This is a genomic window from Coralloluteibacterium thermophilum, assembly GCF_042654365.1.
Lineage (GTDB): Bacteria > Pseudomonadota > Gammaproteobacteria > Xanthomonadales > Xanthomonadaceae > Coralloluteibacterium > Coralloluteibacterium thermophilum.
Genome location: NZ_JBHSGG010000002.1, coordinates 54,982 through 163,267, shown reverse-complemented (window position 1 = coordinate 163,267; position 108,286 = coordinate 54,982). Strand labels below are relative to the sequence as shown.

Sequence of the window (108,286 nt, the reverse complement as noted above, 5' to 3'; positions counted from 1 at the left end):
CCAAGGGCGTCGTCGACACGCTCGTCGATGCCGGGCTGGCGCAGCGGGACGGCGGTTCGCCGGGCCACGCGGTGCTGACCGCCAAGGGGCGTGCCCGTCTCGACCGACTGCGGGCGGACGACTGATGGGCCGCCTCGTCGACGGGGTCTGGACGACCCAGGGCTACGACACCAGCGCCACCGGCGGTGCCTTCAAGCGCGAGGAGAGCCGCTTCCGCAACTGGATCACGCCCGACGGGGCGCCCGGGCCGGACGGCGAGGGCGGCTTCGCCGCCGAACCGGGCCGCTACCACCTCTACGTCTCGCTCGCCTGCCCCTGGGCGCACCGCACGCTGATCTTCCGCCGGCTCAAGGGCCTGGACGGGATGATCGGCCTGTCGGTCGTGCACTGGTTCATGGGCGACGAGGGCTGGACCTTCGCCGAGGCGCCCGGGACCATCCCGGACTCCGTCAACGGCGTGCGCTGCCTGCACGAGCTCTACACCCTGGCGGAGCCGGGCGCCACGACCCGGGTGACCGTGCCGGTCCTGTGGGACACGCAGCGGCGCACCCTCGTCAGCAACGAGTCCGCCGACATCATCCGCATGCTCAACAGCGCCTTCGACGGCGTCGGCGCCCGCGAGGGCGACTACTACCCCGAGGCCCTGCGCGAGGAGATCGACGGCTACAACGCGCGCATCTACGACACCCTCAACAACGGGGTGTACAAGGCCGGCTTCGCCACCGCCCAGGACAAGTACGACGCGGCCGTGGCGGGCGTGTTCGAGACCCTCGACTGGCTGGAGAGCCACCTGGCCGCGCGCCGCTACCTGTGCGGCGACCGGCTCACCGAGGCGGACTGGCGGCTGTTCACGACCCTGCTGCGCTTCGACGCGGTCTACCACGGGCACTTCAAGTGCAACCTGCGCCGCATCGCGGACTACCCGAACCTGTCGGGCTACCTGCGCGACCTCTACCAGCACCCCGGCGTGCGCGAGACCTGCGACTTCGAGCACATCAAGAACCACTACTACCGCAGCCACGACTGGATCAATCCCAGCCGCGTGGTGCCGGCGGGGCCGGTGCAGGACCTGGACGCGCCGCACGGCCGGGCGCGGCTCGGCGCGCCGGGGTAGCGCCGCCGGCCGGCGCAGGGCGTACCATCGCCGCCTTTCGACGGCGGGCATGCGCGTGGACATAGAACTGGTCGGCTTCGACGGCGACGACACCCTCTGGCGCAGCCAGGACTTCTACGACGCTGCGCAGGCGGAGTTCGAGCGCATCCTCGCGCGCTACGTGGACATCGGCGACGCCGCGCTCCGCGCGCGCCTGTACGACGTCGAGCGGCAGAACATCGGCATCTTCGGCTACGGCGCGAAGGGCATGATGCTGTCGATGATCGAAGCCGCCATCGGCGTCACCGCCGGGCGCATCGACGCGGCCGACATCCACCGCATCGTCGTGCTCGGCAAGGACGTGCTCGCGCATCCGGTCGAGCTGCTGCCCGGCATCCGGGAGGCCGTCGCCGCCGTGGCCGAGCACCACCGCGTGGTGCTGATCACCAAGGGCGACCTGTTCCACCAGGAGGCCAAGGTGGCGGCCTCGGGGCTGGGGGACCTCTTCCACCGCATCGAGATCGTGTCCGAGAAGGACGTGCGCAGCTACCGGCGGCTGCTCGACGAGTTCGGCATCGAGGCCGCGCGGTTCGCGATGGTCGGCAACTCGCTGCGCTCGGACATCGCGCCGGTGATCGCGCTCGGCGGCTGGGGGGTCTACATGCCCTACCACTCGACCTGGGCCCACGAGCTGGAGGCCGACGTCGCGGCGGACGCGCCGCAGGTGGAGCAGGCGGCGACCCCGGCCGACATTCCGGCGGCGCTGGCGCGGCTGCGCGCGCGCGCCTGAGCCGGCGTTCACGCCGTCGGACGGTGCGCCCGGGTAGCGTCCGGCATCGGGCCATCCGGATCGACGACCCCATGCCGCTGCGTACCGCCTCGCTCGCCATCGTCCTCACGCTTCTCGTCGCGGCCTGCGCACGCCACGACGGCAGCCTCTACAGGCAGGTGGACGGCGGCGGCCCCGCCATCCCGCCCACCACGCCGGGCGCGGACATCATCGAAGGCGGCATTCCCGACCCGGAGCAGACCGGGGCACCGCGCGAGGTGCGCGATGCCCAACAGGCCGAGGGCGAGGACGGCGGGCTCGGGCGCCGGCTCGACCAGGCCGACGACGACTTCTGAGCGCAGGCGCGCGTCCCGCGGCAGGCATTGTCCACGCGCGGGATGCGCCGGCGCAGCCCTGTGCGGGCGCGGTCCGTCCCGATGACGCCGCCGGCGCGCGACGGCCCGCTTCAGCGCCTGCGGCGCAGATGCGCGCGTGCCTGCCGGGCATGCCTACGCCGCGGACGAGCGCCCGGTCAGGGTGCCCATCGGGGCGCGGTGCTGCCGCGTCGCATGGCCGCGCGTGCGCCTGCCGCTGGCGAGGAACGCGCGCTGAACGGCGCCCTCGCGAAGGCAGCGGCGGCGGGCGTCGGTGCGGGTGCTGCGGGTAGAGTTCCGCCGTCCCGCCACCGAGAGATCGCACCATGCGCATGCCGACCCTGGTCCTCCTCGCCGCCGCGCTGTTCGCCGCCAGCGCCTCCGCCCGCGCGAACGAGGTGAAGTGCCGGATGACGTTCTCCCTCAGCGGCTGGTCCGCCTTCTACAAGACTGCCTCGGGCAACGGCACCATCCGCTGCGACAACGGCCAGAGCATGGCGGTGCGCATCAGCGCGAAGGGCGGGGGCCTGACCTTCGGCCGTTCGAGCATCGACAACGGCGTCGGCGAGTTCAGCGGCGTGGTCGACATCGGCCAGACCCTGGGCAACTACGCCAGCGCGGAGGCCCACGCGGGCGCAGTGCGTTCCTCCAAGGCCATGGTGGTCACCAAGGGCGAGGTCTCGCTCGCCCTGTCCGGCGTCGGGCGGGGCTGGGACCTCGGCGTCGGCTTCGGCCGGTTCACCATCGAGCGGGCCCGTTGAGCGGCCGCCGGCTGAACGGCCGGCGCAGGGGGCGGCGGGGTTAAAGACCGGTTCACCGCCGCGACGCGAGGCTCCTTCCAATCACACGGGAGTCACGCCATGCGCAAGCTCGCTTCCCTCGCCCTCGCGGCCGTGTTCGCGGCCGGATCCGCCTTCGTCCCGGCACCCGCGGAAGCGCGCGACAGGGTGCGCATCTACGTCGACCTGGGCGACGTGCTGTTCAGCGCCGGGCGTCCCTACTACCGCCACACGCGCGCGCCGCTCTACGTCGCGCACGGGCCCTACGGTCCCCGCTACTACCACTACGCGCCGCCGCCTCCGCCCGTCGTCGTCTACCGCGCGCCGCCGCCGCGCTACTACGCCCCGCCGCCGCCCCGCTACTGGCACGGCGACTACAGGCGCTCCCACGCGAAGCACCACCATCACCATCACCGCAACGACCACCGCGGTCGCGGCCATGGCCACGGACGCGGGCACGACCGCCGCGGGTGGCGTTGATGGCTGGGCGGGGCGCAGGGCATAGGGTTTGGGGCGTAGGGCACAGGGCTGATGTGGCGTAGCGCGCTCGCCGCGACGCTCATTTCCGCTTCCCGCTTCCCGCTTCCCGCTTCCCGCGCCCCGCGCCCCGCGCCCCAAGCCCCAAGCCCCAAGCCCCAAGCCCCAAGCCCCAAGCCCTGAGCCCTGAGCCCTGAGCCCTGAGCCCCAATCCCTCACTCCACCCCCAGCCGCGCCGGCAGTTCGGCGAGGCTGGCGATGCCGTCGGGGGTGACGCCGACGCCGTGGCGCACCAGGTGCAGGGCGCGCATGCCGGCCGCGCGTGGGCCGTGCCAGTCGGCGGCCAGGGTGTCGCCGACCATCAGCACGTCCTCCGGTGGGACCGCCAGCGCGCGGCAGGCGGCGTCGAAGATCGCCGGCTCCGGCTTCAGCGCGCCGACCTCGAAGCTCCACAGGCTGGCGTCGACTGCGACCGGCAGCAGCCGCTGCACGGGAGCGGCATAGGGCAGGGAGAGGTTGGAGCAGAGGCCGATGCGCAGGCCCGCGGCGCGCAGGCGGTGCAGCGTCGGCGCGGCGTCCGGGAACAGCCGGATGGATGCCAGCTCCCCGTCGAGCTCCGCCTGCAGGCGGGCCAGCTCCGTGTCGGGACAGCCGCCGCCGAGCGCCTCCGCTGCCTGGGCAAGGTCGAGCGGGCGGCTCATGAGCAGGCGCCGGTCCTCCCGCTGCGGCGCACGCCCGGTGCGCGCGAGCGCGCGCAGCAGGCCCCGGTAGGGATGCCGCGGCGCACCGATGCGGGCCAGGGTGCCGAAGACGTCGAAGAGAACCGCCCGGGGCGGGCGCGGGTGTGCGGTCATGCGCGGGACTGTACCCGGCTGAACGCGATCGCCCGCCTCCGATGCACGCATCCGCGGCCGCCCGGATAATGCGCCCGATGGACATGCCTTCCGCCCCTTCCGCTCCCGCGCAGCCCGGTCGCGCCGCGTCCCACGACCCGCGTGGCTGGCGGCTGTGCGTGGCGCCGATGATCGACGTGACCGATCGCCACTGCCGCCGCTTCCATCGCCTGCTCGCGCCGTCGGCGCGGCTCTACACGGAGATGCTGCATGCGCATGCGGTGCTGCACGGCGACCGCGCGCGGCTCCTCGGTCACGACCCGGCCGAGCATCCCGTGGCGCTGCAACTGGGCGGAAGCGAGCCTGCCGCCCTCGCCGCCGCCGCGCGCGTGGGCGAGGAGTGGGGCTACGACGAGATCAACCTCAACGTGGGCTGCCCATCCGACCGCGTGCAGGCCGGACGCTTCGGCGCCTGCCTGATGAAGGAGCCCGCGCTCGTGGCCGACTGCGTGGCCGCGATGCGTGCCGCGACGAGCGTGCCGGTCACGGTGAAGTGCCGGCTGGGTGTGGACGACCAGGACGACTACGCGCTGTTCCGCGGCTTCGTCGAAACCGTGGCCGACGCCGGCTGCGGCGTGTTCGTGGTGCACGCCCGCAACGCATGGCTCAAGGGCCTGAGTCCGAAGGAGAACCGCGAGATCCCGCCGCTGCGCTACGACTGGGCGCGTCGGCTGAAGCGCGAGCGCCCGGACCTGGTGGTGGTGCTCAACGGCGGCCTCGCCGACGTGGAGGCGGTCCGTGCGGAGCTCGCCCATGTAGATGGCGTCATGCTCGGCCGCGCGGCCTGGCACGACCCCTACGTCCTGCACCGCATCGAGCACGCGCTCGACGGCGTGCCGCTGCGGCCGCGCGAGGCGCTGCTGGACGACCTGCAGTCCTATTTCGCGGGACGCCGCGCCGCCGGTGATCCGGTCGCCGCGCTGGTGAAGCCGCTGCTCGGCCTGTTCCACGGCCAGCCCGGCGGACGCGCCTACCGGCGCGTGCTGAGCGAGCGCGCGCATCGGGAGACGGATGCCTGGGCGCTGCTGCAGGACGCCCTCGCCGCGACCCGGGGCCCGGCGCGAGACGCCGCCTGAGTCGCCGCCCGCACGGCGGCTGAAGTGCTTGAACCGCCGCGGGATTCTTTAAGTGCGGATTCACCGCGCGGCACCCAGACTCGGTGCGGTGAAGGCTGCCTTCACGATTCCTCCCAAGCCCGCTACCATCCGTCGCCATGCCGAGCGTTTCGCGTCATCGCCTGTTCGCCGCCCTGGCCCTGTGCGCCAGCCCGCTGGCGTTCGCCCAGCAGGGCCCCGAGCCGCGTCGCGACGGGCCGTCGCTGCGGGAGTCGATCCAGCGCGTCGAGCGCGAGACCGGCGGCGAGGTGCTGCGGGCCGACACCCGCCCCTTCAACGGGCGCGAGGTGAACCGGGTCAAGGTGCTGATGCCCGAGGGCCGCGTGCGCGTGGTGACCGACGATCCGCGGCGCCGCAACGATCGCGAGCGGCGGCCCGATTCACGTTCCCGCGACGAGTAACGCTGAACCCTGAACACCTGGTCGGCCCTTGCGGGCCGTCGTTCTGTTGGGAGGACACTGATGCGCATCATGCTCGTCGAGGACGAGGCTCCACTCCGCGAGACGCTGGCTGCCCGGCTCAAGCGCGAAGGCTATGCCGTGGACGCGGCGAGCGACGGCGAGGAAGGTCTCTACCTCGGTCGCGAAGTCCCGTTCGACGTCGCCATCATCGACCTCGGCCTGCCGAAGATGTCCGGCATGGACCTCGTGCGCGCGCTCCGCGGCGAGGGCATGAAGTTCCCCATCCTGATCCTCACCGCCCGTTCGAGCTGGCAGGACAAGGTCGAGGGCCTGAAGCACGGCGCCGACGACTACCTGGTGAAGCCCTTCCACGTCGAGGAGCTGCTCGCACGCATCAATGCGCTCATGCGCCGCGCCGCGGGCTGGAGCAAGCCGTCGCTGGAGTGCGGGCCGATCAAGCTCGACCTCGCCGCGCAGACGGTGTCCGTGGACGGCAACAACGTCGACCTCACCAGCTACGAGTACAAGGTGCTCGAGTACCTGATGCTGCACGCGGGCGAACTGGTCTCCAAGGCCGACCTCACCGAGCACATCTACCAGCAGGACTTCGACCGCGACTCCAACGTGCTGGAGGTGTTCATCGGTCGCCTGCGCAAGAAGCTCGACCCCGAGGGCGAGCTCAAGCCGATCGAGACCGTGCGCGGCCGCGGCTACCGTTTCGCGATCCCGCGCAACGAGTGATGCCATGCGGGCCGGGGCCGTCCGGTGCCCCGGTCCCGCACGCCCGGGGCCATCTGGCGGATAATCGCGCCCCGTGACCTTCTTCCGCACGCTCTCGCTCCAGGCGCGCCAGCTGCTGGCCGCCAGCCTCGGCTTCGTCGCCTTCCTGGGCCTCACCGGGTACGCGCTCGACCGCGCGTTCGTGGAGACCGCGCAGGCGACCATGCGCGAGCGCCTGAAGAGCTACGCCTACGCCTATCTGGGCAGCATCGACTTCTACCGGCGCAGCAACGAGCTGGTGGCGCCGGAGTATCCGCCGGACCCGCGATTCGACACCCCGCGCAGCGGCCTCTACGCCGTGGTGGTCGGCGGCGCGCAGTGGCGTTCGCCCTCGGCCGCCACCGCGGGCCGCGAGCTGCCGGACGTGATCGTGCTGCCGATCAACGTCGAGGTCTTCGAAGGGCCGATCCGCTCGCCCGTCGCCGAGGCCGGCGACAGCCCGGCCGAGTTCTACATCTATTCGCGCGGCGTCGGCTACGAGGACGACGAGCGCCACATCGACTACACGCTGGCGATCATCGAGGACGCCGCGGCGCTCGACCGCCAGATCAACGTGTTCCGTCGCGCGCTGTGGGGCTATCTCGGCGGCGCGGGCCTGGTCCTTCTGCTGCTGCAGACCGGCGTGCTGCGCTGGAGCCTGCGCCCGCTGCGGCGGGTGGTCGCGGAGCTGGCGCGCGTGCAGCGCGGCGGCGCCCAGCGGCTGGCGGAGGCCCGCCCGCGCGAGCTGGAGCCGCTGGCCGAGAGCATCAACGCCTTCATCGTGAGCGAGCGCGAGCATCTCGACCGCTACCGCAACACGCTCTCCGACCTGGCGCACAGCCTGAAGACGCCGCTGGCGGTGATCCGCTCGCGCCTGGAGTCGGAGACCGACGACGCGGCGTTCCGCGCCGAGGTCGCCACCCAGATCCAGCGCATGAGCGACCTGGTGAGCTACCAGCTCTCGCGCGCCGCCACCACCGGCCACCAGCTGTTCGCCGCGCCGCTGGAGATCGAGCCGGCGGCCGAGGACATCGTCCGCAGCCTGGAGAAGGTCTACGCCGAGAAGGGCGTGCTGTGCGAGTTCGAGTTCGACGAGACCGCGCGCTTCTACGGCGAGCCGGGCGACCTGCAGGAGCTGCTCGGCAACCTGCTCGAGAACGCCTTCAAGTGGGCGAACAAGCGCGTGCTGCTGGTGGTGGCGACCGTGCAGGGCGGCGAGAAGCGCAACGGCGTGCAGTTCTCCATCGAGGACGACGGCCCCGGCATCGCGCCTGCGGACGTGGAGCGCCTGCTGCAGCGCGGGGTGCGGGGCGACGAGCGGGTGCAGGGGCACGGCATCGGCCTGGCCATCGTGCAGGACATCGTGCGCGCCTATCGCGGCACCATCCGGGTGGAGGAATCCACCGAGCTCGGCGGCGCCCGCTTCCTGGTGACCTTCCCGCCGGGGCTCTGACCGGTCCCGCTCAGGCGGGGCGCGCGGCCATCGGCGAGTCGCCGTAGAAGCGGCGCAGGTGCGCGGCCACGGCGGGCATCTCCGCCGCGAGCAGGTCGGGCGCGGAGAAGTGGTACTCGCTGGCGACCGCGAAGAACTCCTCGGGCGCTTCCGCGGCGTAGGGGTCGAGCGGCGTCTCCTCGCCGGCGTCCACGCGCGCTGCGAAGGCGTCGAAGGCGGCCTGGAAGTCGCGCGCCCACGCGCGCTGCCAGTCGCGCGGCAGCAGCGGCGTGCCGTCGAGCACGCCGTCGCGGAGGTCGAGCTTGTGGGCGATCTCGTGCACCGCCACGCAGAAGCCGCCGCCCGGGTCGGCAAGGTCGCCCTCGATGTCGGCCCAGGACAGGATCAGCGGCCCGTCGCTCCAGGCCTCGCCGGCGAGTTCGTCCTCCCACTCGGTGAGGACGCCGGTCGCGTCGTCGTGCTGCTGCCGGTTGACCCGGAACGCTGCGGGGTAGACCACCACCTGCGACCAGCCGGCCAGCTGCGGATAGCCGCATTCCAGCACCGGCAGGCAGCAGAGGCTCGCCAGGGTCAGGCGCTGCAGCGGGTCCAGCGCGAAGCCGTCCACCGGCGTGATCGCCTTGTCGGCCAGGAAACGTGCCGCGAGCTCGCGCAGCCGGGCCTGCCGTCCGGCATCCAGGGCAGCGACGAAGGGGTTGGTCCGGAGGAGGGCGTCCCAGTCGGTGTCGGCGACGGGAGCGGGCGGGCGGCCGGAGGCGAGGCGGGCACCCAGGCGGCGCAGGAAGGACAGCGGCATGCGTGCGGACGGCGCGGCACGCGGCCGCGCGGGTGGAATCAGCGGATCATGCCCGGCAGGAAGCTGTGCCAGCGCGGCTGGCTGGAACGCGGCAGGCCGGTCTCGGCGCCACCGCCGTCCGCGCGGGCGGGCGTGCCGGAGCTGGACGGCGCGCGGCTGGCGGCGCCCTCGTCGGAGCCGTCCGGCGCCTGCCGGCTCTCGCTGCTGGTGTGCGGCGGGCAGGGCTCCCCGGTCGTGGCCGGTGCGTCCAGCGCCAGCGCCGCGGTGGGCGCGGAGAGGAACAACGCAGATGTCAGGATGAACCTGTTCACACCGGACTTCCCCCATGGATGCGGACCGGCCGGCGTATGCCGGAACCGCCCGAGTGTAACGGGGTTTGGGGCCGCGTGCAGCGTGCCCCGGATGAACGGATTCCGGCAGACTGGCGGCTTTGGCCTTTCCGCCATGTCCGAGCCCTTCCTTCCCGACCCTTCCGATGCGGGCGAACGCGCCCTGCTGGCCCGGCTGCTGGCCGGGCCGGTCTCGGGCGGCGCGCTGGCGGCCGAGCTGGGCGTGACCCGCGCGGCGGTGTGGAAGCGGGTCGAGGCCCTGCGCGCCGGCGGCGTCGAGATCGACGCCCGCCCCGGCGTGGGCTATGCCGCCCCCTCCGCGCTGGCCGCACTGGGCCTGCTCGATGCCGAGACGATCGCCGGCGCGCTGCCGCCGGCGGTACGGCGCAGCCTGGCGCGGCTGGAGGTCGCCTGGAGCGTCGATTCCACCAACAGCGTGCTGCTGCGTCGCCCGGCGCCGGCCGCCACCGAGGTCCTGTTCGCCGAGCGCCAGACGGCGGGCCGCGGCCGCCGCGGTCGCGCCTGGGCCTCGCCCCTCGGCGCATCGCTCTACCTGTCCCTGCAGCGCCGCTTCGAGGCGCCGCTCGTGCGCCTCGGCGGGCTCAGCCTGGCGGTCGGCGTCGCCGTGGCGCAGGCCCTGCACGCTCTCGGCCTCGCCCAGGTCGGCCTGAAGTGGCCGAACGACCTGGTCGTCGAGCGCGAGGGCGTGCTGCACAAGCTCGGCGGCATCCTCATCGAGTTCGGCGGCGAGGCGGGTGGGCCCGTGCGCGCGGTCGTCGGCATCGGCATCAACATGCGCCTGCCGGCGGTGGTGGCGGCCGCCATCGACCAGCCCTGGTGCGACGTGGCCGGGCTCGCGGGGCAGGACCTGCCCGCCCGCAACACGGTCGCCGCGGCCCTGGTCGCGCGGCTCGTGCCGATGCTGGAGGCCTTCGACGCCGAGGGGCTGGCGCCGCTGCAGGACGCCTTCGCCGCGCTCGACGTGCTGCGCGGCCGCACGGTCAGGATCGTCGCCGGCAGTCAGGTCCACGAGGGTCAGGCGCTGGGCATCGCCCCCGATGGCGGGCTGCGCGTGCGCCATGCCGACCGCGAGCGCGTCTGGCACGCGGGCGAGGTCAGCCTGCGCCTGTGAGCGTGAGGGGGCGGAATGCGTCCGGCTGCAGCGGCGTCCGCGCAGCCCGCCTCCGCGCCGACGTCCGTCCCGCCGCCCTGCTGCAGGCCGGCCGACGGCCGCGGCAGCCCCTTTCAACGCGCGCGGCAGGCTCTATGCTGGCGCGCCCTCCGCAACCCGCTCCGCATGACCTGGCTCGTCGACCTCGGAAACACCCGGCTCAAGTGGGCCGTGCTCGGGCCGGACGGCCTCGTGCAGCGCGGTGCGGTCCCGCACGTGGACGCGGACTTCGAAGGCGCCTTCGATGCGGCGCTCGCCGGCCTGCCGCGCGCCGACGTGGCCCTGCTGGCCTCGGTGGCGCATCCGGACCTCACCGCGCGCGTGGCCGCGCTGATCGCCCGCCACGGCGTCCCCACCGAACGCGCGATCACGCGGGCGGCGCTCGGCGGCGTCCGCGTGGCCTATCCCGAGCCGGCGCGGCTGGGCGTCGATCGCTTCCTCGGCCTGCTCGGCGCGCATGCGCGCGGCGGCGGGCCCTGGCTGGTGGCGAGCGTGGGCACCGCGCTCACCATCGACGCCCTCGACCGCGACGGCCGCCACCACGGCGGCTTGATCGCGCCGTCGCCGGCGCTGATGCACGCCGCCCTGGGCGAACGCGCAGCGCAGCTCCACGTCGCACCGGGGCGCTGGGTGGACTTCGCCGACGACACCGTGGACGCCCTGACCAGCGGCTGCCTCGGCGCCGCCGCGGCCCTGGTCGAGCGCAGCCATGCGCGCGCCTGCGCCCTGTTCGGGCGCGCCCCGACCCTGCTGCTGGTCGGCGGCGGCGCGCAGGCGCTGGCGCCGGGCCTGGGCGTGCCGCACCAGGCCGCGCCGGACCTCGTGCTGGAAGGGCTCGCGGTCTACGCCGCGGCACGCGGCTGACGGGCCGTACAATCCACGGATGCTCGTCCGTTCGCTGGTCGTCCTGCTGGTGGTCATGAACCTGGGTGCCGCCGCCTGGTGGGCGCTGCATCGCGCCGACGCCGCCGCGCCCCTGCCGCCCGAGCGTGCGGCGCCGCGCCTGGTGCTGCTCAGCGAGGCCGAGCGCAGCCGCCATCTTCCCGAGGCGGAGGCCAGCGCGGCGCCCGAACCGATCGAGGCCAGCCCCGTGTGCCTGAGCCTCGGTCCGCTGCAGACCCCGGCCGACATGCGCCGGGTGATGGACACGCTCTCGCCCGGGGTCGGCCGCATCCAGTACCGCGAGACGCGCGGCAACGCCGTGCGCGGCTATCGCGTGTACCTTCCGGCCTCGCCCAGCCGCGAGGCCGCCCTCGACAGCGCGCGCCGGCTCGCCGCGCAGGGCGTGCGCGACTACTACGTCGTGACCGCCGGCGCCCAGGAGAACACGGTCTCGCTCGGTCTCTTCCGCGACCTGCGCAACGCCGAGTCGCGGCGCGACGAGATCCGCAACCTCGGCTACGAGGCCGCGCTCGAACCGCGCACCGAGGAGGTGCCGCAGTGGTGGGTCGACATCGCCACCACCGAGGACTTCGACTGGCGCGCCGCCCTCGGCGGCTACGCCGGCATCGAGGCGCGCCCGATCGACTGCTTCTGACTCGCGGCCCCGGCACCGCCGCTTCGCGTAGAATCCCGGGCCCGGCCGGCATAGCTCAGTTGGTAGAGCAACCGCCTTGTAAGCGGTAGGTCCTCAGTTCGAGTCTGAGTGCCGGCACCAGTCGTCCTCCCGCAGCGTCCGCCCGCGCGGCCGCTCATCCCGCGACCTTGCGCTCCGCGCTGTCGAGTTCGGTGGTGGAGCCGAACAGCACCACGATGTCCCCGGGCAGCAGCCGGAAGTCGGTGGGGGGCGAGACGGTGCGTTCGCCGGCGCGGACCACGGCGCTGACGTCGCCGGCGAGCAGGCCGAGCTCCTCCAGCGTATGTCCGGCGCCGGGCGCCCCGGCGAACACGGTGATCGGGCGCAGGCGCGCCTCCTCGCCCAGGCCGCCGTCCTCCGGCACCGCGTCGCCGCGGAAGTAGCCGCGCAGCAGGCGGTACTTCTCCGCACGCTGCGCCTGCATGGTGCGGAACACGCGGGCCAGCGGCACGTCGAGCATGAGCAGGGCGTGCGAGGCGATCATCAGCCCGGCCTCCAGCGTCTCCGGCACGACTTCGGTCGCCCCGGCCTCGCGCAGCGCGTCCACGTGGGTCTCGTCGCGGGTGCGCACCATGATCGGCAGGTCGGGGCGCAGCGCGCGGACCTGCTGGATGGTCTTGAGCGCGCCGCCGATGTCGTCGTTGCTGATGACCATGAGGCGCGCGCGCAGCAGGCCCACCGCCTCCAGCACCGCGGCCTCGGTGGCGTCGCCGTAGTACACCTGTTCGCCCGCGCGGTGCGCCTCGCGCACGCGGTGCGCGTCCAGGTCCAGCGCGACGAAGGGGATGCCCTCGCCTTCCAGGAAGTGCGCCACGCTCTGGCCGACGCGCCCGTAGCCGGAGATCAGCACGTGGTCGGCGAAGGTGCCCGCCATGTCCGGCCCCGGACGCGCCACGTCCGCGTGGTCGGGGGGCGGCGCGCGCAGGGCGAGGCGGCGGGCGATGGCCTCGCTGTGGCGGATGAGGAAGGGGGCGATCACCATCGAGAACAGCACCGAGGTCAGCACGACCTGCCCGGTGCGTTCGTCGAGGGCGCCGTTGCCCAGCGCGATGGCGAGCAGGGCGAAGCCGAACTCGCCGCCGACCGCCAGCACCAGGCCGGTGCGCCACGCGGTCACCGCGTCGATGCCCGCCGCGCGCACGATCGCCGCCACGATCAGCAGCTTGCTCGCGAGCAGGGCCAGCGTGCCCAGCAGCGCCCACAGCCAGACGTCGGGGAGGATGGCTGGGTCGAACAGCATGCCGATGCCCACGAAGAACAGGCCCAGCAGCACGTCGCGGAACGGGCGGATGGCGCTCTCGACCTGGTGCCGGAACTCGGTCTCGCCCAGCACCATGCCCGCCAGGAAGGCGCCGAAGGCCATCGACAGGCCGAGGCTGTTGGTGACCCAGCCGGCCGCCAGCGACACCAGCAGCACGGTGAGGGTGAAGACCTCGGCGGAGCGGCCGCGGGTGACGACATGGAACAGCGGGCTCAGCAGGCGGCGCCCCGCGAAGAACACCAGCAGCAGGGCCAGCAGCGCCTTGAGCAGGGCGAGGCCGAGCGTGCCGCCCAGCTCCAGCGCGGAGGCGGCGGTGCCCAGCACGGGGATCACGACCACGAAGGGCACCGCGGTCACGTCCTGGAACACCGACATCGCCGTGCCCAGGCGGCCGTGCCGCGAGTCCTCCTCGCCCTGCTCGGCGAGCTGCTTGCTGATGATGGTCGTCGAGGACTGCGCGAACACCGCGCCCACCACGAAGGCCGCGGCCAATGGCAGGCCGAGCGCGCCCCAGGCCAGCAGCATGACCGCGCCGGTGCACAGCGCCACCTGCGCCGTGCCGAGCCCGAGCACCTGGTGGCGCAGGGCCAGCAGCCGCGGCAGCGAGAAGTTGAGGCCGATGGTGAACAGCAGGAAGACGATGCCGAACTCGGCCAGCACGCGCAGCGGCTCGCCGTCGACCACCGGGCCGAAGGTGAAGGGCCCGAGCAGCAGGCCGACCATCAGATAGGCGAGGCTGGTGGGGATCTGCAGCCGCTGGAACAGCACGACCGACGCCACGCCCACGCCGAGAAGCAGAAGCACCTGCAGCAGGCCGTGTTCCATCCGGTCGCATCTCCCTCGTATCGCGCGCGAACGCTACATCTACCACGGCCATGGTGTGCGCGGTCTGACAGGCGCGCGTGTGCGTTCGCACATGATCCGTCATGCGCAGTCACTACACTCGGGAGATCGCGCCGCCATCCTCCGGAGCGCCGTCATGCGCACGATCCCGAGCCTGATCCTCGCCCTGTCCACCTGCCTCGCCCTCCCGGGCGCGCACGCCGGCGACGCGCTGCCGCCGCATGCGCTGGCCGCCGAGATCGAACGGCCGACGCCGCCGCTGGTGGTGGACGTGCGCTCGGAGGAGGAATACGCGGCCGGCCACGTGCCGGGCGCGGTCTCGCTGCCGCACGACCGGGTCGGCGAGCTCGCCGACCGACTCGAGGCGGGGCGCGAACTGGTGCTGTACTGCCGCAGCGGGCGGCGCTCGCGCATCGCCGGGCCCGAGCTGGAGGCGCGGGGCTTCCGCGTGCGCTACCTCGAGGGCGACTACCCGGCCTGGGAGGCCGCGGGACTTTCGGTGGCGCGGCCCGACCCACGACCACAAGGAGACGCCACCGAATGACCCGTCCCACCGCTCCCCTCGCCGTCATCGGCGTGCCGACCGACGTCGGCGCCGGCCACCGCGGCGCCTCCATGGGCCCGGAGGCGCTGCGCGTCGCGGGGCTGATCGAGGCGCTGCGCGCGCTCGACCTCACCGTGCACGACCGCGGCAACCTCGGGGGCCCGCACAATCCCTGGCAGCCGCCGGTCGCCGGCTACCGCCATCTCGACGAGGTGGTGGAGTGGAACCAGGCGGTCTTCCGCGCGGTGCTCGCCGAGCTGGAGCAGGGCCATTTCCCGGTCATGCTCGGCGGCGACCACTGCCTTGCGATGGGCTCGGTCGGCGCCGTCGCCGCGCACTGCCGGCGCAACGGGCGGCCGCTGCGGGTGCTGTGGCTGGATGCGCACTCGGACTTCAACACCAGCGAGATCACGCCGACCGGCAACGTCCACGGCATGCCGCTGGCCTGCCTGTGCGGCATCGGCCCGGAGCCGCTGACGCACCTGACCGGCACCTCGCCGGCGATCGACCCGAAGGAGATCAAGCAGGTCGGCATCCGCTCGGTGGACGCCGGCGAGAAGCGCCTGGTCAGGCAGCACGGGCTCGACATCTACGACATGCGCTTCATCGACGAGCACGGCATGCGCAGGGCGATGGAGCAGGCGCTGGCCGACATGACGCCGGACACGCACCTGCACGTGAGCTTCGACATCGACTTCCTCGACCCGACCATCGCGCCCGGCGTCGGCACCACGGTGCCGGGCGGCCCGACCTACCGCGAGGCGCAGCTGGTGATGGAGATGATCGCCGACTGCGGGCGCATGGCCTCGCTCGACATCGTCGAGCTCAACCCGGCCTACGACGAGCACAACCGCAGCGGCCTGCTGGCGGTGGATCTGGTGGAGAGCCTGTTCGGCAAGTCGACGCTGATGCGCGACTGAACGTGCGCGGCCCGGGCCGCGCGCGATTGACGCCTGCTTCACCGCGGCATGAACAGGCTGAAGGCGTGCGACAGGCGGTCGCCTGGCGCGACATCGATACCACCCACCGAGAGGTCCACTCCATGAAGAAGACCGTTCTGATGCTGCTCCTCGCCGGGTTCGCCGCCTCCTTCCTGTCCGCCTGCAACACGGTGGAAGGCGCTGGCCGCGACATCCAGGGTGCGGGCGACCGCCTCGAGGACTCGGCGCAGCGCAACCGCAACTGAGCATCGCAGCGGCAGCCACCGCGCGGCGACCGGTCGTTCCCGGTGCGCGCGAACCTGCCGCGGCAACGCCACGACGGGCCGCCCTGCGGCCCGTCGTCATTTCCGGCGGGGGCCGCCGGGGGCGGGCGGGACGATCGCTTACACTGCCCGGTTCATCCGCTTCGCGTTCTCGATCCATGGGCAGCACCCGCGTCCTGACCGGCATCACCACCACCGGCACTCCCCACCTCGGCAACTACGTCGGCGCGATCCGCCCGGCCATCCGCGCCAGCCGCGCCGAGGGCGTGGACAGCTTCTTCTTCCTCGCCGACTACCATGCGCTGATCAAGTGCGAGGACCCGGCCCGCGTCGCGCGCTCGCGGCTGGAGATCGCCGCGACCTGGCTGGCCTGCGGGCTCGATCCCGAGCGGGTCACCTTCTACCGGCAGTCGGACATCCCGGAGATCCCGGAGCTGACCTGGTACCTCACCTGCGTCGCGGCCAAGGGCCTGCTCAACCGCGCCCACGCCTACAAGGCCGCCGTGGACCGCAACGAGGAGGCGGGCGAGGACCCGGACGCCGGCGTCACCGCGGGGCTGTACATGTACCCGGTGCTGATGGCGGCCGACATCCTCGCCTTCAACGCCCACTCGGTGCCGGTGGGCCGCGACCAGATCCAGCACATCGAGATGGCGCGCGACATTGGGCAGCGCTTCAACCACCTCTACGGCGAGGCCTGGCGCCGCGTCGGTCGCGCCGGCGAGCCCTTCGTGCTGCCGGAGGTGGCGATCGAGGAGAACGTGGCGACGCTGCCCGGCCTCGACGGCCGCAAGATGTCCAAGAGCTACGACAACACCATCCCGCTGTTCGCCGAACCGGCGGCCGTGCGCAGGCTCATCGCCGGCATCGTCACCGACTCCAGCGCGGCCGACGCGCCCAAGGACACCGGCTCCAACGTGTTCCAGATCTACCAGGCCTTCGCCGACGCCGAGGAGACCGCGGCCATGCGCCAGGCCTTCGCCGACGGGATCTCCTGGGGCGAGGCCAAGGCGCGGCTGGCCGAGCGGATCGAGCGCGAGGTGGCGCCGATGCGCGAGAAGTACGCGGCGCTGATGGCGCGGCCGGACGATATCGAGGACGTGCTGCGCGCCGGTGCCGCGCGCGCCCGCGCGCTGGCGACGCCGCTGCTGGAGGGCATCCGCCTCGCGGTGGGGCTCGGCCCGCTGTCGGCCGGCGTGGCGGCGGGCGGCGAGGGCGCCCGTGGCGGTGCGCTGCCGAGCGTCAAGCAGTACCGCGAGGACGACGGCTTCCACTTCAAGCTGGTCGACGGCGACGGCCGGGTGCTGCTGACCAGTGTGGCCTTCCCCGCGCCGCGGGACTGCGGCCAGGCGCTGGCGCGGCTGCGCCGCGACGGGCTGGACGCGTTCGACCTCGCCTTGGTCGAGGAGGCGCAGGCGCTCGACCGCGATGCCGTGGCGCAGGCGCTTGCCGCGCTGGCCGCGGCCGATGCCGCCAAGGCAGGAGCCAAGGGGGCGGCATGAACGCGGCGGTCGAGCTCAACCTCGCCTTCATCCTGTTCATCCCCTGGTTCCTGATCCTGGGCGTGCTGTTCTGGTTCTACCCGCGCCCGGCGCGCCGTGGCGCCGCGCGCATCGGCTTCGACGTCGCCGCGCTGCTGCTGGCGGTGGTCGCCAGCATCGCCGCCACCCAGTGGGGCTATGCGCTCGGCGCGGCCGCGCCCGAGGTCGGTGCGATCTGGCGGCAGGTGCTGGCGAGCCTCACCTCCTACGCGGCCTTCCTCGTCGTGCTGCTGGTGGCCTGGCCGCTGCGCGCGAAACTCGTCCGTGGCTGAAGCGGCCTCCTGCGTGTTCTGCGAGATCGTCGCGGGCCGCGCCGAGGCCAGCGTCGTCCACGCCGATGAGCTGTGCACGGCGTTCATGAGCATCGAGCTCATGACCACCGGGCACACGCTCGTGGTGCCCAACGCGCATGTGACCGACCTCGCCGAGCTGCCGCCCGCGACCGCGGGGCACCTGTTCCAGGTCGCGCAGCGCATCGTCGCGGCGCAGCGCGCCAGCGGCCTGCGCTGCGAAGGCGCGACCCTGGTCCTGTGCGACGGCGAGGCGGGCGGCCAGACCGTCTTCCACGTCCACCTGCACGTCAATCCACGGCACGCCGATGACGGCATCGCGATGCCGCGCGCGCCCGGCGTCGCGCCGCGGGCGGCGCTGGACGCCGCGGCCGCGGCCCTGCGCGCGGCGCTCGCCCGCACCTGATCCCGCACCGTCATCCGGAGGCTCCATGCCCAGCCCGCACGGCATCCACGCGATCGACACCCTGTTCCAGAAGCCCGCGTTCTGCACCGCCTACCTGGTGGTCGAGAACGGGCGGGGCGCCTTCGTGGACACCGGCACCCGCCACTCCCTGCCCCAGCACCTCGCGGCGCTGGAGGCGGCGGGCCTGGCGCCGGAGGACGTGGACTGGGTGGTGCTCACCCACGTGCATCTCGACCACGCCGGCGGCGCCGGCGCCCTGATGGCGGTCCTGCCGAACGCGCGCCTGGTGGTGCATCCGCGCGGCGCGCGGCACATGGTCGATCCCTCGCGCCTGGTGGCGGGCGCCACCGCGGTCTACGGCGAAGAGGAGATCGCGCGCAGCTACGGCGAGGTGGTACCGGTGCCGGCGGAGCGCATCGTCGAGGCGCCGGACGGGCACGTGGTCGACCTCGCCGGCCGCGCGCTGCACTGCTTCGACACGCCCGGCCACGCGCGGCACCACCTGAGCGTCTGGGACCCCGCCAGCCGCAGCGTGTTCGCGGGCGACGCCTTCGGCCTGTCCTACCGCGAGTTCGACCGCGCCGACGGCACGCCGTGGATCGTGCCGACCACCTCGCCGGTGCAGTTCGAGCCGGGACCGATGATCGCCTCGATCCGCCGCATCCTCGGGCACCGGCCCGGGGCCATCCACCTCGGCCACTACGGTGCCGTGACCGACGGCGAGCGCCTGGGCGACCTGCTCGTCGTCCAGGTCGAGCGCATGGCGGCGCTGGCGCGCGAGGCCATGCAGCGGCCGGAGGCGGAGCGCGCGGCCTGGCTGCAGGGCGCGCTGGAGGACTTCTACTTCGAGCAGCTGCGCGCCCACGACCCGGCTGCCGACCGTGGGGCCATGCGCGCGCAGCTCGCCGGCGACATCGTCCTCAACGCGCAGGGGCTGCTGATCTGGGCGGCGCGGGCGGCGGAGGAAGGACGTACTTGAGGAGCGAGGCATGAGGAGCGGGAAACGGAGTGCGGGAGCACGTGCGCTTCTCCCTCGTTTCCCGCGTCCGATACGTCGCCTCGCCCACGGCGTGGCGGCGTCCTACTCCCAGCGGTTCAGATGTGGCCCGAACCGCTCGCGCTGCCGGCGCACGACGCAGAAGCGGTGGCCGCTGGGCGCCTCCATCACCCACCAGCGCTTGACGAAGCCGATGCGGCGCGCGCCGAGCGCTTCCAGGCGGTCGGCCTCGGCGTCGATGTCGTCGCTCTCGATGTCCAGGTGCACGCGTGCGGCATGGTCCACCTTCTGCAGCAGGATGATGGGCTCGTCCTCGGCCGTCTCGAGTTCGGCGTAGCGCCCGTCGCCGTCCTGGTCGACGCTGGCGATCTTCTTGCCGAGCGCACGGCTCCAGAACGCGGCGGCCTCGGCGAGATCCTCGACCGGGCAATCCAGGACGAGGCTGCTCAGGCGGCTGTGGTGCGGCATGCGGATGCTCCTCCCCGTTTTCCGCCGGAGTGTAGTGCCGGGCGGGCGCCGCGTATTGACGCGGTGCGGACCGCCGGCCGACGGATGCCGTAGGCTCGGCGGCGGTCCTTCCGCGAGTGCCGTCCATGCGTCCGATCCTTCCGTTCCTCCTGCTCGCCACCGCCACCGCCTCCGCCACCGTCCTCGCCGCTGATCCCGTGCCCGGCGGCGGCATCGACGCGGAGCGGTTCGCGCGCCACATGCGCGCCTTCACCTCGGACGCCTTCGCCGGTCGCGCGCCCGCCACCGAGGGCGAGGAGAGGACGGTCGCCTATCTGGCGGAGGCCTTCCGCGAGGCCGGGCTCGAGCCCGCGGGCGAGGACGGCGGATGGACCCAGCGCGTGCAGCTCGCGCGCAGCGAGATCGACGGGCCGGTCTCGCTGCGGCTGACGGTCGGCGGCGAGACGCACGTGCTGACGCGCGGCGAGGAGATCGCGATCGAGACCCTGCATCCCGCGCCGCGCGTCGAACTGGCCGACGTGCCGCTGGTCTTCGTCGGCTACGGCGTGCACGCGCCCGAGCTGGGCTGGGACGACTACGCCGGCCTGGATCTCGCGGGGAGGATCGCCGTGGTGCTCATCAACGACCCGGACTTCGAGACGCCGGAGCCCGGCCTGTTCGGCGGCAGGGCCATCACCTACTACGGGCGGTGGAGCTACAAGTACGAGGAGGCCGCGCGTCGTGGCGCGACCGGCGTGCTGATCGTCCACGAGACCGCGCCGGCCGCCTACGGCTGGGAAACGGTGCGCAACGGCCGGGCGGGACCGCAGTACGACATCGTGCGGCCCGACGCCGACCGGGCCCACCTGCGCATCCGCGGCTGGATCCAGCGCGACCTCGCGGTGGCGCTGTTCCGCGACGCGGGGCTCGACTTCGAGGCCCTCAAGGCGCGCGCGCAGCGGCAGGGCTTCCGGCCGGTGCCGATCGAGGGGGCGACGCTGTCGGCGGCCTTCGACGTGAAGCACGACCGCATCGTCAGCCGCAACGTGCTGGGCGTGCTGCCGGGCGCATCGCGTCCGCAGGAGACGGTGATCGTTTCCGGGCACTGGGACCACTTCGGCGTCGGCGAGCCCGATGCGGAGGGCAACCGCATCTACCGCGGTGCGGTGGACAACGCTACGGCGCTGGCCTCGATGATCGAGCTGGCGCGCGTGTTCGCCGCCGGGGAGCGGCCGGCGCGCTCCCTGCTGTTCTTCGCCCCGACCGCGGAGGAGAGCGGCCTGCTCGGCGCGCGGCACTACGTCGCGAACCCGCTGCGGCCGCTGGAGACCACTGCCGCCGTCGTCAACATCGAGATGTGGAGCCCGGACGGCCCGACCCGCGACATCTCCACCTGGGGCATCGGCCGCGTCTCGCTGGAACGGGACATCGCCCGCGCCGCCGCGCTCGACGGCCGCGTGTGGTCGCAGGACCCCAATCTCGAAGCCGGGTTCTTCTACCGCGCCGACCACTTCGCCTTCGCCCAGGCGGGCGTGCCCGCCATCACCGTCGGCCCCGGCTCGGACATGCTCGACGGCGGCGTCGAGGCCGGCCGTGCCGCCCGCGCCGACTACTTCGCCAGGCGCTACCACCAGCCCGCCGACGTCTTCGACGACAGCTGGGACCTGCGCGGCCCCGTCGCCGACGTCACCACCGTCTACCGCCTCGTCCGCGACATCGCCGAGTCCGGGCGCTGGCCCGAATGGGACCCCGACGCCGAGTTCCGCGCCGAGCGCGAGAAGAGCGCCGCGGCGCGGCGGTGATCAGTCGAACCGGAACGCCGAGAGCGTCGTCTCCATCACGCGATCGCTGAAGACGCGCCGGCCGGGGCCGCCGGTGCCTGCGGCGACCATCAGCGGAAGCAGGTGCTCCTCGCCGCCGGGCGGGTGGCAGAGGCGGGCCGACGGAGCGTCGGTCCAGGCGGCGAGGCGCGCGGCGCGTTCCGCGGGCGCGGCTTCGACGGTCTCCGCGAGCCAGGCGTCGAAGGCGTCCGAGATCGGGCCGAAGCGCGGGTCGCCGTAGCCGCGCATGTTGTGGAAGCTCATGCCGCTGCCGACGATCAGCACGCCGTCGTCGCGCAGCGGCGCCAGCGCTTCGCCTGCGGCGAGGTGCGCGGCGGGATCGAGGTCGCGGCGCAGGGACAGCGGCGCCACCGGTACGTCGGCGTCCGGCAGCATGACCTTCAGCGGCACGAAGACGCCGTGGTCGAAGCCGCGTGCGGGGTCGGCGGCCGCGGGCAGTCCGGCGCCGGCCAGCAGGGCGTGCGCGCGCTGCGCCAGCGCGGGGGCGCCGGGCGCGTCGTAGCGCAGCGCGTACGTGTGCGGCGGGAAACCGCGATAGTCGTAGATGAGGGCCGGCGCGGCGCCGCTGCCGACGGTGAAGGCCGGTGCCTGCCAGTGCGCGGACACCAGCAGCACCGCCCGAGGCCGGGTCGGCAGGGTCGCTGCGATCCCGCGCAGGAAGGCGGCGGTGCGCGTCCATGCGTCGGGCGGGTTCCAGTCCATGAAGAAGCAGGGCCCCGCGCCGTGCGGCACGAAGAAGGCGGGCAGGCGGTGCGGCTGCATCGGGAGGCTCCGGCGGCGGTCGTTGCGGTCCACATGCGCTCGCCGCGCCGCCGGCGCAAGCGCGGTGCCGATGGGACGCTGCTTCCCGTCGGGCTCAGTCCTCCGCCGGCGGGCGGGTCAGGTGCTCGAGGCCGTACTGCTGGACCTCGTAGACGATCTGGCGGGCGCGTTCGAAGCCGACCTCGGCGACGTCGGCCTCGGTCTCGCCATGCACGTCGTGCAGGCGGTTGGAGGGGGCGCAGCGGACGCCCTCGGGGTTGAGCACGTCCACGCGCAGCTCCCAGCCGTCGGCATCGGCGTCGCGGCGGGCGCGGATGGCGATGGCGTAGCCCTCGTAGGTCTCGTGGCGGGTGAAGCTGTCGGCCATCGGGCCTCCTTCCGGCGTGCATCGGGCGGGGCGGCGCAGTGTGCCGGGAGGCACCGCATCGTGCACGCGAAGAACGTCCTGGCATGACCCGCGACCGATGCCGGGGCGTCGCCGCCTCTGGTCTAATCGTCGCTCGGCGCGCCCTTCGCGCCTCGGGAGTCGCATGAGCAATTCGCAGTGGGCCTCGCGGCTCGGTTTCATCCTCGCGTCCGCGGGCTCGGCCGTCGGCCTCGGCGCCATCTGGAAGTTCCCCTATGTGGCGGGCCAGAACGGCGGCGGCGCCTTCCTGCTGCTGACCATCGCGCTGATCTTCACCCTCGGCCTGTGCCTGCTGCTGGTGGAGATGGCGATCGGCCGCGCCTCGCAGCACGGCGGCCTGCGCGCCTACGCGGTACTGGGGCGGCCGGCCTGGTCGGCCCTCGGCTGGTGGGGCGTGGTGGGCGGCTTCGTGCTGTTCTCGTTCTACAGCGTGGTCGGCGGCTGGACGCTCGGCTACCTGGCGCAGGCGCTGGACGGGAGCATCGTCACCGCGGACCGCGAGCGTCTGGGCGCGGCCTTCGGCGCCTTCTCGGCCGATCCCCGGTGGAGCGTGGGCTGGCTCGCGGCCTTCATCGGGCTGACCACGCTGGTGGTGCTGGGCGGCGTGCAGAAGGGCATCGAGGCGGTCAGCAAGCTGCTCATGCCCCTGCTGTTCCTGCTGATGCTGGTGCTCATCGTCCGCGGGCTCACCCTGCCGGGTGCGTCCGCGGGACTGCGCGTGTTCCTCGTGCCGGACTTCGGGGCGCTCACGCCGGCCGTGGTGGTCGAGGCCATCGGCCTGGCGCTGTTCTCGCTGTCCACCGGCATCGGCACCATGCTGCTGTACGGCTCCTACGTCGGGCCCGGGGTGCAGCTGCCGCGTGCCGCGGCGTGGGTGGTGGCGCTGGCGACGCTGGCGTCCATCCTCGGCGGCCTGATGGTGCTGCCCCCCGTCTTCGCCCTCGGCATGAGCCCGGCCGAGGGGCCGGGCCTGTCCTTCATCGTGATGCCCGCGGTGTTCGCCTACCTGCCGGCCGGGCAGGTCTTCGCGGTGCTGTTCTTCCTGCTGCTGAGCGTCGCGGCGCTGACCTCGGCCATCTCCATGCTGGAGCTGGTGGCCGCCTCCCTCGGCGACCGCTTCGGCTGGCGGCGCCGGCCGGTCAGCGCGCTCACCGCCCTGCTGGTGTTCGCCGCGGGCGTGCCGGCCGCGCTGTCGTTCGGACCCTGGTCCGGCGCGACGCTGGGCGGCCGCACCGTGTTCGAGGTGATGGACTACTTCGTGTCCAACATCGCCCTGCCGCTGGGCGCGGCCGGCATCGCCGTGTTCGCCTGCTGGCTCGCCTGGCCGCGCGTGCGCCTCCAGCTGGGCGCCGCGGAAGGCCAGCCCGACCCGCTCCACGTCCGCGCCGTGCGCGTCGTGGCGGGCGTGGTCGCGCCGGCGGTGATACTGGGGTTGTGGGGGGTGAAGCTTTTTGGGTGAAGCGGGAATGGGGAATCGGGAATGGGGACCTGGCGGGTTCGGGTCCTTGAGACGCTGACGCTTCGACTGGTGCGCTTCAGGGCGAGTCGAGCGGGTCCGGCGCACTCATGACCATCAGGTCCCGATTCCCACTTCCCGCTTCCCGCTCCATCGACCCTCAGCTCCCCCGCCTCAGATCATCCAGCAGCGCCTTCAGGAAGCGGGCGGCTTCGCCGCCGGTGGCGGCGCGGTGATCGAAGGTCAGGGAGATCGGCATGATGCGGTGCGTCTCCAGGCCGCCCATCACCGGCACCACCTCGTGGAACAGGCGGCCGGCGCCGACGATGGCCACGCACGGCGGCACCACGACGGGGGTGGCGTACTTGCCGGCGAACACGCCGAAGTTGGACAGCATGATGGTGTAGTCGCGCATCTCCTCCGGCGGGATGCTCCGCGCCTTGGCCATGTCGCGGATGCGGCTGATGCCGGCGCGGACCTGCTTGGGTTCGAGCCGCTCGCAGTTGCGCAGCGCGGCCACCAGCAGGCCGTCGGGGGTGTCCACGGCGATGCCGACGTCGACGCGCGAGTGCCGGCGGATCGTGCCCTCCTTCGCGTTGAGCCAGGAGTTGAGCGCCGGCACCGCGTCCGAGGCGACCACGATGGCGCGGATCAGGCGCGCGGTGATGTCCTCGCCCGGCGCCCAGGCGTGGATGTCGGCGTCGTCCATGAGCGTGGTCGGCACCACCTCGGCGTGGGCCTGGCTCATGGTGCGGACCATGTTGCGGCGCACGCCCCGGATCGGCGCGTCCACGTCCTTCTGCTCCGCGTCGCCGCGTGCGGCAGGCGCAGCCGCCGGCGCGGGGGCTGGCGTCGGGGCCGGTGCCGGTGCCGAAGGCGCCCGTCCGTCCGCCTCGGCGCGCGGCGTGGGGCGCGGCGTCGCGCCGAGCGGCGCGCTGCCCTCGGCGGCGGCCTTCTTGACGTCGGCCATCGTCACCACGCCGTCGGCGCCGGTCGGAGCGACGCGCGCGAGGTCCACCTTCAGCTTGCGCGCGAGCGCGCGCACCGCCGGCATGGCCTTGACGCCGCCCGCGCTGCTGGCGCGCTCGGTGTGCACGCGGTCGGAGGATTCCATCGCGCCCACCACGGTACCGGCGTCGTCGCGCGTCTCGCCCGACTCGGCGATCTCGCCGCCCTCGTCGGACGCGACCACGCTCGCGTCGCCGGCATCGGCGTCGGGCGCCCGGGCCGCGGCCGGGGCGCCGGCGCCCTTGGGCGGGGCGTGGCCATGCCCGTGGCCGGTGTCCTGGGCGTCGGCGCGCTGCGGCGCGCTGGCGTCGATCTCGAACTCCGCGAGCACGGCGCCGGTGGCGATCACGTCGCCGGGGCCGCCCGCCAGGGAGACCACGGTGCCGGAGAACGGCGAGGGCACGTCGACCACCGCCTTGGCGGTCTCCATCGAGACCAGCGGCTCGTCCAGGCGGACGGTGTCGCCGACCTTGACGTGCCACTCGACGATCTCGGCGTCCGGCAGGCCCTCGCCGAGGTCGGGCAGGTGGAAGGCGCGGGTGTTGCTCATGGTGTGTCCTCGTACTGCGGCGCGCGGGCGCGGCCGTGGTTGTCGGTCAGCTGGCGGCGAGCGTGCGCTTCGCGGCGGCGACGATGCGGTCGACGCTCGGCAGGTACTTCATCTCGAGCCGGAACAGCGGGATCGGCACGTCGTAGCCGGTCACGCGCTCGACCGGCGCGACCAGGTCGTACATCGAGTGCTCGGCGAGGCGCGCGGCGATCTCCGCGCCGAAGCCGCCGGTGCGCGCGGCCTCGTGCACGATGACGCAGCGGCCGGTGCGCGAGACGGACTCGGCGATGGTGTCGAAGTCCAGCGGCTTGAGCGTGGCCACGTCGATGACCTCGGCGCTGATGCCCTCGGCCTCGAGCGCGTCGGCGGCCTCCAGGCACTCCTTCACCTGCGCGCCCCAGGTCACCAGGGTCACGTCGGCGCCATCGCGCAGCACGAAGCACACGTCCAGCGGCAGTGCCTCGCCGTCGTCGGGCACCTCCTCCTTGTACTGGCGGTAGATGCGCTTGGGCTCCATGTAGATGACCGGGTCCGGGTCGCGGATCGCGGCCAGCAGCAGGCCGTAGGCGCGCTGCGGCGACGAGGGCAGCACCACGCGCAGGCCCGGCACGTTGGTGAACATCGCCTCGTTGGCCTCCGAGTGATGCTCGGGGGCACGGATGCCGCCGCCCCACGGCACGCGCAGCACCATCGGGCAGGTGAGCCGCCCGCGCGTGCGGTTACGGAAGCGCGCGGCGTGGCAGACGATGTGGTCCAGCATGGGATAGACGAAGCCGTCGAACTGCACCTCGGCCACCGGCTTCATGCCCTGGCTGGCGAGGCCGACGGTGAGGCCGGCGATGGTCGTCTCGTCCAGCGGGGTGTCGAGCACGCGGCCTTCGCCGAACTGCTTCTGCAGGCCCGCGGTGGCGCGGAACACGCCGCCGTTGACGCCCACGTCCTCGCCCAGCACCAGCACCGAGTCGTCGGTGCGCATCTCGTAGGCGAGCGCTTGGGTGATGGCCTCGATCAGGGTGATGGCGCTCATCGGCCGGCCTCCCAGTCGAGCGCGGCCTGGCGCTGGCGGGCGAGATCCTCGGGCATGTCTGCGTAGAGATGGTCGAACATGGATTCCAGCGGCTGGGCGCGCGTCGCGAGGTAGGCATCGACCTCGGCGTCGATCTCGGCGGCGCAGGCCGCCTTCCATTCGGTCTCCTGCGCGTCGCTCCATGCGCCCGCGCCGACCAGGTAGGCGCGCAGGCGCTTCATCGGCTCGCGCTCCCAGGCCGCCTTGACCTCGGCGTCGTCGCGGTAGCGGCGCGCATCGTCGGCGGTGGTGTGGTCGGAGAGGCGGTAGGTGACGAACTCGATGACGCTGCCGCCCTGGCCGCTGCGCGCGCGCGCCAGCGCCGCGTCCATGGCGACGCGCACGGCGATGATGTCGTTGCCGTCGACCTGGATCGCTTCCAGGCCGCCGGCCAGACCCTTCTGCGCCAGCGTGGGCGCGCCGGTCTGCGCCCTGCGCGGCACCGAGATCGCCCACTGGTTGTTGATGATGCACTGCACGAACGGCAGCCCGTAGGCGCCGGCGGAGTTGATCGCGGCGTAGGTGTCGGTCTTGGAGCTGCCGCCGTCGCCGACGCAGGCGACCGCCACGCGCGCCTCGCCGCGCAGCTTGAAGGCGAGCGCCGCGCCCGCGGCGTGCAGGCACTGGGTCCCGATCGGCACGCACCACGGATAGTCGTGCGCGGGGCCGGAGAAGTCGTTGCCGCGCTCGTCGCCGCCCCAGTACATCAGCACCTCGCGCGGCTTGACCCCGCGCATGAACTGCGCGCCGTACTCGCGGTAGCTCGGCGCGAGCACGTCGTCGTACTGCATGGCCGAGCCGATGCCGACGTGGGTGGCCTCGTGGCCGAGGCAGGAGGCGTAGGTGCCCAGCTTGCCGGTGCGCTGGAGCGCGACGGCCTTGGTGTCGAAGCTGCGCACGCGCAGCATCTGTCTGTAGAGCTCCACCAGCGCCGCGGTGTCGCGGGCGAACTCCGGAAGATCGTCGCGGACCAGGCGTCCGTCCGCGTCCATGTACTGCAGGTGTTCGATCTCGAACGTGGCGACGGTCGTCACTCGGGCCCTCCTCGAAGGCGGCAAAACCCGGCAATGGTAGGAGCGGAGCCGGGGCGATCGCGAGCTGCAATGCAGCGTGCGATGGGATCGCGCACTGTGCTTGCGCCGGCCTGCGCACGGCGTGAACCGGGTCGCCGCGCGCCGGAAACGAAGACGCCCGGCGGGTGCCGGGCGTCCTCGCGGTGCGATGTCGCGATGCTACGGGTTGAAGCTGCCGCGCAGGGTCACGCGGTTGAAGCTGGTCTCGCCGTGCACCAGCACGTACCAGGTGCCCGGCTGCGGCCGCGGCACCACCACCGTCTCGTTGTTGCCGGGGCGGGTCGAGGCGTGGTCGTGGCGGGCCGGCGTGGGAATCGCCTCGTGCGCGACGTAGAGCGACACGTTGCCCGTGCCCGCGGCGCTGAGGAAGCGCAGGTTCTTCGCCGTGGCGGGCACCTCGATGCGGTACAGCAGGCCGTCGCCGGCGGCGCCGGCGAGGTTGGTCACCAGCACGCCGTCGCGCAGGGCCGGGATCTCCGGCACCGGGACCGCCACCACGGCCACCGAGGCGGTGTCGGCGTCGTTGGCCGGGTTGCCGTCGATGGCGGAGGTGCTGACACCCGCCTGCAGCGAGACCGCGCGGCCCGCGTCCGCCTCGACCGTCGCGACCAGGACCAGCAGGGCCTGTTCGCTGCCCGCGGCCAGGGCGTCCGCTTCGCAGGCGACGCGGCTGCCGCTGCCCTCGGCGACCGGCGCCGCGCAGCTCCAGCCCGCCGGCGCGTCCACCGTGAGTGCGGCGGGGGCGGCGCCGACCTGCAGCGTCACCGCGGCGTCCGCCGCGTCGGGGCCGGCGTTGCCGACGGTCACGGTGAAGCCCGCCAGTTCGCCCGCGACGACCTCCGCGGCATCCGCCGCCACGGCGATGCCGAGGTCGGCCTCCGGCGCGGGCGCGGCGCCCGGCGCGAAGTGCGCGACGATCGGGTCGTGGTCGGACAGGCGCAGGACGTTGGGCTCGTTGCCGCGCGCCACCGCGAAGTCGGCGTTGAAGCGTCCGTGCGACAGGAAGGTCTCCGGGAAGTCGTCGAGGATCGCCTGGTTGGCGACGATGTGGTCGAGGTTCTGCGCGTTGCCGTCGTAGGTGTAGCTGTAGCGCTCCCCCGCCGGCGCGGTGCCCACGAGGTTGGTCAGCGGCACGCTCACCGGGCTGTCCTCGAAGTACCAGACCTCGTCGTTGGCGGCCTCGCGGCCCGTGATGATGCCGAGGGTGTCGACCAGGCCGTCGTTGAACTCGAAGGCGTTGAGGTCGCCCAGCACCACGATGCGCTCGCCGGGGTCGGCGTTCTGGCGGTCCTCGATCAGCTGCGCGAGGTAGCTGGCCTGGGCGGCCCGCTTGGCGCGCACGCGGTCGCCCTCGGCGCCCGGGGTGTTGGCGTTGATGAGCGAGCGCAGGTGGTTGGCGATGACCGTGACCGGTTCGCTGCGGCCGTCGGCGAAGTGCACCGTGGCCTCCAGCAGCAGCGGCGGGCGGTCGTTGAGCACGCCGCCGCCCGGCAGCTGGTCGGCGGCGCCGTACTGGGTCACGCCCTGCACGCTGACCCGGCGCACGCCGGGTGCGACCGGCGTGGTCTTGACCAGGAAGCCGACGTGGATGCTCGCCGACGGTCCCGGGATCAGGTACGCCTCGTACTGCGCGCCCGCCTCGACGCAGGCGGTCACCGCGCCGCCGCCGATGCGTGCGGCCAGGCCCTGCAGCGCGGCGAGGCTGTTCGCCTCGGACACGCCGATGATGTCGGGTGCATGCAGGCCGTCGCAGATCTGCTCGGCGAAGCGGTCGTAGCGCGCGTCGTTCGCCGCCAGCCCCTGCAGGTTGTAGCTGGCGATGGTGAAGGCCTCCGGGGCCGGCTCCGCCGAGAAGCGGGGACCGACGGCGCTGTCGTCGACGACGACCGGCGCGCCCGGGTCGGGCAGCAGGCTGTAGGTCTCGAAGCCGTAGTCGAGCACGCCGACCAGGCCCTCGACCCGCGCCCCGGCGTCCACCACCAGCAGCGGCGCGTCGACCTGCCCGCGGCTGGCGACGCGGATGCGCTCCGGGTTGGTGTCGAACACGGGCGGGTTCAGGTGCTCGGGGTAGAAGTTCTCGAGCTCGAGCTGGGTGACCGGCACGCCGGGCTCGCGGAAGGGCCGGGCCTGGCCGGGCAGCACGCCGAAGAACACGCCGCTGCCGTTGGAGGGCGAGACGACCTCGATGGCCGGCGCGGCCACGCGCATGCCCAGGTAGCGGCCGGCGGCGTCGATCGCGGCCGAGGCCGAGAACTCGGCGCCCAGCACGACCGGCGCCGGCAGCGGGTTGCCGCCGGAGACCACGCTCACCTGCGGGTCGACGAGCTGGGTCAGCGGCAACTGCCAGGGCGCGGCCGACGGCACGTACTCGGAGACGGTGCCGGTCACGCGGACGCGGTTGCCCACCGCGGCGGTCGCCGGCGGAGCGCTGCTGGTGAAGACGAACAGGCCTTCCGAGGTCTGCGGGTCGCCGTCGTCCTCGCCGTCGGCGGTCTGCACGAAGAAGCCGTTGTTGAAGCGGCGCGCCGTGACGATGCCTTCCACCGTCACATGCTGGCCGAGCCGCGGCGAGCTGCGCGTGCCCGGCGGCGGGTTGATCTCGCCGATCGGGGTCAGCACCACGGTGTCGTTGACGATGCTGCCGGTCGCGACCGCGTTGCCGGGCAGGGCGCCCTCGACGTTGTCGAGGCTGACGGTGAAGGTTCTGGTGGTGCCGTCCTCGTCGTTGCCCAGCACCTGCACGTCGAAGCTGTAGCTGAGCGCGCCGGGCGCGATGGTGGCGCCGGTCACGCTGGCGGCGACGTAGTGCACGCCGGCGATGGCGCTGCCGTCGAGGGTCTGGATGTCGAAGGTGACCGGCACCTCGGCCGCCTGCGACAGGGTCACGTCGAACTGCAGCAGGTCGCCCTGGCCGGCGACGATGCTGGCATCGGCGATCGACAGCACAGGCTGGCCCGGGCCGCCGCAGGGGCTGGCGGAGGTGGCGCTGTTGCGCGGCGCGGGCGCGCCGGTCGCGAAGTCCGCGGCGTTGTCGCCGGTGTCGGTGCAGCCGCCGCCGGCGCGGAAGCCCGCGGTGGTGTTGCTGAGCGCCGGCGCCGGGCCGCTGCCCGCGTAGAAGTTGGCGTTGCCGAAGCCGACGAGATCGTCGATCAGGGCGAGCTGCGCCGGCGTGCACGGGGCGCTGCCGCCGTTGCAGGCCAGGCCCTCCGCGCTGTCCACCAGGGCGACCTTGCCCGCGGTGGCGCTCATGTTGATGCCGCCGGTGGCGTCGGGCGCCGGCAGGGCCGCGCCGTTCGCGCCGCTCGCCAGCGCGAGCAGGAAGTACTGCCCCGGCTGGAGCGTGGTCGCCGGCAGCGCCACGGCGTTGTTGCCGAAGGCGCCGGTGCCGGTGGCGCTGGCGTACTGGACGGACTTGCCGCCGAGCGACACCGGGACGGCGCCCGCGTTGAACAGCTCGACGTAGTCGCGGTTGTACGGGGCGCCGCTGTTGCCGCCGCCGCCGTAGACCTGGCTGATGACCACCTCGGCCGCGGCCGGCGTCGCGGCCAAGGCCGCCGCCAGGCCGGCGAGCACCGGCAGTCGCGCAAGAAGTCGCATGGATTCCCACTCCCTGAGGAGGACCGGGGCGGGCCCTTCCGTGGGCGTCCGGTCCTGACGAAGCGCGCACTCTGGCGCGGCGGTGGCCGGAGTCTAGCGGCGCGCCCATTGCCGGAATGTTGCCGACGTCGAGTGCCGATCGACGCAGATCGGCGCAGTTCTTGTCATTGCGTGCCATGGGGCGCGCCGCGGCTCGCCCTCGGCACGCAATGACAAGCTGGCGTGCCGATCCGCCGGGAAATCCGGCCGCGGAGGCGAGGGGTTGTCATTCCGTGCCAATGGCCGGCCCTGGCACGGAATGACATGCCGTTCGTCCGCCGGGCGCGGCGCGGGACGATCCGGTCTACCCTTGCGTTCCCGCCGGCGGGGTGTTCGCCGCGCGGCCGCACGGGATTTCCATGAGCGACGACCGCACCCAGCGCCCCCTCGAGGCGGGCATCACCACCGACCTGCACGACCGCCTGAGCTACGGCGGCTACCTGCGCATCGACACCCTGCTGTCGGCCCAGCAGCCGCTGTCGGACCCGCCGCATCACGACGAGATGCTGTTCATCGTCCAGCACCAGGTGGCCGAGCTGTGGCTCAAGCTGGTCATCCACGAGCTGCAGGCCGCGATGGCCCACCTGGCCCGGGACGAGACCGGCCCGTGCCAGAAGATCTTCGCCCGCATCAAGCAGGTGCAGCGCCAGTTGATCGAGCAGTGGTCGGTGCTGGAGACCCTCACGCCCTCGGACTATCTGCAGTTCCGCGACGTGCTCGGACCGGCCTCCGGCTTCCAGTCGCTGCAGTACCGCCAGATCGAGTTCCTGCTCGGCAACAAGAACGCGCGGATGCTGGAGGTGTTCGAGCACGACCCGCCGGCGCATGCGCGGCTGCGCGCGGCCCTCGAGGCGCCCAGCCTCTACGACCTCTTCCTGCAGCACCTCGCGCGGCAGGGCCACGCGGTTCCCGCCGCGTGCATCGCCCGCGACTTCAGCCAGCCGCATCCGCACACGCCGGCCCTGGTCGAGGTGTTCCGGCGCATCTACGAGGACACCGCCACCTGGTGGTCGGCCTACGACCTGTGCGAGCAGCTGGTCGACCTGGAGGTCAATTTCCAGCACTGGCGCTTCCGGCACCTGAAGACGGTCGAGCGCATCATCGGCTTCCGCCGCGGCACCGGCGGCTCCTCGGGGGTGGGGTTCCTGCGCAGGGCGCTGGACCTGAGCTTCTTCCCCGAGCTGTTCGAGGTGCGGACGGTGCTGGGGGCGCCGCCGCGCTGACGGGCACGGGGCGGCGTGGCTGCTAGGATGCGGCGCTGGCCCCGGCGGGGCCGCATCCGATCGACGAACCTGGGGGAGCCCGCATGACGGAGCCGACGACCGCAGCCGCGGCGCAGAAGAACTGGATGACGCGTTCGCTCGACGTCATCGAACGCGTGGGCAACCGGCTGCCGGACCCGGCCGTGCTGTTCCTGCTGCTGATGGTCGTGGTCTGGGTGGTCTCGGCGCTGCTGTCGAACGTGCAGTTCGACGAGATCAACCCGCGCACGGGCGCGCCGATCGAGGTGGTGAACCTGCTGCACGGCGTCAGCCTGACGGCCTTCCTGGCCACCATGGTCTCGACCTTCGTCAACTTCGCGCCGCTGGGCGTGGTCCTGGTGGCGATGCTCGGCCTCGGCGTCGCCGAGCACACCGGCTTCATCAACGCCGCGCTGCGCGCGGTGCTCGCGGTGACCCCGCGCATGCTGCTGACGCCGGTGCTGATCGCGGTCGGCGTGTTCAGCCACGTCGCGGTGGACGCCGGCTACGTGCTGGTGATCCCGCTGGGCGCGGTGATCTTCTACGCGGCGGGACGGCATCCGCTGGCCGGCGTGGCGGCGGCCTTCGCCGGCGTCTCCGGCGGGTTCTCGGCGACCTTCATCCCGTCCAGCCTGGACCCGCTGCTCGCGGGCCTCACCCAGGAAGCGGCACGGCTGATCGATCCCGACATCGTGATCAGCCCGCTGAACAACTACTACTTCACCACCGCGTCGACGGTGCTGATCGTCCTGCTCGGCTGGTTCCTCACCGACCGCATCATCGAGCCGCGCCTGCGCGGCACCCCGGTGGACGGCGACATGAGCGAGATGCCGGCGATGAACGCCCTGGCGCCGCGCGAGCGGCGCGGCCTCCTGGTGGCGGTGGCCTCGATGGTGCTGCTGGTGGGCGCCCTGGTGCTGACCAGCCTGCCGGAAGGCTCGCCGTGGCGCGCGCCGCCGGATGCCGCCGACGCCGGCGAGCTGCTGGTGGCGAGCGCGCCGCTGATGCAGTCGATCGTGCCGCTGATCTTCATCTTCTTCGTGATCCCCGGCGTGCTCTACGGCTACGTCGCCGGCACCGTGAAGAGCCACCGCGACGTGGTGCAGGGCATGGCCAAGGCCATGAGCGGCATGGGCTACTACATCGTGATGGCCTTCTTCGCCGCGCAGTTCATCTACGCCTTCGGCCAGTCCAACCTCGGTGCGCTGCTGGCGATCAAGGGTGCCAACGGGCTGGAGGCCATGGGCATGCCCATGGCGGTGACCCTGGTCGGCATCGTGCTGCTGTCGGGCTTCGTGAACCTGGTGGTGGGCTCCGCCTCGGCGAAGTGGGCGCTGATCGGCGCGGTCATGGTGCCGATGCTGATGCAGCTCGGCGTCTCGCCCGACCTCACCCAGGCGGCCTACCGCGTGGGCGACTCCAGCACCAACATCGTCACCCCGCTGCTGCCGTACTTCCCGCTGATCGTGGTGTTCTGCCAGCGCTACGTGAAGTCGAGCGGCATCGGCACCCTGATCGCGCTCATGCTGCCGTACTCCATCGCCCTGCTGCTGGTGTGGACCACCTTCCTGCTCGGCTGGTGGGCGCTGGGCCTGCCGCTCGGCGTCGGCGCGAGCCTGGGCTATCCCGTGGGGACATGACCCGGAGGGAGCGGCGGCTTCACAAGCCGTTCTCTTTCCTTAATGCCCCCCCAGCGGCTAAGTTAGCCCGTTAGCGCGCCGCCCGTCGGCGGGCGCCTACCGTTCAGGAGTCGATCGAGTGTCCAGCAACCCGTACGCCGCCGAGGAGCAGAAGACCATCCTCGGGCATCCGCGCGGCCTGTTCGTGCTGTTCTTCGCCGAGATGTGGGAGCGCTTCTCCTACTACGGCATGCGCGCGCTGCTGATCTTCTACCTCGTCCAGCACTGGATGTTCTCGGACTCCGAGGCCTCGGTGATCTACGGCGCCTACACCGCGCTGGTCTACATCGCGCCGGTGGTCGGCGGCTATCTGGCCGACCGCTACCTCGGGCAACGCAAGGCGGTGCTGTTCGGTGCCGTGCTGCTGACCTTCGGTCACTTCCTGATGGCCTTCGAAGGCGACGGCGGGCAGGGCGCTGTCGAACTCAATGTCTTCTGGCTGGCGCTGGCCTTCATCATCGTCGGCTCGGGCTTCCTGAAGGCCAACATCTCGGTGATGGTCGGCCAGCTCTACCCGCGTACCGACATCCGGCGCGACCCGGCGTACACGATCTTCTACATGGGCATCAACCTGGGTGCCGCACTGGGTTCGCTGATCGCCGGCTACCTGGGCCAGACCTACGGCTGGGCCTGGGGCTTCGGCGCGGCGGGCGTCGGCATGCTGCTGGGCCTGGTGGTGTTCGTGCTGGGCAAACCGCTGCTGATGGGGCGGGGTGAGTCGCGCGATCCGGTACGGCTGGCGCAGCCGGTCATGGGCGTGCGCTTCGAGTGGCTGCTGTACGCACTGAGCCTGCTGGCCGTCGGCGTGGTCTGGCTGCTGATCCAGTACCAGCAGCTCGTCGGCTACCTGCTGGGCACCGCGGGCGCGATCCTGGTCGCCTACGTGCTGTATACCTCGGTGTTCAAGCTGCCGCGCGAGGACCGCGACCGCATCATCGCGGCGCTGATCCTGATCATCGGTTCGATCCTGTTCTGGGCGCTGTTCGAGCAGGCGGGCGCCTCCCTGAACCTGTTCACCGACCGCTCGGTCGACCGCCACATCTTCGGCTGGGAGGTCCCGGCCTCGATGTTCCAGTCGCTCAACGCGATCTACATCATCGCGCTCGCTCCGGTGTTCGCGATGCTGTGGCTGTGGCTGGGCAAGCGGGGCTGGGAGCCCTCGACGCCGGTCAAGTTCGCCCTGGCGGTGATCCAGGTCGGCCTCGGCTTCCTGGTGCTCGTCGCCGGTACCGCCAGCGTGGGCAGCGGCAACCTGACGCCGGTGCTGTTCATCTTCCTGATCTACCTGCTGCACACGACGGGCGAGCTGTGCCTGTCGCCGGTCGGCCTGTCGGCCATGAACCGCCTCGCGCCGTCGCACATGGCCAGCCTGATCATGGGCACCTGGTTCTTCGCCTCCGCCACCGGCAACTTCGCGGCGGGCCTGATCTCGGCCGCCACCGGAAGCGAGGGCGGCGGCGTCGAGCGGGTCATGGAGGTGTATTCCAACGTCGGCTGGCTGGCCGTCGGGGTCGGTGTGTTCATGATCCTGGTGGCGCCGCTGATCCGCCGCCTGATGCACCTGGACACGCTGAAGGACGAGGAGCCCTCGCTCGCCGGCCAGAACGAGATCGGCGAGCCGCTCGCCGCGGGCGTCGACATCAAGTCCGAGCGCAAGCCCTGACCGATGCCGGACGGCCCGGGCCCGCATCCGCGGGTCCGGGCCGTTCTCGTTTGCGGATGGCGTGCCGGGAGCGGCCTGCGCTCAGGCCGCGCCGGCCGTCGTCGCCTCCGTCCCGGCCTGCGCGCAGGCGGCGGCGAGCTCGGCATCCATGTCCAGCCCGTCGAGGCGGTCGAACATCTGCAGCAGGAGCGCGCGCTCCCCGGCGCCCATGCCGGCCAGCAGGCGGCGTTCGAAGGCCAGCGCCAGCGGCGCCACCTCGCGATGGATGCGCAGCCCCTCGGCGGACAGCCGCAGCACCGAACGGCGGCGGTCGCCGTCGGCGGTCTCGCGCTCGATCCGCCCCGCCTCCAGCAGCCGCGCCACCGCGCGGCTCACCGCCACCTTGTCCATGGCCGTGCGCCGCGCCACGTCGTTGGCCGAGAGGTCGGGGAAGCGGGCCAGCACCGCCACGACCCGCCATTCGGTGACGGTCAGGCCGTAGCGCTCGGAATAGAGCTGGGCGATGGCCGAGCTGATCCGGTTGGACAGCACGCTGAGCCGGTAGGGCAGGAAGGACTCGAGCTTCAGGGTGGAGGGAGCGTCGGCCACGTTGCGCTGCGCCTTGCAATTGGTTACCTCTGAAACTATAACGACCCTCTCCCCGGCGCAAGCCGTCCCCCGCACGCGAGGAACCGCCATGAGCGCACAGCCGCAGACGACCGCCCCCAACCTGGGCATGCAGCCGACCACCTTCGACAACCCGATGGGCATCAACGGCTTCGAGTTCGTCGAGTTCGCCGCGCCGGAGGGGCAGGGGCCGCGCATGCGCAGCTACCTGGAGAACCTCGGCTTCACCGCCGTCGCGAAGCACCGCGCGCGCGCGATCACCCTGTTCCGCCAGGGCACGATCAACTTCCTGCTCAACGAGGAGCCGGATTCGTTCGCCGCGGACTTCGCCGCCAAGCATGGGCCTTCGGCCTGCGGCTTCGCGATCCGCTTCCGGAAGAGCCCGGCCGAGGTGCTCGAGCACGTGCTCGCCAACGGCGGCGAGAAGGCCGACCACAAGGCCGAGACCGGCGCGGTGGGCTTCCCCGCGATCAAGGGCATCGGCGACTGCATGCTGTACCTGATCGACGACGGCAGCGCCGACGTCTACGCCGACTACGAGCCGCTGCCGGGCGTCGAGCAGCACCCGCGCGGCTTCGGACTGACCTTCATCGACCACCTCACCCACAACCTGTTCCTCGGGAACATGCAGAAGTGGTCGGACTACTACGAGAAGCTGTTCAACTTCCGCGAGATCCGCTACTTCGACATCAAGGGCGCCAAGACCGGCCTGCTGTCGAAGGCCATGACCGCGCCGGACGGCGTGGTGCGCATCCCGCTCAACGAGTCCTCGGACGAGAAGAGCCAGATCAACGAGTACCTGCGCGACTACAAGGGTGAGGGCATCCAGCACATCGCGCTGTTCACCGACGACATCTACGAGTCCGTGGAGAAGATGCGGGCGGCCGGCATCGCGTTCCTCGACACGCCGGACACCTACTTCGAGGTTATCGACCAGCGCATCCCCGACCACGGCGAGGACGTGCCGCGCCTGGCGAAGAACAGGATCCTGATCGACGCCGACCCGGAGACGAAGCAGCGCAAGCTGCTGCAGATCTTCACCCAGAACGCGTTCGGGCCGATCTTCTTCGAGATCATCCAGCGCAAGGGCAACGAGGGCTTCGGCGAGGGCAACTTCCAGGCGCTGTTCGAGTCGATCGAGCGCGACCAGATGAAGCGCGGCGTGCTCTGACCCCCCTGCCGACGGAGACGGCATGGCGCCGTCTCCGTCCTCGGTTCACGTCGTCAACGCACCTGGCCGAACATCGCCAGCATCGCCGCGCCGAAGACGAAGACGTACAGCACGATCAGGGCGAGGCCGACGAGGAACAGCACGCCCTGGATGACGAAGTAGGTCCTCAGCTTGGACAGGGCCGTCCGCAGCGCCGCGGCGTCGTCGTTCCGCACGGCCTCCTCGATGGCGTTCGCGCTCTGCATCACCAGCACGCCGATCCAGATCGGCAGCCAGGCGATGAGGATGCCGACGATGGAGAGGGCCGTCAGCGCGCCCTGCACGATGAACATGATGCCGACGAACTTGAGCCAGCCCTTGCCGGCGGCCAGAGGCCGGGCGAGTTCCGCGACGGAGGGCGTGCCGGGACGTGGCGCGACGGCGCTTTCGGATGAGATCACAGTGGTTTCCCCTGATTGGCTGGTGTGCGCGCGGCCTTCGCGCCACGCTCACATAGATTAACAACCGGCGCCACGGCGCCGTGCCTTGCGGAGCATCGGCATGTCGACGTCCTATCTCAGCGGTTTCGGCAATCACTTCGCGACGGAAGCGCTCGAAGGCGCGCTGCCGGTCGGCCGCAACTCCCCGCAGAAGGTGGCCTACGGGCTCTATGCGGAGCAGTTCTCCAGCACCGCCTTCACCGCGCCGCGCGCGGAGAACCGGCGCACCTGGATGTACCGCATCCGCCCGTCGGTGCTGCACCGGCCGTTCGAGGCCATGCCCGCGGGCGCCTTCCACAACCGGTTCGACGAGGTGCCGCCGACGCCCAACCAGCTCCGCTGGAGCCCGCGGCCCCTGCCGCAGGCGCCCACCGACTTCGTCGAGGGCCTGTTCACCGTCGCGGGCAACGGCTCGCCGGCCGCGCACAGCGGGGTGGGCATCCACGTCTACACGGCGAACCGCGACATGGACGGACGCTGGTTCTACGACGCCGACGGCGAGCTGCTGATCGTCCCGCAGCTCGGGCGCCTGCGCATCCGCACCGAGCTGGGCACGCTCGAGGTCGAGCCGCAGCAGATCGCGGTGATCCCGCGCGGGCTGCGCTTCGCGGTGGACCTGCCCGACGGCGAGGCGCGCGGCTACGTGTGCGAGAACTTCGGCATCGCCCTGCGGCTTCCCGACCTCGGGCCGATCGGCGCCAACGGACTGGCCAACCCGCGCGACTTCGAGACGCCGGTGGCCGCGTACGAGGACCGCGAGGGCGACTTCGCCCTCGTCGCCAAGTTCCAGGGTCGCCTGTGGCGCGCGGCCATCGGGCACTCGCCCTGCGACGTGGTGGCCTGGCACGGCAACAGCGCGCCGTACCGCTACGACCTGCGCCGTTTCAACACCATCGGCTCGATCAGCTTCGACCATCCGGACCCGTCGATCTTCACCGTGCTCACCGCGCCCAGCGACACCCACGGCACGGCGAACATGGACTTCGCGATCTTCCCGCCGCGCTGGCTGGTGGCGCAGGACACCTTCCGTCCGCCGTGGTTCCACCGCAACGTCGCCAGCGAGTTCATGGGCCTGGTGCACGGCGCCTACGACGCCAAGGCGGAGGGCTTCGTGCCGGGCGCGGCCTCGCTGCACAACTGCATGAGCGGACACGGCCCGGATGCGGCGACCTTCGAGAAGGCGTCGAATGCCGATCTTTCGAAGCCCGACGTGATCGCCGACACCATGGCCTTCATGTTCGAGACGCGCGGCGTGCTGTGCCCGACGGCGCAGGCCATGGATGCGCCGGAGCGGCAGGCCGACTACTTCGAGTGCTGGCAGGGACTGCGCAGGCACTTCGATCCGGCCGCGCGCTGACGATGGCGACACCGGGGCGCGGTAGGCTGGGCGCCCCGACCGGAGCCTCGCCCATGCCGTCGCCGATCCGCTGTTGTCTGATCCTGGGCCTCGCCGCGGCGCTCACCGCCTGCGGTGCGCCCGCGACCTCCGACGCCGAGCCGCAGTCCACGCCGCTGCCGCCCGGTGCCGATGCCGGACCTGCGCCCGCGCCGTCGGCGTCGGCCACGCCGGTCCCCGGAGCAGGGGCGTCCGGAACGCGCAGCGCCGTCGCGCGCCTGTCCGACGTCGTCGGCTTCGAGGGCTTCGGCCCCGCAGCGTTCGGCGACGACGAGGAGGCCCTGCGCATGGCCTGGGGACGCGAGATGCGCGAGCAGCCGGCCGCCGAGGGCGCGAGCTGCCGTTATCTGTTCCCGTACCCCGCGGGCGACGACGGCTTCCGGCTGGCCTTCATGCTGGAGGACGGGCGGTTCGTGCGCCTGGACGTGGACACGCCCGAGATCGTCGCCCCCGGCGGCGGCACCGTCGGCATGTCGGTCGCGGAGATCGCCGCGCGCTATCCCGACCGCCTCCAGCGGACCCCGCACAAGTACGTCGAGGGCGGCGAGTACCTGGCCGTCCCCGCCGACCAGGGCGATGCGCGCCTGGTGTTCGCCACCGACGCCGACGGCCGCGTGACCGCGTGGCGCCTGGGCATCCCGCCCCAGGTCGACTACGTCGAAGGCTGCAGTTGAGGCGGCCGTGCCGCCCGGAACCGAGGAGTCCCCGATGCCGGAAGCAAGTCCCATCGTCCCGCCCCGCGCCATCCTGCTGGCCACCGACCTCAGCGCCCGCTGCGACCGCGCGCTCGACCGCGCCGTCGCCCTGGCCCGGCAGTGGCAGGCCCGCCTGGTGGTGCTCACCGTGCTCGATCCCTCGGTGCGACTGCTGGCCGAAGCCGCCGCCGGCCACGTGCCGGAGCGCCCGGATCCGCTGGAGGCGGCGCTGCGGCGCCTGCGCGCGGATGCCGATGCCGACGACGTGGACCTGGTCCTGCGGGTCGAGGAGGGCCATCCGGGCGAGGCCCTGCTGGCGACCGCGCTCGAGTTCGACTGCGGGCTGATCGTCACCGGCGTGGCGCGCAACGAGACCCTGGGGCGCCGCCTGCTCGGTACCACCGTCGACTGGCTGGTGCGGCGCGCGACGCTGCCGGTGCTCGTCGTGCAGAACCGGCCGCGCCGGCCCTACGCGACCATGGTGGCGGCCAACGATTTCTCGACGTCCTCGCGGTACGCCCTGCGGGTGGGCGCGGCCTTCTTCCCCGAAGGCAGGCTGACCCTGTTCCATGCGGTGGACGTGCCCCTGCTGGGGCTGCGCGACCGTTCCCGCGAGGAGGCGGTGGCCGAGGCGCGCAGCGCGGCCATGCTGGAGGCGCGCGAGGTGCTCGAGGAGGCGGGGCTGCCCGCGCCGCTGCGGCAGGCGGCGGACATCGTCGTCGAGCACGGCGATCCCGCGCGCCTGCTGCGCGACCACGTGCGCGAGCGGGCCCCCGACCTGCTGCTGCTCGCGACCCACGGCCGCGGCGCGCTGTTCGACATCGTGCTGGGCAGCATGGCGCGACGCATCCTCGAATGCGCCGGCACCGACGTGCTGCTGGTGCGCGACCCCCGGGCGAGCCGCGCCGGGCGTCGCGAGGAGGGCTGAGCGGCGCTCAGCCCTCCGGCGCGGGTGCGCGGCCCTCGCGGATCTTCGGGCGCGCGTCCGGATCGAGCGCCAGCGCCGCGCGCGCCATCAGGTGGGCGCTGACCGGTGCGGTGAGGAACAGGAAGGCGGTCACCAGCAGTTCGCGCAGGTGCAGTCCCTCCCCGAGGAGGGTGTGGCGCACGATGGAGGCGACCAGCAGGGCGCCGATGCCGACGGTGGTGGCCTTGGCGGGCCCGTGCAGGCGCTTGTAGATCTCCGACAGCTTGGCGAGCCCGAGCGAGCCGACCAGCATGAAGCCGGCGCCGACCAGGATCAGCGCGGAGACCAGGAACTCGACGACGACGGACGGGTTCATTCGATGATCCTCCCGCGGATGACGTACTTGCACAGCGCCAGCGTGCCGGCGAAGCCGAGCATCGCGATGATCAGCGCCGCCTCGAAGTACATGGTGGTGTCGAGCTGGATGCCGAGCAGCACCAGCAGCGCGATGGTGTTGATGTAGAGGGTGTCGAGCGCAAGGATGCGGTCCGGCGCCGACGGCCCGCGGATCAGTCGGTAGAGGGTCAGCAGCACGGCGACGGCGACCATCGCGGTGCCGGCGATGAGGGCGATGCCGATCACGGGAAGATCTCCATCAGCGGGGCCTCGTAGCGCGTCTTGATCGTGCGCACGATGGACTGGGCGTCGTCGGTGTGGAAACAGTGCACGAGCAGGTGGCGGCGGTCCTCGCTGAGCTCCGCCGACAGCGTGCCGGGGGTCAGCGTGATGATGCCGGCCAGGGCCGAGATGCCGTGCACGTCGCGGATGTCGAGCGGCACCCAGACGAACTCCGGGCGGATCGCCGACTCGCGGCCGAGGATGCGGCGCGCGACGTCGACGCTGCCGACCAGGATGTCCCAGCCGACCCGCAGCGCCAGCCGCAGCGCGACGCCCGGGCGGCGCATGCGCGGGCGGTCGTCGCGCAGGTCGCGCACCAGCCAGGGCAGGGCGATGCCGAACACGGCGCCGAGCAGCAGCTGTCCCGGTGCGATGGAGTTGGCCAGCAGAAGCCAGGTCAGGAAGACCGCGACGCTGAGCAGGGGCGCGGGAAACAGGCGGCTCATTCGTCTCCTCCTTCGCGCTGCGGCAGGGCGCCGCGGACGCCGTCGAGATAGGGCTGCGGCGCGAGCAGCTGCTCGCCCGCCGCGCGGGTGTAGGTCAGCACCGGCTCGGCCGCGACGGAGAGCGCAAGGTTCATCGCGACCAGCAGGGCCACCGCGGCGACGTGGACGCCGCGCGCGGGCGCGGCGTCGGCCGCGTCCGGGGTCTCCGCGACCTCGACGGCCGCGTCCCGCTTCCAGAACAGCTGGCTGCCGCTGCGCGCCATCGCGACCATGACCGCGAGGCTGGAGATCAGCACGGCGGCGAAGATCCAGCCGGTCGGGCCGCCGGCGCCCGGGGTCGCCGCGAGCAGGGTGAGCTTGCCGACGAAGCCAGGCAGCGGCGGCAGGCCGACCAGCGCGACCGCGATCAGGATGAAGCCGACGCCCAGCAGCATGGGCTGCCGCACCGCCTCGCCGGCGGTCAGTGCATCGCCCAGCCGCGGGCGCTGGCGGAGCACCGCATCGGCGAGCAGGAACAGCGCGCCGCCCGCCAGTGCACTGTGCACCAGGTAGTACAGGCCGGCGGCGATCGACGCCGGCGTGACCAGGGCGAACGCGATGAACAGCGTCGCCGCCGACACCAGCACGAGATGCGCGGCCATGTGGCGCAGGCTGCGCGAGGCCAGGGTGCCGAGCGCGGCCAGGAACAGCAGCGCGATGGCCAGGGGCATCACCCACGGCCAGGCCACGTCGGCGACCGGCTCGGCGCCGAACACCGCCGTGTACACCCGCAGCACGCAGTAGATGCCGAGCTTGGTCATCACCGCGAACAGCGCGGCCGCGGCCGCCGGCGCGCGGGCGTAGGTGTCGGGCAGCCACAGGTAGAGCGGAAGCAGGGCCGCCTTGGCGCAGAACACCACCAGCAGCACGCCCGCGGCGGCGCGGATGGTGCCCAGGTTGCCTTCCGCGGCCACGGCGACGCGCGCGGCCATCTCGGCCATGTTGAGCGTGCCGGTGAGGCCGTAGAGCAGGCCCACGGCGATCAGGAACAGCACCGACACGCCGACGTTGAACGCCACGTACTGCATGCCGGCCGCCATCCGCGTGCCGCGGCCGCCGGAGAGCATGATCCCGTAGGAGGCGATCAGCAGCAGCTCGAAGAACACGAACAGGTTGAACAGGTCCGCGGTCAGGAAGGCGCCGAACAGGCCCGCGAGCTGCAGCTGGAAGAAGGCGTGGAAATAGGGCGCGCGCGCGTCCCAGCCGTCCGCCGCGTAGAGCAGGCAGGGCAGGGCCAGCAGGGCCGTGGTCAGCACCATGAGCGCCGACAGGCGGTCCACCGCCAGGGCGATGCCGAGCCGCGCCGGCCAGTCGCCGAGGAGGTAGACGCTCACGCTGCCGGTCGCGGCTTCCGCGACCAGGGCCGCGGCCACCGCGATCCAGGCCACGCAGCCGGCCAGGCCGAGCCAGCGCCGCACGCGGATGTCGCTGCGTTCGACGAGCAGGAGGACGCCGGCCAGCAGCAGCGGACCGAGGACCGGGAACACCGGCAGGTGTGCCGTCATCGACGCACCTCCGCCTGCACCGGGATGTCGCGCGGATCGGCCGGCTCGCCGGCCACCGCGCCGTCGCGCTCCTGCGCGTCGACGTGGTCGCTGGCGTTGTCGGCGCGGCTGCGCAGGGCGACGACCAGCAGCACGGCCGTCATCGCGAAGGCGATCACGATGGCGGTGAGCACCAGTGCCTGCGGCAGCGGGTCGGCGTGGTTGTCGCGGGTCGCTGCGACGCCTTCGAGCAGGACCGGCGGCGCACCGACGACCAGCCGGCCCATCGAGAACAGCAGCAGGTTGACCCCGTAGGACAGCAGGGTCAGGCCGAGGATGAGCTCGAAGGTGCGCGCGCGCAGCACCAGGTAGATGCCGGCGGCGAACAGCACGCCCACGGCGGAGGCGAACGCCAGTTCCATCAACGGGACTCCTTGGTGGGGGTCGAGGCGGGGCGCCGGATGGCGCCCAGCGAGGACAGGGCCAGCAGGCTGGCGGCGCCGACGACGAGGTACACGCCGAGGTCGAAGCCGAGCACGCTGGCGATCGGCACTTCGCCGATCACCGGCAGGTGCGGATGCCAGTGGTCGCTGGTGAGGAAGGGCAGGCCGAACAGCATCGGCGCGACGCCCGTGGCCACGGCCAGCAGCAGGCCGATGCCGATGATGCGCGGGTAGTTCGGCGCCAGGCGCTCGTGCACGCGTCCCACGCCGCTGACCAGGTACATGAGCAGCATGGGCACCACCAGGACGAGGCCGGCGATGAAGCCGCCGCCCGGCTGGTTGTGGCCGCGCAGGAACAGGTAGGCCGAGACCGCGAGCGCCACCGGCAGCAGGAGCTGCACCACCACCGTCGGGATGGCCATGCGCATCGGTGGCCCGTCCACCCAGCGCTCGGGCAGGATCTCCATGCGCTGCAGCAGGGCGTGGATCAGGAGGCCGGCGATGGCGAAGACCGTGATCTCGCCCAGCGTGTCGAAGCCGCGGAAGTCCACCAGGATGATGTTGACCACGTTGGTGCCGCCGCCGTCGGGCAGGGCGCGCGCGAGCATCTCGCCGGACACGCTGTCGAGGTCGCGCGTCAGGGTGGCGTAGGCCAGCACGGCGACGCCGAGGCCGCCCGCGATGGCGAGCACCGCGTCGCGCACGCGCCGGCCGAGCGGTTCGCGCGGCGTGGTCTGCGGCAGGTAGTTCATCGCCAGCAGCACCAGCGCGATGGTGGCCATCTCGACCAGCAGCTGGGTCAGCGCCAGGTCCGGCGCGGAGAGCATGACGAAGGCCAGGCTCACGCCGAGGCCGACCGCGCCGAGCACGATCACCGCCTTGAGGCGCTGGTGATGCAGCAGCACCGTGCCGATCGCGGTCGCCACGATCAGGCCCCACAGCAGCACGCCGAGCCAGGGCAGCGCCTGCACGCGCGCGATGTCGCCGAGCGTGTAGCCCTGGACGAAGGGCGCCACCGCCATCACGAGGGTGGCCACCGCCAGCAGGCGCATGTAGCGCTGCAGGCTGCCGTTCTCCAGCACGCGGGTCGTGCCGGCCGCCAAGGCGAACACCCCGTCCATGATCCGGTCGTACACGCTGCGCACCAGCGAGGTGCTCTCCGCGGCGTGGACGTCGGTGTGCCGGCGCAGCATGGTGTAGAGCGCGAAGCCGCCGACCAGGCTGACGATGCTCATCACCAGCGGCAGGTTGAAGCCGTGCCAGATCGCCAGGTAGTAGTCCGGCGCCGCCGCGCCGAGCACGCCGGAGACGCCGGCGGCCAGCACCGGCGCGATGGTGTAGGCCGGCAGCACGCCCACCGCCACGCACAGCACCACCAGCACCTCGACCGGCACGCGCATGAAGCGCGGCGGCTCGTGCGCGGTGATCTCGATGTCGCGCGGCGCGGTGCCGAGGAAGGCGTCGTGCAGGAAGCGCAGGCTGTAGGCCACGCTGAACAGGCCGCCGAGCACCGCGATGCCGGACATCACGTTGCGCACCCAGGCCGGGCCCGGCAGGTCGGCGGCCTCGGTGAAGAACATCTCCTTCGACAGGAAGCCGTTGAGCAGGGGCACGCCGGCCATCGCCAGGGTCGCGACGACCGCCAGCGCCGAGGTCCAGGGCATCAGCCTGCGCAGGCCGCCGAGCCGGCGAAGGTCGCGGGTGCCGGTCTCGTGGTCGATGATGCCCGCGGCCATGAACAGCGAGGCCTTGAACGTGGCGTGGTTGAGGATGTGGAACAGGCCCGCGACCACGGCCATGGGCGTGGACAGGCCGAACAGCAGGGTGATGAGGCCCAGGTGCGAGATCGTGGAATAGGCGAGCAGGCCCTTGAGGTCGTGCTGCCAGATCGCGAAGAACGAGCCGACCAGGAAGGTCGCCGCGCCCGCGCAGCACACCAGGATGAAGAACAGCTCGCTGCCGGCCAGGGTCGGGTGCAGGCGTGCGATGAGGAACACGCCGGCCTTCACCATCGCCGCGGAGTGCAGGTAGGCCGAGATCGGGGTCGGGGCCGCCATCGCGTGCGGCAGCCAGAAGTGGAACGGGAACTGCGCCGACTTGGTGAAGGCGCCCAGCAGGATCAGGACCAGCGCCGCCGGGTAGAGCGCGTGGGCACGCACCAGCTCGCCCGAGGCGAGCACGGTGTCGAGGTCGTAGCTGCCGACGATGCGGCCGAGCACGACCACGCCGGCCAGCAGCGCGAGACCGCCGCCGCCGGTGACGGTCAGCGCCATGCGTGCGCCCTGGCGGGCGTCCTGGCGGTGCTGCCAGAAGCCGATCAGCAGGAACGAGCTGATGCTGGTCAGCTCCCAGAACACCACCAGCAGCAGGAGGTTGCCGGAGATCGCCAGGCCCAGCATCGCGCCCATGAACAGCAGCAGCAGGCCGTAGAAGCGCCGGGCGCTGTCGCGCGGGCTCAGGTAGTAGTGCGCGTACAGCACGATGAGCGCGCCGATGGCGAGCACCAGGCCGCCGAACATCCACGCGTAGCCGTCGATGCGCAGGGCGAAGTCCAGCCCGACGCTCGGGATCCAGGCGTGGGTGCTGCGCAGGATCTCGCCGCCGAGCACGCGCGGTGTCAGGCTGGCGAGCAGGGCCAGCCCGCCGAGCGGGGCGACGGCGGCCAGGAGCGCCGTGTTCCGGCGCGACAGGCCGGGGGTGCAGGCGATCAACGCTGCCAGCACGAAGGGCAGCGCAAGCAATGCCTCGAGCATCGCGGTCCTCGATCAGGAAGGTGGGCGGTGCGGAGGACGCCGCGGCCGCGCATGCGGCGCGGGTGCGGCGAAACCGTGGCGGGATTCTAGCGGGTTTCCGTGAAGACGCTGCTTCGGAAGCGGTCTCAAACGTGCGCCGAGCGGCGCGCATATAACCGGTGTCGGTCGCGATCGTCGCGGAGCCGGTAAGCTTGTCGGATGCGCGAGACGACCCCCGGCTGGCTGGTGTTCGGCGCCACCGGTGCGGTCGGTGGCCGCGTCCTCGCGCGCCTGCGCGGACAGGCGGCGCCGGTGCTGGCGGTCAGCCGGCGACCGCAGGGGGGCGATCCGGCGGTGGACTTCCTCCAGGGCGACGTCTTCGCCGACACCGGCGCGCTCGCCGATGCGCTCGCGGCGCGGGGCTGTCCCGGCACCATCGTGAGCGCCGGGCCGCTGGACGGCTTCGTCGCCTGGGCGCTGCGCAGCCCGCTGCCGCCGGGCCTGCGCATGGCCGCGCTGTCCTCGATGAGCGCCGAGACCAAGCGCGAGGCCGAGGATCCCGCCGAGCGCGCGCTCGCGGCGCGCCTGCAGGCTGCGGAGCGCGCCCTGCTCGACGCGGCGCCCGCGCGCGGCTGGCAGGTGACCCTGCTGCGGCCGACCCTGATCTGGGGCGCCGGCCTCGACCGCAGCCTGTCGCCGCTGGTGCGGCTGGGCGCGCGCACCCGCCTCCTTCCGGTGCCGCGGGGGAGCGGCGGGTTGCGCCAGCCGGTGCACGTGGACGATCTCGCCCAGGCTCTCCTGCGCGCAGTCGAGCTGCCGGAACTGGCCGGCGAGGTCCTCCGGCTGCCCGGCGGGGAGACCCTCGGCCTCGACGAAATGCTGCGACGCAGCTTGGCGGCGGCTGCGCCGCAGGCGCGCATCCTGCGCGTCCCCGACCTCCTGTCCCGGCCGGTCGAGCGGCTCCTCGCCCTCGGTCCGCCGCGCGCGCGCGCCGCGGCGAACGCGCTCCGACGCAGTCGCCGCGACCTTCTCGCCGGCGGGGACGACTGGACCCGGCTCGGCATCCGGCCGCGTCCCTTCCGGCCCGGCCCGGACGCATTCCGCCCCGGCGTCTGACGCCGGCGTCCTCCTCCCTCCGGGAACTGCTGCAAAGCAGCAGCGGCGCTGATGTCAAGCGCTGCGGCGCAGCATTGCTTCGCCGATTTAGCCGTCATTAAGATCCCGGCCACAACAAGACAAACACCCGTTGGGGAGGGGCTCGATGATCACGCGCACTGGCCTGGCCTGGGCCGTCGGCTGCACGCTCGCACTGTCGCTGTCGGCCTGCGGAGGCGGGGGAGGCGGCGGGGGCGTCGGGACCGCTCCGCCGCCGCCGCCGGCGACCACGAGCTTCTCGGTGAGCGACGTGCAGGCCGGTGCGCTGCCCGGCCCGTCGGCGACCGACCTCGCCTTCCTGGGCAGCACCGACGGGACCCTGAACCCGCCGGTCGCCGATCCGAACAACTTCGCCGACCCGGCGGCGGCCGTCGGCACCCTCGACGGGTTCGGCACCGTCACGCCGGTCACGTTCGCGCTGCAGGCCAGCGCGGACTTCTCCTCGGTGGCGCTGGGGTCCAGCGTGCGCGTGTTCGAGGTGGAGACCAATCCCGCCGCCAACCGCGCGGTGACGCGCGTGGTGCGCGAGCTGACGGCGCAGGAGATGGCGGTCGGGCAGGGCATCGCGGGTGCGGGCTACGTCACCGCGGCACTGGTGCCGACGCAGCCGCTGAAGCCGTCCACCACCTACCTGTACGTGCTGACCGACGGCCTGCGCGACCGTGAGGGCAACGCGGCCAGCCCGGCCCAGAGCTACTTCCTGGCCAAGCGCACCAGTCCGATCTGCAGCGGGTCGACCAGCCTCGACCCGCTGGTGCCGGCCTCGAACTGCCCGACGATCGAGCTCCTGCGCCAGCTGGTGAACGCACAGGAAGCCGCCGCCGCCAGCGCGGGCGTGGCCCGCGACGGCATCGTGCTGTCGTGGACGGTCACCACCCAGAGCACCGCGCCGGTCATGCAGACGGTGCGCGCCAACGTGGCACCGGCGCCGGTGGTGCTGGCGCCCACCGGGCAGAACAGCGGCGCGGTCGGCCTGCCGCCGATCGCCGACATCCATGCCGGCTTCATCGAGCTGCCCTACTACCTGGTCGCCCCGACCGGCACGCCGGGCGCGGAGAACACCACCCCGACCGGCCCGCTCTCCGGGTTCTGGCGCGCGCCGCCCTGCGGGACCGTCGCCACCTGCGCCTCGCGCTTCGGACCGACCAATCCGTCCACCCACCTCACCGTCTTCAACCCGCGCCCCGTGCAGAACGGCACGGTGCGGGTGCCGGTCATCGTGACGGTTCCCAACGCCGCCTCGGGGCAGACGCGCCCCGCCGCGGGCTGGCCGCTGGCGATCTTCGCCCACGGCATCACCCGCAACCGCACCGACGCCATCGCGCTGTCGGCCAGCATGGCTGCGGCCGGGCACGCGGTGATCGCCATCGACCAGCCGCTGCACGGCATCACCCCGGCGGACGCGTCGCTGGCGCCCTTCCGGGTGAGCGCGACCAACCCGCTGACGGCCGCGCTCCATGCGGCGGGCGTGCGCGAGCGCACCTTCGACGTGGACTACGTCGACAACGCGACCGGCGCGGCGGGCCCGGACGGCGTGGTCGACAGCTCCGGCGCGCACTTCATCAACCTCGGATCGCTGCTCACCTCGCGCGACAACCTCCGGCAGTCGATCGCCGACCTGTTCGTGCTGCGCGCCTCGGTGCCCAACATGAGCCTCGACGGCGGCGCCACGCCGGCCTTCGACGACAGCCGCGTGAGCTTCGTCGGCCAGTCCCTCGGCGGCATCGTCGGCACCGGCTTCGTGGCCTACGAGCCCGACGTCGTCCGCGCCGTGCTGTCCGCGCCCGGCGGCGGGGTGGCGCAGATGCTCAACGGGTCGGAGACCTTCGGCCCGCGCATCCGCGCCGGCGTCGCGGCGGCGGCGGGCGTGAGCGAGACCTCGCCCGCCTTCCCGGGCATCCTCGCCTCCTTCCTCGGCGCGGCGCAGACCGTGCTGGACGCGGCCGACCCGATCAACGTCCCGGCCGCGCTCGCCGCGCAGAACGCCATCCTCCTGCACGAGGTCGTGGGCGACGGCGCCGGCGAGCTGCCGGACCAGGTGATCCCGAACAGCGTCGCCGGCGCGCCGCTCTCGGGCACCGAGCCGCTGGTCCGCGCGCTCGGCCTGGCGTCCATCACCGCCACGACCCAGCGCCCCGAGGGCGTGCGCGGCGTGGTCCGCTTCGTGCGCGGCGAGCACGGCTCGCTGCTGAGCCCGGACAGCTCGCGGGTGGCCGGCGCCGACCAGACCTACCTCGACGTGATGACCGAGATGCAGCAGCAGGCGGCCACGTTCGTGGGGACCGGCGGCACCACGGTGCGGGTCCAGAACAACGCGGTCGTCCGCGGCAACTGACGCAGCGAACAGGGGAGCGCTCCACATGAAAAGGCATCACCGCGGCGCACGCGCGCCGCTCACCCTCGCGGTCGCGGCGGCCCTGCTCGCCGCACCGACGGCGCAGGCCATCGACTTCAGCCGCGGCGAACTCACCGGCAGCTTCGACACGACCATCTCCTACGGCGCCTCGTGGCGCATGCAGGAGCGCGCCGACGACCTCATCTCGAAGGCGCAGTTCGACCCGACGCTGTCCGCGCAGATCAGCGCGCTGCAGGCGCAGGGCCGCTACATCGACGCCGCCAACCTGCAGGCGGCCGCGCGCGGCCGCTTCTCCGGCAACCGCGACGACGGCAACCTCAAGTACGACAAGCACGACCTGATCTCGAACGCGGTCAAGATCACCAGCGAGCTGGCGCTGAACTGGCGCGACTGGGGCGCCTTCACCCGCGCGACCTACTTCTACGACTTCGAGAACGCCGACCGCGACGACCTGTCGCGCGACGCGCGCAACCTCATCGGCGAACGCTTCCGCCTGCTCGACGCCTTCGTCTACCGCGACTTCGCGCTCGGTGCCGACGGCGACCGCACCGCCTCGGTGCGCCTGGGCCGCCAGGTCATCAGCTGGGGCGAGAGCACCTTCATCCAGAACGGCATCAACGCGATCAACCCGGTGGACCTCTCGGCGCTGCGGGTGGCCGGTGCCGAGCTGCGCGAGGCCTTCCTCCCGGTCGATGCGCTGTGGACGAGCTTCCAGCTCAGCGACAACGTCGCGCTGGAGGCCCTGTACCTGTTCGAGTTCGAGGAGATCGAGATCGACGCGGCGGGCACCTACTTCAGCGCCAACGACTTCGCCGCGCCCGGCGGCCGCTACGTGATGCTGAACTTCGGCACCGTGCTGCAGCCGGTGTCGAACCCGGACCTGTACTACGACGCCTGTACCCGCGGGCCTGCCGGCTATGCCTCCAGCGACCTGTTCGACGGCCTCGCCGCCACCTACGGCGCGGCCACCGCCGCGGCGCTGATCGGCGCCGGCTGCTCGGCGTCCTTCCAGCGCAGCCCCAACAACAACGCGCGCGACAACGGCCAGTACGGCGCCGCGCTGCGCTGGTTCGCGCCGGGGCTGCGCGACACCGAGTTCGGCTTCTACTACCTGAGCTACCACAGCCGCATGCCGGTGATCTCGGGCATCTCGGTGACCGGCGCCCCGGGCGGCGGCATGCCCGTGCCGGGCGGCAGCTACTTCCTGGAGTACCCGGAGAACATCGACCTGTTCGGCGCGAGCTGGAACAGCACGCTGCCCGGCGGCGTGGCCTGGCAGGGCGAGCTGAGCTATCGGCCCAACATGCCGCTGCAGGTGGACGACGTCGAGCTGCTGTTCGCCGGCCTGACCCCGCTCAACCCCCTGCTGCCGGTGCCGCAGCTGCGCTTCCACAGCCAGCTCGGCGAGTACGGCCCGGGCGAGTACATCCGCGGCTACACGCGCAACAGGGTCTCGCAGCTGCAGTCCACCTTCACCAAAGTGGTCGGGCAGGCCTTCGGCGCGGACCAGATCGCGCTGGTCGCGGAACTGGGCGCCACCAAGGTGTGGAACCTGCCCGACCCCAGCGTGCTGCGCTACGAGGGCGAGGGCACCGACACCGGCGGCGGCTGCGACACCTACGACGGCTGCTGGCGCAACCCGGTGCGCACCGCGGGCGGGTTCCCCACCGCGTTCTCGTGGGGCTACCGGCTCGCCGCGCGCTTCGACTACAACGCCTTCCTCGGCACCGCCCTCAACGTCGCGCCGCGCATCGCCTTCAACCACGACGTCAACGGCACCACGCCGGGGCCGGGCGGCAATTTCCTCGAGGGCCGCAAGTCCTACACGCTGGGCGTGGAGGCGACCTACCTCAACCGCTGGGCCTTCGACCTGAGCTACACCGGCTTCAGCGGCGGCAAGCCCTACAACCAGATCCACGATCGCGACTTCGCCTCGGCGAGCGTCCGCTACTCGTTCTAGCCGCACACCAACGTCCAAGGGATCAGGGACCATGACCAACCCCCTCACCGCACCGCGTCGCCTCCTCGGCGCCTGCATCCTGGCCGCGGCCGTCGCGACGCCCGGCTTCGCCGCGACCACCCCGGAGAAGGCGGCCGAACTCGGCCGCAGCCTGACGCCGCTGGGCGCCGAGATGGCCGGCAACGCCGACGGCACCATTCCCGCCTGGGAGGGCGGCATCACCCGTCCGCCGGCCGGCTACGTGGAAGGCCAGTTCCACGTCGATCCGTTCGCGTCCGACACGCCGCGCCTGCGCATCGACCGCTCGAACTACCGCGAGCACGCGGACAGGCTGTCGGCCGGGCAGCAGGCGATGTTCGAGAAGTACGACACGTTCTTCATGGACATCTACCCGACCCGGCGCAGCGCCTCCTTCCCCGAGCGCATCTACGAGTACACCCGCCGCAACGCCACCGAGTGCCGGCTGGTCGCCGACGGCGAGGGTGTGGAGAACTGCGCCGAGGGCATCCCGTTCCCGATCCCCAACGACGCCTACGAGGTGATCTGGAACCACAAGCTCAAGTACAAGAGCCCCTCGGTGCTGAGCTACTCGAACCAGGCGCCGGTCACCGCCGGCGGCGCCTACAACCTGGTGCGCCTGCGCGAGGAGGTGCTCGGCCTGTACTACCGCGAGGGCAACACCAGCGAGACCATCAACAACTCGCTGCTGTACTTCAAGCAGGAGGTCCTGTCCCCGGCGCGCCTCGCCGGCCAGGTGCTGCTGGTGCACGAGACCCTGGACGCCGCCGCCGCGCCGCGCCAGGCGTGGGTCTACAACCCCGGGCAGCGCCGCGTGCGGCGCGCGCCCAACATCGCCTACGACAACCCCGGCACCGCCGCCGACAACCTGCGCACCACGGACATGACCGACATGTTCAACGGCGCCATGGACCGGTTCGACTGGGAGCTGGTGGGCAAGCGCGAGATGTACATCCCGTACAACTCGTACCGGACCAAGTCCGACGGCACCAGCGTGTCCGACCTGATCCGGCCGGGGCACCTCAACCCGGAACGCCTCCGCTACGAGCTGCATCGCGTGTGGGTGGTCGAGGCCCGGCTCAAGCCCGGCGCCCGCCACATCAACAGCCGCCGCACGTTCTACCTGGACGAGGACAGCTGGCAGATCGTGATGATCGACCACTACGACGGCCAGGGCGGGCTGTGGCGCTACTCCGAGGCGGCGCCGATCAACTACTACGAGGTCCCGCTGTTCTGGACCGCGCTGGAGACGCACCACGACCTCAAGTCGGGCCGCTACATCAGCATCCTGCTCGACAACGACGACAAGCCGCGCGACTTCAGGTACCAGTCGACGCCGGCCAACTACTCGCCGCAGAACCTGCGTTCCGCCGGCGTGCGATGAACGGGGGGCGGTGAGCGGGCGGCGCGGGGCGACGCTCCGCACCGCCCGCGTCCGCCCCGTCCCAACCCGGAACGACCTGCCGATGGCGCGCATACGCCCGACGACTCCGCCTGCCCGCCGCAGGCGCGCGGCCCTGGCCGCGGCCCTGCTGGCGACGCTTCCCGCCACCGCCCAGGAGGCCGCGCCGGCCCCGGTGCAGGATCCGGCGTACCTCGATGCCGAACGCATGCCGCGCGTCGGACGCAGCCTGCTGCTCGACGCCCATGGCGCCGAGGGCGTGGTCGTCGCCGTCGGCGAGCGCGGCCACGTGCTGCGCTCCACCGACGGCACCACCTGGACCCAGGCCGAGCGCGTGCCCACGCGCAGCACCCTCACCAGCGTGACCGCGGCAGGCGGGCAGTGGTGGGCGGCGGGCCACGACGGCGTGATCCTGCATTCCGCCGACGGCGGCCGGACCTGGACTGCGCAGCGCGTCGCGCCGTGGTCGCCGGACCAGGCCGACCCGGCGGAGGGCATTCCCCTGCTCGACCTGCACTTCGACGACGCGCAGCGCGGCGTGGCGGTCGGCGCGTACTCGCTGCGTCTGGTCACCGGGGACGGCGGCGCCACCTGGATCGAGGCGCCCGCCGCGATCCGCGAGGACATCGCGCCGCCGGTCGCCGCGGATCCGGCGGCGGATCCGGTCGTGGACGCGGACGGCGTGGACGACAGCTGGCTGCTCGACGGCGACGACCTGCTGCTCGAGGACGATGCCGATCCCCATCTCAACGCCGTCGTGCGCACCGGCGACGGCGCGCTGGTGATGGTCGGCGAGCGCGGCAGCGTGCTCCGCTCGCGCGACGACGGCGCGAGCTGGGAGCGGCTCGCGCTGCCCTACGGCGGCTCCATGTTCGGCGTGCTGGCCTGGGAGGGCGACCACATCCTCGCCTTCGGCATGCGCGGGCGCGCGTTCGAATCGCACGACCTGGGCGACACCTGGCGCGAGGTCGCCACCGGCGCCGGCGCCAGCCTCATGGGCGGCGCCGCCCTGCCCGGCGGCGGCGCGGTGCTGGTCGGCGCCCAGGGCACGGTCGCCGTCCGCGCGGCCGCCGACGCGCCGTTCCGCGTCCACACCTTCGTGACCGACGCGGGCGAGACGCCGACGCTGGCGGCGGTGCTGCCGGCCGCGGAGGGCGCACTGCTGCTGTTCGGCGAGCACGGCGCCGCCGCCTTCGTCCCCGCCGCCGCGCGCTGATCCAGGAGTCGCCCGCCCATGCATTCCACCCCGGTCCGGCCCGGCGCCTTCCACCGCATCGCCGAGCGCATCGTCTTCGGCAACCGGCCGCTGATCCTCGTCCTGTTCGCCGCGGTGACCGTGCTGATGCTCGCGATGGCCGCGCAGCTGCGCGTCGACGCGGGCTTCAAGAAGCAGATCCCGCTCGGCCACGAGTACATGCGCACCTTCCTCGACTACGAGGCGGAGTTCGGCGGCGCCAACCGCGTGCTGGTGGCGGTGGTCGCGGAGGACGGCGACATGTTCACGCCGGCGTTCTTCGCCGCGCTGGAAGGCATGACCGCCGACGTCATGGCCATCGAGGCGGTCGACGACGCGCGCGTGCGCTCGCTGTACACGCCGAACGTGCGCTTCACCGAGGTGGTGGAGGACGGCTTCGCGGGCGGCAACGTCATCCCCGACACCTTCTCTGCCAAGGGCGCGGACGAGGCCGACTTCGCGACGGTGCGCGGCAACATCGTCAAGGCCGGCATCCTCGGCCGGCTTGTGGCGCGCGACTGGTCGGGCGCGATGATCTGGGCCGATCTCATTCCCGAGGACTCCGGCACGCCGCTCGACTACCAGGCCGTCGCCGCCGAGTTCGAGGCGATCCGCGCGAAGTACGAGCGCGACGGCCACACCGTCCACATCATCGGCTTCGCCAAGATGGTGGGCGACATCGCCGACGGCGCGCGCTCGGTGATCTGGTTCTTCGGCCTGACCATCGCCTTCACCTGGGTGCTGCTGTTCCTGTACTCGACCTCGGTGAAGCTCGCGACGCTGACCGTGGCGGCGGCCCTGGTCGCGGTGGTCTGGATGCTCGGCGCGCTGCGGCTGATGGGCTTCGGCGTCGACCCGATGAACATGCTGACGCCGTTCCTGGTGTTCGCTATCGCGGTGAGCCACGGGGAGCAGATGATCAACCGCTTCCGCGGCGAGATCTTCTTCGGCGGCCTGGAGGACGGCAGCCCGGACGAACTCCGCGCGCGCCAGGGCGTGCCCGCGCCGGAGGCCGCGCGGCTGGCCTTCCGCATGCTGCTGGTGCCCGGCGCGGTGGCGCTCCTGGCCGGCTGCATCGGCTTCGGTGCGATCCTGCTGATCCCCATCCGCATCATCTTCGAGCTCGCCATCACCGCGACGGTGGGCGTGGCGCTCACCATCCTCACCAACCTCGTGCTGCTGCCGGTGCTGCTGTCCTACACGCGGCTGCGCAACATGGAGCGCAAGCGCGAGTACCGCCTGCGCCAGCTCACGCGCTTCGACCGCATCTGGGCGCTGCTCGCGCGGCTGTCGCGCCCGCGCGCGGCGGCGGTGGTCATCGCCGTCGGCGTCGTCGCCTGGGGCCTGGCGTTCTGGCACGGCAAGAAGGTGATGATCGGCGACGCCCAGGAAGGCGTCGCCGAGCTGCGCCCGGAGGCACGCTACAACCAGGACGCCCGGCTCATCACCGAGCGCTTCGCGCTGGGCGTGGACATCCTCAACGTCATCGCCGAGGCACGGCCGGACGCCTGTACGCTGAGCCATCCGGCGATGGAGACCATCGACCGCTTCGCCTGGCATCTCGCCAACGTCGAGGGCGTGCAGCAGGTCATCACCCTGCCGATGGCGGCCAAGGTGGTGAACGCCGGCTGGAACGACGGCTCGATCCGCTGGCGCGTGCTGCCGCGCGATCCCGACAGCCTGCGCGTGGCGACCCAGCAGTTCGAGACCGATTCCGGCCTGCTCAACGCCGACTGCTCGGCCATCCCGGTCTCGGCCTTCCTCACCGACCACCGCGCCGAGACCATCGACCGCGTGGTCGCCACGGTGAAGCAGTTCCGCGAGGACAACGGCGCCTGGGCCGGCGCCGACGCCAACCTGCGCGAGGAGCTGGCCGAGGCCGCGCGCGCGGCCGCCGAGCGCGGCGAGGACTTCGCCGACGACCGCGTCAACCTGCGCCTGGGCACCGGCAACATCGGCGTGGCCGCGGCCATCAACGACACCGTCCGCCGGGTGGAGAAGCGCATCCTCTACCTGCTCTACGCGGCCGTGTTCACCATGTGCCTGGTCAGCTTCCGCAGCCCGCGGGCGGCGCTGTGCATCGTGCTGCCGCTGGTGCTGGTGACCGAACTCGGCCACGCGCTGATGGTGGCGCTGGACATCGGCATGAAGATCAACACGCTCACCGTGGTCGCGCTCGGCGTCGGCATCGGCGTGGACTACGCGATCTACATCTTCGCGCGCATGAACGAGAACCTGAAGCTCGGCCGCTCGGTGGGGGAGAGCTACTTCATCGCGCTCAAGACCACCGGCATCGCGATCTTCTACACCGCGCTGACGCTCGCGGTCGGCGTCGCTATGTGGATCTTCTCCGACCTCAAGTTCCAGGCCGACATGGGACTGATGCTGACCTTCATGTTCGTGGTCAACATGGTCGCGGCCATCGTGTTCCTGCCGGCGCTGTGCCGCTGGCTGCTGCGTCCGCGCGAGCGCGACGACTGGAGGCCGCCGGCGGCCACCTGACCGGAGCGTGTCGTGCGCTTCGAGGCATCCCGTCTCGAAACGCACGACGCGCTCTATATCTCGCGGGCCGGCGGCACCGCGCGCGCCTTCGCCATCGCGCGCAGGGCGATGAGCAGCACGCCGCCCAGGACCATCGCCCCGCCGACGTACAGGCGGATGCCGGGGCGGTCGCCCCAGAAGGCGATGCCCAGCCCCACCGCGACCACCGGCGTCAGCAGCAGCCAGGGCGTCAGCTGCGCGATGGGGTGGCGCTGCACCAGCAGGTAGTACAGCCCGTGGCCGAGCAGGGAGGCGATCACGGCCGAGTACAGCACGCCGCCCCAGGCCAGCGTCCCGGCGCCGGCCGCGGCAGCGAAGGCGCCCGGTTCCAGCAGCAGGCTCGCCGCCAGCAGCGGGGCGACGCCGACGACGGCCGTCCACGCCTGCATCGAGAAGGCCGACAGGCCGCGCAGCGGGCGCATCAGCACCGTGCCCAGGGCGAGGAAGAAGGCCGAGACCAGCATCAGCACCAGCGACCACGGCGCCGCCAGGACCAGCGGGTCGAAGCCCAGCACCAGCACCCCGGCGAAGCTGACCGCGATGGCGAGCCCGGTGCGCCAGGCGAAGCGCTCGCCCAGCACCACCCAGGCCAGCAGCGCCGCCATCGGCACGTAGCTCTGCATGACGATGGCGGGCGACGCCAGGTTCCCGGCCATCCGCAGCGCCCAGAAGCTGAGCCCGAAGTGCAGCACGCCGTTGCACAGGCACACCGCGACCAGCCGCGGCCACTGCCCGGGTTCCGGGCGGCGCAGGAAGGGCAGCAGGACCACGCTCAGCAGGGCCAGGCGCAGGGCGGTGAACAGGAACGGCGGGATCTCGCGCAGCGCGTAGGCCGAGGTCAGGAAGTTCCCGCCCCAGGCCAGGCAGACCAGGAGGATCAGGGCGACGTCGCGCGGGGGCATGGCGGGTACGGCGGCAAAGGGCGCGAGTCTACGTGCGTCCTGCGCCCGCCGTTGTGATCCGCGTCGATCCGCGCCACGATCCGGCTTCCGGCGCAGCGGCGCCTCTCACGGGAACCCGGGGACGATGGACGGCACGGCATTGGCTTCGATGGGCGCCGGCGCGAGCGCGGCGGTGGTCGGCATCGCGCTGCTCGCGCTGCTGCTCTTCCTGCTGGTCGGCGGGCTGCTGCTCAAGCTCGCGGTCCGCTTCGCGGCGCGCTTCTCGCCGCCCTACGGGCGCACCGTGCTGGCGGTGTTCCTGGCGGCGCTGCTCGGCACGGTGATCAACGTCGTCGTCGCCCTGGGCCTCGGGCTCGGCGGCGCCGTCGGCGGGGCGGAGGCCGCGGCGACCGTCGGCTGGACCTACAACCTCATCGCGACCGTGGTCGGCTTCGCGATGATCGCGCTGATGACGCGCCTGCTGGTGCGCCGCCCCGACGGCAGCGCGCTGGGCGTGGGCACCACACTGCTGGCGGCCTTCCTCTACATGGTCATGCTGTTCGTGATCGGCTTCGTGCTGGCCTTCGTCGCCGCCCTGGTCGCCGGCCTCGCGGGCACGACCGGTCCCTGAGCCGGCTCACCAGGTCCAGCCGAGCCGGCGGTACAGCTTGCTCAGCGTCCACAGCGGGCCGATCAGCAGGTAGGTGAGGTCGGTGAAGAAGCTCGGCCGCCGCCCTTCGATGCGGTGGCCGACGAACTGGCCGATCCATGCCACCACGAAGACCGCCAGCGCGGTCCAGGCCAGCCCGGCCGCGCCCACGGCGTCGTACAGCAGCTCGCAGACCACGCCCATCAGCACGAACAGCAGGAAGGCACCGCTGCCGAGCCGGCGCGACAGGGTCCAGTAGTAGAGCAGGGCGGCCACCATCGCCAGCACCGCCCACAGCCCCGGCATGCCCAGTGCGACGGGCACCGGGATCGCCCACAGCAGGGCGATCACCGACCATACGATGGCCGGCACGCACCACAGGTGGATGCGCTGGTTGACCGGGTGACGGTGGTCCTCGCCGTAGTGCCCGAGGTAGTGGTCGATGCGCCGCGCGTTGGTGTCCATGGGGGCCATGCTAGCGCCGCCGTCACGCTGCGCCATGCTGCAATGCCGCGTCATGCGGACCGGACACCTGCTCGCCGCGACCGTGCTCGCGCTGCTCCTCCCCGCGCCCGCATCCGGCGGCGAGGGCGCGCCGCTGCGCATCGTCGCGCTGCAGCGCTGCGGCGACCTGCTGGCGCGGGAGCGCGAGGTCTGCCTGCGCGTGGACGGCGCCGCCCCGGAGCGGGTGCGCCTGCTGCTCGACGGGCGGGTCGTTCCGCACACGGTGGAGGACGGCACGCTGCGGCTGCGCCTGGACCCGGCCCTGCACGGCAGCGGCCCCCTGCACGCACGCAGTGGCGACCGCCGCAGCAACCCGGTGTGGCTGTCCATGCGGGCCAGCGCCACGCTCGCGGCGGGGCCGGACGAGGTCGAGGAGAATGCCTTCGGCATCACCACCTACCGCGACCTGGTCGCGGTCCTGACCGAGGGCGGCGAGGATGCCGCGCGCGACCTGGCGGCGCACGTGGGCGCCGAGCTGGTCGGCGCGATCCCGCCCCTGCGCGTCTGGCAACTGCGCCTGCCGGCGCGCGACCTGGAGGCGCGCGAGGCCCTGCTCCAGCGTCTGCGCGCGGCGCCCGGCGTGCGTGCGGTGATGGTGGAGGAGTCCTCGCCCGAGGACGGCCTGGAGGGCGAGGCCGGGGACGCGGGTGCGCCCGACCCTGACCTCGCCGCCAACCGCTTCATGCAGGCGGTGGAGACCTACCGGCGCCGGGTGCCGGGTACGGGCGGCGCGCGCGTCGCCCCGGCGCCGGTGCGCATCGGAGTGGTCGAGCGCGCGGTGTACTGGGAGAGCCCGGACTTCGCCGGCCTCGCGGCGCAGGACGACCCGCAGCGCCTGCGCCTGTACGCGCGTGCGGCCGACGAGGCCGACGGACACGGCAGCACCGTCGCGGGGATCTTCGCCGCCGCGGGCGCCGCCGGCGGCGCGACGGGCTTCCTGCGCGCGCTGGACGGCCACCACGGCGGCATGGAACTCATCGTCGACCGCGGCAGCGACGCCGGCCTGCTGGAGAACGTGGCGACGACGGTGCGGATGGTCGAGGACGGCGCGCGGCTCATCAACTGGAGCTGGGGCGTGCATCGCGTCGGCGCCCGCCGCGTCGAGGGCGGCAGGGTGGATTCGGCACTGCGCAGCCCCGAGGCCTTCGCCGGCTACGAGGCGCTGCTGCGCGCCTTCTTCGACTGGCTGGCCGAGGCCCACCCGGACGTGCTGGTGGTGAACTCCGCGGGCAATGCCGGCACCTTCTCCGGCGACAGCGACCACCGCCTGCCCTCGGCCCTGCGCAGCCCGCAGCTGCTGGTCGTGGGCGGGCACGAGCGCAGCGACGAGGCCGGCCGGGTGGCCGACCCCGACTTCGCCACCCGCCGCGCCTCCTCGAACCTGGACACGCGGGTTGACATCACCGCGGCCGCCTGCGTGCGGGCGCCGGCCGCGGCCCCGGGCGAGGCCGGCGCGCGCCGCTGCGGCACGTCCTACGCCACGGCGCTGGCGACGGCCACGGTCGCCGCCATGCGCAGCATCGCGCCGGAGCTCGCGCCGGCGGCACTGCGCGACCTGCTCCGGCGCAGCGCCCTGCCCATCGGCGAGGACCTCGACGCCGACGCCGACGAGGCGGAGGCGCTGACCGCGCCGCTGCGGCCCCACGAGCGCGGGGGCAGGCGCGACGATCCCGACGTCGGCCGCAGCGCGCGGCTCGACATGCGCGGGGCGCTGCGTCTGGCGCTGGAGGCGCGGGAGGGCGGGCGCGCGCCGGCGCTCAGGCGCGCAGACCGGTGAGGCGGTGGAGCGCCTCGGCGTACTTGGCGCGCGTGTTCTCGATGATCTCGGGGGGCAGCCGCGGGCCAGGGGCGGACTTGTCCCAGTCCAGCGTCTCCAGGTAGTCGCGCACGTACTGCTTGTCGTAGCTCGGCGGGTTGGTGCCGACCCGGTACGCGTCGGCCGGCCAGAAGCGCGAGGAATCGGGCGTCAGCATCTCGTCCATGACGTAGAGCGTACCGTCGGCGTCGGTGCCGAACTCGAGCTTGGTGTCGGCGATGATGATGCCGCGCTCGGCGGCGTACTGCGCCGCGTGGCGGTAGATGCGCAGGGTGGCGTCGCGGACCCGCTCGGCCAGCTCGCCGCCGATCAGCGCCACCACCGCGTCGAAGTCGATGGCCTCGTCGTGCGCGCCGGGCGCGGCCTTGGTGGAGGGCGTGAACAGCGGTTCGAGCAGGCGCTCGGCCTGGCGCAGGCCCGGCGGCAGGCGATGGCCGCTGACCACGCCGGTCGCCTGGTAGTCCTTCCACCCCGAGCCGATCAGGTAGCCGCGCGCGATGGCCTCGACCGGCAGCGGGGTCAGGCGCCGCGTCACCACCGAGCGTTGCAGGTAGGCGTCCGCGTCCACCCCGGCCGGGAGCACGTCGGCCACGGCCTCGCCCGTGAGATGGTTGGGCATGAGCGTGCGGGTCTGCTCGAACCACACGTTCGACATCCGGCACAGGATCTCGCCCTTGCCCGGGATCGGGTCGGGCAGCACCACGTCGAAGGCGGAGATGCGGTCGGTCGCGACCATCAGCAGGCGGTCGCGGTCGAGCGCGTAGACGTCGCGGACCTTGCCGCGGTGGAGCAGTTCGAGGCCGGGAAGGTCGGAGGTGTGCAGGACGCTGGTCACGGGCTCGCCCCTGGTTGAAACGTCTAGTGTACGGCGCCGGTACACTTGTGCGGATGAGTCCGATCCGCCCGCTCTCCGTCCTCGCCCTGTTCGCGCTCGCCGGCTGCGCCGCCGAGCCCGCGCCGGCGCCCGCCGCCACCGCGTCCGCGGACGCCGCCGACTCCGCCGCCGGGGCGCCGCCGGCCCGATTGGGCATGTGCGTGGCCTGCCACGGGCGCGACGGCGTCAGCCGCATGGCCGGCACCCCGCACATCGCCGGGCAGGACGAGGCCTACATGCGCCGGGTCCTGCGCGAGTACCGCGACAACCGGCGCAACGGCGGCCCCATGAACGCCATGGCCGGGGCGCTCTCCGAGCCCGACATCGCGGCGCTCGCGGCTTGGTACGCTGCGCAGCCGCCGGGTGGCGTCCGTCCCGACGCGGCCCCCGCCAACTGAGGATCCGCGCATGCGCACGAGGTGGTACGGCAAGGTGCTCGGCTTCATCGCGGGCTGGCTGCTGCTGCGGCATCCCGCGGGGGCCCTGCTCGGGCTGGCGATCGGGCACGCCTTCGACGCCGACTGGTTCCGCCTGTCGCGCCCGCGCGACGAGCACTACCGCGTGCTCGGCGTGAGCCCGGACGCCAGCGACGCCGAGGTCGAGCGCGCCTACCGCCGGCTGATGTCCCAGTACCACCCGGACCGCGTGGCCGATGCCGCGCCGGAACTCCAGGCCCGCGCCGGCGAGCGCGCGCGGGCGATCAACGCGGCCTACGAGGCCATCCAGAAGCAGCGCCGCCGCGCGCGCTGACGCCGAACCGAGGTCGCACCATGTCGAAGATCCTGATCGCTCCGTCGATCCTGTCCGCCGATTTCGCCCGCCTGGGCGAGGAGGTCGATGCCGTACTCGCCGCGGGCGCCGACTGGGTGCACTTCGACGTCATGGACAACCACTACGTCCCCAACCTCACCATCGGCCCGATGGTGTGCGAGGCGCTGCGCCGGCACGGGGTGACCGCGCCCATCGACGTGCACCTGATGGTCCGGCCGGTCGACCGCATCGTCCCGGACTTCGCCCGGGCCGGCGCCTCGGTGATCTCCTTCCACCCGGAGGCGAGCGAGCACGTCCACCGCACCCTGCAGCTGATCCGCGACCAGGGCTGCAAGGCCGGCCTGGTGTTCAACCCGGCGACGCCGCTGACCATCCTGGAGGAGGTGATCGACATGGTGGACCTGGTGCTGGTCATGTCGGTCAATCCCGGCTTCGGCGGCCAGGGCTTCATCCCGTCCTCGCTGGCGAAGCTGCGCCGCGCGCGCGCGATCATCGACGCCAGCGGCCGCGACATCCGCCTGGAGGTGGACGGCGGGGTCAAGGCCGACAACATCGCCGAGATCGCCGCCGCGGGCGCCGACACCTTCGTCGCCGGCTCCGCGATCTTCAACGCGCCGGACTACCGCGCGGTCATCGAGGCCATGCGCGCGAACGTCGCCGCGGGCTAGCGCACCGCCCGCGGCACGGTCCGGGCCTCGTGCGCGAGGTCGGCGAGCAGGGCGAGCTCGTCCTCGAGCAGCGCGTCGCTGCGGCGCGCGCGCTCCAGCGCACGCGCCGACTCCGCGCGCACGGCGGCGGCCAGCGGCGGCGCGGCCCCGGCGGCGACCGCGGCCAGGGTCTTCTGCACGCGGACCGCGATCTCGACCTGGCCCGCGCCGTCGCGCGCGATCAGGTCGAGGGCGTCGCGGACCAGGTCCGCCTCGTCGAGCGGCGCCACCGCCACCCGCGGATGGCGCGGCGCCTCGTCGGCATCCTCGGACGCCTCCCGCGGCGCGCCGGTGGCGATCAGCAGGCGCGCCAGGCTCGCCAGCACCACGATGGCGGTGCCGGGATCGTTGATGCCCGGCGACAGCGCGCGCTGCGCGATCTCCGACAGCACCACGAGGCCGAAGCGCGGGTCCTGGGCGTAGCTGCGCTCGTTGCCGACCACGAACGCGTCGGCGACCTGGCGCAGCAGTTCCTCGCGGCGCTCCTGCGGCAGCGGCCCGCCCGGCCGCAGGCGGGCCACCGCCCGCCCGGGATGCACCAGCGCACCGGGCCGCAGCAGCACCTGCACCCGCCCCGAGCAGGCCTCGGCCGCCGCCTGCAGCGCGGCCATGTCGATGTGCTGGAGGTAGCCGGTCGCGCCGGCGACCACCTCCTCGCCGTCCGCCGGCGCGTCCTCCGCCAGCGCCACGCCGCCGAGGCAGGGCGCGCGCATCCACGCCTCCAGCGCCTCCGACGCCGCGCGCTCGACGCGCTCGATGGTGTTGCCCATGCGGCCCATCACCGACAGCACCTGGATCCAGCGCAGGAAGGTGATGACGATGTAGCCCAGCATCGCCAGCGTGCCGACGAACAGCACCAGCCGGCCGACCTGCCCGTAGTAGCCGCTCTCCAGCGCGGTCAGCGCCACCACCGAGTAGATGAAGGCGGCGATGAACACGCCCAGCGCGTTCTGCGCGGTGTCGTCGGCGACGATCAGCCGCGTCGCCCGCGGCGTGGCGTTGCCCGAGACCGAGGCGAAGGCGCCGACGAGGATGGAGAGCGAGAACGTGCTCACCGCCAGCATGCTCGAGGCGATGATCCGGAGCAGCGAGGCGACCGTCTCCTGCTCGATCCGGGGCGCCAGGCGCGCCGGCAGCACGCTGTCCGCGAGGGCGGCCAGCAGCGCGACTGCCACCGCCGCCAGGCTCCACAGCGCCGGGCGGACCCAGAGCTGCTCGCGCAGCCGCCGCAGCAGGAGGTCGATGCGGAACGGCATGGCGCTCATGGCGCTCATCCCCCGATGGTCCGCGTGCAGCCACGCGCCTTTGACGGCCGGCTCCACACAGTGGCCGCTGCGATCCGGCGGGAAACGACGCGTGTCCAACGGCCCATGGCATCTGATCCTCAACGGCAAGAACGCCAACGACGAAACGGTGCGCGACGCCGTCGGCGCGCTGCGTGAACGCGGCCGCAGGATCGCGGTGCGGGTGACCTGGGAGCAGGGTGACGCGCACCGCTACACGCTGGAGGCCATCGCCGCGGGCGCCTCGGCGGTGGTCGCCGCCGGGGGCGACGGCACCCTGCACCACGTCTGCAACGCCCTGGCCGGCACCGGCCTCGACGCCGGGGCCCTGCCCGCGGTGGCGGTCCTGCCGCTGGGGACCGCCAACGACTTCGCGCGCGCCGCCGGCATCCCGGAGGAGCCGGAGGAGGCGCTCGACCTGGTCGACCGCGTCCCGGCGCGCCCCGTGGACCTGGTGCGGGTGATCCCGCAACGCGGGCGCGAGCGCTGGTGCGTCAACGTGGTGACCGCCGGCTTCGCCACGCGGATCACCACCGACACGCCGCCGGAGCTCAAGAAGCTGCTCGGCGGCGCCGCCTATTTCCTGACCGGGATGACCCGGATGGGCAGCGTCCGCGCCGCGCACGGCCGACTGCGCGGGCCAGATTTCGAGTGGGCGGGCGACTTCCTCGTGCTCGCGGTCGGCAACGGCCGGCAGGCCGGCGGGGGGCAGGCGCTGACGCCCGAGGCACGCCTCGACGACGGCGTGTTCGACCTGATGCTGTTGCCGCCTCCGCCCGAGGGCGAGTTCGCTGCGGCGCTCGGCGCCCTCCTGCGGCACGGCCGCGCCGCCCTGCTCGACGCGGCGGTCCGTCGGCGGCTGACCTGGCTGGAGATCGAGGCCGAGGAGGGACTGAGCCTCAACCTCGACGGCGAACCCCTGCAGGCCTCGCGCCTGCGCATCGAGGCCGCGCGTGGCCGGCTGCGCATGCACCTGCCGGCGGCGACGCCGCTGCTTCCGGACGGGGAGGGGTCAGGCCGCGGCGCGGGCTAGCGGGGCATGGCGGGGCGGCGGCGCCGCGTCCGGTGTCTCCCGGGCGGCGCCGTCGGCGTCCGATGTGCGCGCGGCGCGCAGGGCCCGCAGCTCCTCCGGCGTCGGCTCGGGCGGGAGCTGCTCCAGATCGAAACGCGCGCGGTCCTCGACGATCAGGATCATTGGCGGCCCTCCTCAGCGCGACCCGCCGAGGCCGATCCGCCGCGGCTCGCTGGCTGCGAAGTGCAGCGCCACGCAGAAGCAGGCGACCGCGATCGCGCCGGTCACGCGCAGCAGCTCGTCGAGCAGGGAAGGGGTGGGCAGGACCTGGATCGGGTCGGGCGACATCGGGCACTCCGGGCGGGACATCCGCGCATCCGCGGATGGAGGTGGATGATCGGGGCGCGCGGGTGGGCGTGGCGTCACGACGGTGTTGCGGTTGCGCGAATCCGTCGCGTCCGCCGGCAGTCCAGGGCGCCTCGCGGGCGCCGCGCCGCTCACAGCGGCCGCCAGTCGGGCGCCACCGGATCGACCCGGCGGGTCGGCGGCGGCATCGGCGGCGAGGGCGCGAAGGCGGGCAGGGCGAGGCCGGCGCGGGTGGGCGGCGTCCCGGGGTGGGAGGCGGTCGTGGCCATCGGGCGCCGCCTCAGGCGCGCCAGGGCAGGCAGGCGCCGCCGAGCAGGGCCAGCGCCACCGCGACGGCGAGCGCATTGCGGCCGGTCGCGCCGCCGTCCGCGTCGCCTGCTGCGTCCGAGGCCTGGCGCATCGGCGGCACTGCGGCCGCCGCATGCGCCACGGGCGCCGGCACGGTCGGAGCGGGCTGGACGGCGTCGGCGGCCTGCGCCTTCAGCGCCGCGCCGAGCGAGAGCAGCATCATCGCGATCCCCATGCGGCGGCTGCGTCGCCGTGCGGCGGAGGGGGCGAGGCGCGGCGTGCGGGTCTCGCGCTGGGAGGTCGGTTCGGGGGCGGGCGGGTGCATGGCGTGTCCTCGGTCTCGGGTGTGGCCATTCCACCGCTGCCACGGGGCGCGCGGCGGCGGCGGACATGGCAGGACGCGAGCGAGTTGTGGCGATTCGCGGGCAGGCCCCGGTGGCGTGTCGCGCGCATTGGTAAAGTCGCCGCGCATTCGCAGCAGGAGCACCGATGTCGCGCACCGTCGCCATCGTCGAGGACGAACCCGCCATCCGCGCCAACACCGCCGACGCGCTGCGCCGGCATGGCTACCTGGTGCAGGACTACGGCTCGCGCGCCGAAGCCGCGGCCGCCTTCGCCCAGCGCCTGCCCGACGTGGTGATCATCGACGTGGGCCTGGGCGACGAGCCGGAGGGTGGGTTCGACCTCTGCCGCGAGCTGCGCGCGCGCTCGGCGACGCTGCCGATCCTGTTCCTCACCGCGCGCGATTCGGACTTCGACGTGATCTCCGGCCTGCGCCTGGGCGCGGACGACTACCTCAGCAAGGACGTCTCCCTGCCGCAGCTCACCGCGCGCATCCACGCCCTGCTGCGCCGGCTCGACCTGATGGCCGGCGCCGCCCCGCGCGAGCAGGTGGTGGTGCTGCGCGGCCTGCGGCTGGAGGGCGAGCGCATGCGCGTGAGCTGGAACGGCGTCGAGGTGCCGCTGACCGTGACCGAGTTCTGGATGGTCAACGCACTGGTGCGGCGCCCGGGGCACGTGAAGTCGCGCGAGCAGCTCATGCGCGAGGCGCAGATCGTGGTGGACGACGCCACGGTGACCTCGCACGTCAAGCGCATCCGCCGCAAGTTCGAGGCCATCGACCCCGCCTTCGCCGAGATCGACACGGTGCACGGGGCCGGCTACCGGTGGCGCAGCTGACCGCCCCGGCATGACCCTGCGCGGCAAGCTGCTGCTGCTGGCCCTGTCGGTGCTGGTGCTGCCGTGGGCCGGCTGGCAGTTCGTGCGCCAGATGGAGACCCTGCTGCGCGAGGGCCAGGCGCAGGCGCTGCAGGCCTCGGCCGAAGCCCTGGCGCGGGGCCTGGCGGCCCAGCCTGCGGCGCTGCCGCCGGCGCGGCCGGGCCTGTTCGTGCAGACCCTGGCGCGCGCGCCGCGCCTGGATGCGGACGACGCCGACTGGCAGCGGGAGGACGGCACGCCCGCGACCGCCGACACGCGGCGCTTCGGCGGGGCGCCCGATGCGCCGGCGCTGCGTCTGACCGCGGCGCGCGCCGACGACGTGCTCTACCTGTTCGTGCAGGCGCGCGCGCAGGGGCTGGTGCGCGCCGACGCGCACTGGCCGGGCGCGGGCGGCCGCGACCATCTGCGGCTGGCGCTGGCGGGGCCGCACGGCGCGCTTGCGCTGCGGGTCGCGAACGCCGACGACGGCCCCGCGCGCGTGGCGACCCTGGAAGGCGACGCCGCGCCGGTGCGCATCGAGGGCGCCTGGCGCTGGCGCGATGATGGCTTCGACCTGGAGCTGCGCATCCCGCAGGGCTACCCGGTCGACGGCCTGGGCGCGACCCTGGTCCGCCACGCCGGCGGGCGCCGGCACGAGGACGGCACCGACGCGGAGGCGCCGGGCGCATGGCCGCTGCTGGCGCCGGACGCCGCCCTGGCGGCGCCGCTGCGCCAACTGGTGCCGCCCGGCGCGCGCGCCCGTTTCGTCGACCGCGACGGCTGGGTCCTCGCGGCCGCGGGCGACCTGGCCGGGCCCGCCAGCGAGGCGGTGCCGCCCTGGCGGCGCTGGATCCACGGCTGGCTCCGCCTGGACGCCGCGGAGGCCGAGCCCGCCGATCCCGAAGGCGCGGTGCGCACGCGGGCGCCCGAGGTCTGGCAGGCCCTGGACGGACGGCCCGGCGTCGCCTGGCGGCGCGAGCCCTACGGTGCCCGCGTCCGGCTCTCCGCGGCCGTGCCGGTCGCCCTGGCCGACGGCCTGCGCGGCGCGGTCGTGCTCGAACGCGAGGATGCCGAGGGACTGCTGCTCACCGACCGCGCCCTGACCGGCCTGCTCGGCACCAGCCTGGTCGCCCTGCTTGCCGCCGGCCTGGTGCTGTTCCTGTTCGCCGGGCGCCTGAGCGGGCGCATCCGCCGGCTGCGCGACGCCGCCGAGCGCGCCCTGGACCGCGACGGCCGGGTGCAGCGCTTCCCACAGACGCGGGCACGCGACGAGATCGGCGATCTCTCGCGCAGCTTCGCGCGCCTGCTGGACGAGGTCGCCGCCTACACCGACTACCTGCGCACCCTGGCCGGCAAGCTCTCGCACGAGCTGAACACGCCGCTGGCGATCGTGCGCACCTCGCTCGACAACCTCGACCCGGTGGATCTCCCCGACGACGCGCGCCCGTATCTGGAACGCGCGCGCGGCGGCGTCGACCGCCTCGGCGCCATCGTGCGCGGCATGAGCGAGGTGGTGCGCCTGGAGCACGCGATCGACAACGCCGATGCCGAGGACCTCGACCTCGCCGCACTGGTCCGCGACTGCGCCGAGGGCTACCGCGCGCTGCTGGCGCCGCGTGCCCTGCAGGTGGCGGTGCAGGCGGGGCCCATGCCCTTCCACGGCGCGCCGGACCTGCTCGCGCAGGCGCTGGACAAGCTGGTCGACAACGCCCGCGGCTTCGCGCCGCCGGACGGCTGGGTGCGCATCGGGCTGGCGCGTGCGGAGGGCGGCGAGGCCGTGCTGACGGTGGCCAACGCCGGGCCGCCGTTGCCGGCGGCGATGCGCGACAAGCTGTTCGACTCCCTGGTGAGCGTCCGCGACCGCACCCAACGCGCGGACGGCGGGGCCCATCTCGGCCTCGGCCTGACCATCGTCCGCCTGGTCGCCGAGCTGCACGAGGGGCGCGCCGAGGCCCGCGACCTGCCGGACGCAGCGGGCGTGGAATTCAGGCTGGTGCTGAGGGGCATCCCGCGCCGCTGACGTCCCCGCGCGCGCTGGCATACTCGCGGGTCCGCCTTCGCCGCGCCCGCCGATGACCCCGACCGAATTCGCCCGCCTCGCCGCCGCCGGCCACGACCGCATCCCCGTGGTGCGCGAGGTGCCGTCCGACCTCGACACGCCGCTGTCGGTCTACCTCAAGCTCGCCGACGGCCCGGACACCTACCTGTTCGAATCGGTCGAGGGCGGCGAGACCTGGGGGCGCTACTCGATCATCGGCCTGCCCGCGCGGCGCCGCTACGAATTCCGCGACCACACCCTGACCGTGCGCGAGGTCGGCGAGGTGGTCGAGACCCGCGAGCTGGCCGACCCCTACGCCGAGGTCGAGCGCCTGCGCGCCCGCCACTCGGTCCCGCGGCTGCCCGGCCTGCCGGCCTTCGCCGGCGGCCTGGTCGGCTACTTCGGCTTCGAGACCATCGGCTGGATCGAGCCGCGCCTGCGCAGCGCCGCCGCGCCCGATGCGCTCGGCACGCCCGACGCGGTGCTGCTGGAAAGCGAGGAGGTGGCCGTCTTCGACAACCTCAAGGGCCGGCTCTACCTCATCGTGCACGCGGACCCGGCGCAGCCCCAGGCCTACGCCGGCGCGCAGCGCCGCCTCGACGCCCTGGTCCACCGCCTGCGCCAGGGCGGCGCCGGCTACCCCGACGTGCTCGATCCCAGCGTGCTCGACGAGGGCGACTTCGTCTCCGGCTTCACCCGCGCCGGCTTCATCGACGCGGTGGAGAAGGCCAAGGACTACATCCGCAGCGGCGACGTGTTCCAGGTGGTGCTGAGCCAGCGGCTGTCGGTGCCCTTCCGCGCGCGGCCGGTGGACGTCTACCGCGCGCTGCGGGCGCTGAACCCGTCTCCCTACATGTACTTCCTCGACTTCGGCGGCACCCAGGTCGTGGGCTCCTCGCCCGAGATCCTCGTGCGCCTGCAGGGCGGGCGCATCACCGTGCGGCCCATCGCCGGCACGCGCCCGCGCGGCGCCACGCCCGAGGCGGACGCCGCCCTGGAGGCCGAGCTGCTCGCCGATCCCAAGGAGCGCGCCGAGCACCTGATGCTGATCGACCTCGGCCGCAACGACGTCGGCCGCGTGGCCGAGGCGGGCAGCGTGGAGGTCGGCGAGCAGTTCGTGATCGAGCGCTACAGCCACGTGATGCACATCGTCAGCGAGGTGCAGGGCCGGCTGCGCGACGGCCTGGGCTATGCCGACGTGCTGCGCGCGGCCTTCCCGGCCGGGACCGTGAGCGGCGCGCCCAAGATCCGGGCGCTGGAGATCATCCGCGAGCTCGAACCGATCCGCCGCAACATCTACGCCGGCGCCATCGGCTACCTCGGCTGGCACGGCGACGCCGACACCGCCATCGCCATCCGTACCGCGGTCATCCACGACGGGCGCCTGCACGTGCAGGCCGGCGCCGGCATCGTCTACGACTCCGATCCCGAGAAGGAGTGGGAGGAGACGATGAACAAGGGGCGCGCGCTGTTCCGCGCGGTCGCGCAGGCGGCGGCGGGGCTGTAGCGCTCCGGAGCGGGGACGCTAGTCCCGGCGGTCGAAGGCGCTGGCGATGGCGGGCGGCGGGTCCTCCTCGCCCTCGACCACGCGCGCCTCGCCCAGAGGCGTGGCGAAGGCGGCCTGGCGGCGCGGCAGGGGAAGCTCGGCCGCGGCGGCCTCGGCCTCGGTCACGAGCGCTTCGCGGCGGGCGACGGGCACGTCCTGCCAGTGGCAGTCCAGCAGCGCGCCTTCGAGCGCGTAGAGCAGGTTGAGTCCGGGCCGGAAGCCGGCGCGCCTGCACTTGATCCAGGCGCCGACCACGCCGACCTCGCGCAGGTCGTCGAGCGAGCGCACGCCGACCTGGCGCAGCCAGGCGGCGGACTTCGGGCCGACGTTGCGCAGCTTGACGCTCATGCCAGGGTGTCGAGGAAGACCCGGGCGATGCGTTCCAGCCCTGCCTGGTCCTCCGCGTCGAAGCGGTCGGGCACGGGGCTGTCGAGGTCGAACACGCCGACGAGCGTGTCGCCCAGGTAGAGCGGCACCACCACCTCGGAACGCGAGGCCGCATCGCAGGCGATGTGGCCGGGGAAGGCGTGCACGTCGGCCACCCGCTGGGTCTGCCGCGAGGACGCGGCCGCGCCGCACACGCCCTTGTCGAGCGGGATGCGCACGCAGGCGGGCTTGCCCTGGAACGGCCCGACCACGAGCTCGGTCCCGTCGTAGAAGTAGAAGCCGACCCAGTTGAGGTCGGGCAGGGCGTGGTAGACCAGCGCGGAGAGGTTGGCGGCGTTGGCGACGCGGTCGCGCTCGCCGTGCAGCAGCGCCTGCGCCTGCGCCGCGAGCTCGGCGTACTGCTCGGTCTTGTCGCCCTGGAGTGCGGTCGCGGTGAACACGGCTGCGGGTCCTCGCACGGAAACGGTGGAACCCCGAAGTCTATCCCGCCATGTCCTCCCGCGCGCTCTGGCCGCAGCCCGCGCGAGCCCCTAGGCTTTGCGCGCGCGCGGCCGGTCGCCGCGCCGTGGAGCACCGATGCAGATCCAGTCCCCGCCACGTCCGCCCCTTGCCCCGGCGCCGGAGCGCCGCGCATGAGCCGCTCCGTGTTCGTCACCGGCACCGACACCGAGATCGGCAAGACCGTCGCCAGCTGCGCCCTGCTGCATGCCCTGCGCGACCGCGGCTGCCGGGCGGTGGGGATGAAACCGGTGGCCAGCGGCAGCGCGCTGCATGCGGACGGCGGCTGGCGCAACGAGGACGCGCTCGCCCTGCTGGAGGCCAGCGACCCGCGCCCGGACTACGAACTGGTGAATCCCTATGCGCTGCCGGTGCCGACGGCGCCGGAGCTGGCCGCGCGCCAGGCCGGCGTCGAGCTGCGGCTGGAGCCCATGCTGGCGGCCTACACCGCCCTGCGCGCGCGGGCCGACATCGTCGTGGTCGAGGGCGTGGGCGGCTGGCAGGCGCCGCTGACGGAAGCGCTCGACCAGGCCGAGGTGGCGCGCGCGATGGCGCTGCCGGTGGTGCTGGTGGTCGGCGTCAGGCTGGGCTGCGTCAACCATGCGCGGCTGTCGGCCCGCGCGATCCTCGACCAGGGGTTCGCCCTGCGCGGCTGGGTCGCCAACCACGTCCAGCCCGGGATGCTCTACGCCGCGGAGACCGTGCAGATCCTGCACCGCGTCCTGCCGGCGCCCTGTCTCGGCGTGCTGCCCTACATGCCCGACCCGCAACCGCAGCTGCTGGCCGCGCACCTGGACGTGTCGCGCCTGGTGGAGGCGTAAAAAAAGCCGCCAGCGGACTGGCGGCCTGGAACCGCGCGCTCCCGGGAGGGATGGAAGCGTGCGGACCCGGGCACGTGGTGGGCCCGGGCGAGCTGAAAACTATTTGGCCTTGCCGGCGCGGGGCGCGGTCCGGCCGACGTCGGCGCCGGCGGCCTCGAAGCTGCTCTTCACGAGCTGGCCGATCTCCTCGTTGGTGCGGATGGTCTCGGCCACCGCATCCTGGCCCGCAGCGACGAAGCGCTCGACGTTGCCGCGCGCGACCTCCACGCCCTTGGGCCAGATCGCCCGGACGTCGTCGAAGCTGCGCACGTCGGCGGCCTCGCTCAGGAAGGCGATGTTGGCGCCCAGGCGCTCCTCGAGCGTCCTGACGTGGAGGCCGAACAGACGCTCGGCGTTGCCGAGCGCGAGCGTGTTGGCCTTCAGCGCGGCATCCGCGAACTGCCTGGTGGCCTCGGCGAACGGATTGCTGGTCTGCACGGACATGGCACGGCTCCCCTGGGAGCGACGGTTGTGGTGGACGCGATCCTGCCACCCCGTTTTGTGCAATGCAACATGGGTCGTGCCCGGCGCCCGCGCCGGGTTCAACCGCCCGCGGCGGGACCCGAATAACTGCTGCCCGCAGTGCAGGTCTCGTGCACCACCACCCGCGACAGGCCCGGCAGGGCGGGCTTGAGCCGGTCCCAGATCCAGACGGCGATGCGTTCGCTGGTGGGATTCTCCAGGCCCTCGACGTCGTTGAGGTAGTGGTGGTCGAGGCGCTCGTACAGCGGGCGGAACGCAGCCTTGACGTCGGCGAAGTCCATCACCCAGCCCGTGGCCGGGTCGATCTCGCCGCTGACGTGGATCTCGATGCGGAACGAGTGCCCGTGCAGGCGCGCGCACTTGTGGCCCGGCGGCACGTTCGGAAGCCGGTGGGCGGCCTCGACGGTGAAGATCTTGAAGATGTCCATGCGCGGTCCGGGCCGTGGCGCGCCGCGACCGTCTCCGGTGGGCGAGGGCCGAGGGCCGCTGCGGACGTGGATGGCGGTGGCGCGGAACGCGCGTCGCGAGATGGTGGCTATGGGTGGACTCGAACCACCGACCCCAGCATTATGAGTGCTGTGCTCTAACCGGCTGAGCTACATAGCCACGCGGAGAGCCGGAAATTGTCCGGACATGTGGCCGCCATGTCAATGGCCGGATGCTGACCCGGGTGCAGCGGCCGACTTGTCCCCCCGCTCCGCACATGGCAGATTCGGGCCGTCGCCTCCGCCGAGAGCCCGCGCGTGATCGATCCTGACGGCTATCGACCCAATGTCGGCATCGTGCTCATGCGGCCCGATGGGCGGGTGTTCTGGGCGCGTCGCATCCGCCGCGACGGCTGGCAGTTCCCGCAGGGCGGGATGAACTCCGACGAGACCCCCCTCGAGGCGATGTACCGCGAGCTGCGCGAGGAGACCGGCCTGCTGCCGGAACACGTCTCGGTCCTCGGCTCCACGCCCGGCTGGCTGCGTTACCGCCTCCCGCACCGGGCGGCGGCGGCGCGGGACCGCCGCCCGCGCTGCCTGGGGCAGAAGCAGGTCTGGTTCCTGCTGCAGATGCAGGGCCGCGAGGAGGACCTGCGCCTCGACGCCAGCGACAAGCCCGAGTTCGATTCCTGGCGCTGGGTGGAGTTCTGGTACCCGATGGCGCACGTGGTCGCCTTCAAGCGGCAGGTCTACGCGGCGGCGCTGCGGCATCTCGCCCCGCTGGCGCGCGAGATCGCCGGCGACCGCATCCCCGAGCCGCAGCGGATGAACGAGGCGCCCCCGGTGCGTGCCGCCGGATCGTTCTAGCTTTGACAATCATTCGCATTCGCGATTCAATGCCGGCCATCGTTCCCGCCGGTCCCGCGCCCGTGTACGTCTGTATCTGCAACGGCATCACCGATCGCGACATCCGCAACGCCGCCGCCGATGGCTGCGGCAGCCTCGCCGAACTCACCATGCGCACTGGCTGCGCCGCGACCTGCGGCAGCTGCGCCGGCCATGCGGCCGACCTGCTCGCCTCGGCGCAGGCCGCATTGCGCGGCGCCTCGGGCGGACTGCGGGTGATCGGCCTGGACCTGCCCGTCGCGGCCTGATCCCGGCCGCGGCGGCGGCTCCGTCGCGCGTCGTCCTCCCGGGCGCAGGAACCCGCGCCCGCCTTCCGCTTGCGGCTTCCGCTCCCCGCAACTGAGGATGCGGCCGATTTGCGTTTCATCGCGCGTCGCGCGGACTCGCTAGAGTGCGTGTCAACTCCGCACTTCGGGATGCCGTCATGAAAGGCGACGCACAGATCATCGCGCTGCTGAACAAGGTCCTCTACAACGAGCTGACCGCGATCAACCAGTACTTCCTGCATTACAGGATGTACAAGCACTGGGGGCTCAAGGAGCTCGCCGATCACGAGTACCACGAGTCGATCGACGAGATGAAGCACGCCGACCAGCTGATCGAGCGCATCCTCTACCTCGACGGCCTGCCCAACCTGCAGGCGCTGGGCAAGCTGCTGATCGGCGAGACGCCGGAAGAGGCCATCGCCTGCGACCTCAAGCTCGAGCAGGCCGCGGTGGCCGACCTGCGCGAGGGCATCGCCTACGCGGAGAGCGTGCGCGACTTCGTCTCGCGCGACCTCTTCGCCAGCATCCTCGCCTCCGAGGAAGAGCACATCGACTGGCTCGAGACCCAGCTCGACCTCATCGAGCGCCTCGGCGTCCAGCTGTACCTGCAGTCGAAGGTCGGCAGCGTCGCCTGACGCGCGATGGCCGCCGGCTCAGCCGGCGGCCACGATGCGCCGCAGCTCGGCCTCGGCGCGCCCGAACTCGGTCTCCAGCAGCGAGACCAGGGCCACCGAGCGCGACAGGCGCTGGTCGCGCGCACCCTGCTCGATGCGCTTGGCGATGGCCGACACCGCCATCGCACCCAGGTTGGCGCTGGCCGACTTGAGCGTGTGCGCGGGCGCGACCAGGGCGGCCTGGTCGCTGCTCGCCGCGGCGATGCGCAGGCGCGCGATGTGGCGCGGCGCGTCCTCCAGGAACACCTGCACCAGTTGCCTGCAGCCGGCCTCGCCCATCATCTCGCGCAGTTCGTCGAGGATCTCGCGGTCGAGCACCGGCGCGGCGATCGAGGCCGCGGCCAGCACCGTCTGCGCGGTGCCCTCCGTGGTGGTGATGGGGCCGGATTCCGCGGACGGCGCCTCGTCCTGGGCGTTCTCGATCCAGTGCCGCAGCGTCGCTTCGAGCTGGGCGCGGGTGACCGGCTTGGCGAGGTAGTCGTCCATGCCCGCGTCGAGGCAGCGCTGGCGGTCGCCCGCCATGGCGTTGGCGGTCATCGCCACGATGGGCAGGCGCCGGCCGGACTCGTTCTCGCGCCAGCGCCGGGCGGCGGTATAGCCGTCGAGCACCGGCATCTGGCAGTCCATCAGGACCACGTCGTAGCGGGTCGTGCGCATGGCCCGCAGCGCCTGTTCGCCGTTCTCTGCGGTGTCGCAGGACAGGCCGATCAGGGTGAGCAGGCGCTGCGCGACCATCAGGTTGACCGGGTTGTCCTCGACCAGCAGCACGCGGCCAGCGAGCTTCCCGCTGGCGCCGCGCGCCGCGCGCGCGGGGGCGGGGGGCGCAGGATCGGGTGCGGCGGCCGCTTCCTCGGGCGGCGGCGCATCCGGGTCCAGTGCGAAGGCGTTCTGCGAGACGGTGATCACCGGCGCGGCGTCCGGGTCCAGCGGCGGCCCGCCCGCGCTGGACTCGGTGATGCTCCGCAGCAGGTTCTCCATCTCGGAATCGAGTTCGCGCGGGGCCGCATCGGCGTCGGGAACCGGCGAGACCTCGGCGTCGAACTGCCAGGCGAAGTCCTCGCCCGCGAGCGGCGTGGGCTCGGCCTCGTCCGGGCCGTCGCCCGTGAGGAAGCGCGCGATGCAGGTGCGGATCTCGCCGTCGCTGAGCGTGCGCGGCAGGACGAGGCTGCGCGGGTCGGCGGCCAGCTCGGGCGGCGGGGCCTCCTCGCCCTTGAGCCAGACCACGCGCAGCGCCTCGAAGGCCGGCGTGCGCTGGAGGTTGCGGTGCAGGGACACCGCCGTCTGGCGCATGCTGGCGAGGTCGCCCAGCAGGATCTGGTAGCGCCAGCGGGGGCCGCGGCTGAGCGCGCTGCGCAGGCGCTCGATGGCCTCCTGCGTGGTCTCGACGTGGGTGGCGGTGACGCCCCAGTTCGGCACGGCGAGGCTCAGGCGGCGCTGCAGGGCGGTGTCGGCGGTGACCAGCAGCAGGCGCGAGCCGGCCAGTTCGAAGCGTGCGTTGTCGATGTCGCCCGGCGCCTTGAGCAGGGGGATCTCGAACCAGAACGTGGTGCCGCGGCCGGGTTCCGACTCGACCCCGATGCGCCCGCCCATCATCTCGACGATGCGCTTGCTGATGGCCAGGCCCAGCCCGGTGCCGCCGTAGAGCCGGGTGGTGGAGGCGTCGGCCTGCGCGAACGCCTGGAACAGGCCGGGCACGCGCTCGGGAGGGATGCCGATGCCGGTGTCGCGGACCTCGAAGCGCAGTTCGTGTTCCTGGTCGGTCTCGCCGCGCCGGCTCACGCCGACGGTGACGCCGCCGCGGTCGGTGAACTTCACCGCATTGCTGAGCAGGTTGGTCAGCACCTGGCGTAGCCGGACCTGGTCGCCGCGCACCGGCAGGCGCACCGTCGGGTCGAGCCGGAGCTCCAGCTTCAGGCCCTTCGACTCCGCGTTCTTGTGCATGAGCCGCATGACCGACTCGAGCAGCTCGCGCAGGTTGAAGCCGGTGGATTCCAGCTCGAGCTTGTTCGCCTCGAGCTTGGAGTAGTCGAGGATGTCGTCGACGATCCGCAGCAGCTGCTGCGACGAGGTGTAGGCGGTGCGCAGGATCTCGTGCTGCTCCGGCGCCATGCGCGAGTTCAGCAGCAGGTCGAGCATCGGCACGATGCCGTTGAGCGGCGTGCGGATCTCGTGGCTCATGGTGGCCAGGAACTCGCTCTTGGCCATCGCCGCGGCCTCGGCGGCGAGCTTGGCCTGGGTCAGTTCCTGTTCGAGGCGCCGGTGCTCGGCGATCTCGACCTGGAGCGCGTCGACGCGCGCGCTGTGCTCGCCCGCGCGCGCCTCGATCTCCTTCAGGTGGCGCGCGCGGCGCGCCTGCTGGCGCCAGAAGACGCCGATCGCCACGAGCGCGAGCAGGGCGGGAACGAGGGCGAGGGTGGACCAGGGGCCATCGACGCCGGCCAGGTCCAGTGCGCTCAGCAGGACCGCGCCGGCCGCGCCGCCGAGCGCCAGCCAGCGCACCAGCGGCCATTCGCCCGGCGGCGGGTCCGGCCGCCGGCCGCTGCGACGCGCATCCGCCCGGAGGGCTGCGCTGCTGCCTGTGGACTTCCCCATGCTGTCCCCCAACGATGCGACCGTGCGCGGCGCCGTGGCGCAGCAGCGTCGGGCAGCGCGCTACAGCACGGCGTGATGAAAATCGAATCCCAGTTCGCTGCCCGGCGCCTGGACCAGATGGCCCTGAAGATAATCGATTCCGCTCATCCAGAGCGTAGCCGCAGAGCGTGCGTCCTCCACTCGCTGCCCGATGACCTTCACGCCGCGTTGATGTGCGGCGTCGATGAGGCGCTTGAGCTCGTCGCGCGTGCCCGTGCTCAGGGCCGCTTCGGCGTAGCGCGGCGCCAGGCGCACGAAGGCCAGGGGCAGGCGCTGCAGCAGGGACTCGCCGATGCCGGCCTCGAACTGGCTCAGGCAGAAGCAGACGCCGGCGGGTGCGAGCCGGCGGCAGAAGGCCTCGACCAGGTCGAGATAGGGCATGACCGCATCGAGCCGGAGGTCGATGGTCAGGCCGCGGACGCCGTCGCCCTCGCGCAGGCGCGCCTCCATCCAGGCGGCATGGTCGTCCGCGGCCAGGGTCAGCGGCGACTGGCTCACGAACAGGTGCGGCGCCTCGCCGCCCTGCGCGCGGCTGCGGATCGCCAGCAGCGCGCGGTCGACGACCCAGCGGTCGATCTCCGGCAGCAGGCCCGAGCGCTCGGCCAGGGGGACCACCTCGGCCGCCGGGTACACCTTGCCGTCCAGCTCGCGCAGGCGCAGCAGGGCCTGGTACTGCGGCTGGCCGCCGCCCGCCACGGCCACGATGGGCTGGTAGATCAGCTCGAAGCCGTCGCCGTCCACGGCCTCGCGGATGCGCGCCAGCAGGGCGCTCTCGCGCGCCTCGGCGGCGGTCTGCACCGGCTGGAACGCGGCGAGCCCGCCTGGCGCGCTGCGCGCGGTGCGGGCCGCGCGCTCCACCGCGTCGAGCAGGGAGCCGGGGTCGGAAAAGCGGTGCGCCAGAGCGCAGACGCCGACGGTGGCGCGCAGCGCGGGGCCGGCCGCCTCCGGCAGCGGATGCGCGGCGACGGCGTCGCGGAGCGTGGCGGCCAGGGCCAGCAGGGCGGACTCGTCGCCGGTGTCGGAATAGGCCAGCAGGCCGTCGCCCCAGCGCGTGGCCGGCCGTTCGCCGAGGATGCGGGTCGCGACGCGGCCGATCTCGTCGGCGATGCGCTCGAAGACCTGGACGCCGGCACGGTCGCGCAGCTGCGGGGCGCCGGTCAGCTCCAGGAAGAGCACGCCGCCGTCGCCGCTGGCGGTCGAGGCCAGGCGCCCCGCGAGCGCCGCGTCGATGTGTTCGAGCAGGGCGCAGCGCTGGTACAGCCCGGTCTGCGGGTCGCGGACCGGGGCTGCGGCCTGGTTGCGCCGGGCGAGCGCGCGCGCCCGGCGGACCCGCGTGTTCACGGCGGCGATGAGGTGGCGCGCGCGCACCGGCTTGGCGAGGAAGTCGTCGCCGCCGGCGTCGAGCGCCTCGAACTGCTTGTCGGGATCGGACTCGCCCGACAGGAACACGATGGGCAGGTGCAGGAAGTCGTCGCTCTCCCGGATCCTGGCGGTGAGCGTCATGCCGTCGGTGGTCGGCATGTACAGGTCCATCAGCACCAGGTCGGGGCGGAAGTCGGTCAGCGCGTCGATCAGCGTGTCGGGCGAGGTCACGACCTGCGTCCGCATGCCGGCGTTGCCGAGGATGCCCTCGGCATAGAGCGCCTCGCTGCGGTCGTCCTCGACGATGAGGATGCGCGGCGGCGGGCCCTCGACCGCGGCGCCGGCCGCGGAGGCCTCGCCGCCGGCGGAGGCGGGCGTCTCCGCGGCCACTGCGGAGGGCGCGGCCGTGCCGTCGCCGTCCGCGGGTGTGCGCGCCACCAGCTCGTCGATGCGGGTGCGCAGCTGCGCCTGCGCCTCGGCATCCGGCAGCGCGTTGCGCCGGCGCAGGTCGCCCAGCAGGCCTTCGACCGCGAGCAGGCGTTCGCTGGCGTCCACCAGCCCGTAGCGCCCGCTGGCGCCGGCCAGGCGCTGGATGTCCTCGTGGAGAAGGGCCAGCCCCGCCACGTCCCAGCCGTGGTCCGTGTAGCGCCTGAGGCGCGCGGCGAGCGCCTGCAGGCGCTGGGGGAGGTGGCGCAGGTAGGCCTGGCGGAGTTCGGCGAGTCGGGTCAGCTCGCGTTCGGACATCGGTTCTTCCTTCGGATGGGCGCGCCGTGCCTGCCGGCGCGCGGCGAAAGTGTCGCATACGTGCCCTGCGCGCTCCGCGAACGGCGCGGCGTGCGGGGCGTCCGCGCCCTCCATGGCCGCGCCGAACTGCGCGGCGGGTTGGAATCCCGGCCCGGTTTCCTTGACGCTCGGCCGGAGCGGGCGTTATACCGGAGCGTTCTCCGCGCTCGCGCCCGATTCCTCCCGCATGAGCGATCCCCGCCCAGCCGCCAACGCCAAGTTCCGGGTCGTCCCGGCCCGGAGCCGCCGGGGCGCGCTGGTGGGCGCGCTGGCGCTGGCGTGGGTGGTGTCCCTGATCCTCGCCTGGAGCCTGGGCGGCGCGACGCGCGCGCCGGGCGACGCCGGGACCGTCGCGGCGGCCCCGGCCGATGCCGACGAGGCGGGCGAGGACATCCAGGCCCTCCGCCAGCGGATCGCGACGCTGCGCCGCTCCGACGAGATCAGCCGCGCCGCCAACGTGCAGCTGCAGGAGACCCTCGCGCGGCGCGACGAGGAGATCGCCGCGCTGCGCGCCGACGTGGCCTTCTACGAGCGCCTGGTGGGCGGCACCGGCCCCCGCCAGGGGCTGACCGTCCACAACCTCGACCTGCGGCGCGACGCCGACGGCACCTGGCGCTACGTCGTCACCCTGACCCAGAACCTCAATCGCGGCGCGGTGACCCGCGGCAGCCTGACGGTCCAGGTCGAGGGCACCCGCGACGGCCGCATGGCCACGCTCTCCTGGGACGATCTGCTGCAGGAGACGTCCGCGTCGCCGCAGCCGTTCTCGTTCCGGTATTTCCAGCAGCTCGAAGGCAGCCTGCTGCTGCCCGAGGATTTCACCCCGCGTCGCCTGATCGTGCGCCTGCGCGCCGAGGGGGCAGGCAACGTGGAACGGGCCTTCCCGTGGGAGGCCCCCAATGGCGCGGACGATGCGCAAGGAGACTGAAAGGATGTTCGGGGACAAGCGACGGGGACCGCGCGGCACCGCGCCGCAGGTGGATACGCTGATCGGGTCGGGCGTGGTGCTGCGGGGCGACATCGCCTTCCGCGGCTGCCTCTACATCGAGGGGCGGGTGCACGGCGCGATCACCGCCGAGGACGAGGACGCGGTGCTGACCATCGCCACCCACGGCCTGGTCGAGGGCGAGGTGCGTGCGCCGACCGTGGTCGTCAGCGGCCAGCTGCGCGGCGACGTGCACGCCGACACGCGCGTGGAGATGACGCCCAGCGCCCGGGTCGAGGGCAACGTGCACTACCGGGTGGTGGAGATGGCGGCCGGCGCGACCCTGAGCGGGCGCCTGATCCACACCGCGGCGGTCGCTGCGCTGACCGGCCCCTCGGGGCAGGCGGAGGGGGCGGCCGCGCCCGTGGAGGCCGAGGCCGAGACGGCGGCCGGCTGAGCGCCGCTGCGGCGCGGGGATTGATTCCGCGCCGCGCTTCCCCCATATGGGCGCCATGACCACGACTCCCGGCTACCAGGACCTCGCTGCGCCCCTGGCCTTCACCGCAGCAGCGGCGGCCAAGGTGCGCGAACTCATCCAGGAAGAGGGCAACGACGCCCTCAACCTGCGCGTCTACATCAGCGGTGGCGGCTGCTCGGGCTTCCAGTACGGCTTCACGTTCGACGAGGAGCGTGCCGAGGACGACCTCGCCATCGCGACCGACGGCGTCACCCTCCTCGTCGATCCGCTGAGCCTCCAGTACCTGATGGGCGCCGAGGTGGACTACACGGAGAGCCTGACCGGCGCGCAGTTCGTCATCCGCAATCCGAACGCCAAGACCACCTGCGGCTGCGGCAGCTCGTTCTCCGTGTGAGCCCGCGCACGGCCCCGTTCGCCTTCGTCGGGCCGGCGCCCGACCGGGCCGACGGCCTGCGGGACGACGCGGCCGCCCTGGAGCGCGCCTGGCCCGACGCCCGCGTCCTGCTGGTGGATGCCGCCGGCGACATGCTGGCCACCGCCGACGGCGGCGCGCCCTGGCCGCTGCGCGGCGGGGACCTGGGCGAGGCGGCCTTCGCCCGCGCCAGCTTCCTCGGCCTGGACGGTGCCGTCTTCTGCTTCGCGCTGTCGCTGCGCGAGGCCGAGGCCGCGGGCTTCGGCGTTCCCGACGCCGCCGTCCGGGCGGACCTGCGTACCGCCGCGGCCAGCTTCAGCGAGATCGACGCCCGCCTGTTCGCGCACGCGCGGGCCCTGCTGCACTGGCAGGCGCGCAAGCGCTTCTGCGGAGTCTGCGGCGGCCCGCTGACCTTCTCGCGCGGCGGCCACCAGGCCGGCTGCGCGGCCTGCGGCAGCACCTGGTACCCGAGGACGGACGCCGCGATCATCGTCGCCGTGACCGACGGCGAGCGCCTGCTGCTCGGCCGCCAGGCGAGCTGGCCCGCGGGCCGCTACTCGGTGATCGCCGGCTTCGTCGAGCCCGGCGAGTCGCTGGAGGACGCAGTGCGGCGCGAGGTGATGGAGGAGGCCTGCATCGCGGTCGAGGCGTGCCGCTACGTCGCCTCGCAGCCGTGGCCGTTCCCGGCGTCGCTGATGGTGGGCTTCCGCGCCGAGGCGGGCCCGGCGGCTCCGCGCTGCGGCGCCGAGCTGGAGGACGTGCGCTGGTTCTCCGCCGAGGCCATCCGGCGCGAGGTTGGCGCCGGTGCCCTGCAGCTCTCGCCGAGGCTCTCCATCTCGCGGCGCCTGATCGACGACTGGCTGGCGGAGCGGGGCGTTCCGCCCGATGCGCTCTAGCGCGTCGCGCACGTCGGGATGCGCGCCGTCCCGACGCGGATGACGCGCGCCGGGCGACGCACGGCGTCTTCACGGGCCTAGAATCGCCGGAACCCGACTCCGGTGTCCGTGCATGTCCGTCGCCCTGATCGCCCTCGTCGCCGCCCTGGTCGTCTCCTACCTCGTGCCCTCCAGTCCGGCGCTGCGCAGCATGCGCTGGTTCGCGGCGTGGTCGAGCTGGCTGGCGGAGCGGCTGCGGGCCGACCGCGACCCGCTGGAGCCGGTATCGCCCGCGGCCGGCTGGCTCGGCCTGCTGGCGCTGACGGCGCCCCCGCTGCTCCTGCTGGCGCTGCTGCAGGGCGCCCTGGAGGGCGGTTTCGTCGCCGCGCTGTTCTCCTTCCTGGTGCTCTTCTACGCCTGGGGCCCGCGGGACCTCGACCGCGACGTGTCCGCCGCGGTGGCGGCTCCCGACACCGCCGGCCGGCGCATGGCCCTGGCCGCGCTGGCGCCGGAGCGGGCGGGCGCCGAGGTGGTGGGCGAGCAGGCGGTGGATCTCGTCTTCCGTGCCGCGCTGGTCCGCTGGTTCGGCGTGCTGCTGTGGTTCCTGCTGCTGGGACCGTTCGGCGCGCTGGGCTACCGCCTGATCGCCACGGCCGCGGAAGCCGTGCCGCGCGCCGACCTTCCACCGGGCGTCGCCGACGCGGCCCTCGTCGCGCGCCGCATCCTCGACTGGCCGGCTGCGCAACTGGTGACGCTGACCCTCGCCCTCGTGGCCGACTTCGACGCGGTGATCGGCGCATGGCGCGACTGGCACGCGGGCCCGGTCCGCCTCGAGCCGGGTTTCCTCTACGCCGCCGGTCGCGCCACCGTCCGCGTGGAGCTGAGCGCCGACGGCGCCTGCGAGGAGGGTGCGACGCTCGCGCCGGACGCCTTCGAGGCGGCCTGCGGGCGTGCCCGGCTGCGCGACGCCATGAGCCTGGCCTGGCGCGTGCTGCTGGCATGGCTGGCCGTGCTGGCCCTGCTGGTCATTGCCGGCTGGGTGGCCTGAGGCGACGCAGGCCCCGCCTCAGGACGCGTCGCCGCGCAGGCGGCGCACCTCGGCTTCCAGCGACCCGGCGCTGCAGGCCTGCGGCGGCAGCAGGGCGCCGGCGACGATCTCGACGCGTGCGCGGAAGCGCCGCGGCAGGCGCATCCGGTGGAGGGCGGAGTCCCGGCGGCTCCACATGCTGCCCCACAGCCCACGCAGGGCGACCGGCAGCACCGGGACCGGGTTCGCCGCGAGGATGCGCTCCACCCCCGGCCGGAACGGCGCGATGTCGCCGTCGCGGGTGAGTCCGCCCTCGGGGAAGATGCCCACGACCTCGCCGTCGGCGAGTGCGCGTGCCACCGTCGCGAAGGCGTGCTCCATCAGGACGGCGTCCTCCTTCGCGCTGGCGATGGGGATGCAGCGGGCGGCGCGGAACAGTGGGTTGAGCACCGGGATGCGGTAGATCCGGTGGTCCATCACGAAGCGCACCGGGCGCCGGATGGCGCCGAGCAGCAGCAGCGGGTCCACGAAGCTCACGTGGTTGGCGACCACCAGGGCCGGGCCCCGATCGGGCAGGGCATCGAGTCCGCGCGAGCGGACCCGGTAGAGCAGGCCGACCGCGAGCCCGCTCAGGGCGCGCAGCAGGTGCTGGAGCAGCAGGGCGGGACGACGGCCCATGCGGTGCAGCGCGGGCTGGGATGGGGCCACGCCGGGTCCTCGTGGGGCTGGCGCGGAGCGTAGCAGGCGCCCCGCGCCCCGGCGCGACGCGGCCTCAGCCGCGGGCGATGGCGCGCCAGCCGATGTCGCTGCGATGGAACGCGCCCGCCCAGCCGATCCGCCCCACCGCGGCGTACGCCGCGCGCTGCGCCGCGGCGATGTCCTCGCCGAGCGCGCAGACGGTCAGCACGCGCCCGCCCGCGGTCAGCACGCGGCCGTCCTCGTCGAGCCGGGTGCCGGCGTGGAAGACCCTGCTGTCCGCCGGCACCGGCGCGTCCAGGCCCGAGATGGCGTCGCCGGTGTCGGGGGTGCCCGGGTAGTTGCGCGCCGCCATCACCACGCCCAGCGCGGGGCGCGGATCCCAGTCGGCCGTCACCGTGTCGAGGCGCCCGTCGAGGGCGGCCTCGACGAGCTCCAGCAGGTCGGACTTCAGGCGCAGCATGACCGGCTGCGTCTCCGGGTCGCCGAAGCGCACATTGAACTCGATGACCTTCGGCGCGCCCTGCGCGTCGATCATCAGTCCCGCGTACAGGAAGCCGGTGAAGGGCACGCCGTCGGCCGCCATGCCGCGCACGGTCGGCTCGACCACCTCGCGCAGCACGCGCGCATGCACCTCCGGCGTCACCACCGGCGCCGGCGAGTAGGCGCCCATGCCGCCGGTGTTCGGGCCGGTGTCGCCGTCGCCCACGCGCTTGTGGTCCTGGCTGGTCGCCATCGGCAGCACGTGGGCGCCGTCGACCATGCAGATGAAGCTCGCCTCCTCGCCCTCGAGGAACTCCTCGATCACCACGCGCGCCCCGGCCTCGCCGAAGGCGTTGCCGCCCAGCATGTCGCGCACCGCGTCGCAGGCCTCCTCCAGCGTGGCCGCCACGACCACGCCCTTGCCCGCGGCCAGCCCGTCGGCCTTGATGACGATGGGCGCGCCGACCTGGTGCAGGTGCGCGAGCGCGGCGGTGGTGTCGGTGAACACCGCGTAGTGCGCGGTCGGAATGCGGTGCTGGGCAAGGAAGTCCTTGGCGAAGGCCTTGCTGCCCTCCAGCTGCGCGGCGGCGGCGGTCGGGCCGAAGACGCGCAGCCCGGCGGCGCGGAAGCGGTCGACCACGCCCTTGACCAGCGGAACCTCGGGGCCGACCACGGTCAGGTCCACGGCTTCCGCCTGCGCCAGCGCGAGCAGGGCGTCGATGTCGTCGGCGCGCACCGGCACGTTGCGGCAGCGCGGCTCCCGCGCGGTGCCGGCGTTGCCGGGCGCGACCAGCACCTCGTCCACGCGCGGCGACTGCGCGAGCTTCCACGCCAGTGCGTGCTCGCGTCCTCCGGAACCGATCACCATCAGCTTCACGCGCACATCCCGAGTCGAGTAAGGGACGCGCATTCTAGGCGCGCGCCCCTCCATCCGTCGCGCCGGTGCCGCGGCGCGACGGATGGAGGAGGCTCAGTCCGGCATGTAGATCGCGCCCAGCTTGTCGATCTCGTCGCCGGCGCGACCGGTGAAGCCGGCGATGTGCCAGCCCTCGGGCGCGGTGAGGGTGTGGACCTCGCCGGTCGGGGTGCCGGCCTGCAGGCGGCGGCCGTGGCTGGTGACGAGGTCCGCGGAGAACACCCGCGTGCGGCCGTTGCGCTGGCCCAGGGTCAGCGTGGCGGAGACCAGTTTCTCGCCGGGCAGCAGGTCAAGGCTGCGTGCGCTGCCGCCGCTGCCGCCGTGGGCCAGCCGGACGCCGTTGTCGAGGGTGACGGCGATGCCGTCGAGGCGCGCGCCGCCGCGCAGCGTCAGCGTCCGGACCGGGCGGCCGAGGTGCGGCGAGGCGAGGTCGTTGAAGGGCGTGCCGTGCGGGCCGCCGAACAGGTCGCTCAGGCGCACGTCGTCAACCGTTGCCCAGCCGAAGCGGGTGAAGACCGGATAGTGGTCGGAGAGCGGGCGGCCGCGGTCGTCGTAGAAGTCGGGATCGTCGAGGCGGTACTCGTCCGCGACGAGCACGAGGTTGCGGGCGTCGCGGTAGAGGATCTTGTCGACGACCTCGCAGTCGTCCGTCGGCGGCGTGCCGCACAGCAGCGCGTCCGCGCCCAGCGCCGGCCGTGTCCCCTTGACGAGTTCGACCCACGGGTCGCGCAGGCCGTTGTCGTCGAGCAGGGTGCGCAGGTTGTCGCCGCTGCGGGTGTAGCGCGTGTTCGAATCCATCATCACCAGCACCGGATTGCCTGCCGACCAGTCCTGGATGAAGCGCGAGAGCTGGGCGATGTTGTCGCGGCGCGCGGCGAGGTCCGCATCGGTGACCCCGGCGTTGGGATGCGCGTTGTACAGGTCAAGGAACACGCCTTCGCCCAGGCGCACGCGCATGTAGGTGAAGCCCTTCGGGGTCAGGCAGTCGGTGCCGTTGCAGCGGTTCCACCTGATCCGCTGGAAGTCGCTGAAGGGGTGGTGGCTGAGGGTGTTGAGGCCGTCGCCGAAGGCCGCGCCGCCGCTTGTCGGCGTGCGGTAGGGATGGTCGTTCCCGGCGTACAGCGCGGCGTGGTAGTTGAAGTCCTCCTGGACGTGGACGATGTCGTAGGGCGAGAGCCTGCGTGCGATCAACGGCGTGTGGAGCGAAGGATTGCCGCTGGAGAGCCCTTCGGGCAGGCCGGCGATGTTGTAGGTGAGCACGTCGAGCACGCCGGACTCCTCCGCCGGTGCCGTGTGCGGCAGGGCGAGGACGAGGGCGAAGCCGCAGGTCGCGAGGATGCGCTTGAGCATGGGTGTGGCCTCTTGCGTGGGTGGATGAGGAGGCGCGCTCCCCCGGGGCGCGCGCCGGGGGAGCGGTGGAGCGTCAGAAGCGACCGCGCAGGCCGAGCGACACGCTGCGGCCGTAGTCGGTGTAGCCGGCGAACAGGTCGTCGCCGACGTACAGGCGCTGGCGTTGCCCGGTCAGGTTGATGGCGTTGAGGTACAGCGAGAGCCGCTCGCCGAAGCGCCAGGAGACGTTGCCGTCCAGGCTTCCGAAGCGGGCGACGTTGCTGGTCGCGACGTCCGCGGTGCCCACCGCCTGCACGATGTCGTCGTGCCAGTTGTAGCTGAGCCGCGCCGCGAACGGCCCCTTCTCGTAGAAGCCCACCAGGTTGACGGTGTTCTGCGCGACGCCTTCCAGCCGGTCGCTGAAGCGGCGCCCGCCGTCCACGTAGTCGGCCCTGCTGTCCGTCCAGGTGTAGTTGACCTGCATGCCGAGGCCGTCGAAGGGCGCGGGCAGGGTGTCGAAGACCTGCTGCCACGCGAGTTCCACGCCGCGCACGCTCGCGTTGCTGCCGTTGACCTTGGAGGACAGGAGGTAGGTCTGGCCGCCGTACTCCAGGTTCGACAGCTGCGTCTGGATGAAGGTGCCGATGTCCTTGTAGAACAGGCCGGCGACGAGCGCGGAGGCGCGGTCGATGTACCACTCCCAGGTCAGGTCGTACTGGTTGGCCTCGAAGGGCCGGAGCGCCGGGTTGCCGCCGCTGGCGGTGAGGATCTCGCCGCTGGAGTTGAAGGTGAGCTTGGAGGAGAGGTCGGTCAGGTCCGGGCGGGTGATCACGCGGGCTGCGGCCGCGCGCAGCAGCATGTCGTCGTCCAGGCTCCAGGCGAGGTTGAGCGAGGGCAGCACGTCGTCGTAGCGCTGCGAGAAGCGCACCGCTTCCGCCGCACCGTCCACGTCCGCGTGGCCGAGAGTCACCTGGCGGGTGCGCACGACGCGCACGCCCAGGTTGCCGCGCAGCTCGCGCCCGGCGAGCGTGCTGCCGATGCCCGCCATCAGGTAGGCGGCGCCGATGTCCTCCTCGACCCGGTAGGAGTTCTGCAGGTCGGCCGCGCCCGGCGTGCCGGCGAGGTCGGCGGCGTTCGGCCAGTCGCCCCAGAAGCGCGGCTCGATCGGCGCCAGCCACGAGGTGGGCAGGTTGCCGCGCGCGCCGGAGAGCAGGTCGCTGACCGGCAGGCGGGTGAAGTGGTCGGCGGGGAAGAGCGTGCCGGCGATGCCGTCGTTGAGGATGAGGTCGGCGCGGTCGTAGTCGCGCGCGCGCTCGCGGAATTTCACGCCCGCCCTGATGTCGCTGAAGAAGGCGTGGTCCAGGCCGCGCTCGGCGTCGAACTGCAGGGCGGACTCGCGGTCCAGTGCGTCGATCTGGCGCCATTCCAGGCGGCGCCCGGGCGTCGCCTCGGGCGCGTCCGGATCGTAGCCGCCGGTGAAGACCCAGTCCGGCACGTTGCGCCCGGAGGAGCGCGGCATCGCCACGTGCATGCCGACGTTGCTGCCGGTGCGCAGGCGCGTGCGGCGGATGGGATCGGAGTCCCAGCTCTTCGCGCGCGCGTCGAAGGCGGTCGCGCCCAGCGTCCATCGCTCGCCGCGCCAGGTGGCGTTGAGGCGCAGCGCGCGGTTCTCGTCGGTGATGCCCGAGGTCTCGCGCGAGACCTGCACCTGGCCCGTGTCGTAATCGAACGACCGGATCGCGCCGTCCTCGACGACGATGTTGCGCATGGCCGCCGGGTTCCAGCCGCCGACGCCGAGGGTGTATTCGTCGTAGTGCACCGTCTGCCGCGTGTACAGCGCATCCAGCCCGATCTCGAGCGCCTCCGTCGGCCGCCATTGCAGGGCGGCGGCGGCTCCGACGCGCTCACGTTCCTCCAGCTCCAGCGTCGGACGGATGCCGGTCGGCGCGTAGTAGGCGCCCGCGACGCCGGGCACGCCGTCGGCGTGATGGTCCCAGCCGACCTCGGTCACGCGGTCCTGGCGCAGGCTGCGCTCGGCGTAGGCCGCGGAGAGCAGCGCGCCGAAGCGGCGGTCGTCGCTGACCCAGTTGAACAGGCCGGACACGCGCGGGTCGTTCTCGCCCGCCTTCTGGGCCCGGCTCAGCTCGGCCGAGCCGCTGAACAGGCTGCGCCCCAGCTCCAGCGGGCGGAAGGTGCGCACGTTGACGATGCCGCCGATGGCGCCCTCGTCCATCGCGGCGGTGGGGCTCTTGACCACTTCGAGGCCGGAGACGAGCTCCGCCGGCAGGCTGTCGTAGCGGAACTGGCGGCCGGTCTGCCCGGAGGTGCGCACGTTCTCGTTGACCGCCATGGTCTGGCCGTTGAGCGTGGTCACCTGGAAGCCGGGCCCGAGGCCGCGCACGCGCACGTACACGCCTTCGCCGCGGTCGCGCTCGATGGTCACGCCGGGGATGCGCTGCAGGGCCTCGGCCACGTTCTGCGCCGGCAGCTTGCCGATGTCCTCGGCCGCGATGGCATCGACCACGCTGTCGGCATAGCGCTTCTCGGCGAGCGCCGCGCTCAGCGCGCCGGCGTAGCTGCCGAGGACCTCGATGCGGTCCAGCTCGTGGATCGGCGCCATGGCCGGACGCGCATCCGACTGCGCCGGCATCGTCGGCGCCGCGCCGGCGTCGGGTGCGGCCGCGGGCTGGATGGTGACGGTGCGCGCGTTGATGTAGCGGTAGGTCAGGCCGGTGCCGGCCAGCAGCCGCTCCAGGGCCTCCTGCGGCGGCAGCCCGGCGGGCGTTCCGCGGGTCTGCCGTCCGGCCGCAAGCTCCGCGGCGTAGACGAGCTGCAGGCCGCTGTCGCGGGCGAAGGCGGCGAGCGCCTGGTCCAGCGGCTGGGCCGGGATGGCGGCCGCGACCGCCTCCGGCGGCGCCGCATCGGCGTGGCCGGAGAACGCGGAGGGAAGGGCGAGGGCGATGGCGAGTGCCAGTTGTCTGCGCATGGAAGATCCGGAAGAAGGGAGGCGGACACGGCGCGTCTGCATGCCGTGTCCGATCTACGAGTCTTCCGGGCGCGGATCGGGCACCGGTTTTCGATGAATTTTTCCTTACAGCGACGGAGCGCCGGCCTGCGCCGGGGCGCTGCCCACGCGGATCTCGTCCTCGCCGACGACGACGTGCAGGGTCGGCTGCGCGGCGAGGAAGTCGCCGAAGGAGTCGAGGTCGGAGACCTGCAGGCGGCCGCTCAGGCGCAGCGCCGCCGCCGAGGCGTCCTCCACTGCGATGCGCCGGGTGTTGTGCCGGTTGAGCGCTTCCGCGACGTCCGCCAGCGGTTCGTCGAGGAAGACCAGCTCGCCGCGCATCCAGGCCGTCATCGTGCCCGCGTCCTCGGTGCGCGTCTCCACCTGCCGGTCGGCGTGCGCGACCCGCGCCCGCTGGCCGGCGCCGAGGTCGGCCAACAGGCCGGGGGCGGCGTCGGCGCTGCCCGGATTCCAGACCTGCACCCGGCCTTCGAGCACCGCGATGCGGGTCTCGTGCGCGCGCAGGTCGACGTCGAAGGTGGTGCCGATGTCCCGCACGCGCAGGCCGCCGGCCTCCACCACGAAGGGCCGTCGCTGTTCCGCGACCTCGAAGGAAGCGCGGCCGCGCCGCAGTTCCACCTTCCGGCGCAGCGGGTCCAGCGTCACCCGCAGCTCGGTGCCGGAATCCAGGTGGACGCGACTGCGGTCGGGCAACTGGACGGCAAGGTGTTCGCCGTGCGGGCTGGCATAGGTGTAGCTGCGCGGCCACGCCCACAGCAGGGCCGCGGCGCAGGCCGCCGTCGCGGCGAGCGCGCGCAGGCCCTGCCGCAGGCGTCGGCGCGGCGGCCGCGATGCGGGCGGTGCCGCGGGCCGCGGCGGACGCAGGGACACGACCTTGCCGGCCTGTGCGGGGGCGGCATCGTGCCCGGTCGCGGCCTCGCGCAGCGCCAGCCCGAGCTCCCCGGCGAGGTGCGAGATCGCCAAGTACTCGCGCAGGTGGCGGGGCGAGGCGGTCAGCCAGCGCGCGAACTCCGCGTGCTGTGCCGGCGAGAGCGCGCCTTCGCGGTGCAGCGCGTGCCAGTGCGCGGCGGCGCGGGTGGTCGCCTCTCGGTCGTGATCGGGATCCCTGCTCACCATGCGTCCTCTTCGTCGGCCATCGCCCGCCGGCACTCGGACAGCCCCCGCACCACGTGCTTCTTGACCGCATGGGTGGAAATGCCCAGGCGCTCGCCGATCTGCCGGTAGCTCAGGCCGTCGCGGTACTGCATCACCAGCACCGTGCGGGTGCGCTCCGGCAGGCCCGCGAGCAGCGCGAGGATACGGCGGCGGCGCTGCGCGCGCTCGGCCTCCTGTTCCGCACAGGCGTCGCTGCCGAGCACCGTCGCCAGCCGTTCGAGCTCTTCCTGGCCCAGCGGCGAGGCCCTGCGCTTCACCGCCTGCTCGCGCGCGAGGTTGAGCGCCACGGTGTAGAGGTAGGCCTCGGGCGCGGCGATGGCTTCTCCGCGTCCCTGCCACGCGCGCAGCAGGCGGAGGTAGGCCTCCTGCACGAGGTCGTCGGCATCCTCCCCGCCCCCGCGGCGCGTGAAGAAGCCGCGCAGGGTGGCTCGGTGCTCGGCGAACATGCGCGCGAATCCCGCTTTGCCGCTGCCGGCCACAGGTGGGCTCCCCCCGGAGAAGCCAGGCAGGGTAAGGCGACAGGGTTGCATGACGGTGACGCACGCCCGTGCGGCGGTGCTCGCGGTGGGGGGCAGGTGTCGCCATCGCCGCGCCCGCGCGCGCCGTTGCAATGACCTGGATCATTGGCAGGCGCGCGGGCATCCGGAGACTGGGAGGCCCGCCATCCACCGCAGGTTTCCAGCATGAGCGCAGCCGCATCGCCCCGGGTCGCCGACGGAGCCGCGCCGGACGCCGGCGCCTGCTCGGCGGAGGTCGTCGTGGTGGGTGCCGGGCCCGCAGGCCTGAGCCTGGCCGCGGCGCTCGGCTCGGCGGGCCTGGAGGTGCTGGTCGTCGAGGCGCAGGCCGCGGCCGCGCTTGCCGAACCGGCGCCGGACGGGCGCGAGATCGCGCTGACCCATGCCTCGCGCGCCCTGCTCGAGGGGCTGGGCATCTGGGAGCGGCTGCCGCAGGACGACATCCATCCGCTGCGCGATGCGCAGGTGCTCGACGGCCCCGACGGCGCCCGCCTGCGGGTCGGCGCCGGCGGCACCGGCGCGGAGCAGCTCGGCTGGCTCGTGCCCAACCATCGCATCCGCGCCGCCGCATGGGAGGCCGTCGCCGCCTGCCCGCGCGTGCGCGTCCTGGACGGCTGCCGGGTGGCGGATGCGACGTTGGAGGGCGGCCTCCGCCAGGTCCGGCTGGAGGACGGGCGCGTGCTGCGCGCCCCGCTGCTGGTCGCCGCCGACAGCCGCTTCTCCGCCACCCGCCGCCAGCTCGGCATCGGCGCGCGGATGCGCGACTTCGGGCGCAGCATGGTGCTGTGCCGGGTGGCGCTGGCGCGGCCGCACGAGGACGTGGCCTGGGAGTGGTTCGACTACGGCCAGACGCTGGCGCTGCTCCCGCTGTCCGGGCAGCGCGCGTCCGCGGTGCTGACCCTCCCGCACGAGGCCGCCGCGGCCCTGTCCGCGCTGGAGGGCGAGGCCCTGGGCGCGGCGCTGACCGCGCGCTTCCACGGCCGGTTCGGCGACATGCGCCCGCTCGGTCCTTGCCATGCCTATCCGCTGGTGGGCGTCTACGCCGACCGCTTCGACGCGCCGCGCGCGGCCCTCGTGGGCGATGCGGCCGTGGGCATGCACCCGGTCACCGCGCACGGCTTCAACTTCGGCCTGCAGGGACAGGCGCGGCTGGCCCGGCGCGTCGTGGCCGCGCATCGTGCAGGGGGCGACGTCGGCGCGCCGGCGCTGCTGGCCGCCTACGCCGCGGAGCACCGCCGGGCGACCCTGCCGCTGTTCCTGGCGACCAACCTGGTGGCCTCGCTCTACACCGACACGCGCGCGCCCGCGCGCCTGCTGCGCGATCTGGCGGTGCGCGGCGCGGCGCGGATGGCGCCGTTCCGCCGGGCGCTGGCACGGCACCTGACCCAGGTGCCGCGCGACGGTTGAGGGGTCAGGCGCAGGCGCCGCTGCGGCGGTCGCGGAGCGCGCGCACGACCGCCGCCGCGAGCGTCAGCACGGTCAGCGGCAGCACGAAGTACATCATCACCGCGCTGAAGGCGGGCAGTGCGTCGTGGTGGGTCGCCTGCAGCAGCAGGTAGGCGGTGTAGGCGACGTAGTAGCCGAGGAACACCGCGCCTTCCCAGCGCTGGATGCAGTGGCCGGTGAAGAAGATCGGCAGGCAGGCCACGGCCACCGCCACCATGACCGGCAGGTCGAAGTGGATGGCCGCGGGCCCGACCGGGATGCCCGCCGGCGAGAACGCGGCGGTGATGCCCAGCACGATCAGCAGGTTGAGCACGTTGCTGCCGACCACGTTGCCGACCGCGAGGTCGCGCTGCCCGCGGATCGTGGCGAGCACCGAGGTCGCGATCTCCGGCAGCGAGGTGCCGACCGCGATGACGGTCAGGCCGATCACCAGTTCGCTCAGGCCCAGCGCCTGCGCGATGGTGACCGCCGCGCCGACCATCCAGCGCGCGCCGAGGATCAGCAGCCCGAGGCCGCCGAGCACCATGAGGATGTCGATGGCCCAGCGCGCCGGCGTCCGCGGTGCCTCCACCGCGAGGTCCTCGCCCTCGTCGCCGCCCCCATCGCCGCCCTTGCGGCCGATGCGGATCAGCCACGCCAGATAGACCACCGCCGCCAGCGCCAGGCCCACGCCCTCGCCGCGGCTGATCGTGCCGTTGTAGGCGAGCAGCAGCACCAGCACGGAGCAGCCGATCATCACCGGGACGTCCAGGCGCACCAGCTGGCGCGAGACCACCAGCGGCGCAACCAGGGCGCTCAGGCCCAGGATCAGCAGCACGTTGGTGATGTTGCTGCCCACCACGTTGCCGATGGCGATGTCGGCGGAGCCGCGGTGCACCGCGTCCAGGCCCACCGCCAGCTCGGGCGCGCTGGTGCCGAAGGCGACCACGGTGAGGCCGATCACCAGTGGCGAGAGGCCGGTGGCGGCGGCGAGGCGCGAGGCGCCGCGCACCAGTCCTTCGGCACCGATGAGGAGGGCGACGAGCCCGGCGATGAGGAGAAGGGCGGTCATGAGGGCTCGGAGCGTCCGGACGCGGCGGGCGAGGTCCGCCCGCCGCGCTTCATAGGGGATGCCGCGTCACGATGCCGTGGGCGGCCCGCGGTCAGTGCCTGAAGTGGCGCACCCCGGTGAACACCATCGCGATGCCGTGCTCGTCGGCCGCGGCGATCACCTCGGCGTCGCGCATCGAGCCGCCGGGCTGGATCACCGCCTTGATGCCGGCCTCGGCGGCCGCGTCGATGCCGTCGCGGAACGGGAAGAAGGCGTCCGAGGCCATCACCGAGCCTTCCACCACCAGGCCGGCGTCGGCCGCCTTGATGCCGGCGATGCGCGCCGAGTACACGCGGCTCATCTGCCCGGCGCCGACGCCGACGGTGCGGCTGTCCCTGGCGTAGACGATCGCGTTGGACTTGACGAACTTGGCCACCTTCCATGCGAACAGCAGGTCGGCGAACTGGGCCTCGGTCGGCGCCAGCTTCGTGACCACCTTCAGCTCGTCGCGCGTGACCACGCGATCGTCGGCGGTCTGCATCAGCAGGCCCGAGCCGACGCGCTTGGTGTCGATGAAGCCCGTCGACGCCGGTGCCAGCGGGATGCGCAGCACGCGCACGTTGGCCTTCTTCGTGGCGTATTCCAGCGCGCCGGGCTCGTAGTCCGGCGCGATCAGCACCTCGACGAACTGCCGGTCCAGGATCGCCTTGGCGGTGGCCGCGTCCAGCGTGCGGTTGAAGGCGATGATGCCGCCGAAGGCGCTGGTCGGGTCGGTGGCGTAGGCCAGTTCGTAGGCATCGCCGCAGCCCGCGCCCACCGCCACGCCGCACGGGTTGGCGTGCTTGACGATCACGCAGGCCGGCGCGTCGAACTGGCGCACGCATTCCCACGCCGCGTCGCTGTCGGCGATGTTGTTGTACGACAGCTCCTTGCCCTGCAACTGCTCGAAGGTCGCCAGCGAGCCCGGCGCCGGGTACAGGTCGCGGTAGAACGCGGCCTGCTGGTGCGGGTTCTCGCCGTAGCGCAGGTCCATGACCTTGACGAAGTTGCCGTTGGCCTGGGCGGAAAACGCGCTGCGCACGGGCACGTCGCCCGACGTGTCGGTGATCGCCGACAGGTAGTTGCCGATCGCCGCGTCGTACTGCGCGACGCGATTGAACGCGGCCACCGACAGCGCGAAGCGCGTGGCCGCCGACAGCGTGCCGTCGTGGGCGTCCAGTTCGGCGAGCAGGCCGGGGTACTGGTCGGGCGAGGTCGCCACCGCCACCCGCGCGAAGTTCTTGGCCGCCGAGCGCAGCATCGCCGGGCCGCCGATGTCGATGTTCTCCACGGCCTCGGCCAGGGTGCAGTCGGCGCGCGCGGTGACCTGCTCGAACGGGTACAGGTTCAGCACCAGCAGGTCGATCGGCGCGATGCCGTGCTCGGCCATCACCGCATCGTCGGTGCCCGCGCGGCCGAGCAGACCGCCGTGCACCAGCGGGTGCAGGGTCTTGACCCGTCCGTCCATCATCTCGGGGAAGCCGGTGACCTCCGAGACGTCCCTGACAGCCAGCCCGGCCTCGCGGATCGCCCTGGCGGTGCCGCCGGTGGAGAGCAGCTCGACCCCGCGCGCGGACAGCGCGCGGGCCAGGTCGATCAGGCCGGTCTTGTCGGACACGGAAAGGAGCGCGCGGCGGATCGCGCGGCGGTCAGCGGACATGGGCGGGGCCTTCGCGGAGAAAGCCCGGAATTATACGCCGCCGCTGCGGCGCCTCCGGGCGCCGGGGACGGCTGCGGCCTCAGCCCAGCCCGTAGAGCCTGAGCTTCTTGCGCAGGGTCGCGCGGTTGATGCCGAGGGTGGCCGCGGCGCGGCTCTGGTTGCCGTCGGTATGGCGCATGACCTCGGCGAACAGCGGCGCCTCGACCTCGCGCAGGACGATCTCGTAGAGGTCGTCGATGTCGTGGTCGTCCATGTCGCTCAGGTAGCGCCCGACCGCCAGGGCGACGTAGTCGCGCAGCGACGACTGGCCGGCGGCGGCGTTCGCATGGGACGCGGAACCATCCGCGCCGTTGTGGGCACGTTGAGCGGGTTGGGCGGTCACGGGATCGGGCAACTCCGGTGCAACGGCGACACGAAGCGTCGCGGGTGGACACCCGCAGGCCGACGGCCGGCGGGGGAACGAGTCTAAACCCATCGCGCGCGCGCATGCCACCGTCGGGACGGAGAATTCCGCACCGCCGGAGGCTGCCGCTCCGCCTCCTCCGGCTGGAGCGTGCTGTGCCCTTCGAGATGAGATGCGTGGGCCGTCAGCGGTGCGGCGCCGGCTCCGTGCCGCTGGCGGCCCACCCGGAGGGAAGCGGCCCGGGGCACGCCGATACGGCGTTGCGCGCCTTGCCCAGGCGGCCAGCCTGCGCTGGCGGCGCCTTGTCCCAGCGCACCCCAGACCGCGTCGCACTCACCCCAAAGGGCACGACACGCTCTAGAGGAAGGCGAACTCGAAGGCGACCGCGGCGCTGCCCGGATCCACCACCTCGATGGTCAGGCTGGCCGACTGTCGCGGCGCGAGCGTCGGCCGCGGCGGCTGCGCGCCGAGGTACTCGCGCGGGGTGAAGCGGCGCTGCGCGACGACCTGCCCGTCGAGGTCGGACATGCGCAGTTCGAGCAGCGGCCAGTCCTGCTCGAAGCGCGCGTCGTTGCGGAAGCTCGCGGTGATCAGCAGCGCGTCGGGCACCGATGGGTGGGGGCGGACGTCGCGCGAGGTCAGGCTGAACTGCTGCGGCGCATGCCACGGCCGGAGCGAGCAGCCCAGCGTTGCGCAGATGCGTTCGAGCGCGGGCCGCCAGCGCGCGTCGGCCGCCAGCCGCTGGCGGTCGGCGAGGACCGACTGCGCCACCAGCAGGGGCAGCAGGAGCCCGGCGGCCAGCCACCAGCGCCAGCCGGCGCGATGCGGCGCCACCGCGCGCACGCGGGCGAAGCGCGGCGGTGGCGCCGGGTCCGCCTCGGGCGGGGCCTCGAACAGCACGCCCTGGGCGTGGGCGTCGTCGGCGGGGGCGCGGTCGGATGCCATGCTGGCGGCGAGTCTACGTCAGCCGGTCGCGGCGTTCGCGGCGCGGCGCACGCCGGCGATGCGGATCCAGTCCTCGCGCCGCGCGACCTCGAGCGCGTCGAACCACGCGGCGTAGCGGGCCAGCAGTTCGTCCTCCTGGCCTGCGAGGATCCCGGACAGCGCGATCCTGCCGCCGGGCGCGGTCCGCGCGGCGAGCTGGGGCGCGAGCAGGTCGAGCGCCGAGGCGAGGATGTTGGCGACCACGACCGGGTAGTCGCGCTGCGGCGCGTCCTCCGGCAGCCAGGCGCGGAGCCGGTCGGCCACGTCGTTGCGCGCGGCGTTGTCGTCGGTGGCGAGGATGGCCTGGGGGTCGTTGTCGATCGCGTCGGCGCGCGCGGCGCCGAGCTTGAGCGCGGCGACGGCGAGGATGCCGGAGCCGCAGCCGAAGTCGAGCACCTCGCGGCCGGCGAGGTCGAGGCCATCCAGCCATTCCAGGCACAGCGCCGTGGTCGGATGGGTGCCCGAACCGAAGGCCAGGCCCGGGTCGAGCCGCACCACCGCCGCGTCCGCGTCGCGCGCGGCCTCGGGCAGGTCCTGGTTCCAGGGCACGATGTGCGTGCGCCGGCCGAAGGACAGCGGGTGGAACTGGTCGAGCCAGGCGCGCTCCCAGTCCTGGTCCTCGACGACGCGGAAGGCGGCGCCGCCGAGGTCGAGGCCGGCATCGAAGGACTCCAGCGCGGCGAGGAGGAGGTCGCCGTCGCTGCCCTCGGGGAACAGCGCGGTCAGGCGCATCTCGCCCCACAGCGGCTGCTCGCCGACGCCGGGCTCGAAGATCGCCTGCTCGTCCGGCGCGTCGGCGTGCGCGTCGGTGAGGGTGACCGCGAGGGCGCCCAGGTCCTCCAGGGCCGCTTCGAGGCGCGGCTGGCTGACGTCGGTGCAGGGCAGGCTGAGTTCGAGATAGGGCATGGCGCGTACGTGGCGTCGATCCGCCCGTGACGGGCATCCTGTGCATTCTAGTCCGCCCGCGCCGCCTACCCGCCGGCGCCACGCAAAGGAGCCTGCCGTGCGCATCATCCTCTTCAGTGCCCAGCCGTACGACCGCGAGGCGTTCGACGCCGTCGCCGCGGACTACGCAGTGGACCTGGTCTACCAGCCTGCGCGGCTCGGCCCGGACACGGTCGCGCTCGCGTCCGGCGCCGAGGTGGTCTGCGCCTTCGTGAACGACCGCCTCGACCGGACGGTGCTCGAAGGACTCGCCGCCGGCGGGACGCGGCTGATCGCCCTGCGCTCGGCGGGCTTCAACCACGTGGACCTGGACGCCGCGCGCGCGCTGGGGCTGCCGGTGGTGCGGGTGCCGGCGTATTCGCCCCACGCCGTGGCCGAGCACGCCGTGGCGCTGATCCTCGCCCTGACCCGGCGCATCCCGCGCGCCTACAACCGCACGCGGGAAGGCGATTTCTCGCTGCGCGGGCTGACCGGCTTCGACCTGTTCGGCAAGACCGTGGGCGTGGTCGGCACCGGGCAGATCGGCGCGGTGTTCGCGCGCATCATGCTCGGCTTCGGCTGTCGCGTGCTCGCCTTCGACCCGGTGGCGGACCCGGCCCTGGTCGAGGCCGGCGTGGAATACGTCGCGCTGGACCGCCTCTTCCCCGACGCCGACATCGTGAGCCTGCACTGCCCGCTGACCCCGGGCACCCGGCACCTGGTCGATGCGGCGCGGCTGGCGGCGATGAAGCCCGGCGCCATGCTCGTCAACACCGGCCGCGGCGCGCTGGTCGATACCCGCGCGGTGATCCAGGCGCTGAAGTCCGGCGCGCTCGGCTACCTGGGCATCGACGTGTACGAGGAGGAGGAGGCGGTGTTCTTCGAGGACCTGAGCGACCGGCCGCTGCAGGACGACGTGCTCGCGCGGCTGCTGACCTTCCCCAACGTCGTCGTGACCGCCCACCAGGGCTTCCTGACCCACGAGGCCCTGGACGCCATCGCCCGCACCACGCTGGACAACGTCGCAGCGTGGCGCGAGGGGCGCCTGGTCAACGCCGTCTGAAGCGAGGCGCGGGTGGAGAGGGGCGAAGGGCGAGGAGTGAGTGGAGAGGAGCGAGAGGCGAGTGGACGAGGAGGGGCGGCGCCTCTCCTCGTCGCGCGCCCGTCATCTCCCGCTTCTCGGCCTCATCCCAGGCCGATGGCCTTCTCGCGGTGTTCCTTGAGGCGCTTCTCGAGGTAGTGGATGTTCATGCCGCCGGCCTGGAAGCCCTGGTCGGCCATGATCCGCTGCTGCAGGGCGATGTTGGTCTTGATGCCGTCCACGACCATCTCCGACAGCGCCACGCGCATGCGGCAGATCGCGGTCTCGCGGTCGGGGCCGTGCACGATGAGCTTGCCGATCATGGAGTCGTAGTTCGGCGGGACGCGGTAGCCCTCGTAGATGTGGCTGTCCACGCGCACGCCCGGCCCGCCCGGGGCGTGGAAGTGCCTGATGAGGCCGGGGCTGGGCAGGAAGGTCTCCGGGTCCTCGGCGTTGATGCGGCATTCGATGGCGTGGCCGTTGATGACCACGTCCTCCTGCCGGATCGACAGCTTGTTGCCGGCGGCGATGCTGAGCTGCTCGCGCACCAGGTCGATGCCGGTGATCATCTCGGTCACCGGGTGCTCGACCTGGATGCGGGTGTTCATCTCGATGAAGTAGAAGCGCCCGTTTTCGTAGAGGAACTCGAAGGTACCCGCGCCGCGGTAGCCGATGCGGATGCAGGCCTCCACGCAGACGCGGCCGATCTCGGCGCGCTGTTCGGGCGTGATGCCCGGTGCCGGAGCTTCCTCGACGACCTTCTGGTGGCGGCGCTGCATCGAGCAGTCGCGCTCGCCGAGGTGGATGGCGTTGCCCTGGCCGTCGGCGAGCACCTGGATCTCCACGTGGCGCGGATTCTCCAGGAACTTCTCCATGTAGACCATGTCGTTGCCGAACGCGGCCTTGGCCTCGGACTTGGTCGTGGCGATGGCCGAGTGCAGCGAGCCCTCGACGTGCACCACGCGCATGCCGCGGCCGCCGCCGCCGCCGGCGGCCTTGATGATCACGGGGTAGCCGATCTCGCGCGCGATGCGGGCGTTGGTCGCGGCATCGTCGCCGAGCGGCCCGCCGGAACCGGGCACGCAGGGCACGCCGGCGGCCTTCATCGCCTTGATCGCCTCGACCTTGTCGCCCATCAGGCGGATGGTCTCGGCCTTGGGGCCGATGAAGATGAAGCCGGACTGCTCCACGCGCTCGGCGAAGTCCGCGTTCTCCGACAGGAAGCCGTAGCCGGGGTGGATGGCCTGCGCGTCGGTCACCTCGGCCGCGGCGATGATCGCCGGCATGTCGAGGTAGCTCTGGTTCGACGGCGGCGGGCCGATGCACACCGACTCGTCGGCCATGGCCACGTGCTTGAGGTTGCGGTCGACGGTGGAGTGCACCGCGACCGTGCTGATGCCGAGGGCGTGACAGGCGCGCAGGATGCGCAGCGCGATCTCGCCGCGGTTGGCGATGACGACTTTTTCGAGCATGGCTTGGGACCTGGAAGGCGGGAATGGGGAAGCGGGAATCGGGACGGGCGAGGGTGGAGTGCCGCGGGCGCTACGGTGCGCTGCCGGGCCGGCCGCAGCATCGCTGCAGGTCCCTCTTCCCGATTCCCTCTTCCCAGCTTCGCTGGCATCACCCGATGACGAACAGCGGCTGGTCGAACTCCACCGGCTGACCGGCCTCGGCGAGGACGGCGACGACGGTGCCCGCGATCTCGGACTCGATGGGGTTGAACATCTTCATCGCCTCGATGATGCCGAGGGTGTCGCCGACCTTGACCTGCTGGCCGACGCTCACGAAGGGCGGGGCGTCGGGATTGGGCGCGGTGTAGAAGGTGCCGACCATCGGCGAGCGCACGACCTCGCCCGGGGGCAGGTCGCTGCCGCCCTTGGCGGGCGCGGCCGCGGCGGGAGCGGGAGCGCCGTCCGTGCCGGCGGCGGGTGCCGGCGCCGCGCGCGGGGCCTCGTAGGCGACGGCGACCGGGGCGGCCGCGGCACCCGTCGGCACGCGCGAAAGGCGGACGGACTCCTCGCCCTCCTTGATCTCGATTTCGGCCAGGTTCGACTCTTCCAGCAGGTCGATGAGTTTCTTGATCTTGCGCAGGTCCATGAGGCCCTCGTGGTGACGTGTCGGATGGTGGGAGCGGCGCGCGCCTAGAGCGCGCGGCGGTAGAGCGTGTCGAGCTGGACGGTCCGTGTCCGGGTGTGGTCGATCAGGCAGTCCAGGCGGGCCTGGTTGCGGCCGGAGCCGTCCGCCGCGATGGCGTAGACGGCTTCGCAGTCGTCCTCGCGGAACCGCAGCCACTGCCGCTGGGCGCGGTCGAGCTGCTCCGCGCTGCAGCTGCTGCATGCGCCGGACGCGGCGAATGCCTCCATCTGCGCGAGCAGGTCGCGCACGGCGTCGCCGAGCGCGCGATCCAGGCGTTCGAAGTCCTGCGCCATGCACAGGTCGGCGTCGGCGATGGCCCCGGGGCCGGTGCAGTCCGGTGCGTCGGCGGACGCGGGCCCGCACCACGCGGCCAGGACCAGCGCGAACAGCCACCGGGCGTCGGGCAGGCGGCTCATGCCTCGCCGGGCTCCAGGTGCCGCAGCGCGTGGTCGAGCGCGTGGCGGTAGCCGGTCGCGCCGAAGCCGCAGATCACCGCCACCGCGAGATCGCTGAAGTAGCTGTGGTGCCGGAACGGCTCGCGCGCATGCGGATTGGAGAGGTGCACTTCGACGAAGGGCAGGCCCGTCGCCGCCAGTGCGTCGCGCAGGGCGACCGAGGTGTGGGTGAAGGCGGCCGGGTTGATCAGGATGAAGGCGGTGCCGTCGCCGCGCGCCGCCTGCACGCGCTCGACCAGCACGTGCTCGGCGTTGGACTGCAGGCTCTCCAGCGTGTGGCCCGCCGCCTCGGCCTGGACGCGCAGCGCGGCGTCGATCTCCGCCAGCGTGGCGCGCCCGTACACCGCCGGCTCGCGTTCCCCGAGCAGGTTCAGGTTGGGGCCGTGCAGGACGAGGATCTGTGCCAAGGGTGCGCGGGCGAGGACGGAAGCGCACAGTCTGGGGCCGCGCCCGCCGTACTGTCCAGCATGTTGCGGTCAGATGGGCGGAGTTGGGCGGAGTTGGGTGGGTGTTTGAATGGCAGGGGCCCGGGGGGCTCAGGGCCGGGGCGTGGGCTTGGGGCTTGGGCTTGGGCTTGGGCTTGGGGCGTGGCGGGACGCCAACGCGTCTTCGCTTCCGCGTCTCCTCACTCGCTCCTCAGTAACGCCCAGCGCTCCAGTTCGTCGTGGGTGAAGGGGCCGAGCTTGGTGCGGACGATGCGTCCGTCGGCGTCGAGGAGGACGGAGTAGGGCAGGACACCGCGGGTGTTGCCGAGGCGGACCGAGCTGTCGTCGGGGCCGGCGATCTCCATGAGGATGGGGTAGGCCACCGGCACGCGTCGCAGGAAGTCGCGCACCGCGTCCACCTCGTCCAGCGCGATGCCGATGACCTGCACGCCGTCCGGCTTGCCGGCCTGGGCGGCGGCGAAGCCGGCCAGCAGCGGCATCTCCTCGACGCAGGGCGCGCACCAGCTCGCCCAGTAGTTGATGAGCAGCGGCCGGCCGCGCCAGGCATCGAGGCCGTAGAGCGTGCCGTCGAGGTCGGGCAGGCGGATGTCGGGGGCGAGGTCGCCGCGACCGGCGACGGTCACGCCCTCCGGGACCGGCTTGACCGGCGGGAGCTGGGACGCGCGGCCGAACCAGAGTCCCGCGCCGGCCGCGAGCGCGGCCACCAGCACGACGGGAAGGAAGCGGAGCATGCGCGCGCCGCTCACGGGGCGCCCCCGGCCAGGGCCGCCTCGACCTGCGACTGCGTCAGCACCGTCGGCAGCACGCGGTCGCCGTGCTCGGGATGCAGCACCACGTAGAGCGGGACGCCCACGGCGCCGTGTGCTTCGAGGAAAGCGGTGATCTCGGGATCCACGTTCGTCCAGTCTCCGACCATGTAGACGGCGCCCGCGCGCGCCAAGGCCGCCCGGAAGGCGGCGGTGTCCAGCACGCGGCGCTCGTTCGCCTTGCAGGTCATGCACCAGTCCGCCGTCATGTTGACGAACACGGTGCGCCCGTCGCGGCGCAGGGCCTCGAGCGCCGAGGCCGAGTAGGGAATCGCGCCGTCGGCGCGGGTCGGCTGCGCGAGGCCGCGCTCGGGCGCGGGAAGCCCGTGCACGCGCCACAGCGGCCAGGCCGCCGCCAGCGCGATGAGGAGGGCGGCCGTCCGCAGCACCGGGCGCTCGCGATGGCGCAGGCGCTCCGCCAGCCACAGCCCGAAGGCGAGCAGCAGGGCGCCCGCGAGCAGCCATGCGGTCGCATCCGCGCCGCGCTGGCTGGTGAGCACCCAGGCCAGCCAGGCCGCGGTGGCGTAGAGCGGGAAGGCCATGACCTGCTTGAGCGTCTCCATCCAGGGGCCGGGGCGCGGCAGGTGTGCCGCCAGCGCGGGCACGAACGCGATCAGCAGGAACGGCAGCGCCAGGCCGAGGCCGAGCGCGAGGAACACCAGCATCGCCAGCGCCGGCGGCGCCGCGAAGGCGAAGGTCAGCGCCGCGCCCATGAACGGCGCGGTACAGGGACTGGCCACCACCACCGCCAGTACGCCGGTGAAGAAGTCGCCGGCCGGTCCGGTGCGCCGGGTCAGGGCGTCGCCCACGCCCGCCAGCCGCGTGCCCACCGAGAACACGCCCGACAGCGAGAGGCCAAGCGCGAACATGACGTAGGCCAGGGCCGCCACGACCAGCGGCTGCTGGAGCTGGAAGCCCCAGCCCAGGGCCATCCCGGCCTCGCGCAGCGCGAGCGCGACCGCCCCCAGGGCGGCGAAGGCGACGAGGACGCCGGCCGTGTACCAGAGCGCGCGGGCGCGCGCGGCGCCGCGGCCCTGGCCGCTCTGCGCCAGCGAGATCGCCTTCAGCGACAGCACCGGCAGGACGCAGGGCATGAGGTTCAGTATCAGGCCGCCGCCGAGCGCGAACAGCAGCGCGGCCCACCAGGGCATCGCGGCGCGCGCGGGGGGGGGGGTCTCCCGCACCGGGCCGCCGTCCGCCGCGCCGGCGACCGAGGCCGAGTCCGCGGCCGGCAGGGCCACCTCGACGGTGCGGGTCATCGGCGGATAGCAGATGCCGTCGGTCTGGCAGCCCTGGAACGTGGCCTCGAGCCGGACGGTGCGTGCCGGGCCGATTTCGCGCGCGAGCGGCAGGGCGACCTCGACCTCGTCGAAGTAGACGACCACGTCCCCGAAGTACTCGTCGCGATGCGCGCTGCCCTCGGGCCAGGCCGGCGCGCCGAGCGCGAGGCCCTCGGCGTCGATCAGCCGGAACGCCGCGCGGTCGCGATAGAGGTAGTAGCCCGGCGCGGGCGTGAAGCGCAGCAGCAGCGTGTCGGCGCCGCCGGCGATGGCCTCGAAGCGGAACGCCCGTTCCGGCGCCATCGGGAGGTCGGCGGCGTCGCCGTCCAGCCCGGCCAGCGGCCCGCCGGCGGCGCGGCCGAACACCGCGTCGAGGGCGGCGCGCCCGTCCACGGCGGCGGCCGGCGCGGCCGGCAGGGCCACCTCGACCGTCTCCGTGTGCGGCGGATAGCAGATGCCGATGTCCGCGCAGCCCTGGTAGCTGACCCGGAAGCGGGCGCTGCGCGCGCCGGCCGCGGGCGTGCCGGCGACCGTCGCCACGAGGGTGCCGCGGTAGGTCTCGACCTCGCCGAAGAACTCGTCCACGTGGCGCACGCCGTCCGGCAGCGCGGGCTCCCCGACGATGGCGAAGCCGTCCTCCGCCTGCACGCGGGTGCGGTGGCGATACAGGTAGTAGCCGTCCGCGATCGCCCACCGGAACTCCACCCGGTCGGCGGAGGGCGCCGACGCCGAGAGTGCGAAGGCCTCCTCGATCGGCAGCAGGTCGGACTCGTCGATGGCGAGCGCCGGCAGGGCGGCGGCGCCCAGCAGCAGGGCGAGGAACAGGCGGGTCATGCGGCGGGCGTATCCGTCGTGCGGGTTTCGGCGTGGATCCAGGCCAGGTATCCGGCCAGCCCGCCGGCGGCTTCGACCGCGACGACCTCCGGGAGTTCGTAGGGATGCTCCGCGCGGATGCGTTCCGCCAGCGCCTCGACCCGGTCGGCCCAGGTCTTGATCAGGAGGACCGCCTCCTGCGCCTCCTCGATGCGGCCCTCCCAGCGGTAGATGGAGGTGGCCCCCGGCAGGACCGTCGCGCAGGCCGCCAGCCGCGCGTCCACCAGCGCCCGGCCGAGCGCGGCGGCGGTCGCGGCATCGGGGCAGGCGCAGAGGACGAGTCGTGCGGACATGGCGGGTTCCGGCGCGGGTCGAACCGGCAAGGCTAGCACCCCCGGCGATGGCGCGCCACTCGTCGGCGACCGGCGCGATGGGTGCCGCGGGCCCTTGAAAGCGTCGCCGCGTCCCCCACATCCCGGCGCAGTCACGAAGGGTTCCGGTCCGGGATTCTTCGTGCGTATCATTGGCACTCATAAGGGTCGAGTGCTAACGCGCCCGCCCCTTTGTCCGTTCAATCAATCCTTTACGACTCTGCTGAGGTCAAGAACGATGAACCTGAAGCCGCTGTACGACCGCGTCGTCATCAAGCGCATGGAAGAAGAAAAGGTGTCCGCGGGCGGCATCGTGATCCCTGACTCCGCGACCGAGAAGCCGATCAAGGGCGAGGTCGTGGCGGTGGGTGAAGGCAAGTTCCTCGATAACGGTCAGGTCCGCGCGCCGAAGGTCAAGGCCGGCGACAAGGTCCTGTTCGGCAAGTACTCCGGCACCGAGGTCAAGCTCGACGGCACCGAGTACCTCGTTGTGAAGGAAGACGACATCTTCGCCGTGATCGGCTGAGCGGGTCGGTGAGCCGGTCGCGGGCACAGGGGCCAGCGCCTCTGCCTGCCGACCCCACCCCCTCCCGATCGACGATTCCCATTCCCGCTCTACTCGTTTGAGGTAACAACATCATGGCAGCCAAGGAAATCCGCTTCGGCGAAGACGCACGTGCCCGCATGGTCCGTGGCGTCAACGTTCTGGCCAACGCCGTCAAGGCCACGCTCGGCCCGAAGGGCCGCAACGTCGTGCTCGAGAAGAGCTTCGGCGCCCCGACGATCACCAAGGACGGCGTGTCCGTCGCCAAGGAGATCGAGCTCCAGGACAAGTTCGAGAACATGGGCGCGCAGATGGTGAAGGAGGTCGCGTCCAAGACCTCCGACAACGCCGGTGACGGCACCACCACCGCGACCGTGCTGGCCCAGGCGCTGATCCGCGAGGGCATGAAGGCGGTCGCCGCCGGCATGAACCCGATGGACCTCAAGCGCGGCATCGACAAGGCCGTGCAGGCCGCCGTCGGCGAGCTGAAGAACCTCTCCAAGCCCACCGCCGACGACAAGGCCATCGCCCAAGTCGGCACGATCTCGGCCAACTCCGACGAGTCGATCGGCACCATCATCGCCGACGCGATGAAGAAGGTCGGCAAGGAAGGCGTGATCACCGTCGAGGAAGGCTCGGGCCTCGAGAACGAGCTCGACGTCGTCGAGGGCATGCAGTTCGACCGCGGCTACCTGTCGCCGTACTTCATCAACAACCAGCAGTCGCAGCAGGCCGACCTGGACGACCCGTTCATCCTCCTGCACGACAAGAAGATCTCCAACGTGCGTGACCTGCTGCCCGTCCTCGAGGGCGTGGCCAAGGCCGGCAAGCCGCTGCTGATCGTCGCCGAGGAAGTCGAGGGCGAGGCCCTGGCGACCCTGGTGGTCAACACCATCCGCGGCATCGTCAAGGTCTGCGCGGTCAAGGCGCCGGGCTTCGGCGACCGCCGCAAGGCGATGCTCGAGGACATGGCGATCCTCACCGGCGGCACCGTGATCTCCGAGGAAGTCGGCCTGTCCCTCGAGAAGGCCACCATCAACGACCTCGGCCGCGCCAAGAAGGTGCAGGTCTCGAAGGAGAACACCACCATCATCGACGGCGCCGGTGAGAGCGGTGCGATCGAGTCGCGCATCAAGCAGATCAAGGCGCAGATCGAGGAGACCTCCTCGGACTACGACCGCGAG

General features: G+C 73.0%; 108 protein-coding genes and 2 tRNA genes (2 of these 110 running past the window's edge). 58 read left to right on the top strand and 52 right to left on the bottom strand.

All coding sequences use genetic code 11. The annotated features are described in order from the left end of the window. From ACFO3Q_RS01205 to ACFO3Q_RS01180, 6 genes are all read left to right on the top strand, one after another. On the top strand, positions 1-125 hold the 3' portion of the coding sequence (locus ACFO3Q_RS01205; RefSeq protein ID WP_377002748.1) for a hypothetical protein. It extends 76 nt beyond the left edge of the window; the window shows 125 of its 201 coding nt (coding positions 77-201); its start codon lies off the left edge, out of view; the stop codon is at positions 123-125. Beyond that, positions 125-1,114 carry a glutathione S-transferase family protein gene (locus ACFO3Q_RS01200; protein WP_377002747.1) on the top strand — a complete coding sequence of 330 codons (990 nt, stop codon included), beginning with the start codon at positions 125-127 and terminating at the stop codon, positions 1,112-1,114. The genes ACFO3Q_RS01205 and ACFO3Q_RS01200 overlap by 1 nt, the downstream gene beginning before the upstream one ends. Positions 1,115-1,163: 49 nt before the next feature. Further along, positions 1,164-1,883 (top strand): HAD family hydrolase, encoded by a 720-nt coding sequence (locus tag ACFO3Q_RS01195; RefSeq protein ID WP_377002745.1) that lies wholly within the window; start codon positions 1,164-1,166, stop codon positions 1,881-1,883. A 71-nt stretch (positions 1,884-1,954) separates the two neighbouring features. Next, positions 1,955-2,218: a hypothetical protein gene (locus ACFO3Q_RS01190; protein ID WP_377002744.1), complete on the top strand. Its 264-nt coding sequence runs from the start codon at positions 1,955-1,957 to the stop codon at positions 2,216-2,218. A gap of 344 nt (positions 2,219-2,562) precedes the next feature. Beyond that, complete coding sequence (locus tag ACFO3Q_RS01185) at positions 2,563-2,997, top strand: hypothetical protein (RefSeq protein WP_377002743.1); 435 nt, start codon at positions 2,563-2,565, stop codon at positions 2,995-2,997. 99 nt (positions 2,998-3,096) lie between these two features. Then, positions 3,097-3,495, top strand: coding sequence for a hypothetical protein (locus tag ACFO3Q_RS01180; RefSeq protein WP_377002741.1), 399 nt, complete (start codon positions 3,097-3,099; stop codon positions 3,493-3,495). A gap of 212 nt (positions 3,496-3,707) precedes the next feature. Here ACFO3Q_RS01180 and ACFO3Q_RS01175 read toward each other — a convergent pair whose 3' ends face one another. Continuing rightward, positions 3,708-4,346: an HAD family hydrolase gene (locus tag ACFO3Q_RS01175; RefSeq protein ID WP_377002740.1), complete on the bottom strand. Its 639-nt coding sequence runs from the start codon at positions 4,344-4,346 to the stop codon at positions 3,708-3,710. 167 nt (positions 4,347-4,513) lie between these two features. Here ACFO3Q_RS01175 and dusA point away from each other — a divergent pair, with 167 nt between their 5' ends. The 4 genes from dusA to ACFO3Q_RS01155 all read left to right on the top strand — a co-directional run bounded on the left by dusA (position 4,514) and on the right by ACFO3Q_RS01155 (position 8,113). After that, entirely contained in the window at positions 4,514-5,461 is a 948-nt protein-coding gene (gene dusA, locus ACFO3Q_RS01170; RefSeq protein ID WP_377002989.1) for a tRNA dihydrouridine(20/20a) synthase DusA, read from the top strand. 137 nt (positions 5,462-5,598) lie between these two features. Continuing rightward, on the top strand, positions 5,599-5,901 hold the full coding sequence (locus ACFO3Q_RS01165; RefSeq protein WP_377002738.1) for a PepSY domain-containing protein: 303 nt from the start codon (positions 5,599-5,601) through the stop codon (positions 5,899-5,901). Between the two features lie 60 nt (positions 5,902-5,961). After that, complete coding sequence (locus ACFO3Q_RS01160; RefSeq protein ID WP_377002736.1) at positions 5,962-6,642, top strand: response regulator transcription factor; 681 nt, start codon at positions 5,962-5,964, stop codon at positions 6,640-6,642. Between the two features lie 73 nt (positions 6,643-6,715). After that, complete coding sequence (locus tag ACFO3Q_RS01155) at positions 6,716-8,113, top strand: ATP-binding protein (protein WP_377002735.1); 1,398 nt, start codon at positions 6,716-6,718, stop codon at positions 8,111-8,113. A gap of 10 nt (positions 8,114-8,123) precedes the next feature. Here the strand turns inward: ACFO3Q_RS01155 and ACFO3Q_RS01150 are convergent, their stop codons facing one another. Continuing rightward, positions 8,124-8,981, bottom strand: coding sequence for a M90 family metallopeptidase (locus tag ACFO3Q_RS01150; protein ID WP_377002988.1), 858 nt, complete (start codon positions 8,979-8,981; stop codon positions 8,124-8,126). Next, positions 8,948-9,220, bottom strand: a complete 273-nt coding sequence (locus tag ACFO3Q_RS01145; protein ID WP_377002998.1) for a hypothetical protein — start codon at positions 9,218-9,220, stop codon at positions 8,948-8,950. The genes ACFO3Q_RS01150 and ACFO3Q_RS01145 overlap by 34 nt, the downstream gene beginning before the upstream one ends. Positions 9,221-9,353: 133 nt before the next feature. Between ACFO3Q_RS01145 and ACFO3Q_RS01140 the strand changes: the two genes are divergently transcribed. The 4 genes from ACFO3Q_RS01140 (at position 9,354) to ACFO3Q_RS01125 (ending at position 12,066) form a co-directional block, all read left to right on the top strand. Continuing rightward, positions 9,354-10,370 carry a biotin--[acetyl-CoA-carboxylase] ligase gene (locus ACFO3Q_RS01140; RefSeq protein ID WP_377002734.1) on the top strand — a complete coding sequence of 339 codons (1,017 nt, stop codon included), beginning with the start codon at positions 9,354-9,356 and terminating at the stop codon, positions 10,368-10,370. A 165-nt stretch (positions 10,371-10,535) separates the two neighbouring features. Further along, entirely contained in the window at positions 10,536-11,273 is a 738-nt protein-coding gene (locus ACFO3Q_RS01135; RefSeq protein WP_377002732.1) for a type III pantothenate kinase, read from the top strand. A 19-nt stretch (positions 11,274-11,292) separates the two neighbouring features. Next, complete coding sequence (locus ACFO3Q_RS01130) at positions 11,293-11,946, top strand: SPOR domain-containing protein (RefSeq protein WP_377002731.1); 654 nt, start codon at positions 11,293-11,295, stop codon at positions 11,944-11,946. A 44-nt stretch (positions 11,947-11,990) separates the two neighbouring features. Next, positions 11,991-12,066, top strand: a tRNA-Thr gene (locus ACFO3Q_RS01125). 34 nt (positions 12,067-12,100) lie between these two features. On the opposite strand, the gene ACFO3Q_RS01120 is transcribed toward ACFO3Q_RS01125, so the two are convergent. Next, positions 12,101-14,071 (bottom strand): monovalent cation:proton antiporter family protein, encoded by a 1,971-nt coding sequence (locus tag ACFO3Q_RS01120; protein WP_377002729.1) that lies wholly within the window; start codon positions 14,069-14,071, stop codon positions 12,101-12,103. 154 nt (positions 14,072-14,225) lie between these two features. Here ACFO3Q_RS01120 and ACFO3Q_RS01115 point away from each other — a divergent pair, with 154 nt between their 5' ends. The 7 genes from ACFO3Q_RS01115 to ACFO3Q_RS01085 all read left to right on the top strand — a co-directional run bounded on the left by ACFO3Q_RS01115 (position 14,226) and on the right by ACFO3Q_RS01085 (position 19,053). Then, entirely contained in the window at positions 14,226-14,633 is a 408-nt protein-coding gene (locus ACFO3Q_RS01115; protein ID WP_377002728.1) for a rhodanese-like domain-containing protein, read from the top strand. Continuing rightward, entirely contained in the window at positions 14,630-15,553 is a 924-nt protein-coding gene (gene rocF, locus ACFO3Q_RS01110) for an arginase (protein ID WP_377002726.1), read from the top strand. The genes ACFO3Q_RS01115 and rocF overlap by 4 nt, the downstream gene beginning before the upstream one ends. A gap of 140 nt (positions 15,554-15,693) precedes the next feature. Beyond that, on the top strand, positions 15,694-15,819 hold the full coding sequence (locus ACFO3Q_RS01105) for an entericidin A/B family lipoprotein (protein ID WP_377002987.1): 126 nt from the start codon (positions 15,694-15,696) through the stop codon (positions 15,817-15,819). 176 nt (positions 15,820-15,995) lie between these two features. Next, positions 15,996-17,339, top strand: a complete 1,344-nt coding sequence (locus tag ACFO3Q_RS01100) for a tryptophan--tRNA ligase (RefSeq protein WP_377002724.1) — start codon at positions 15,996-15,998, stop codon at positions 17,337-17,339. Next, on the top strand, positions 17,336-17,650 hold the full coding sequence (locus tag ACFO3Q_RS01095; protein WP_377002723.1) for a hypothetical protein: 315 nt from the start codon (positions 17,336-17,338) through the stop codon (positions 17,648-17,650). The genes ACFO3Q_RS01100 and ACFO3Q_RS01095 overlap by 4 nt, the downstream gene beginning before the upstream one ends. Beyond that, positions 17,643-18,074 (top strand): HIT family protein, encoded by a 432-nt coding sequence (locus ACFO3Q_RS01090; RefSeq protein WP_377002722.1) that lies wholly within the window; start codon positions 17,643-17,645, stop codon positions 18,072-18,074. Before ACFO3Q_RS01095 ends, ACFO3Q_RS01090 begins: the two co-directional genes overlap by 8 nt. Before the next feature lie 25 nt (positions 18,075-18,099). Further along, positions 18,100-19,053: an MBL fold metallo-hydrolase gene (locus tag ACFO3Q_RS01085; protein WP_377002721.1), complete on the top strand. Its 954-nt coding sequence runs from the start codon at positions 18,100-18,102 to the stop codon at positions 19,051-19,053. A 102-nt stretch (positions 19,054-19,155) separates the two neighbouring features. On the opposite strand, the gene ACFO3Q_RS01080 is transcribed toward ACFO3Q_RS01085, so the two are convergent. Next, entirely contained in the window at positions 19,156-19,539 is a 384-nt protein-coding gene (locus tag ACFO3Q_RS01080) for a VOC family protein (protein ID WP_377002719.1), read from the bottom strand. A 125-nt stretch (positions 19,540-19,664) separates the two neighbouring features. On the opposite strand from ACFO3Q_RS01080, the gene ACFO3Q_RS01075 reads away from it, so the two are divergent. After that, entirely contained in the window at positions 19,665-21,320 is a 1,656-nt protein-coding gene (locus ACFO3Q_RS01075; protein ID WP_377002718.1) for a M28 family metallopeptidase, read from the top strand. Here the strand turns inward: ACFO3Q_RS01075 and ACFO3Q_RS01070 are convergent, their stop codons facing one another. Beyond that, complete coding sequence (locus ACFO3Q_RS01070) at positions 21,321-22,121, bottom strand: DODA-type extradiol aromatic ring-opening family dioxygenase (RefSeq protein ID WP_377002716.1); 801 nt, start codon at positions 22,119-22,121, stop codon at positions 21,321-21,323. A gap of 94 nt (positions 22,122-22,215) precedes the next feature. Further along, the gene (locus tag ACFO3Q_RS01065; protein ID WP_377002714.1) at positions 22,216-22,488 is read right to left on the bottom strand and encodes a hypothetical protein; all 273 of its coding nucleotides are present in this window, start codon (positions 22,486-22,488) and stop codon (positions 22,216-22,218) included. A 163-nt stretch (positions 22,489-22,651) separates the two neighbouring features. On the opposite strand from ACFO3Q_RS01065, the gene ACFO3Q_RS01060 reads away from it, so the two are divergent. After that, the gene (locus ACFO3Q_RS01060; RefSeq protein WP_377002712.1) at positions 22,652-23,986 is read left to right on the top strand and encodes a sodium-dependent transporter; all 1,335 of its coding nucleotides are present in this window, start codon (positions 22,652-22,654) and stop codon (positions 23,984-23,986) included. A gap of 157 nt (positions 23,987-24,143) precedes the next feature. On the opposite strand, the gene ACFO3Q_RS01055 is transcribed toward ACFO3Q_RS01060, so the two are convergent. The 4 genes from ACFO3Q_RS01055 to ACFO3Q_RS01040 all read right to left on the bottom strand — a co-directional run bounded on the left by ACFO3Q_RS01055 (position 24,144) and on the right by ACFO3Q_RS01040 (position 31,277). Beyond that, a complete protein-coding gene (locus ACFO3Q_RS01055; protein ID WP_377002711.1) occupies positions 24,144-25,541 on the bottom strand; it encodes a dihydrolipoamide acetyltransferase family protein in 1,398 nt (465 codons plus the stop codon). Positions 25,542-25,587: 46 nt separating this feature from the next. Further along, the gene (locus ACFO3Q_RS01050) at positions 25,588-26,568 is read right to left on the bottom strand and encodes an alpha-ketoacid dehydrogenase subunit beta (RefSeq protein ID WP_377002710.1); all 981 of its coding nucleotides are present in this window, start codon (positions 26,566-26,568) and stop codon (positions 25,588-25,590) included. Further along, positions 26,565-27,641: a pyruvate dehydrogenase (acetyl-transferring) E1 component subunit alpha gene (gene pdhA / locus ACFO3Q_RS01045; protein WP_377002708.1), complete on the bottom strand. Its 1,077-nt coding sequence runs from the start codon at positions 27,639-27,641 to the stop codon at positions 26,565-26,567. The genes ACFO3Q_RS01050 and pdhA overlap by 4 nt, the downstream gene beginning before the upstream one ends. A 198-nt stretch (positions 27,642-27,839) precedes the next feature. Next, entirely contained in the window at positions 27,840-31,277 is a 3,438-nt protein-coding gene (locus ACFO3Q_RS01040; RefSeq protein ID WP_377002707.1) for a lamin tail domain-containing protein, read from the bottom strand. A gap of 398 nt (positions 31,278-31,675) precedes the next feature. On the opposite strand from ACFO3Q_RS01040, the gene ACFO3Q_RS01035 reads away from it, so the two are divergent. The 3 genes from ACFO3Q_RS01035 to ACFO3Q_RS01025 all read left to right on the top strand — a co-directional run bounded on the left by ACFO3Q_RS01035 (position 31,676) and on the right by ACFO3Q_RS01025 (position 35,899). After that, complete coding sequence (locus ACFO3Q_RS01035) at positions 31,676-32,539, top strand: tryptophan 2,3-dioxygenase (protein WP_377002705.1); 864 nt, start codon at positions 31,676-31,678, stop codon at positions 32,537-32,539. Positions 32,540-32,622: 83 nt separating this feature from the next. Beyond that, positions 32,623-34,197: an AbgT family transporter gene (locus ACFO3Q_RS01030; protein WP_377002704.1), complete on the top strand. Its 1,575-nt coding sequence runs from the start codon at positions 32,623-32,625 to the stop codon at positions 34,195-34,197. Between the two features lie 118 nt (positions 34,198-34,315). Beyond that, a complete protein-coding gene (locus tag ACFO3Q_RS01025) occupies positions 34,316-35,899 on the top strand; it encodes a peptide MFS transporter (RefSeq protein WP_377002702.1) in 1,584 nt (527 codons plus the stop codon). An 81-nt stretch (positions 35,900-35,980) separates the two neighbouring features. Here ACFO3Q_RS01025 and ACFO3Q_RS01020 read toward each other — a convergent pair whose 3' ends face one another. Beyond that, positions 35,981-36,487, bottom strand: a complete 507-nt coding sequence (locus ACFO3Q_RS01020; protein ID WP_377002700.1) for a MarR family winged helix-turn-helix transcriptional regulator — start codon at positions 36,485-36,487, stop codon at positions 35,981-35,983. An 88-nt stretch (positions 36,488-36,575) separates the two neighbouring features. Between ACFO3Q_RS01020 and hppD the strand changes: the two genes are divergently transcribed. After that, positions 36,576-37,676: a 4-hydroxyphenylpyruvate dioxygenase gene (gene hppD, locus ACFO3Q_RS01015; protein WP_377002698.1), complete on the top strand. Its 1,101-nt coding sequence runs from the start codon at positions 36,576-36,578 to the stop codon at positions 37,674-37,676. 53 nt (positions 37,677-37,729) lie between these two features. Here hppD and ACFO3Q_RS01010 read toward each other — a convergent pair whose 3' ends face one another. Next, positions 37,730-38,116 (bottom strand): DUF5362 domain-containing protein, encoded by a 387-nt coding sequence (locus tag ACFO3Q_RS01010; RefSeq protein ID WP_377002696.1) that lies wholly within the window; start codon positions 38,114-38,116, stop codon positions 37,730-37,732. A 100-nt stretch (positions 38,117-38,216) separates the two neighbouring features. Here ACFO3Q_RS01010 and hmgA point away from each other — a divergent pair, with 100 nt between their 5' ends. From hmgA to ACFO3Q_RS00995, 3 genes are read left to right on the top strand one after another with little or no spacing between them, the layout of a single operon-like run. Further along, entirely contained in the window at positions 38,217-39,512 is a 1,296-nt protein-coding gene (hmgA, locus tag ACFO3Q_RS01005) for a homogentisate 1,2-dioxygenase (protein WP_377002695.1), read from the top strand. Between the two features lie 53 nt (positions 39,513-39,565). After that, positions 39,566-40,225, top strand: a complete 660-nt coding sequence (locus tag ACFO3Q_RS01000; RefSeq protein ID WP_377002693.1) for a hypothetical protein — start codon at positions 39,566-39,568, stop codon at positions 40,223-40,225. 34 nt (positions 40,226-40,259) lie between these two features. Further along, positions 40,260-41,174: a universal stress protein gene (locus ACFO3Q_RS00995; RefSeq protein ID WP_377002692.1), complete on the top strand. Its 915-nt coding sequence runs from the start codon at positions 40,260-40,262 to the stop codon at positions 41,172-41,174. A gap of 7 nt (positions 41,175-41,181) precedes the next feature. On the opposite strand, the gene ACFO3Q_RS00990 is transcribed toward ACFO3Q_RS00995, so the two are convergent. Genes ACFO3Q_RS00990 through ACFO3Q_RS00965 form a run of 6 tightly spaced genes read right to left on the bottom strand, consistent with a single transcriptional unit; the run spans position 41,182 to position 46,996 of the window. Next, complete coding sequence (locus tag ACFO3Q_RS00990) at positions 41,182-41,529, bottom strand: Na+/H+ antiporter subunit G (RefSeq protein WP_377002691.1); 348 nt, start codon at positions 41,527-41,529, stop codon at positions 41,182-41,184. Next, positions 41,526-41,762 carry a K+/H+ antiporter subunit F gene (locus ACFO3Q_RS00985; RefSeq protein ID WP_377002986.1) on the bottom strand — a complete coding sequence of 79 codons (237 nt, stop codon included), beginning with the start codon at positions 41,760-41,762 and terminating at the stop codon, positions 41,526-41,528. Before ACFO3Q_RS00985 ends, ACFO3Q_RS00990 begins: the two co-directional genes overlap by 4 nt. A 29-nt stretch (positions 41,763-41,791) precedes the next feature. After that, on the bottom strand, positions 41,792-42,277 hold the full coding sequence (locus tag ACFO3Q_RS00980) for a Na+/H+ antiporter subunit E (RefSeq protein ID WP_377002689.1): 486 nt from the start codon (positions 42,275-42,277) through the stop codon (positions 41,792-41,794). After that, the gene (locus ACFO3Q_RS00975) at positions 42,274-43,821 is read right to left on the bottom strand and encodes a monovalent cation/H+ antiporter subunit D (RefSeq protein WP_377002688.1); all 1,548 of its coding nucleotides are present in this window, start codon (positions 43,819-43,821) and stop codon (positions 42,274-42,276) included. Before ACFO3Q_RS00975 ends, ACFO3Q_RS00980 begins: the two co-directional genes overlap by 4 nt. Beyond that, entirely contained in the window at positions 43,818-44,222 is a 405-nt protein-coding gene (locus tag ACFO3Q_RS00970; RefSeq protein WP_377002686.1) for a Na+/H+ antiporter subunit C, read from the bottom strand. Before ACFO3Q_RS00970 ends, ACFO3Q_RS00975 begins: the two co-directional genes overlap by 4 nt. Further along, positions 44,222-46,996 (bottom strand): monovalent cation/H+ antiporter subunit A, encoded by a 2,775-nt coding sequence (locus ACFO3Q_RS00965; protein WP_377002684.1) that lies wholly within the window; start codon positions 46,994-46,996, stop codon positions 44,222-44,224. Before ACFO3Q_RS00965 ends, ACFO3Q_RS00970 begins: the two co-directional genes overlap by 1 nt. Before the next feature lie 198 nt (positions 46,997-47,194). On the opposite strand from ACFO3Q_RS00965, the gene ACFO3Q_RS00960 reads away from it, so the two are divergent. The 6 genes from ACFO3Q_RS00960 (at position 47,195) to ACFO3Q_RS00935 (ending at position 57,602) form a co-directional block, all read left to right on the top strand. Continuing rightward, positions 47,195-48,091 (top strand): SDR family oxidoreductase, encoded by an 897-nt coding sequence (locus ACFO3Q_RS00960; protein ID WP_377002683.1) that lies wholly within the window; start codon positions 47,195-47,197, stop codon positions 48,089-48,091. A gap of 145 nt (positions 48,092-48,236) precedes the next feature. Further along, entirely contained in the window at positions 48,237-50,465 is a 2,229-nt protein-coding gene (locus ACFO3Q_RS00955; protein WP_377002682.1) for a hypothetical protein, read from the top strand. Positions 50,466-50,490: 25 nt separating this feature from the next. Continuing rightward, positions 50,491-52,446, top strand: a complete 1,956-nt coding sequence (locus ACFO3Q_RS00950; protein ID WP_377002680.1) for a DUF1302 domain-containing protein — start codon at positions 50,491-50,493, stop codon at positions 52,444-52,446. A gap of 31 nt (positions 52,447-52,477) precedes the next feature. Next, the gene (locus ACFO3Q_RS00945; RefSeq protein ID WP_377002679.1) at positions 52,478-53,848 is read left to right on the top strand and encodes a DUF1329 domain-containing protein; all 1,371 of its coding nucleotides are present in this window, start codon (positions 52,478-52,480) and stop codon (positions 53,846-53,848) included. Between the two features lie 82 nt (positions 53,849-53,930). Continuing rightward, on the top strand, positions 53,931-55,082 hold the full coding sequence (locus tag ACFO3Q_RS00940; RefSeq protein WP_377002677.1) for a WD40/YVTN/BNR-like repeat-containing protein: 1,152 nt from the start codon (positions 53,931-53,933) through the stop codon (positions 55,080-55,082). A gap of 18 nt (positions 55,083-55,100) precedes the next feature. After that, positions 55,101-57,602: an efflux RND transporter permease subunit gene (locus ACFO3Q_RS00935; protein ID WP_377002675.1), complete on the top strand. Its 2,502-nt coding sequence runs from the start codon at positions 55,101-55,103 to the stop codon at positions 57,600-57,602. 53 nt (positions 57,603-57,655) lie between these two features. On the opposite strand, the gene ACFO3Q_RS00930 is transcribed toward ACFO3Q_RS00935, so the two are convergent. Further along, the gene (locus tag ACFO3Q_RS00930; RefSeq protein ID WP_377002673.1) at positions 57,656-58,543 is read right to left on the bottom strand and encodes a DMT family transporter; all 888 of its coding nucleotides are present in this window, start codon (positions 58,541-58,543) and stop codon (positions 57,656-57,658) included. Between the two features lie 124 nt (positions 58,544-58,667). Here ACFO3Q_RS00930 and ACFO3Q_RS00925 point away from each other — a divergent pair, with 124 nt between their 5' ends. Next, positions 58,668-59,153: a hypothetical protein gene (locus ACFO3Q_RS00925; protein ID WP_377002671.1), complete on the top strand. Its 486-nt coding sequence runs from the start codon at positions 58,668-58,670 to the stop codon at positions 59,151-59,153. A 6-nt stretch (positions 59,154-59,159) separates the two neighbouring features. Here the strand turns inward: ACFO3Q_RS00925 and ACFO3Q_RS00920 are convergent, their stop codons facing one another. Continuing rightward, on the bottom strand, positions 59,160-59,636 hold the full coding sequence (locus ACFO3Q_RS00920; RefSeq protein ID WP_377002669.1) for an Mpo1 family 2-hydroxy fatty acid dioxygenase: 477 nt from the start codon (positions 59,634-59,636) through the stop codon (positions 59,160-59,162). Positions 59,637-59,688: 52 nt separating this feature from the next. On the opposite strand from ACFO3Q_RS00920, the gene ACFO3Q_RS00915 reads away from it, so the two are divergent. Then, positions 59,689-61,452 (top strand): S8 family serine peptidase, encoded by a 1,764-nt coding sequence (locus ACFO3Q_RS00915; RefSeq protein ID WP_377002668.1) that lies wholly within the window; start codon positions 59,689-59,691, stop codon positions 61,450-61,452. Here ACFO3Q_RS00915 and ACFO3Q_RS00910 read toward each other — a convergent pair. Next, the gene (locus tag ACFO3Q_RS00910; protein ID WP_377002666.1) at positions 61,433-62,326 is read right to left on the bottom strand and encodes a phosphoribosylaminoimidazolesuccinocarboxamide synthase; all 894 of its coding nucleotides are present in this window, start codon (positions 62,324-62,326) and stop codon (positions 61,433-61,435) included. The genes ACFO3Q_RS00915 and ACFO3Q_RS00910 overlap by 20 nt on opposite strands. A 53-nt stretch (positions 62,327-62,379) precedes the next feature. Here ACFO3Q_RS00910 and ACFO3Q_RS00905 point away from each other — a divergent pair, with 53 nt between their 5' ends. From ACFO3Q_RS00905 to rpe, 3 genes are read left to right on the top strand one after another with little or no spacing between them, the layout of a single operon-like run. Continuing rightward, positions 62,380-62,763 carry a c-type cytochrome gene (locus tag ACFO3Q_RS00905; RefSeq protein WP_377002665.1) on the top strand — a complete coding sequence of 128 codons (384 nt, stop codon included), beginning with the start codon at positions 62,380-62,382 and terminating at the stop codon, positions 62,761-62,763. Between the two features lie 10 nt (positions 62,764-62,773). Next, positions 62,774-63,115, top strand: coding sequence for a J domain-containing protein (locus ACFO3Q_RS00900; protein ID WP_377002664.1), 342 nt, complete (start codon positions 62,774-62,776; stop codon positions 63,113-63,115). 20 nt (positions 63,116-63,135) lie between these two features. Continuing rightward, a complete protein-coding gene (gene rpe, locus ACFO3Q_RS00895; protein WP_377002662.1) occupies positions 63,136-63,804 on the top strand; it encodes a ribulose-phosphate 3-epimerase in 669 nt (222 codons plus the stop codon). Here rpe and ACFO3Q_RS00890 read toward each other — a convergent pair. Then, complete coding sequence (locus tag ACFO3Q_RS00890) at positions 63,801-65,108, bottom strand: DUF2254 domain-containing protein (protein WP_377002661.1); 1,308 nt, start codon at positions 65,106-65,108, stop codon at positions 63,801-63,803. The genes rpe and ACFO3Q_RS00890 overlap by 4 nt on opposite strands. A 91-nt stretch (positions 65,109-65,199) precedes the next feature. Between ACFO3Q_RS00890 and yegS the strand changes: the two genes are divergently transcribed. Continuing rightward, complete coding sequence (yegS, locus tag ACFO3Q_RS00885; RefSeq protein WP_377002660.1) at positions 65,200-66,159, top strand: lipid kinase YegS; 960 nt, start codon at positions 65,200-65,202, stop codon at positions 66,157-66,159. Here the strand turns inward: yegS and ACFO3Q_RS00880 are convergent. The 4 genes from ACFO3Q_RS00880 to ACFO3Q_RS00865 form a co-directional block, all read right to left on the bottom strand. Next, positions 66,139-66,321 carry a hypothetical protein gene (locus ACFO3Q_RS00880; protein WP_377002658.1) on the bottom strand — a complete coding sequence of 61 codons (183 nt, stop codon included), beginning with the start codon at positions 66,319-66,321 and terminating at the stop codon, positions 66,139-66,141. The genes yegS and ACFO3Q_RS00880 overlap by 21 nt on opposite strands. A gap of 12 nt (positions 66,322-66,333) precedes the next feature. After that, positions 66,334-66,486: a hypothetical protein gene (locus ACFO3Q_RS00875; protein WP_377002657.1), complete on the bottom strand. Its 153-nt coding sequence runs from the start codon at positions 66,484-66,486 to the stop codon at positions 66,334-66,336. Between the two features lie 149 nt (positions 66,487-66,635). Then, a complete protein-coding gene (locus tag ACFO3Q_RS00870; RefSeq protein WP_377002655.1) occupies positions 66,636-66,773 on the bottom strand; it encodes a hypothetical protein in 138 nt (45 codons plus the stop codon). 11 nt (positions 66,774-66,784) lie between these two features. After that, positions 66,785-67,117, bottom strand: a complete 333-nt coding sequence (locus ACFO3Q_RS00865; RefSeq protein WP_377002654.1) for a hypothetical protein — start codon at positions 67,115-67,117, stop codon at positions 66,785-66,787. A gap of 164 nt (positions 67,118-67,281) precedes the next feature. Here ACFO3Q_RS00865 and pdsR point away from each other — a divergent pair, with 164 nt between their 5' ends. The 3 genes from pdsR to trpE are packed head-to-tail and all read left to right on the top strand — an operon-like array spanning position 67,282 to position 71,534. Beyond that, positions 67,282-67,971, top strand: a complete 690-nt coding sequence (gene pdsR, locus ACFO3Q_RS00860; protein WP_377002652.1) for a proteobacterial dedicated sortase system response regulator — start codon at positions 67,282-67,284, stop codon at positions 67,969-67,971. A gap of 10 nt (positions 67,972-67,981) precedes the next feature. Then, positions 67,982-70,009, top strand: a complete 2,028-nt coding sequence (locus tag ACFO3Q_RS00855; RefSeq protein ID WP_377002651.1) for an ATP-binding protein — start codon at positions 67,982-67,984, stop codon at positions 70,007-70,009. A gap of 52 nt (positions 70,010-70,061) precedes the next feature. Further along, positions 70,062-71,534 carry an anthranilate synthase component I gene (gene trpE / locus ACFO3Q_RS00850; protein ID WP_377002648.1) on the top strand — a complete coding sequence of 491 codons (1,473 nt, stop codon included), beginning with the start codon at positions 70,062-70,064 and terminating at the stop codon, positions 71,532-71,534. Positions 71,535-71,552: 18 nt separating this feature from the next. Here trpE and ACFO3Q_RS00845 read toward each other — a convergent pair whose 3' ends face one another. Further along, positions 71,553-71,921, bottom strand: coding sequence for a TfoX/Sxy family protein (locus tag ACFO3Q_RS00845; RefSeq protein ID WP_377002647.1), 369 nt, complete (start codon positions 71,919-71,921; stop codon positions 71,553-71,555). Continuing rightward, positions 71,918-72,400, bottom strand: coding sequence for a GAF domain-containing protein (locus tag ACFO3Q_RS00840; RefSeq protein ID WP_377002646.1), 483 nt, complete (start codon positions 72,398-72,400; stop codon positions 71,918-71,920). The genes ACFO3Q_RS00845 and ACFO3Q_RS00840 overlap by 4 nt, the downstream gene beginning before the upstream one ends. A gap of 192 nt (positions 72,401-72,592) precedes the next feature. On the opposite strand from ACFO3Q_RS00840, the gene bioD reads away from it, so the two are divergent. Further along, positions 72,593-73,279 carry a dethiobiotin synthase gene (bioD, locus tag ACFO3Q_RS00835; RefSeq protein ID WP_377002644.1) on the top strand — a complete coding sequence of 229 codons (687 nt, stop codon included), beginning with the start codon at positions 72,593-72,595 and terminating at the stop codon, positions 73,277-73,279. A gap of 99 nt (positions 73,280-73,378) precedes the next feature. On the opposite strand, the gene ACFO3Q_RS00830 is transcribed toward bioD, so the two are convergent. The 3 genes from ACFO3Q_RS00830 to ACFO3Q_RS00820 all read right to left on the bottom strand — a co-directional run bounded on the left by ACFO3Q_RS00830 (position 73,379) and on the right by ACFO3Q_RS00820 (position 74,407). Beyond that, positions 73,379-73,762: a phasin family protein gene (locus ACFO3Q_RS00830; protein ID WP_377002642.1), complete on the bottom strand. Its 384-nt coding sequence runs from the start codon at positions 73,760-73,762 to the stop codon at positions 73,379-73,381. A 98-nt stretch (positions 73,763-73,860) separates the two neighbouring features. After that, positions 73,861-74,229 (bottom strand): 6-carboxytetrahydropterin synthase QueD, encoded by a 369-nt coding sequence (gene queD / locus ACFO3Q_RS00825; RefSeq protein WP_377002641.1) that lies wholly within the window; start codon positions 74,227-74,229, stop codon positions 73,861-73,863. A 101-nt stretch (positions 74,230-74,330) separates the two neighbouring features. Further along, a tRNA-Met gene (locus ACFO3Q_RS00820) sits at positions 74,331-74,407 on the bottom strand. Positions 74,408-74,544: 137 nt separating this feature from the next. Between ACFO3Q_RS00820 and ACFO3Q_RS00815 the strand changes: the two genes are divergently transcribed. From ACFO3Q_RS00815 to bfr, 3 genes are all read left to right on the top strand, one after another. Then, complete coding sequence (locus ACFO3Q_RS00815) at positions 74,545-75,093, top strand: RNA pyrophosphohydrolase (protein ID WP_377002640.1); 549 nt, start codon at positions 74,545-74,547, stop codon at positions 75,091-75,093. A gap of 62 nt (positions 75,094-75,155) precedes the next feature. Next, positions 75,156-75,380 carry a (2Fe-2S)-binding protein gene (locus tag ACFO3Q_RS00810; protein ID WP_377002985.1) on the top strand — a complete coding sequence of 75 codons (225 nt, stop codon included), beginning with the start codon at positions 75,156-75,158 and terminating at the stop codon, positions 75,378-75,380. Between the two features lie 176 nt (positions 75,381-75,556). Further along, positions 75,557-76,033 (top strand): bacterioferritin, encoded by a 477-nt coding sequence (bfr, locus tag ACFO3Q_RS00805; RefSeq protein ID WP_377002639.1) that lies wholly within the window; start codon positions 75,557-75,559, stop codon positions 76,031-76,033. An 18-nt stretch (positions 76,034-76,051) separates the two neighbouring features. Here the strand turns inward: bfr and ACFO3Q_RS00800 are convergent, their stop codons facing one another. Both ACFO3Q_RS00800 and ACFO3Q_RS00795 read right to left on the bottom strand, forming a co-directional pair. Beyond that, the gene (locus ACFO3Q_RS00800) at positions 76,052-78,664 is read right to left on the bottom strand and encodes an ATP-binding protein (RefSeq protein ID WP_377002637.1); all 2,613 of its coding nucleotides are present in this window, start codon (positions 78,662-78,664) and stop codon (positions 76,052-76,054) included. 60 nt (positions 78,665-78,724) lie between these two features. After that, positions 78,725-80,809: an EAL domain-containing protein gene (locus ACFO3Q_RS00795; protein ID WP_377002635.1), complete on the bottom strand. Its 2,085-nt coding sequence runs from the start codon at positions 80,807-80,809 to the stop codon at positions 78,725-78,727. Between the two features lie 226 nt (positions 80,810-81,035). Here ACFO3Q_RS00795 and ACFO3Q_RS00790 point away from each other — a divergent pair, with 226 nt between their 5' ends. The 5 genes from ACFO3Q_RS00790 (at position 81,036) to ACFO3Q_RS00770 (ending at position 84,586) form a co-directional block, all read left to right on the top strand. Beyond that, on the top strand, positions 81,036-81,776 hold the full coding sequence (locus ACFO3Q_RS00790; RefSeq protein WP_377002633.1) for a DUF6776 family protein: 741 nt from the start codon (positions 81,036-81,038) through the stop codon (positions 81,774-81,776). 4 nt (positions 81,777-81,780) lie between these two features. Further along, a complete protein-coding gene (locus ACFO3Q_RS00785) occupies positions 81,781-82,230 on the top strand; it encodes a bactofilin family protein (RefSeq protein ID WP_377002631.1) in 450 nt (149 codons plus the stop codon). 55 nt (positions 82,231-82,285) lie between these two features. Further along, positions 82,286-82,645: an iron-sulfur cluster insertion protein ErpA gene (erpA, locus tag ACFO3Q_RS00780; protein WP_377002629.1), complete on the top strand. Its 360-nt coding sequence runs from the start codon at positions 82,286-82,288 to the stop codon at positions 82,643-82,645. After that, a complete protein-coding gene (nudC, locus tag ACFO3Q_RS00775; protein ID WP_377002628.1) occupies positions 82,642-83,559 on the top strand; it encodes an NAD(+) diphosphatase in 918 nt (305 codons plus the stop codon). The genes erpA and nudC overlap by 4 nt, the downstream gene beginning before the upstream one ends. A gap of 112 nt (positions 83,560-83,671) precedes the next feature. Then, on the top strand, positions 83,672-84,586 hold the full coding sequence (locus tag ACFO3Q_RS00770) for a hypothetical protein (RefSeq protein WP_377002627.1): 915 nt from the start codon (positions 83,672-83,674) through the stop codon (positions 84,584-84,586). Between the two features lie 18 nt (positions 84,587-84,604). On the opposite strand, the gene ACFO3Q_RS00765 is transcribed toward ACFO3Q_RS00770, so the two are convergent. The 6 genes from ACFO3Q_RS00765 to ACFO3Q_RS00740 all read right to left on the bottom strand — a co-directional run bounded on the left by ACFO3Q_RS00765 (position 84,605) and on the right by ACFO3Q_RS00740 (position 92,648). Then, positions 84,605-85,273, bottom strand: a complete 669-nt coding sequence (locus ACFO3Q_RS00765; protein WP_377002625.1) for a 1-acyl-sn-glycerol-3-phosphate acyltransferase — start codon at positions 85,271-85,273, stop codon at positions 84,605-84,607. 64 nt (positions 85,274-85,337) lie between these two features. After that, on the bottom strand, positions 85,338-86,621 hold the full coding sequence (purD, locus tag ACFO3Q_RS00760; RefSeq protein WP_377002624.1) for a phosphoribosylamine--glycine ligase: 1,284 nt from the start codon (positions 86,619-86,621) through the stop codon (positions 85,338-85,340). Between the two features lie 93 nt (positions 86,622-86,714). Then, a complete protein-coding gene (locus tag ACFO3Q_RS00755) occupies positions 86,715-88,010 on the bottom strand; it encodes a jacalin-like lectin (RefSeq protein ID WP_377002622.1) in 1,296 nt (431 codons plus the stop codon). Between the two features lie 73 nt (positions 88,011-88,083). Continuing rightward, the gene (locus ACFO3Q_RS00750; protein WP_377002621.1) at positions 88,084-90,975 is read right to left on the bottom strand and encodes a TonB-dependent receptor; all 2,892 of its coding nucleotides are present in this window, start codon (positions 90,973-90,975) and stop codon (positions 88,084-88,086) included. 105 nt (positions 90,976-91,080) lie between these two features. Then, positions 91,081-92,127, bottom strand: a complete 1,047-nt coding sequence (locus ACFO3Q_RS00745) for a FecR family protein (RefSeq protein WP_377002619.1) — start codon at positions 92,125-92,127, stop codon at positions 91,081-91,083. Next, entirely contained in the window at positions 92,124-92,648 is a 525-nt protein-coding gene (locus ACFO3Q_RS00740) for an RNA polymerase sigma factor (protein ID WP_377002617.1), read from the bottom strand. Before ACFO3Q_RS00740 ends, ACFO3Q_RS00745 begins: the two co-directional genes overlap by 4 nt. 204 nt (positions 92,649-92,852) lie before the next feature. Between ACFO3Q_RS00740 and ubiM the strand changes: the two genes are divergently transcribed. Further along, the gene (gene ubiM, locus ACFO3Q_RS00735) at positions 92,853-94,091 is read left to right on the top strand and encodes a 5-demethoxyubiquinol-8 5-hydroxylase UbiM (RefSeq protein WP_377002616.1); all 1,239 of its coding nucleotides are present in this window, start codon (positions 92,853-92,855) and stop codon (positions 94,089-94,091) included. 4 nt (positions 94,092-94,095) lie between these two features. Here the strand turns inward: ubiM and ACFO3Q_RS00730 are convergent, their stop codons facing one another. The 5 genes from ACFO3Q_RS00730 to prmA form a co-directional block, all read right to left on the bottom strand. Further along, the gene (locus tag ACFO3Q_RS00730; RefSeq protein WP_377002615.1) at positions 94,096-95,181 is read right to left on the bottom strand and encodes a calcium/sodium antiporter; all 1,086 of its coding nucleotides are present in this window, start codon (positions 95,179-95,181) and stop codon (positions 94,096-94,098) included. Positions 95,182-95,272: 91 nt separating this feature from the next. Continuing rightward, the gene (gene purH, locus ACFO3Q_RS00725) at positions 95,273-96,859 is read right to left on the bottom strand and encodes a bifunctional phosphoribosylaminoimidazolecarboxamide formyltransferase/IMP cyclohydrolase (protein WP_377002614.1); all 1,587 of its coding nucleotides are present in this window, start codon (positions 96,857-96,859) and stop codon (positions 95,273-95,275) included. A gap of 79 nt (positions 96,860-96,938) precedes the next feature. Continuing rightward, on the bottom strand, positions 96,939-97,241 hold the full coding sequence (gene fis / locus ACFO3Q_RS00720) for a DNA-binding transcriptional regulator Fis (RefSeq protein ID WP_377002613.1): 303 nt from the start codon (positions 97,239-97,241) through the stop codon (positions 96,939-96,941). A gap of 378 nt (positions 97,242-97,619) precedes the next feature. Further along, on the bottom strand, positions 97,620-98,207 hold the full coding sequence (locus ACFO3Q_RS00715; RefSeq protein ID WP_377002611.1) for a DUF3426 domain-containing protein: 588 nt from the start codon (positions 98,205-98,207) through the stop codon (positions 97,620-97,622). A gap of 18 nt (positions 98,208-98,225) precedes the next feature. Beyond that, on the bottom strand, positions 98,226-99,152 hold the full coding sequence (prmA, locus tag ACFO3Q_RS00710; RefSeq protein ID WP_377002610.1) for a 50S ribosomal protein L11 methyltransferase: 927 nt from the start codon (positions 99,150-99,152) through the stop codon (positions 98,226-98,228). 97 nt (positions 99,153-99,249) lie between these two features. On the opposite strand from prmA, the gene ACFO3Q_RS00705 reads away from it, so the two are divergent. Continuing rightward, positions 99,250-100,233 carry a 2-hydroxyacid dehydrogenase gene (locus ACFO3Q_RS00705; protein WP_377002609.1) on the top strand — a complete coding sequence of 328 codons (984 nt, stop codon included), beginning with the start codon at positions 99,250-99,252 and terminating at the stop codon, positions 100,231-100,233. Between the two features lie 122 nt (positions 100,234-100,355). Here ACFO3Q_RS00705 and accC read toward each other — a convergent pair whose 3' ends face one another. The 7 genes from accC to cutA form a co-directional block, all read right to left on the bottom strand. Then, on the bottom strand, positions 100,356-101,723 hold the full coding sequence (gene accC, locus ACFO3Q_RS00700) for an acetyl-CoA carboxylase biotin carboxylase subunit (RefSeq protein WP_377002607.1): 1,368 nt from the start codon (positions 101,721-101,723) through the stop codon (positions 100,356-100,358). 148 nt (positions 101,724-101,871) lie between these two features. Beyond that, positions 101,872-102,348, bottom strand: a complete 477-nt coding sequence (gene accB, locus ACFO3Q_RS00695; RefSeq protein WP_377002605.1) for an acetyl-CoA carboxylase biotin carboxyl carrier protein — start codon at positions 102,346-102,348, stop codon at positions 101,872-101,874. A 44-nt stretch (positions 102,349-102,392) separates the two neighbouring features. After that, a complete protein-coding gene (locus tag ACFO3Q_RS00690) occupies positions 102,393-102,803 on the bottom strand; it encodes a lysozyme inhibitor LprI family protein (protein WP_377002604.1) in 411 nt (136 codons plus the stop codon). Further along, positions 102,800-103,249, bottom strand: coding sequence for a type II 3-dehydroquinate dehydratase (gene aroQ, locus ACFO3Q_RS00685; protein WP_377002603.1), 450 nt, complete (start codon positions 103,247-103,249; stop codon positions 102,800-102,802). The genes ACFO3Q_RS00690 and aroQ overlap by 4 nt, the downstream gene beginning before the upstream one ends. A 218-nt stretch (positions 103,250-103,467) precedes the next feature. After that, positions 103,468-104,019, bottom strand: a complete 552-nt coding sequence (locus ACFO3Q_RS00680) for a TlpA family protein disulfide reductase (RefSeq protein ID WP_377002602.1) — start codon at positions 104,017-104,019, stop codon at positions 103,468-103,470. Between the two features lie 11 nt (positions 104,020-104,030). Beyond that, on the bottom strand, positions 104,031-106,208 hold the full coding sequence (locus ACFO3Q_RS00675) for a protein-disulfide reductase DsbD family protein (protein ID WP_377002599.1): 2,178 nt from the start codon (positions 106,206-106,208) through the stop codon (positions 104,031-104,033). After that, positions 106,205-106,540 (bottom strand): divalent-cation tolerance protein CutA, encoded by a 336-nt coding sequence (gene cutA, locus ACFO3Q_RS00670; protein WP_377002598.1) that lies wholly within the window; start codon positions 106,538-106,540, stop codon positions 106,205-106,207. Before cutA ends, ACFO3Q_RS00675 begins: the two co-directional genes overlap by 4 nt. A 256-nt stretch (positions 106,541-106,796) precedes the next feature. Here cutA and groES point away from each other — a divergent pair, with 256 nt between their 5' ends. Both groES and groL read left to right on the top strand, forming a co-directional pair. Then, a complete protein-coding gene (gene groES / locus ACFO3Q_RS00665) occupies positions 106,797-107,084 on the top strand; it encodes a co-chaperone GroES (RefSeq protein WP_377002597.1) in 288 nt (95 codons plus the stop codon). A 113-nt stretch (positions 107,085-107,197) separates the two neighbouring features. Next, positions 107,198-108,286, top strand: partial view of a chaperonin GroEL gene (gene groL / locus ACFO3Q_RS00660; protein WP_377002596.1) — the 5' portion only. The gene runs 552 nt beyond the window's last position; the window shows 1,089 of its 1,641 coding nt (coding positions 1-1,089); the start codon lies at positions 107,198-107,200; the stop codon falls past the right edge of the window.

What these genes read in the sequence shown, in the direction of transcription:
- ACFO3Q_RS00920 (WP_377002669.1), bottom strand. Translation starts at nt 59,636, where the DNA reads ATGGACACCAACGCGCGGCGCATCGACCACTACCTCGGGCACTACGGC.
- ACFO3Q_RS01190 (WP_377002744.1), top strand. Translation starts at nt 1,955, where the DNA reads ATGCCGCTGCGTACCGCCTCGCTCGCCATCGTCCTCACGCTTCTCGTC.
- ACFO3Q_RS00900 (WP_377002664.1), top strand. Translation starts at nt 62,774, where the DNA reads ATGCGCACGAGGTGGTACGGCAAGGTGCTCGGCTTCATCGCGGGCTGG.
- ACFO3Q_RS00755 (WP_377002622.1), bottom strand. Translation starts at nt 88,010, where the DNA reads ATGCTCAAGCGCATCCTCGCGACCTGCGGCTTCGCCCTCGTCCTCGCC.
- ACFO3Q_RS01040 (WP_377002707.1), bottom strand. Translation starts at nt 31,277, where the DNA reads ATGCGACTTCTTGCGCGACTGCCGGTGCTCGCCGGCCTGGCGGCGGCC.
- dusA (WP_377002989.1), top strand. Translation starts at nt 4,514, where the DNA reads ATGATCGACGTGACCGATCGCCACTGCCGCCGCTTCCATCGCCTGCTC.
- ACFO3Q_RS00970 (WP_377002686.1), bottom strand. Translation starts at nt 44,222, where the DNA reads ATGGAACTGGCGTTCGCCTCCGCCGTGGGCGTGCTGTTCGCCGCCGGC.
- ACFO3Q_RS00960 (WP_377002683.1), top strand. Translation starts at nt 47,195, where the DNA reads ATGCGCGAGACGACCCCCGGCTGGCTGGTGTTCGGCGCCACCGGTGCG.
- ACFO3Q_RS01120 (WP_377002729.1), bottom strand. Translation starts at nt 14,071, where the DNA reads ATGGAACACGGCCTGCTGCAGGTGCTTCTGCTTCTCGGCGTGGGCGTG.
- groES (WP_377002597.1), top strand. Translation starts at nt 106,797, where the DNA reads ATGAACCTGAAGCCGCTGTACGACCGCGTCGTCATCAAGCGCATGGAA.
- ACFO3Q_RS01115 (WP_377002728.1), top strand. Translation starts at nt 14,226, where the DNA reads ATGCGCACGATCCCGAGCCTGATCCTCGCCCTGTCCACCTGCCTCGCC.
- ACFO3Q_RS00915 (WP_377002668.1), top strand. Translation starts at nt 59,689, where the DNA reads ATGCGGACCGGACACCTGCTCGCCGCGACCGTGCTCGCGCTGCTCCTC.
- ACFO3Q_RS01035 (WP_377002705.1), top strand. Translation starts at nt 31,676, where the DNA reads ATGAGCGACGACCGCACCCAGCGCCCCCTCGAGGCGGGCATCACCACC.
- ACFO3Q_RS00995 (WP_377002692.1), top strand. Translation starts at nt 40,260, where the DNA reads ATGCCGGAAGCAAGTCCCATCGTCCCGCCCCGCGCCATCCTGCTGGCC.
- ACFO3Q_RS01140 (WP_377002734.1), top strand. Translation starts at nt 9,354, where the DNA reads ATGTCCGAGCCCTTCCTTCCCGACCCTTCCGATGCGGGCGAACGCGCC.
- ACFO3Q_RS00770 (WP_377002627.1), top strand. Translation starts at nt 83,672, where the DNA reads ATGTCCGTCGCCCTGATCGCCCTCGTCGCCGCCCTGGTCGTCTCCTAC.
- ACFO3Q_RS00675 (WP_377002599.1), bottom strand. Translation starts at nt 106,208, where the DNA reads ATGACCCGCCTGTTCCTCGCCCTGCTGCTGGGCGCCGCCGCCCTGCCG.
- ACFO3Q_RS01100 (WP_377002724.1), top strand. Translation starts at nt 15,996, where the DNA reads ATGGGCAGCACCCGCGTCCTGACCGGCATCACCACCACCGGCACTCCC.
- ACFO3Q_RS01070 (WP_377002716.1), bottom strand. Translation starts at nt 22,121, where the DNA reads ATGCAGCCGCACCGCCTGCCCGCCTTCTTCGTGCCGCACGGCGCGGGG.
- ACFO3Q_RS00935 (WP_377002675.1), top strand. Translation starts at nt 55,101, where the DNA reads ATGCATTCCACCCCGGTCCGGCCCGGCGCCTTCCACCGCATCGCCGAG.
- ACFO3Q_RS00790 (WP_377002633.1), top strand. Translation starts at nt 81,036, where the DNA reads ATGAGCGATCCCCGCCCAGCCGCCAACGCCAAGTTCCGGGTCGTCCCG.
- ACFO3Q_RS00905 (WP_377002665.1), top strand. Translation starts at nt 62,380, where the DNA reads ATGAGTCCGATCCGCCCGCTCTCCGTCCTCGCCCTGTTCGCGCTCGCC.
- cutA (WP_377002598.1), bottom strand. Translation starts at nt 106,540, where the DNA reads ATGTCCGCACGACTCGTCCTCTGCGCCTGCCCCGATGCCGCGACCGCC.
- ACFO3Q_RS00940 (WP_377002677.1), top strand. Translation starts at nt 53,931, where the DNA reads ATGGCGCGCATACGCCCGACGACTCCGCCTGCCCGCCGCAGGCGCGCG.
- ACFO3Q_RS00990 (WP_377002691.1), bottom strand. Translation starts at nt 41,529, where the DNA reads ATGAACCCGTCCGTCGTCGTCGAGTTCCTGGTCTCCGCGCTGATCCTG.
- ubiM (WP_377002616.1), top strand. Translation starts at nt 92,853, where the DNA reads ATGAGCGCAGCCGCATCGCCCCGGGTCGCCGACGGAGCCGCGCCGGAC.
- prmA (WP_377002610.1), bottom strand. Translation starts at nt 99,152, where the DNA reads ATGCCCTATCTCGAACTCAGCCTGCCCTGCACCGACGTCAGCCAGCCG.
- trpE (WP_377002648.1), top strand. Translation starts at nt 70,062, where the DNA reads ATGACCCCGACCGAATTCGCCCGCCTCGCCGCCGCCGGCCACGACCGC.
- ACFO3Q_RS01200 (WP_377002747.1), top strand. Translation starts at nt 125, where the DNA reads ATGGGCCGCCTCGTCGACGGGGTCTGGACGACCCAGGGCTACGACACC.
- ACFO3Q_RS01055 (WP_377002711.1), bottom strand. Translation starts at nt 25,541, where the DNA reads ATGAGCAACACCCGCGCCTTCCACCTGCCCGACCTCGGCGAGGGCCTG.
- ACFO3Q_RS00985 (WP_377002986.1), bottom strand. Translation starts at nt 41,762, where the DNA reads ATGGTCGCCGTCGCCGTGCTGCTGACCCTCTACCGACTGATCCGCGGG.
- ACFO3Q_RS00785 (WP_377002631.1), top strand. Translation starts at nt 81,781, where the DNA reads ATGTTCGGGGACAAGCGACGGGGACCGCGCGGCACCGCGCCGCAGGTG.
- ACFO3Q_RS00800 (WP_377002637.1), bottom strand. Translation starts at nt 78,664, where the DNA reads ATGGGGAAGTCCACAGGCAGCAGCGCAGCCCTCCGGGCGGATGCGCGT.
- ACFO3Q_RS00930 (WP_377002673.1), bottom strand. Translation starts at nt 58,543, where the DNA reads ATGCCCCCGCGCGACGTCGCCCTGATCCTCCTGGTCTGCCTGGCCTGG.
- ACFO3Q_RS01075 (WP_377002718.1), top strand. Translation starts at nt 19,665, where the DNA reads ATGCGTCCGATCCTTCCGTTCCTCCTGCTCGCCACCGCCACCGCCTCC.
- ACFO3Q_RS00890 (WP_377002661.1), bottom strand. Translation starts at nt 65,108, where the DNA reads ATGAGCGCCATGCCGTTCCGCATCGACCTCCTGCTGCGGCGGCTGCGC.
- ACFO3Q_RS01085 (WP_377002721.1), top strand. Translation starts at nt 18,100, where the DNA reads ATGCCCAGCCCGCACGGCATCCACGCGATCGACACCCTGTTCCAGAAG.
- ACFO3Q_RS01065 (WP_377002714.1), bottom strand. Translation starts at nt 22,488, where the DNA reads ATGGCCGACAGCTTCACCCGCCACGAGACCTACGAGGGCTACGCCATC.
- ACFO3Q_RS01175 (WP_377002740.1), bottom strand. Translation starts at nt 4,346, where the DNA reads ATGACCGCACACCCGCGCCCGCCCCGGGCGGTTCTCTTCGACGTCTTC.
- purH (WP_377002614.1), bottom strand. Translation starts at nt 96,859, where the DNA reads ATGTCCGCTGACCGCCGCGCGATCCGCCGCGCGCTCCTTTCCGTGTCC.
- accC (WP_377002607.1), bottom strand. Translation starts at nt 101,723, where the DNA reads ATGCTCGAAAAAGTCGTCATCGCCAACCGCGGCGAGATCGCGCTGCGC.
- queD (WP_377002641.1), bottom strand. Translation starts at nt 74,229, where the DNA reads ATGGACATCTTCAAGATCTTCACCGTCGAGGCCGCCCACCGGCTTCCG.
- ACFO3Q_RS00680 (WP_377002602.1), bottom strand. Translation starts at nt 104,019, where the DNA reads ATGCTCCGCTTCCTTCCCGTCGTGCTGGTGGCCGCGCTCGCGGCCGGC.
- ACFO3Q_RS01095 (WP_377002723.1), top strand. Translation starts at nt 17,336, where the DNA reads ATGAACGCGGCGGTCGAGCTCAACCTCGCCTTCATCCTGTTCATCCCC.
- ACFO3Q_RS01165 (WP_377002738.1), top strand. Translation starts at nt 5,599, where the DNA reads ATGCCGAGCGTTTCGCGTCATCGCCTGTTCGCCGCCCTGGCCCTGTGC.
- bioD (WP_377002644.1), top strand. Translation starts at nt 72,593, where the DNA reads ATGAGCCGCTCCGTGTTCGTCACCGGCACCGACACCGAGATCGGCAAG.
- ACFO3Q_RS00715 (WP_377002611.1), bottom strand. Translation starts at nt 98,207, where the DNA reads ATGGCATCCGACCGCGCCCCCGCCGACGACGCCCACGCCCAGGGCGTG.
- ACFO3Q_RS00865 (WP_377002654.1), bottom strand. Translation starts at nt 67,117, where the DNA reads ATGCACCCGCCCGCCCCCGAACCGACCTCCCAGCGCGAGACCCGCACG.
- ACFO3Q_RS00945 (WP_377002679.1), top strand. Translation starts at nt 52,478, where the DNA reads ATGACCAACCCCCTCACCGCACCGCGTCGCCTCCTCGGCGCCTGCATC.
- ACFO3Q_RS00855 (WP_377002651.1), top strand. Translation starts at nt 67,982, where the DNA reads ATGACCCTGCGCGGCAAGCTGCTGCTGCTGGCCCTGTCGGTGCTGGTG.
- erpA (WP_377002629.1), top strand. Translation starts at nt 82,286, where the DNA reads ATGACCACGACTCCCGGCTACCAGGACCTCGCTGCGCCCCTGGCCTTC.
- ACFO3Q_RS00845 (WP_377002647.1), bottom strand. Translation starts at nt 71,921, where the DNA reads ATGAGCGTCAAGCTGCGCAACGTCGGCCCGAAGTCCGCCGCCTGGCTG.
- ACFO3Q_RS01050 (WP_377002710.1), bottom strand. Translation starts at nt 26,568, where the DNA reads ATGAGCGCCATCACCCTGATCGAGGCCATCACCCAAGCGCTCGCCTAC.
- ACFO3Q_RS01185 (WP_377002743.1), top strand. Translation starts at nt 2,563, where the DNA reads ATGCGCATGCCGACCCTGGTCCTCCTCGCCGCCGCGCTGTTCGCCGCC.
- ACFO3Q_RS01060 (WP_377002712.1), top strand. Translation starts at nt 22,652, where the DNA reads ATGAGCAATTCGCAGTGGGCCTCGCGGCTCGGTTTCATCCTCGCGTCC.
- ACFO3Q_RS00690 (WP_377002604.1), bottom strand. Translation starts at nt 102,803, where the DNA reads ATGAGCCGCCTGCCCGACGCCCGGTGGCTGTTCGCGCTGGTCCTGGCC.
- ACFO3Q_RS00870 (WP_377002655.1), bottom strand. Translation starts at nt 66,773, where the DNA reads ATGGCCACGACCGCCTCCCACCCCGGGACGCCGCCCACCCGCGCCGGC.
- ACFO3Q_RS00880 (WP_377002658.1), bottom strand. Translation starts at nt 66,321, where the DNA reads ATGATCCTGATCGTCGAGGACCGCGCGCGTTTCGATCTGGAGCAGCTC.
- ACFO3Q_RS00965 (WP_377002684.1), bottom strand. Translation starts at nt 46,996, where the DNA reads ATGCTCGAGGCATTGCTTGCGCTGCCCTTCGTGCTGGCAGCGTTGATC.
- ACFO3Q_RS00955 (WP_377002682.1), top strand. Translation starts at nt 48,237, where the DNA reads ATGATCACGCGCACTGGCCTGGCCTGGGCCGTCGGCTGCACGCTCGCA.
- ACFO3Q_RS01160 (WP_377002736.1), top strand. Translation starts at nt 5,962, where the DNA reads ATGCGCATCATGCTCGTCGAGGACGAGGCTCCACTCCGCGAGACGCTG.
- ACFO3Q_RS00750 (WP_377002621.1), bottom strand. Translation starts at nt 90,975, where the DNA reads ATGCGCAGACAACTGGCACTCGCCATCGCCCTCGCCCTTCCCTCCGCG.
- hmgA (WP_377002695.1), top strand. Translation starts at nt 38,217, where the DNA reads ATGTCGACGTCCTATCTCAGCGGTTTCGGCAATCACTTCGCGACGGAA.
- ACFO3Q_RS01195 (WP_377002745.1), top strand. Translation starts at nt 1,164, where the DNA reads ATGCGCGTGGACATAGAACTGGTCGGCTTCGACGGCGACGACACCCTC.
- ACFO3Q_RS00950 (WP_377002680.1), top strand. Translation starts at nt 50,491, where the DNA reads ATGAAAAGGCATCACCGCGGCGCACGCGCGCCGCTCACCCTCGCGGTC.
- ACFO3Q_RS00980 (WP_377002689.1), bottom strand. Translation starts at nt 42,277, where the DNA reads ATGAGCCGCCTGTTTCCCGCGCCCCTGCTCAGCGTCGCGGTCTTCCTG.
- ACFO3Q_RS01080 (WP_377002719.1), bottom strand. Translation starts at nt 19,539, where the DNA reads ATGCCGCACCACAGCCGCCTGAGCAGCCTCGTCCTGGATTGCCCGGTC.
- ACFO3Q_RS01105 (WP_377002987.1), top strand. Translation starts at nt 15,694, where the DNA reads ATGCTGCTCCTCGCCGGGTTCGCCGCCTCCTTCCTGTCCGCCTGCAAC.
- ACFO3Q_RS00875 (WP_377002657.1), bottom strand. Translation starts at nt 66,486, where the DNA reads ATGTCGCCCGACCCGATCCAGGTCCTGCCCACCCCTTCCCTGCTCGAC.
- pdsR (WP_377002652.1), top strand. Translation starts at nt 67,282, where the DNA reads ATGTCGCGCACCGTCGCCATCGTCGAGGACGAACCCGCCATCCGCGCC.
- hppD (WP_377002698.1), top strand. Translation starts at nt 36,576, where the DNA reads ATGAGCGCACAGCCGCAGACGACCGCCCCCAACCTGGGCATGCAGCCG.
- accB (WP_377002605.1), bottom strand. Translation starts at nt 102,348, where the DNA reads ATGGACCTGCGCAAGATCAAGAAACTCATCGACCTGCTGGAAGAGTCG.
- ACFO3Q_RS01030 (WP_377002704.1), top strand. Translation starts at nt 32,623, where the DNA reads ATGACGGAGCCGACGACCGCAGCCGCGGCGCAGAAGAACTGGATGACG.
- ACFO3Q_RS01135 (WP_377002732.1), top strand. Translation starts at nt 10,536, where the DNA reads ATGACCTGGCTCGTCGACCTCGGAAACACCCGGCTCAAGTGGGCCGTG.
- ACFO3Q_RS01130 (WP_377002731.1), top strand. Translation starts at nt 11,293, where the DNA reads ATGCTCGTCCGTTCGCTGGTCGTCCTGCTGGTGGTCATGAACCTGGGT.
- ACFO3Q_RS00730 (WP_377002615.1), bottom strand. Translation starts at nt 95,181, where the DNA reads ATGACCGCCCTTCTCCTCATCGCCGGGCTCGTCGCCCTCCTCATCGGT.
- ACFO3Q_RS01000 (WP_377002693.1), top strand. Translation starts at nt 39,566, where the DNA reads ATGCCGTCGCCGATCCGCTGTTGTCTGATCCTGGGCCTCGCCGCGGCG.
- rpe (WP_377002662.1), top strand. Translation starts at nt 63,136, where the DNA reads ATGTCGAAGATCCTGATCGCTCCGTCGATCCTGTCCGCCGATTTCGCC.
- ACFO3Q_RS00975 (WP_377002688.1), bottom strand. Translation starts at nt 43,821, where the DNA reads ATGACGGCACACCTGCCGGTGTTCCCGGTCCTCGGTCCGCTGCTGCTG.
- ACFO3Q_RS00830 (WP_377002642.1), bottom strand. Translation starts at nt 73,762, where the DNA reads ATGTCCGTGCAGACCAGCAATCCGTTCGCCGAGGCCACCAGGCAGTTC.
- bfr (WP_377002639.1), top strand. Translation starts at nt 75,557, where the DNA reads ATGAAAGGCGACGCACAGATCATCGCGCTGCTGAACAAGGTCCTCTAC.
- ACFO3Q_RS00795 (WP_377002635.1), bottom strand. Translation starts at nt 80,809, where the DNA reads ATGTCCGAACGCGAGCTGACCCGACTCGCCGAACTCCGCCAGGCCTAC.
- ACFO3Q_RS00925 (WP_377002671.1), top strand. Translation starts at nt 58,668, where the DNA reads ATGGACGGCACGGCATTGGCTTCGATGGGCGCCGGCGCGAGCGCGGCG.
- rocF (WP_377002726.1), top strand. Translation starts at nt 14,630, where the DNA reads ATGACCCGTCCCACCGCTCCCCTCGCCGTCATCGGCGTGCCGACCGAC.
- ACFO3Q_RS01180 (WP_377002741.1), top strand. Translation starts at nt 3,097, where the DNA reads ATGCGCAAGCTCGCTTCCCTCGCCCTCGCGGCCGTGTTCGCGGCCGGA.